Raw genomic sequence first — 115,343 nt, 5'->3', positions numbered from 1 at the left:
CGAGCGCGCTACGGACGGCTCGGGTGACCAGGTCGGGACGGGCGAACGTGGGGATGACGACGCTGACCTCGGGTGTCGAGGACATGCTCACCTGCTCATTCGGCCGGAGACGAAAGTGTGCGCAGGCGACGCTATGGGCCCCACCTCTCACCTCGGTGAATAGAATCCAGCGCGCAGGCGTACAACGGGGGCGGGATCCGATCCCCTTGCGGCCATCCCGTCGGGTCGCCCGAACTCCAGCGCGCCACCGTCGCCCTGGGCCGCCGCCTGGCGAGGGCCGGCGATCCCGATCCGGCACCCGGCTGAGCGCCGTGCGGGTCGGGTCAGCCGCGCAGCCGGATCTCGGCCGGTTCCCGGTCGCTGCGCAGGCCCTTCCACGAGGGGTGGCGCAGTCGGTGGTCGGGTGTCCAGGACCGGAAGGTCACGTCGCCCACCAGGACCGGATCGACCCAGACGGCGTGCCGGGCGTGTTCCCGCGGGACGGGGGAGGCGAACGGCGCATCCCGTCGGCGCAGCGGCCGGAGGCGTTCCCCCAGGTCGCGCAGGGCGGCCTGGGTGAACCCGGTACCCACATGGCCGATGTAGGTCAGCTGGTCACCCCGGTCGTACATGCCGAGCAGGAGCGAACCGATCGTGCCCTCGCGCCGGCCGGTTCCGGGTTTCCAGCCGCCCACGATGACCTCGACGGTGTCGTTGAGGGGCACCTTGACCCAGGCAGGGGAGCGGCGGCCGGGCTCGTACCGGGAGCCGAGCGCTTTGGCCACCACGCCTTCGAGGCCGAGATCGGCGGCGGCGGTGGCCAGGTCCCGGCCGGCGTCGCCGGTCCAGTACGGCGGGATGTCCACACTCTCCCCGCTGAGGTCCAGCTCCTCGAGCGCAGCGCGCCGCTCGGTGTACGGCAGGGACGTGGTGTCCCGTCCGTCGAGGTGCAGGAGATCGAACAGGTACAGCCGTACCGGGGTGGTGCTCACCAGACTGGCCGACGGCGCGCGGACGTGCATCCGGTGCTGGAGGGCGGAGAAGTCGGGCCGGCCCCTGCCGTCCAGCGCCACGATCTCACCGTCCAGCACCGCCCGCCGCTTCGCCAGCAGGTCGGCGAGCCCGCCCAGCTCGGGGTACGCCCGCGTGACGTCGCGGTCGTTGCGGCTGAGCAGCCGTATGCCGTCGGCGACGTACGCGATCGCCCGGACGCCGTCCCACTTGAACTCGTACGCCCAGCCAGGCCCGGAGGGAAGGGCGCCGCTCGTGGCGAGCATCGGCCGCACGAGCGTGGGCATCCTGACGCTCACGTCCCGATCATCACGAACCCCGCACCCGGAGCAGGTCGTCTTGGCCGGTTGTCGGCCTTCCGGACGACCGTGCGAGGAACGCCCGATCAACTGCAAGATCTGGTGGTAAGGCGCCGGTCAGCCGCGCCGACGCGGGCACCGGCGGCGGTCGCGTGTCCACCGCTGTGCGTGAGCGACCGGTCAGAAAACCAGGACGAGGCGCCCGGCCGCTCTGCCCTCGGCCTGTCGTGACCAGGCCTGCGCGACCGATCCGAACGGCACCAGTTCGTGGTCGACGGTGAGCCGGCCGGACGCCGCGTGCCCGGCCACCACGGCGAGCGACGCTGACCGTTCCTCGGCCGACAGCCCGTTGTTCGTGTAGCCGATCATCCGCAGCGAACCGCTGCGCAGCACCGCGGACTCGATCGGTGCGGTGGCGCCGGCCGCGCTGCCCAGGTTGACCAGGCGACCTCCCGGGCGCACCACCCGCAGCGCAGCCGCGGCCGGAATCCCGAAGACCGGGTCAAGCACGAGGTCGACCGGCCCGTCGACGGCCTGGCGCAGCCGGTCGGTCAGCGTCGTGACGTCGTCGTCGGGGAGGAACGGGACGGACACCGAGGCGCCGAGCTCCTCGGCGCGAGCCCGGGCCTTCGCGGAGCGGGACACGGCGACAACCCGGCTGGCCCCGCCGAGCCGCGCCAGCTGGACGGCCGCCTGCCCGACCACCCCGCCGGCGCCGAGCACGATGACCTGTTCCCCGACCGCCAGCTCGCCGGCGTGCGTCAGGGCCCCGTGCGCGGCGACGGCGGAGAGTCCCAAGGCGGCGAGGAGCGTGAGCGGTACGCCGGACGGCAGCGGCACGACGTCGGCGGTCGGCACCGCGACGGCGGCGGCCATGCTGCCGTCGACGCCCGGCCGCATGCCGGCTGAGGTGCCGAACCAGACGGCGGTGCCGTCGGCGAGCCGGCCCACGCCCTGCACCCCCGGCACGTAGGGGGTCGGCGGGGTGCCGAAGTAGCTGGTCCCGGTGGCGCAGAGCACGTCGAGCGGGGTGATCGGCACAGCCTCGACGGTGATCGGCAGCTCACCGGCCGCCGGCACCGGGGCCGGCCGCTCGCCGATCGTCGGCGCCGTGCCGCAGGCGGTGAGCAGGGCCGCCCGGATCATGTGGCGATATCCGGGTACGGCAGGTCGAAGTGGGCCAATCGCGCGCCGTAGGCCAGCTGGTACTCCAGCGGCCCGTGGTCGCGTTCGAACAGGGCGATGAAGAGGGTCAGGGTCAGGAACGGGTGCGCGCCGAGCTCGAAGAGCTTCACGTGGTCGTGGGTGGCGAGCGCCTCGCGCTCGACGTCGTCGAAGCGCAACCAGGTGCTCGCCTCGCCGGTGTGGCAGTTGAGCACCGTGTTGGCGAACTCCGCCTCCCACCAGGTGACCAGCTCGCGCGGCTCGCTCCGGTAGCGCTCGACCAGCTCCGGGTCACGGTCCACGGTGAAGAGGAACTTGTTCAGCAGGTACTTGCTCATGCCGCCGGCGCTCCGTTCGGGTACCAGGTGAAGTAGGCCTCCATGGTGTGGAACAGATCGAGGGTGTCGACGTGGTCGGCCTTCGCGCCCTCCCCGGCCACGCCCATCATGAGCATGAAGTCCATGAAGCCGTGGGTGGCGTTGCCCGGCGCGTGCAGGCTGTCCAGGGTGACCTCGCGCAGACACCCGTCCAGGTCGCCGTTCGCGATCCACTCGACGGCCCGCCGGTCGAATTCCGGGTCGGGGCCGTGCGGTCCGAACTGCCGGGGCCCGCCCAGCTCGAGCGAGAGGTGGCCGGTGCCGATGATGGCGACCCGCAGGTGCGACGGCCACGACTCGACGATCTCCCGGATCGCGGCGCCGAGCTGCACGAAGCGCTTCGGCTGCGGCAGCGGCGGCGCGAAGATGTTCGTGTAGATCGGCACGATCGGCAGGTCGGCCTCGGGCCGCAGGGTGATGATCGGGCAGGTGATGCTGTGGTCGATCCGCAGCTCGTTGCTGAACGCGAGGTCGAAGCCGGAGTCGAGGCCGGCCCGCAGGATGTGCGCCGAGAGGTCCTCCTGGCCCTTCAGCAGCATCCGCGGCAGGCCGAACTCGCGTTCCTCGTTGTACCAGTTGGCGTCGTAGGCGGGCGCCTTGCCGACCAGGAACTGCGGCATGTTGTCCAGCCAGAGCTGGTGGAAGTGGTCCGAGCCGACCATCACCAGCACGTCCGGCCTGGCCCGGGTCAACGTCTCCCGGAAGGCCAGGATCTTGCTGGTCCACTCGTCGGCGAACGGTGGCCGGTCCTCACCGGTGGCCGTGCTGGCGCGGTAGTAGAAGGGATGGTGGGTGGAGGCGATGACCGCGACGACGGTGGCCATTCCCGCTCCTCTCGCTGCTGAAGGGGCTCAGGGTTCGTAGACGGCGTTGCGGTCGACGGTGCGGTAGATCTCCATGCCGAGCGGCCGGCGCCGCTCCTCGGCAAGGTGCCCGAGCAGCCCGGCCGCGCGGGCCAGCAGGGCGAAACCGCGCAGCAGCTCGACGGGGAGGCCGAGGTCGGCGAGCGCCGCGCCGCAGACCCCCGCGCCGTTGAGCGGCAGGGTCCGACCGAGCACCTGGGGGTGCACCCGGCCGATCGCCTCGAAGAGCCGCAGGTGCGGACCGCGCAGCCCCTCCTCCTCGGCGATCCGGATCAGTACCGGGGTGCGCGGATCCTCCTCCTTGTGCACGGGGTGCCCGAGGCCGGGAACCAGGCGGCGCTCCTGCCGGGCCCGGGTGACGGCGTCGAGGGCCACCGCGTCGTAGTCGGTCACCTCGCCGGCCTGCGCGAGCGTGTCGGCCAGGAAGCGCCCGCAGTCCTCGGTGACGCCGAGGAAGCGGGAACCTCCGCCGAGCAGGCCGGCGGCGAGGGCGCCCTGCAGGGCCTCGGGCGCGGAGAGGTAGGTCAGCCGGGCCGCGATCGCCGTCGGGGTGAAGCCGTGGTCGGCGAGCGCCACCAGCACGGCTTCGAAGACCCGCACCTCGCCCGGGGTGGGGCGTCGCCCGGCGACCAGCCAGTACGCCAGCTCGCCGAAGCCGACCCTGCCCATCAGGTCGGTGGCCAGGTCCTGCCCCAGCAGCGAGATGGTGGTCGGGTCGGACGTGCCGATACCGGTGGGGAAGCTCAGCTCTTCAGCCACGCGCGGATCTCCTCGCCGTGCTCGTCGATTCCGGGCGGCGGCAGCTCGTACCGGGCCGGGGTGTCGGAGAAGGTGATGGGGTTGCGGATCCCGGGCACGTCGCCGACGGTGACCACCGGGCCGAGCCCCAGCTCCTCGGCGAGCGCGACACCGCCGTCGATCGTGTTGATCGGTGCACAGGGGACGCCGGCGGCGAGCAGCTCGCGGAACCACTCGTCCTTGGTGCGCTTGGCGAGCCGCTCGACCAGCAGGGGCCGCAGCTGCTCGCGGTTGGCGGTGCGGTCCTGGTTGCGCCCGAAGCGCGGGTCGTCGGGCAGGTCCGGCAGGTCGAGCACCTGGCAGAGCTTGCGGAACTGCCCGTCGTTGCCGGCGATGACGATCAGCTCGCCGTCCGCGGTGGGCAGCGGCTCGTACGGGAAGAGGCTGGGGTGCGCGTTGCCCATCCGGAACGGGACGGTGTCGCCGGCGATGTAGCCGCTGGAGTGGTTGACCAGGCCGGAGAGCGCGGAGCTGAGCAGGTTCACCTCGACGTGCTGGCCCCGGCCGGTCTCGCCGCGGTGGTGCAGGGCGGCGAGGATGCCGATGCTCGCGTGCAGCCCGGCCATCACGTCGAAGACCGAGATGCCGGCCCGGTAGGGCGGGCCGTCCGGATCGCCGGTGAGGCTCATCAGCCCGGAGATCGCCTGCACCATCAGGTCGTAGCCGGGGAAGTCCGCGCCGGCGCCGGTGCCGAAGCCGCTGATGCTGGCGTAGACGATCTTCTCGTTGCCGGCGGCGACGGTGTCGTAGTCCAGGCCGAAGCGGGCGAGGCCGCCGGGCCGGAAGTTCTCGATCATCACGTCGGCGCGGCGGGCGAGTTCGCGCGCGGCCTCGAGGTCGCCCGGGTCCTTCAGGTCGAGGGCGACCGACCGCTTGTTGCGGTTGATGCCGAGGTAGTACGTCGAGACGCCGTCGCGGGTGGGCGGCATCCAGGTGCGGGTGTCGTCGCCGCCGGGGCTCTCCACCTTGATCACCTGTGCGCCCAGGTCCGCCAGGAGCATCGTCGCGTACGGCCCGGCCAGGATCCGGGAGAAGTCCGCGACGAGCAGGCCTGCCAGCGGCCCTGCCGAGTGCTGCACCATGTCACCGCCCGTTCTGCGGACATCTGTCCGCGAGGACAGCTTGCGACACCCGAACCGGCCGTGTCAACGGGCCCTTCACGTCGTGGATACGCGCTCTTGACACGACCCGTGACGGGGACCACACTGGCGCCACTCGGGCTGCCCGCACGGCGGACAACGGTCCGGAACTCCGTACCCGGAAAGGATGGGTGGCGATGAGCGCAACCGACCGGCCGGTGGTCCTTCGCAACGGCCTGGTGCTGACCATGGACGACGCGCACACGGTGCTCTCCGGCGCCGACGTGCTGGTCATCGGCGACCGGATCGCGGAGGTCGGCGTCGGCCTCACCGCGCCCGACGACGCCGTGGAGATCGACGCCACCGGCGGCATCGTCATGCCCGGAATGGTCGACACCCATCGGCACATGTGGCAGACCGCCATGCGGGGGTACGGGGCCGACTGGACCCTGACGCAGTACTTCATCTGGTACTACCTCGAGTCCGGCAAGCTGTTCCGGCCCGAGGACGTCTACGCCGGCAACCTGCTCGCCGCGATCGAGGCCGTCGACGCCGGTGTCACCACCACCGTCGACTGGTCGCACGGCCTACAGACGCCCGACCACGCCGACGCCGCGGTCGACGCGCTCGAGGCGGTGCCCGGCCGGTTCGTCCTCGCCTACGGCAACATCCAGCAGGGTCCGTGGCAGTGGGCCACCTCGCCAGAGTTCCGCGACTTCCACCGCCGCCGCGTCGACGGCGGCAAGCTGGCCGGCTTCCAGTTGGCCTTCGACGTCACCGGCGACCCGGCCTTCCCCGAGCGGGCCGCCTTCGAGGTGGCCCGGGAACTCGGCGTCGCGGTGACCACGCACGCCGGCGTCTGGGGCGCGACCAACGACGACGGCATCCGGCTGATGCACGAGCACGGCTTCATGACCCCGTCGACCGTCTACGTGCACGCGTCGACGCTCACCCATGACTCGTACAACCGGATCGCCGCCACCGGCGGCTCGGTCTCCGTCTCCACCGAGAGCGAGCAGAGCGCCGGGCAGGGCTACCCGCCCACCTGGCAGCTGCGCCACCACGACATCCCGGTCTCGCTCTCCATGGACACCAGCGTGTGGTGGAGCGGCGACCTCTTCTCCGCGATGCGCGCCACGCTCGGCGCCGACCGGTCCCGGGAGCACCTGGAGGCGCACGCCAAGCAGGAGACGGTCACCCACTGCCATCTGCGCGCCGAGCAGGTCGTGGAGTGGGCGACCCGGGGCGGCGCCCGCGCCCTCGGCATGGACTCGGCGATCGGCGCGGTCACCCCCGGGCGGCAGGCCGACATCGTCCTGATCAAGAACGACGCCTCGCCGGTGATGTTCCCGATCCTCAACCCGCATGGCCACGTCGCCTTCCAGGCCCAGCGCGGCGACGTGCACACCGTGCTGGTGGGCGGCAGGATCGTCAAGCAGGACGGCCGGTTGGTCGACGTCGACCTCGCCGCCGCCCGGGCGAAGGTGGCGGCCACCGTCTCCCACCTGCGGGAGACCATGGGCGAGCAGGCGTGGCAGCGGGGCATGAACCCGGACATTCCCGAGACGGACCTCCTCGAGAACCCCTACCAGTACACCGAGTGGGACGCCGGCTCGGCCCAGTGGAAGCATTAGGACATGAGTGACAACGGAAGGGGCGCCGGGCCCGATTTCATCGAAGCCCTCGCCCGCGGGCTCGACGTCCTGCGCTCCTTCCGCCCGGGCTGCCCGTCGACCACACTCAGCGAGATCGCCACGGCCACCGGCCTGGCCCGGCCGACGGTCCGCCGCATCCTCATCACGCTCGAAGCGCTCGGCTACGTCCGCGCGGTCGACCGCGGCTTCGCCCTCACCCCGCGCGTCCTCGAACTGGGTATGGCCTACGTCAACGCGCTGAACATGTGGGACATCGCCCGGCCGCACATGAAGCGGCTCGTCGAGCAGACCAACGAGTCGACCTCGATGGCCCAGCTTGACGGCAGCGACGTCGTCTACGTGGCCCGGGTGGCCGTACCGAAGATCGTCACGCTCGCCGTCACCATCGGCACCCGCTTCCCGGCCCCCGCGACGTCGATGGGCAAGGTGCTCCTCGCGGCGCTGCCCCCGGCGGCGCTGACCGCCGTGCTCGCCGAGCCGACCCGCTCCGGCATCACGCCCCGCTGGCAGCCCTCGCCCGGGGAGCTCGACACCGCGCTGCGCGAGGTCCGGGCGAAGGGCTGGGCACTCGCCGACCAGGATCTGGCGCCGGGCATCCGGTCCATCGCCACCGGCGTACGCGACGGCGACGGAAAGGTCGTCGCCGCGCTCAACGTGACCGTGCACGCCGCCGAGACCTCGGTGGAGACGCTGCTGGAAGAGCACCTGCCGAAGCTGCTGCGCGCGGCCGCCGACATCGGGCACGACTGGGCGCTGACCGCGGCGGTGCCGGTGGTCACCGGCTGACGTAAAGACCCGGGCAGGAGTGCCGGTTCGATCGACACCCCGACGTCCGGTCACCATCGGGGCGGCCGAACGGGTGTGTCGCGGCGATCGTCGGTAATCCGGCGGCGACTTGTCGGTGCCTGCGGTTAGTCTTCCCTGCGCGCGTCGTCGCTTCGGTACGTCGTGCCCCGCGCCCGATGGCGCGGCACCGCCGCCACCACCCACCATTGGCCGGCACATTCGATTTCCAGGAGAGTTTGTGACACAGCAACCTGTCGTGGCACCGCCTGTCGCGACATCGGACAAGCTCGACGCCGCGGTTCTCAAGGTGGCCGGCGTCGTCGTGCTCGGCGCGATCATGTCGATCCTCGACGTGACCGTGGTGAGCGTCGCGCTGCCGACGTTCCAGGACGAGTTCGACGCGTCCTACGCGCGGGTGGCGTGGACGATGACGGCCTACACGCTCGCGCTGGCCACGGTGATCCCGCTCAGCGGATGGGCCGCCGACCGGTTCGGCACCAAGCGCCTCTACATGGTGGCGCTGGCGCTCTTCACGATCGGGTCCGTGCTCTGCGCCACCGCCGACACGATCGGGCAGCTCATCGCCTACCGGGTGGTGCAGGGCCTCGGCGGCGGCATGCTCATGCCGATCGGCATGACGATCATGACGCGGGCGGCCGGGCCGCACCGGATCGGCCGGCTGATGGCCGTCCTCGGCATCCCGATGCTGCTCGGCCCGATCGGTGGTCCGATCCTCGGCGGCTGGCTGATCGACACCGCGAGCTGGCACTGGATCTTCCTGATCAACCTGCCGATCGGCCTGGTCGCCCTCGTCTACGCCCAGTTCGCCCTGCCGAAGGACAACCCGGAGCCGTCGGAGTCGTTCGACTTCGTCGGCATGCTGATGCTCTCGCCGGGCCTCGCCCTGTTCCTCTACGGGGTCTCCTCGCTGCCCGAGGCCGGCACGTTCGCCGACGCGAAGGTCCTGGCGCCGATGCTGGTCGGCGCCGCACTGGTGGTGGCGTTCGTCCTCTACTCCTTCAGGCCCCGGCACCCGCTGCTCGACCTGCGGCTGTTCGCCAACCGCAACCTGACCATCGCGTCGCTGACGCTGTTCGTGTTCATCATCGCGTTCATGGGCGCTGGCCTGCTCTTCCCGAGCTACTTCCTCCAGGTGCGCGGCGAGTCGACGCTGGCCGCCGGCCTGCTGATGGCGCCGCAGGGGATCGGCGCGATGATCACCATGCCGATCGCCGGCACCCTCGCCGACCGGGTGCCCGTCGGGCGCACGGTCCCGTTCTCGCTGGCGCTGATCGTTCTCGGGTTCTTCACCTTCACCCAGCTCGACGCGGACACGTCCTACCTGCTGCTCTGCGGGTCGCTGTTCGTCATGGGGCTGGGCATGGGCGGCACGATGATGCCGATCATGACCTCGGCGCTGAAGACGCTGAACGCGCAGGAGGTCGCCCGCGGCTCCACGCTGGTCAACATCCTCCAGCAGATCGGCGGCTCGATCGGCGCGGCCGTGATGTCGGTGATCCTCACCAACGAGCTGAACGGTTCCCGGCCGATTCCTGGCGTGACGGACCCGAGCGGTGAGCCGTTCACCGAAGCCGGTCTGGCCATCGCCAGCCAGCAGCGGCCGGAGCTGACCCAGCAGCTTCCGGTGGACCCGTCGATCATCGACCGCGGGCTCGACTTCGCGGCCAGTTCGTTCGCCAACACGTTCTGGGTCGCGTTCGCGCTCGTGGCGGCCACGTTCATCCCGGCCTTGTTCCTGCCCCGCCGGCGCGAGCCGTCGCACCTGCTCGACGGCGAGCAGCCGGAGCAGCCGAAGGCGCCGGTCGTCATCCACTGAGCCGACCGCCCGTCGGGCACGTCACGGCGTGCCCGACGGGCGGGCTGCTCCCGCGCGCCGTCGCGCGCCGGCCGCCCGACCTGGCCGCATCTGCCTCACGCGGCCGGCGCGCTCGCCCCGAGGTTGTCGATCGCCACGTCCAGGGCGGCCTCGAGGTGGGTGATGTCCCCGGTCATGAGCATCAACAGCACGCCGCCCTGGATCCCGGCGAGCAGTGCCGCCGCCGCGCGTTCGACGTCCAGTTCGGCCGCCACCTCGCCGGCCCGCTGCATGTGCCGGATTCCCGCGGTGAGTTCGGACTGCCACTTGCGCATCAGCTCGGTCTGCACGGCCCGAGCCCCCGGAGTCCGCTGGTCGAGCTGGGAGAAGACCATGTGCAGCGGGCACTCCTGACCCTGGGCCAGGTAGCGGGCCACGACCCGGTCGCGCCACGCCTGGAAGGCCGGCCAGGAGGTGAGCTGGCTCAACATCGGCTGCTGGTCGCTCAGCACCTTGTCGGCCTCGAATCGCGCCACGGCGAGCAGCAGCTCTTCCTTGCCCTGCGGGAAGTAGTGGAAGAGCTGGCTCTTGCTGGTCTTGGTCCGGGCCAGCACGTCGTCGAGCCGGAACACGGCGATGCCCCGCTCGCGGATCTCCGCGGCGGCGCCCTCGACGATGCGCTGCCGGGTCGCGCTGCCCTTCCGGGTGAACGTCGCGGCCATGTCCCCACCCCTCTTCTGGACTTCCCGGTCCAATTCTAGCGGCTGTCTCGCCGTGCCCGGGCGGGCGCGGGCACGACGTGCAGCGGCGCCGCCGACCCGGACCAGGGCCGGCGGCGCCATAGCGGGTGCGAAGTCAGGAGAGCGTGTCGGTCTGGACGCCGGGGCGGCCGTTCTCGACGACGAAGCTGGCGTCCGTGCTCACCGAAGCCCCCGGGGTCGTGACATACGGGACGACCCGGTAGTCGCTGCGCCACTCGTCGCGTCCGACCGTGCAGCGCACGTACCCGCGTCGCTGGTTGTAGTACCTCATGTGCGGGTTCGAGGCGAGCCACTCCCGGCCGCGGGCGTCCATGTCGGCGCCGTCGGCCCCGGAGCTGATCGAGGTGCCGAGAAACTCCGTCCCCACGGTGCGGGAGTTCTGGTCGTCGAAGTTCTGCTTGAGGTCGGCGACCATGCTGCAGTGCGCGTCACCGGTGACCACCACCATGTTGTCGACGTTCCGGCCGGCGACCGCGTCGAAGATACGCTGCCGAGCCGGCTCGTAGCCGTTCCAGTTGTCGTCCGACAGCTGCTCGCCCGGTCCGGGGTCGCGGTCGGCCCGGGCCATGACCGTCTGCTGGGCCAGGATGTTCCACGTCGCGCGCGACGCGGTCAGGCCCTCCAGCAGCCACTTCTCCTGCTCCGCGCCGAGCATCGAGCGCGTCGGGTCGTCGGCCTCGGGCGAGCCGGGCGGGACCTGGTCGTCGCGGTACTGGCGGCCGTCGAGGATGTTGAACTCGGCGAGCCGGCCGTAGCGCAGCCGTCGGTAGAGCCGCATGTCCGGGCCGTGCGGCAGGGCGCTGCGCCGCAGCGGCAGGTGCTCGTAGTACGCCTGGTAGGCGGCGGCCCGCCGGGTCAGGAAGCTCTCCGGCGACTGGGCGGCGTCCTCGGAGTTCTCGTCGGCGTAGTTGTTCTCCACCTCGTGGTCGTCCCAGGTGACGGCCCAGGGGAACCGGCCGTGCGCGGCCTGCAGGTCGGGGTCGGTCTTGTACTGGGCGTGCCGGACCCGGTAGTCGGCGAGGGAGAAGATCTCCGCGGCGGGCAGGTGCGCCCGGCCGATCGTGCCGGCCGCCGGCCCCTCGTAGATGTAGTCGCCGAGGTGGACGACCAGGTCGAGGTCCTCGTCGAGCATGTGCCGGTAGGGAGTGAAGTGGCCGGTCGGGAAGTTCTGGCAGGAGACGAACGCGAAGGCGAGGCTGCGCGGCAGATCCCGGAAAGCCGGGGCGGTGCGGGTGCGGCCGACCGGGCTGATCTCCGTGCCGGCCCGGAACCGGTAGAAGTACTCCCGGTCGGAGCGCAGCCCGCTCACCTCCGCGTGCACCGAGTGCCCGAGCTCCGGGGTGGCCAGCTCCACCCCCCGGCGGACGACGTGGCGGAAGCGGGGGTCCTCGGCGACCTCCCACCGCACCGGCACCACGTGCTGCGGCATCCCGCCGAGACCGTCTGCGGCCAACGGCTCCGGGGCGAGACGGGTCCAGAGGACGACACCGTCGGGCAGCGGGTCGCCGGACGCGACGCCCAGGGTGAACGGGTTGTCAGGGAGCCGGCCGGTCGCCCAGGCCGGAGCGGCGGACCAGCCCGCCACCGCCGCTGCGACCCCGGCGCCGGCCGCCCCGGCCAGGCCGAGGAACGCGCGCCGATCGAACTGCTGCATCGAAGATCTCCTTACGACAGAGGGGAAGATCAACTCGATCCTCGGCAGCACCGGTGAGGATCAGGTTTCCCTGTCGTTGCCGACCGGCGGCCATCCTGGGCACAGCAGTCGACGGCGGTGGATCATTCGTGGACACCTCTGCCGGGAATCAGCGGCGCAGCGTGTCGACGGCGACCCGGGTCGCCTGCGCGATGAGCGCGTCGTCGTACGTCGCGTCCTTCCCGCTCCGGCCCGACATCACGGCGAGCACGATCGGCGCGCCGTCCGGCGGCCAGAGCACGGCGATGTCGTTGCGCGTGCCGTATCCGCCGGAGCCGGTCTTGTCGCCCACCACCCAGCCGTCCGGGACGCCGGCGCGGACGAGGCCGTCGCCCGTGGTGTTGCCCCGCAACCATCCGTTGAGGAGGTCCTGGTCCTCGTCGGACAACGCGGTGCCCACCGCGTACGCGCGCAGGTCGTCGGCGAAGGCCCGCGGCGTCGTGGTGTCCCGCTCGTCGCCCGGCTTGGCCTCGTTGAGGGAGGTCTCGTAGCGGGCCGCCTTGGTGGTCGTGTCGCCGAGACCGCGCAGCGCCTCCTCGAAGCCGCGCGGCCCGCCGAGGCGGCGCAGGATCAGGTTGGCGGCGGTGTTGTCGCTGTACCGGATCGCGGCATCGGCCAGGTCGCGCAGCGGCATCCCGGCGGCCACGTGCTTCTCGGTGACCGGGGAGTGTGCCACCAGGTCGGCTCGCGGGTAGCGGACGACGCGGTCGAGGTCGGTGGTCGACGTCCGGTCGAGCAGCGCCGCGACGGCCAACGCCTTGAACGTGGAGGCGTAGGCGAACCCTTCGTCGGCCCGGTACCGCACGCTCCGGCCGGTCCCGGTGTCGACCGCGTGGATTCCCAGCCGCGCGTCGAACGCGGTCTCCAGCCGGCGGAACTCCTGCTCGGCCCGGGGTGTGGCGACCGCGGTGCCACCCGGGCCGGACGTGGTGGCGGTACCGGTCGGTGCGACGGTGCTGTCCGTGCGGGAGGGGCCCGTGGCGTCGCAGGCGGCGAGTGGAGTGAGCGAGAGCACCGCGAGTGCGACGACGACCCCTACGCGCGAAGGTCGCATGCGTCCTTCTCCGTCCGGCCGGGGGCGAGCCCTGTTCGGCTCGCCCGAGATGACGGTGTCGGGCTGCCCTACCTCGGGGGCAGCTCGACGGGGCGCGACCCTGGTGGGTGCGCTCAGCGCAGCGGGCCGTCCCCGGGGCCGTTCGGGTCGTCGACCACGTGGACCGCGGCCTCCTCGGCGCTCGCGGCGCCCGCGTCGATGCCCGCGTCCCAGACCACCGACTCGGCCTCCTCGTCCTCGCCGAGGCCCTCGTCATAGGCGACGAGGCGGCCCGCGCGCGCCTCGCGCTCGTACCCGCGCCGGGTCAGCTCGTCCTCGTCGTCGCCCCCCTCGGCGTACGGGTCGACGTCCGGCTCCTCCTGGGCGAGCAGCTGGTCGAGGGACTCGCCCGCCCGCTCCTCGGCTGGCGTGGTGCCGAACCGGTTCGCGCCCCGCCAGTGGTCCTCGGCGATGATGCCGGTGTCCAGCGGGTCGCCGATCCGGTCATCCAGGGTGTCCGACGCGTCCAGGACCCCGTCGTCCTCGGCGACGTTCCACTCCTCGTCGGAATCCACCCGTTCGGTCTGGCTCACGACGGTCTCCTCTTCGTCACGGTGTAGCGATGCAGGCCAGCCTAGGACGCGTCTTTCCGATCTTGAAACGGTGTCCCGCCGAACGTGACGCAGGCCGTTCGCGCCGGGGGGCCGTACATCGATCGCTGTGATGGCCGGATCCGGCCACCGGGGACGTCTTCACACGGCGAACACGAGCACGTAGCCTGCCTGAAACGATTCACAGGTGGAGGCAGGCGTGACACCTCGGAATCCCACAGCCGGACCGCTGTTCCCCGTGCTGGGCCGCGGAGCCGCGCTCCTGGCGGCCGCCACCGTCGTCGCAACGGTCGTGGCCGGGGCGCCACCGGCGCTGGCCGCCCACGGGCACGCCCCGCACGCGCCGGTCGCGCTCACGGTCGGCGACCGGGTCCGCCCGCTCAACGTCGAGGGCGCGCCACGGTTCGGCTGGCTGCCCCGGGACACCGACCCCGGCGAGCGGCAGACCGCCTACCGGATCACCGTCAGCGAGGCCGGCGGCGACCGGGTCTGGGATTCCGGCAAGGTCACCTCCGACCAGCAGGCCTACGCGCCGTACGCCGGGCCTGCCCTGCGCGCCGGCGCGGCGTACCGATGGACGGTGCGCACCTGGGATCGCACCGGCCGGCAGTCCCCGCCCGGAAACGGCGCCTTCGAAACCGGCATCTCCGACGACCAGTGGGAGGGCGCGAGCTGGATCCGGCGCCCCACCACCGAGGCCGACGACTACACGCTGGCCCGCACCGAGGTACGCCCCGGTGCCAGCCGCGTCGTCCGGGCCCGCGCCTACACCGCCGCCGACCACACCTACGAGCTCTACCTCAACGGCGCCCGCGCCGACCGGGGCACCTCCTTCGGCTACCCCGGCGAGGACTACTACCAGGCGGCCGACGTCACCGCCCTGGTGACCGCCGGCAGGCCGCTCGTCATCGGGGTGCGCTACCACTGGTACGGCAGCGGCCAGGGTCGCCCCGCGGGCGCCCGCGGCCTGCTGGTGAAGCTGGTCGTCGAGCACGCCGACGGCTCCCGCGAGGTGTTCCGCACCGACTCCTCATGGCGGGTCGCCCGGGACACCCGCTTCGTCGTCGGCGCCGAACGCCGCAACGGCGAGGGCGACCGGGTCGAGCGGCAGGACGCCCGCGCCGAGGTCACCGGGTGGATGCGGCCCGGCTACGACGACAGCGCCGCCCCGTTCACCGCCGCCGAGGTGCTCGGCGCGCACCCGAACCCGTCGTACCCGCACCTGATGGGGCAGGAGACCCGACTGGCCGAGCGCGCCGTCGCGCCGGTCGCCCTGCGTACCGCCGCCGACGGCACGGTGGTCGCCGACTTCGGCGTGGTCATCCCGGCCCGTCCGGTCGTCCGGTTCGACGCCGGCGTGGCCGGACGCACGGTTGCCCTGCGCGCCGGCTACACCCTCACCGACAGCGGCCGGGTCGCCACCTCCACCCTGGACTCGCAGGGCACCGACATGAGTTTCCCGTACCTGCAGAAGGACGGGGCGCAGGAGTTCCGGGCCTTCACCCACCTGGGTTTCCGCTACCTGGAAATCCCCGACGCCGGCGAGGACGTCGCGCTGCGGGACGTCTCCGCCGTCGTGGTGCACACCGACGTGCCGAGCGGTCGGGAGGCCACCTTCACCAGCTCGGACGCGACCCTCGACGCGGTGTGGTCGATGATGAAGCGCTCCGCGCTCTACTCCGTCCAGGAGGCGTTCGTCGACACGCCCACCCGGGAGAAGGGCCAGTTCCTCGGCGACGCCGCGAACATCTCCTACGCCACCATGGCCGCGTTCGGTGAGCGGGACGCCACCCAGCAGGCCATCCGCGAGTTCCTCCGCTCGGCCACCCGCTACTGGAACACCGGCGACGACCGCGGCCGGTACAACGCGGTCTATCCCAACGGCGACGGCAAGCGGGACATCCCCGACTACTCGCTGATGTTCGTCGACTGGGTCTGGCGGTACTGGACCGAGACCGGCGACCGCGAGCTGCTGGCCGAGGCGTACCCGGCGATCCGGGACACCGCCGACTACGTGCTGCGGCACATCCCGGCCGGCGGTCCCACCGCGGGCCTCATCACCGACCTGGCCGGTGGCAGCGGCGCCTACCGCTACGGCATCGTCGACTGGCCCGAGCCCGGCCGGTTCGGCTACGACATGACGGCCGCCGCCCGGACCACCATCAACGCACAGGGCGTGGACGTGCTGCGCACCACCGCCCGGATGGCCGAGGCCCTCGACCGGCCGGCCGCCGAGGTGGCCGGGTACGACGGGCGCGCCGCCGCCCTCACCAGCGCGATCAACGCGACGCTGCGCGCCGCCGACGGCGGCTACGTCGACGGGCTCTCGGCCACCGGTGAGCGCAGCGGCCACGCCGGCCAGCACGCCACCTCGTACGCCGTCGCCCACGGGGTGGCTCCCCACGCGGACCTGCCGGTCCTGGCCCGGCAGCTCGCGTCGATGGGCATGAAGCAGGGGCCGATGACCGCGCACTGGCTGCTGCGTGCCCTCGCCGACGCCGGCCGGCCGGACGCGGTGCTGCGACTGCTGACCAACCCGGACGACCTGGGCTGGGCGAACATCCTCGCTCGGGGCGGCACCTTCACCTGGGAGGCGTGGACCCTCGACCCCGGCAGCAACTTCAGCCAGTCGCACGGCTGGGGAGCGCAGGCGGTGGTCGACGTGCAGGAGACCCTGCTCGGCGTCCGCACCGCCGGCCCGGGTGCCGCCGTCGTCGAGGTCGCGCCGCCCGCGGTCGGGCTCGACCGCGCCGCCGGCACCGTGCCCACCCAGCGCGGTCCGGTGCGCCTCGACTGGCGGCGCACCGGCTCCGGCCTGCGCGTCGACCTCGAGGTGCCGGTCAACGTGACCGCCCGGGTGGCGCTGCCGGTCACCGCCGGGAAGAGCTATCGGGCGGCCGGACCGAGCAGGGCCACCTTCGTCGGCATCACCGACGGCCGTGCGGTGTTCGAGGTCGGCTCCGGCCGGTCCAGCTTCCACCCGGTCGCACATCCGGCCGCCCAGCCCCGCTGACCAGAGACCCGGGCCGCCCGCCGGCCGCCCGGGCGCCGCCCACGTCGGGTGCGGACCACCGCACAGAAGGGTGAGGACCAGCCATGATGCGCACGAGGCGGTACCGCGCCGCACTGTCCGCGACCGTCGTACTGCTCCTCGGTCTGACGCCGACGGTGGCGCCGGGTCCGGCGGCGGCTGCCGCACCGGAGGCCGCACCCCGGCTCACGGTGACCGGTCTGACCACCGAACGGGCGACCGACCCGATCGGGCTGGACGTGGCCCGGCCCCGCCTCGGTTGGCGGATCGACGCCACCGCCCGGAGCGTCGTCCAGGAGTCCTATCAGGTGCGCGTCGCCACCAGCCGGGACCGGTTGGCCGACGCCGACGTCTGGGACAGCGGCCGGGTCACCTCGCGGGCGAGCACCCTCGTGCCGTACGCCGGGCCGCAGTTGCGCCCGCGCACCCGCTACGCCTGGCAGGTCCGGGTCTGGGACACCAGGGGCCGCGCCTCCGGGTGGAGCGCCCCGGCCTCCTGGGAGACCGGTGTGCGGGGGGCCGAAGGCTGGCGGGCCGACTGGATCGGGCTGCCGTCGCCCACCGAGTCCTGGACGGACTACACGGTGCAGACGACGCTGCGTCTGGAACGCGACGCCGCCGGGATCTTCCTGCGGGCCAGCGGGTCGGGCAACGCCTACATGTGGCAGTTCTCCATCACCGGCGGGAGCGCCAAGCTGCGCCCGCACCGGCGGGTCGACGGCGCCTGGACCCTGCTCAAGGAGGTGCCGCTGGGCGGGATCGTGCCGGCCGACCGGCTGACCGCACCGCACACCCTGCGCATCACCGCGGCCGGCGACACCATCACCAGCTGGGTCGACGGCACCCGGGTCGACGTCACCCGGGACACCGCGCACCGGGCCGGCTCGGTCGGCCTGCGTACCAACGGGGTGGAGACCGGCGTCTTCTCCGACTTCTCGGTGACCAGCGGCGGCGACACCCTCTTCGCGGCGCCGCTCACCGACGGCGAGAACCCGTTCGGCGCGGGTACGCCCACCGCGGGCGGCCTGCGGGTCGGCGGGGACGCCGAGGCGATGCTCACCGCGCTGGACGCGAACCCGCTGCTGCGCCGGGGCTTCCGGGTCGACGGCGAGATCGCCCGGGCCCGGATCTACGCCACCGCGCTCGGGGTCTACCAGCTGTCGCTCAACGGCCAGCGGGTCGGCGACCACGAACTGGCCCCCGGCTGGACCGACTACGACAAGCGGGTGCAGTACCAGACGTACGACGTGACCCGGCAGCTGCGCCCGGGCGACAACGCTCTCGGCGCCCTGCTCGGCGACGGCTGGTACGCCGGCAGCATCGCCTGGTTCGGCACCGACAACTACGGCTCGCGCCCGCACCTCAGCGCCCAACTGGTGATCGACTACACCGACGGGCGCACCGAGACGATCGGCACCGACGGCGGGTGGCGGGCCACCCCCGGACCGTTCCGGCAGAGCGACCTGATCCACGGCGAGAGCTACGACGCACGGCGGCTGCCGGCCGGCTGGGACGCGCCCGGCTTCGACGATTCCGGCTGGTCGCCTGCGAGCGTGGACGACACCGGCGCCACCGGGCGGATCGTCGCCCAGGTCGACCCGCCGGTGCGGGTCGTGCAGGAACTGCCGGCCCGGGCGCTGACCCAACCCACCCCGGGCACCTGGATCTTCGACCTCGGCCAGAACATGGTGGGCAAGGTCCGGCTGAAGCTCGACGGCCCGGCCGGCGCCACCGTGCGCCTCCGGCACGCCGAGGTGCTCAATCCCGACGGCACCGCCTACACCGCCAACCTGCGGTCGGCCCGGGCCACCGACCTCTACACCCTGCGCGGTGGCGGCGCCGAGGTCTACCAGCCGACCTTCACCTTCCACGGCTTCCGCTACGTCGAGCTGACCGGCTATCCGGGCACCCCCGACCTGTCCACCGTCACCGGTCTGGTCATGCACACCGACGGGGAGCTGACCAGCGAGTTCGAGACCTCCAACCCGATGGTCAACCAGCTGCACAGCAACATCACCTGGGGGCAGCGCGGCAACTTCCTGTCCATCCCGACCGACACCCCGGCCCGCGACGAGCGGCTCGGCTGGACCGGTGACATCAACGTGTTCGCCGAGACCGCGACGTTCAACATGGACAGCCTGACGTTCCTCAGCAAGTGGTTGCAGGACCTGCGGGACGCCCAGTCGGCCAACGGCGCGTACCCCGACGTCGCACCGCGGGCCTGCTGCGGGGACGGCGCGACCGGGTGGGCCGACGCCGGCATCACCGTGCCGTACACGCTCTGGCAGCGCTACGGCGACACCCGGGTGGTCGAGGAGCACTACCCGTCGATGGTGCGGTACGCCTCCTGGCTGGAGAGCACCAGCTCGGGCAACCGGCGTACCAACGCCGGCCCGTACCTCGACTGGCTCAACCTCGACGACCCGACGCCCGCCGGCGTCATCGGCACCGCCTACTACGCGTACAGCATCCGGCTGCTGGCCGAACTGGCCGGCGCGCTCGGTCGGGACGCCGACGCGGCCCGCTACATCGCGCTGGCCGGCGACATCGCGCAGGCGTTCGTCGACGCGTACGTCTCGGCCGACGGCACCGTCCAGGGCGACAGCCAGACCGGGTACGTGCTGGCCATCGGCATGGGGCTGCTGCCCGAGCCGCTGCGGGCCAAGGCCGCCGACCGGCTGGTCGACAACGTACGCCGGCACGACTGGCACCTCTCCACCGGCTTCCTCGGCACCCCCGACCTGCTGCCGGCGCTGAGCGACACCGGGCACCTGGACGTCGCCTACCGGTTGCTGCTCAACGACACCTATCCGTCGTGGGGCTACGAGATCGCCAAGGGCGCGACCACGATCTGGGAGCGCTGGAACTCGATCATGCCGGACGGGAGCTTCGGCGACGTGTCGATGAACTCCTTCAACCACTACGCCTACGGCGCGGTGGGGGACTGGATGTACCGGACCGTCGCCGGCATCCAACCCGACCCCGACCACCCCGGGTACGCGCACCTGACGTTCGCGCCGCAGCCGGGCGGCGGCCTCACCTCGGCGCGGGCGTCCTACCGGTCGATGTACGGGGTGATCGGCAGCGACTGGGACCTCGACGCCCGCGGCGACCTGCGGCTGCGCCTCACCGTCCCGGCCAACACCACCGCCACGGTGCGTGTCCCGGCGCCCGGGCGGCACTCGGTCACCGAGGGCGGCCGGCCGGCGGAGCAGGCCGACGGCGTGCGGTTCGTCCGGATGGACGGCGGGACCGCCGTCTACGAGGTCGGCTCCGGTTCCTACGCCTTCGCCGTCGACCGGGTGCTGGGCGACCTGGGTGACTCCGCCGACGCGGTACGGGAGTTGACGGCGCTGACCGACGAACTCGCCGGTCGGCTGGGCCGGCCGACGGTCGCGTACCTGCGCGCCCGGCTCGACCGGCTCGCCGCCCAGACCGCGGCGGCGCGCACGGCGTACCTGGCGGGCGACCCCCGTGCCGCCACCGACGTGCACCAGGCGTTGGCGACGACGGCCGACCTGGCCCGGTGGCTGCGCACCCAGGTCGCCGCCGGCCGCCTGGAACCGGCCCTCGCCGACCGGTTCACCGCGCCGCTGACCCGGCTCGACCAGCGGCTCTCCTCGGCGTCGTCGGCGTTGGTCGGGGCGGTGGTGCGGCTCGACCTCCCGGTGGGCGAGCGGCTGCCCGGCGACGTCGTCCGAGCGACCGTCCTGGTGTCGAACGGCAGCGCCGATCCGCTGACCGGGGTGACCTCCGACCTGCGGGCGCCGGCCGGTTGGACGATCACCCCGGTCGGCGGCCGGGCCACCACGGTCGCGCCGGGTGGCACCGTGAGCCACCGCTACGACCTGCGGATCCCCGCCGGTCAGACGCCGGCGGGCGAGCCCGTCGAGGGCTCCGCCGGCTACCGTCACCGGGGCGGGACGGCGACCCTGCCCGTCGCCGGGACGATCACCGTCGCGCCGGCTGTGCAGATCGTGTCGGCGGCCGCGACTCCCGCCGCCGTCGCGCCGGGCTCGGCGACGACGGTCGGCACGGTGCTGCGCAACCGGGCCGCCGTGCCGGTGACGGGACGGCTCACCGTCACCGCGCGGGAGGGCTGGCGGGTCGAACCGGCCACCGCCGGGTACGACCTCGCCCCGGGCGCGGAGACCACCGTGTCCACCGTGCTCGCCGCGCCGCTGTCGGTGACCGAGGGGCCATCGGAGGTCACGGTGGCCACCGGCGCAACGGAGGCCGAACGCCGCGTCCTCGCGGTTCCGGTGGGGATCGAAAATCCGCCGCCCGGCGCGTACGACCACGTGGACCTCGGCGACGCGGCCTCCGAGCAGGCGCACCGGCTCGCCGCGTCGCAGTACTCGGGCACCAACAGCGAGGCCGGCCTCACCCGGCGGTACACCGACGTGACCCGCCCGGGCGGCTGGTTCGAGTTCGACCTCGCCGTCGCGCCCGGTCAGCCGTTCCTGCTGCGTGCCGTCGAGACCTACGACCAGCCGCAGCTGAAGGACTACGAGGTGGTCGTGGACGGGGTGGTGGCGCAGGCCCGCAGCTGGCGGCGTACGGCGGGCGGGGCCGGCACGGTCAGCTACCAGCTCGTCGTCGACCTGCCGGACGCGACCCGCGACGGGGTCGTCCGGGTGCGGTTCCGCGACGGCGGTGACGGCTACGACCCGTCCATCGCCGACGTGTGGTCCGTGGCCGTGCCGTCCTGAGGCCCGCCGCGCCGCCACCGCGCCGGGGAGGGGTCGGTACGGTGGCGCGCCGGTGGGTCGGTCAGCGCCGGACGCGCCGGGGCTGCTCGCTGGAGCGGCGCACCACCAGCTCCGGCTGGAACACCACGTGCCGGTGCCGGTGCGTGTCGCCGGACTCGGCCTCCTCGAGCAGGAGTTGCGCGGCGGTCCGGCCGAGCTGCTCGCGGGGCTGGCGCACCGACGAGAGCGGCACCGCCGCCGCGTCGGCGAACTCGATGTCGTCGTAGCCGACGATGGCCACGTCGCCCGGCACCCGCAGGCCGCGCGCGGTGACCTCCTGGAGCACCCCGAGCGCGATCAGGTCGTTGGCGCAGAAGACGGCGGTGGGGCGCTGGCGGGCGGGCAGGGCGAGCAGTTGCTCGGCGGCGCGCCGGCCGGCGACGACGGTCAGGTTGGTGGTCACCGCCACCTGGAGCTCCGCCCCGGTGCCACGCTCCTCCACCGCGGCGGCGGCCCCGGCGTGCCGGTCGGCGACCTGCGCGATGGAGAGCGGCCCACCGAGGTACGCGATGCGCTGGTGGCCCTGGTCCAGCAGGTGCTCCATTGCCAGCCGGCCGCCCAGCACGTCGTCCACGGCGACCGAGCAGCGGCTGGCCCGGCCGGTGCCCCGGTCGACGAGCACCACCGGGATGCCCCGGTCGATGAGCTTCTCCAGCTGGGGTTGGGGGCCGTGGCCGACCGGGGTGATGAGCACCCCGCGGACCCGCTGCTCCTCCAGCAGCTCCAGGTGGCGGCGCTCGCGGGCGTTGTCCCCGCCGCTGTTGCAGACCACCAGCATGGCGCCGGCCTCCTCGACGACCTGTTCGGCGCCGCGGACCACGTCGGTGAAGAAGGGGTTGGCCACGTCCAGCACGACGATGGCGACGGTGCGGCTGTGCCCGGCGCGCAGCTGCCGGGCCGAGTCGTTGCGGACGTAACCGAGCTCGGTGATCGCGTCGAGCACCCGCTGGCGGGTGGCGGGGGCGACGCTGTCGGGCCGGTTGAGCACGTTGCTCACCGTGCCGAGGGAGACGCCGGCGTGCCGGGCGACCTGCTTGATGTTCGCCCCTGCCATGGCTCCCTCGACGATCCGTGCGGTGGTTCGCGGTCCGGTGCGGGCACGCGGTCGCGGTCGGCCCGGGGCTGGCCGGGCGCGTCGCGCCGGACGGGCGAGCCGGGTCGACCGGCAGTGTATAGCGATTAAAACGTTTCATCCAGCCGACGGGTGTCGGCACGCGCGTCCCGGATCGACGGCGTCCGGACCGGTCTGCGCGGGATCGCACGTCCGCCTCGCAACAGGGGAGAAATCAGCGGGAAACTCTTGACGCTCGTGAATGCGTCCCCCTACGGTCCATGCACGACACGTGAAACGATTCAGGAGGGGATCGGATGAGCCCCGACGCACCGGGCGCGGGCGGCGCTCCGTTGCTGGTACTCGACGCGGTGACGAAGTCCTTCGGGGCGGTCGCCGCGCTGCGCGGGGTGCACCTGGCGCTGCACGCCGGTGAGGCCCACGCCCTGGTCGGCGAGAACGGGGCGGGCAAGTCGACCCTGGTGAAGGTCCTGGCCGGCGCGCACGCCCCGGACTCCGGCGGGATGACCCTCGACGGGCGGCCACTGGAGCTGCGCGGCCCCGCCGACGCCCGGGCCGCCGGCATCGCGGTCATCTACCAGGAGCCGACGCTCTTCCCGGACCTCTCGGTGGCGGAGAACATCTTCATCGGCCGGCAACCGCTGCGCGCCCTGCGCCGCATCGACGCCGCCGCGATGAACCGTGACGCCGAGCGGCTGTTCCAGCGGCTCGGCGTCCGGATCGACCCCACCCGGCCCGCCCGCGGGCTCTCCATCGCCGACCAGCAGCTCGTCGAGATCGCCAAGGCGCTCTCCTTCGACGCCCGCGTCCTGGTCATGGACGAGCCGACCGCCGCGCTCTCCGGGGTGGAGGTCGAACGGCTCTTCGGGGTCGCCCGGTCGCTCTGCGAGCGGGGCGCCGCGGTCCTGTTCATCTCGCACCGCTTCGACGAGGTGTTCGACCTCTGCCAGCGGGTCACCGTGCTGCGCGACGGGGCCTGGGTCTGCACCGACCGGGCCGCCGACCTGACCGTGGACGAGGTGGTGCGGCGCATGGTCGGCCGCGACGTCGCCTCGCTCTACCCGAAGCAGGAGGCCCCGGTGCGGGACACGCTGCTCGAGGTGCGCGGGCTGACCCGGGCCGGCGTCTTCGCCGACGTGTCGTTCACCGTCCGCGGTGGGGAGATCGTCGCGCTGGCCGGGCTGGTCGGCGCCGGTCGCAGCGAGGTCGCCCGGGCCGTCTTCGGCGTCGACCGGTACGACGCGGGCGAGGTACGGGTGGCCGGCCAGCGTCTTCCGGCGGGCAGGCCGGGCCGGGCGATCCGCGCCGGGATGGCGCTGGTCCCCGAGGATCGGCGGCAGCAGGGCCTGGTGATGGAGCTGTCGGTCGAGCGCAACGCCACCCTGGCCCGGCGTCGGGCCCTGAGCCGGCTGGGCCTGCTGCTCGGCGTCGCGGAGCGCACCGAGGCCCGGCAGTGGACCCGGCGCCTACAGGTGAAGGCGGCCCGGCTCGGCGCGCCCGTGGCCACCCTCTCCGGCGGCAACCAGCAGAAGGTGGTGCTCGCCAAGTGGCTCGCCACCGAGCCGCGCGTCCTGGTCATCGACGAGCCCACCCGCGGCATCGACGTCGGCACCAAGTCCGAGGTGCACCGGCTGCTGTCGGAGCTGGCCGGCGAGGGGCTGGCCATCCTGATGATCAGCAGCGAGCTGCCCGAGGTGCTCGGGATGGCCGACCGGGTTCTGGTCATGCACGAGGGGCGTCTGGTCCGCGAGCTGTCCCGCGCCGAGGCGGACGAGACCTCCGTGATGCTCGCCGCCACCGGGCAGGGAGCGACCGCATGAGCCGCACCGACGCCGACGCGCCCGAGCAGGTCGCCGCGACCGCCCCGACCGTCCCAGACCGGCAGCGGCGCGGCCTCACCGAGCGCCTGCTCGCGGTACGGGAGCTGAGCCTGCTGATCGCGCTCGCGGCGCTGGTCCTGGTGACCAGCCTCCGCAACGACCGCTTCCTGAGCAGCCAGAGCGTCAAGGACCTGCTGCTGGGCTGCGCGCTCCTGGTGATCCTGGCGGTCGGGCAGACCCTGGTCATCGTCACCCGCAACGTCGACCTGTCGGTCGGCTCGATCCTCGGCCTGGTCGCGTTCGCCACCGGCTCGCTGTTCCTCGCGGCGCCCGGCACCCCGTGGCCGGTGGCGCTGCTGCTCGGCGTCGGCCTGGGCGCGCTGTGCGGGGTGGTGAACGGCGGCCTCATCGCGGTGGCCCGGGTGCCGGCCCTGGTCATCACCCTCGGCACCCTCTACGCCTTCCGGGGCATCGACTACTACTGGGCCTCCGGCCGGCAGATCAACGCCGCCGACATGCCGCGGTCGTTCCTGCGGCTGGGCAACCAGACGCTGCTCGGCGTACCCGTGCTGTTCCTCGTCGCGCTGGTCGTCGTCGCCGCCGTCGGCTTCTATCTGCGCTCCTACCGCAGCGGGCGGGAGCTCTACGCGATCGGCTCCGAGCCGGCCGCCGCCCGGCTCTCCGGCATCCCGGTGGGCCGGCGGGTCTTCGCCGTCTTCGTGGCCAACGGCGCGCTCGCCGGGCTGGCCGGCGTGCTCTACGCGGCCCGGTTCGGCACGCTCGACGCCGCCGCCGGCACGGGCCTGGAACTCCAGGTGGTCGCCGCCGCGGTGGTGGGTGGGGTGGCCATCTTCGGCGGCAGCGGCAGCGCCTACGGCGCCGCGCTCGGCGCCGTGCTGCTGACCACGATCGGCAGCTCGCTCGCCGTCCTGCGCATCGACCCGTTCTGGCAGCAGGCCGTGGTCGGCGCGCTCATCCTCGCCGCCATCGGTCTGGACCGGCTCCTGGCCCTGCGGACGGCGGCCCGGCTCCGAGGGAGAAGCGCCCATGGCGCATGACAGCCTGTACGCGGCGCCGCCCCGCGCCGACGCCGAGGGTGGCGCGGGCCGGCTCGCCACGGTACGCGGGGTCCTCGGCTCCTGGGACGCGGCGATCGTCGTCGCCCTCGTGATCGCCGTCGTGCTCGCCGGCCTGACCGTGGAGAACTTCGCCACCGGCCGCAACGCCCAGTTCCTGCTGCTCGACCTGGTACCGCTGGCGCTCCTCGCGCTGCCGATGACCCTGATCGTGATCACCGGCGAGATCGACCTCTCGGTGGCGAGCATGGTCGGTCTCGGCAGCACCCTGATGGGGCAGCTCTGGCTCTCCAGTGGACTCTCCCTGGAGCTGATCTGCCTCCTCGTGGTGCTGCTCGGCGCGGTGCTCGGCGCGGTGAACGGCCTCTTCGTCACCGGCTTCGGCCTGCCGTCGCTGGCGGTGACCATCGGCACGCTCGCCCTCTACCGCGGGCTGTCGTTCGTGGTGCTCGGCGACCAGGCGGTGGCGGACTTCCCGGCCAGCTGGACCGCGGCCGTCGTGCGGAACATCCCTGGCACGTCGATCCCGGTCGCGCTCGTCGGGGTGCTGCTGCTGGCCCTGCTCTTCGGCCTGGTGCTGCACTTCACCCCGGTCGGCCGCGCGCTGTACGCGATGGGCAACAACGACCAGGCCGCCACCTTCGCCGGTGTCGCGGTGGCCCGGACGAAGTTCTGGCTCTTCGTGGTCTCCGGAGCGGTCTGCGGGCTGGTCGGCGTCTTCTGGACCCTGCGCTACGCCAGCGCCCGCGGCGACAACGCCACCGGCCTGGAGCTGACCGTGGTGACCGCCGTGCTGCTCGGCGGCGTCTCGATCTTCGGCGGTCGGGGCGGTCTGCTCGGTGTGGTGGCCGGCGTCCTGCTGCTCGGTGTGCTCCGCAACGCCCTGCAACTCGCCGACGTCGACGCCAACGCGCTGACGATCGTCACCGGCACCCTGCTCATCGTCTCCGTCGTGCTGCCCAACGCCGTCGCGGACGTGCGCGCCCGGCTGCACCGCCGCCGACAGCGCACGCGCCCCGTCGCGCCGTGACGTCCCCCGCTCACCAACCACCCCCGGAAGGATGACGATGTCCGCTTATCGCAGAGGGCTCCGTGTCGGGGCCACCAGCCTCACCCTCGCCGCACTGCTGCTCAGCGCCACGGCCTGCGGCGGCACCACCCGGGAGAACTCCGGCAACGAACCCGGCGCCGGCAACCAGGCCAGTGGCGGCGCCGATCCCGACGCCGCGATCAAGGAAGGGCTCAAGATCGCCTTCCTGCCGAAGCAGGTGAACAACCCCTACTTCACCGTCTCCGACAACGGTGGCAAGGCGGCGGTCACCGAGTTCAAGGGCGAGTACAAGGAGGTCGGCCCCTCCGAGGCCAGTGCCTCCTCCCAGGTCAGTTACATCAACACCCTGTCCCAGCAGGGCATGGACGTCATCGTCACGTCGGCCAACGACCCGAACGCGATCTGCGGCGCGCTGAACCAGGCGAAGGCCGCCGGCGCCAAGATCGTGACCTTCGACTCCGACACCAAGCCCGAGTGCCGCCAGATCTTCGTCAACCAGGTGACCGCGCAGGGCATCGCGGAGAACCAGGTCAAGCTCATCTCGCAGCAGATCGGTGGCGAGGGTGAGATCGCCATCCTCTCGGCCACCGCCAACGCGACCAACCAGAACGCCTGGATCGCGTTGATGAAGGAGGAGCTGAAGAAGCCCGACTACAGCAAGATCAAGCTGGTCACCGTGGCGTACGGCAACGACGACGACCAGAAGTCGTTCCAGGAGACCCAGGGCCTGCTGCAGTCGTACCCCAACCTCAAGGGCATCATCTCCCCGACCACCGTCGGCGTCGCGGCCGCCGCCCGCTACCTCAGCGGCTCCCAGTACAAGGGCAAGGTCAAGCTGACCGGGCTGGGCACCCCGAACCAGATGCGGGAGTTCGTCAAGGACGGCAGCGTCGACGCGTTCGCCCTGTGGAACCCCGCCGACCTCGGCTACCTCGCGGCGTACGCCGGCGCCGCGCTGGCCTCGGGGCAGATCACCGGCGCCGAGGGCGAGAAGTTCACCGCCGGCAAGCTCGGCGAGTACACCGTCGGCAAGGACGGCGTCGTCATCCTCGGCCCACCGACCGTCTTCGACAAGAGCAACATCGACCAGTTCGACTTCTGACCGCTCACCGGGCGGTGCCGACGTCGAACGGCGCCGGCACCGCCGGGGGCGCCGACGGGAGAACCATGCCCCGCGTCTGCTTCACCCTTCAGGTCGATCCGGCCCGGCTGGCCGAGTACCGCGCCCGGCACGAGCGGGTCTGGCCCGAGATGCTCGCCGCGCTGGCCGAGAGCGGCTGGCACGACTACTCGCTCTTCCTCCGCCCGGACGGCCTGCTCGTCGGGTTCCTGGTGACCGACGACTTCCCGGCGGCCTTGGCCGCCATGCAGGCCCGTGACGTCAACGCCCGTTGGCAGGCGGAGATGGCGCCCTTCTTCCTCGACCTCGACCAGGGCGCCGCCGACCGTGCCATGCGGCCACTGGACGAGGTCTTCAACCTTGCGGCACAACTCGCCGCGGAGACGGGAGAGACACCATGACGCAGCCCGACGCGTCCACCCGGGACCGGATCACGCAGGCCCTGCGCGCCCAGCGCATCGAGACCGCCTCCTGGGCGTACGCCAACTCCGGCACCCGGTTCAAGGTGTTCCCGCAGGAGGGTGTCCCGCGCGACCCGTACGAGAAGATCGCCGACGCGGCGGTCGTGCACCGGCTCACCGGGGTCGCGCCCACGGTGGCCCTGCACATCCCGTGGGACCGGGTCGACGACTACGCCGACCTGGCGCGCCACGCGGCCGAGCTGGGCGTCACGCTGGGCGCGATCAACGCCAACGTCTTCCAGGACAACGACTACAAGTTGGGCAGCGTCACCAACCCGGATCCGGGGGTGCGGCGCAAGGCGATCGACCACCTCCTGGAGTGCGTCGACATCATGGACCGCACCGGCTCGCGGGACCTGAAGCTGTGGTTCTCCGACGGCACCAACTACCCGGGCCAGGACGACATCCGGGCCCGGCAGGACCGGCTCGCCACCGCGCTGCGCGAGACCTACGACCGGCTCGGCGACGACCAGCGGCTGCTGCTGGAGTACAAGCTCTTCGAGCCCGCCTTCTACACCACCGACGTCCCGGACTGGGGGACCGCGTACGCGCACTGCCTCGAACTCGGACCGAAGGCGCAGGTCGTCATCGACACCGGGCACCACGCCCCGGGCACCAACATCGAGTTCATCGTGGCCTTCCTGCTGCGCGCCGGGAAGCTCGGCGGGTTCGACTTCAACTCCCGCTTCTACGCCGACGACGACCTGATGGTCGGGGCCGCGGACCCGTTCCAGCTGTTCCGGATCATGCACGAGATCGTCCGTGCGGACGCGTTGGCGCCGGCGGCCGGCATCGCGTTCATGCTCGACCAGTGCCACAACATCGAGCCGAAGATCCCGGCGATCATCCGGTCGGTGATGAACGTGCAGGAGGCGACCGCGAAGGCGCTGCTCGTCGACGCCGGCGCGCTGGCCGCCGCGCAGCGGGCCGGTGACGTGCTGGGCGCCAACGCGGCGCTGATGGACGCGTACCACACCGACGTGCGGCCGATGCTGGCCGAGCTGCGCGCCGACCTCGGTCTGGACCCGGACCCGATCGCCGCCTACGCCCGCTCCGGCTACTTCGAGACGATCCGGGCCGAGCGCGCCGGCGGGCAGCAGGCCGGCTGGGGCGCCTGACCACCACGAGCACGCAGACAGGGACGTGAGGACGATGCATTCCGAGGTTCAGGCGCTGATCGCGCGCAGCAACCGGCTCGGCGCCGACCCGACCACGACGAACTACGCCGGGGGCAACACCTCGGCCAAGGGCGAGGCCACCGACCCGGTGACCGGCGGCCCGGTCGAGCTGCTCTGGGTGAAGGGCTCCGGCGGCGACCTCGGCACCCTGACCGAGCCGGGCCTGGCCGTGCTCCGGCTGGACCGGCTGCGCGCCCTCGTCGACGTCTACCCGGGCCTCGCGCGCGAGGACGAGATGGTCGCCGCGTTCGACTACTGCCTGCACGGCCGGGGCGGGGCAGCGCCCTCGATCGACACCGCGATGCACGGGCTGGTCGACGCGGCGCACGTCGACCACCTGCACCCCGACGCCGGAATCGCCATCGCCACCGCCGCCGACGGCCCGACGCTGACCAAGGAGATCTTCGGCGACCGGGTGCGGTGGGTGCCGTGGCGGCGGCCCGGCTTCCAGCTCGGCCTCGACATCGCCGCCGTGGCGGCGGCCAACCCGCAGGCGATCGGCGTCATCCTGGGCGGGCACGGCATCACCGCGTGGGGCTCGACCAGCGACGAGTGCGAGCGCAACTCGCGGGAGATCATCCGCGCCGCCCAGGCGTTCCTCGACGAGCGGGGCCGGGCCGAGCCGTTCGGCCCGGTGCGGGCCGGCTACCAGCCGCTGCCGGCACCGGAGCGGCGGCAGCGGGCTGCGGCTCTCTTCCCGCTGCTGCGTGGCCTCGCCAGCACCGACCGGCGGCAGGTCGGGCACTTCACCGACAGCGACGCGGTGCTCGACTTCCTCGCCCGGGAACGGCATCCGGCGCTCGCCGCGCTCGGCACCTCCTGTCCCGATCATTTCCTGCGTACCAAGGTCCGACCGATGGTGCTCGACCTGCCGCCCACCGCGCCGATCGAGGAGGTGACCGCCCGGCTCCGGGAGCTGCACGCCGCGTACCGCGACGACTACCGCGCCTACTACGAGCGGCACGCCACGGCGCAGAGTCCGCCGATGCGCGGCGCCGACCCGGCCGTCGTGCTCGTGCCGGGGGTGGGGATGTTCAGCTTCGGCCAGAACAAGCAGACCGCCCGGGTCGCCGGCGAGTTCTACCTCAACGCGATCAACGTGATGCGCGGCGCGGAGTCGGTGTCGCGCTACGCGCCGATCGACGAGGCCGAGAAGTTCCGCATCGAGTACTGGGCCCTGGAGGAGGCGAAGCTGCGCCGGTTGCCGGAGCCGAAGCCGCTGGCCACCCGGGTCGCGTTCGTCACCGGCGGCGGCTCCGGCATCGGCCGGGCGGTCGCGCACCGGCTCGCCGCCGAGGGGGCGTGCGTGGTGGTCGCCGACCGCGACGCCGAGGCCGCCGCCACCGTCGCCGCGGAGATCGGCACCACCGACGTGGCGGTCGCCGTCGCCGCCGACGTCACCGACGCCGCGGCCGTCACCGCCGCGCTGCGGGACACGGTGCTCGCCTTCGGCGGGGTGGACCTGGTGGTGAACAACGCCGGCCTGTCCATCTCCAAGCCGTTGCTGGAGACCACCGAGGCGGACTGGGACGTGCAGCACGACGTGATGGCCAAGGGCTCCTTCCTGGTCACCCGGGAGTCCGCCCGGGTCATGCTCGAGCAGGGGTTCGGCGGCGACATCGTCTACATCGCCAGCAAGAACTCGCTCTTCGCCGGCCCGAACAACGTGGCGTACGGCGCGGCCAAGGCCGACCAGGCGCACCAGGTCCGGCTGCTCGCCGCGGAACTGGGCGGGCACGGCATCCGGGTCAACGGCGTCAACCCGGACGGGGTGGTACGCGGCTCCGGCATCTTCGCCGGCGGCTGGGGCGCCCGGCGGGCCGCGGTCTACGGCGTGCCCGAGGAGAAGCTCGGCGAGTTCTACGCCCAGCGCACCCTGCTGAAGCGGGAGGTGTTGCCGGAACACGTCGCCAACGCCGTCTACGTGCTCACCGGCGGCGAGCTGTCGCACACCACGGGGCTGCACGTCCCGGTGGACGCCGGCGTCGCCGCGGCCTTTCTCCGCTGAGGCCGGTGCGGGCGAGATGAGGACGACGTCACCGGTGGACGATCCGATGCTCGGCGAGGCGGACCTGCGACTGCTGCGACTGCTCGCGACCGGCCTGCCGCTGGAGACGGTGGCGCGGCGCACCGCGCTCTCCGAGCGCACCGTGCGGCGGCGGGTACGGGCCATCTGCGACCGGCTCGGCGTGACGACGCCGATCGAGGCCGTGGTGTGGGCGGCCCGGCGGGGGATGCTGTGAGCCTGCGCGTCGCCGCCGTCGACCTCGGCGCGTCCAGCGGCCGGGTCATGGTCGGCCGCGTCGAACCGGGCACGCTGGAGCTCACCGAGGCGCACCGGTTCCCCAACGAGCCGGTGCGGGTGGGCGACTCCCTGCACTGGGACATCCGCGGCCTCTACCGTGGGGTGCTCGACGGCCTGCGGGCCGCCGGGCCGGTCACCAGCATCGGGATCGACTCCTGGGCCGTGGACTACGGCCTGCTCGACGCCGCCGGGGAGCTGCTCGGCGACCCGGTGCACTACCGCGACCGGCGTACCGACGGGGTCGCCGAGCGGGTGGCGAAGCGGCTGGGGGAGCGGCGGCTCTATGCCGCCACGGGGTTGCAGCAGTTGCCGTTCAACACCCTCTACCAGCTCGCCGCCGCCGCCGGCACGCCGGAGCTGGTGGCGGCGCGCTGGCTGCTGCTGATCCCGGACCTGGTCACCTACTGGCTCACCGGTGCGATCGGCGCCGAGATCACCAACGCCTCCACCACCCAGCTCTACGACCTGCGCCGGCGGGCGTGGGCCCGCGACCTGATGGTCGACGCCGGGATCCGCGCCGAGCTGTTCCCGCCGCTGCGCGAGCCCGGCACCCCGGTCGGCCCGGTGCTGCCCGCGCTGGGGCTGCCCGGCGAGCCCCGGGTGGTCGCGGTGGGCTCGCACGACACCGCGTCCGCGGTCGTCGGGGTGCCGGCGGCCGGGGAGCACTTCGCGTACGTCTCCTGCGGCACCTGGTCCCTGGTGGGGGTGGAGCTCGACGCGCCGGTGCTCGGCGAGCCGAGCCGGCTGGCCAACTTCACCAACGAGTCCGGGGTGGACGGCACCATCCGCTACCTACGCAACGTGATGGGCCTGTGGCTGTTGCAGGAGTCGGTGCGCGCGTGGGGGAGCCTCGACCTGCCCACCCTGCTGCGGCAGGCGGCCCGGGAGCCGGCCTTCGGCTCCGTCGTCGACCCGGACGATCCGGCGTTCCTGCCTCCCGGTGACATGCCGACCCGGATCGCCGACGCCTGCCGGCGGACCGGCGAGCCGGTGCCGACCAGCCCGGCCGGCACGGTCCGCTGCATCGTGGACAGCCTGGCCCTGGCGCACCGCCGCGCGGTACGCCAGGCGCAGCAGCTCTCCGGCCGGCACGTGGACGTCGTGCACGTGGTCGGCGGCGGCGCCCGCAACGAGCTGCTCTGTCAGCTCACCGCCGACGCCTGCGGGCTGCCGGTGCTCGCCGGGCCGGTCGAGGCGACCGCGCTGGGCAACGTCCTGGTGCAGGCCCGGGCCGCCGGCGTCGTCGGTGGGGGGCTGCCCGCGCTGCGGGCGGTGCTGCGCGAGACCCAGCAGATCGTGCGGTACGAGCCGCGCGGTGACCAGGCGGCCTGGCGGGCCGCCGAGGGCCGGATGGGTGGGATGCCGCTGCCGCGCTCGTCGTGACGCGCGCCGGTCAACTGTCCGGCCCGCCCGCTCAGAGCACCCGGCGCAGCCACTGCTCCACGCCGGCGACGTGCACCGTGGCCCAGGACCGGGCCAGGTCGGCGTGCCCGGAGGCGACCGCGTCCAGGATGGCGGCGTGCTGCTCGCGGGTCTTGGCGACCGCACCCTCCTGGGTGAGCCCCCGCCAGACCCGGGCCCGGGTGGTCGGCCCGGAGAGGCTGTCGAGCAGGGACGAGAGCACCTTGTTGCCCGCGCAGACGGCGATCAGCCGGTGGAACTCCAGGTCGTTGGCGACCAGCTCGTCGATGCTCGGATCGTCGCCGAGCCCGTCGAGCACGCCGCGCAGCGCGGCGAGATCGGTTTCGGTCGCCCGCTGCGCGGCGAGCGCGGTCGCGGCCGGTTCGAGGATCCGCCGGACCTCGAGGAACTCCAGCACCGTGTCGTCGCGGTGGAAGTCGACGACGAAGCTCAGGGCGTCGAGCAGCAGCGCCGGATCCAGGCTCGTCACGTACGTCCCGTCGCCCTGCCGGACGTCGAGGACCCGGATCAGCGACAGCGCCCGGACCGCCTCACGCAGCGAGTTGCGGGACAGCCCCAGCCGTTCGGCCAGGTCGGGTTCGCGGGGCAGGCGGTCGCCCGGGCGCAACTCGCCGGCGACGATCATCTGCTTGATCTTGTCGATCGCCTCGTCCGTGACAGCCACGTTCTCCCCCGCCTTCGTCCGTACCGCAGAGTATGAGACCGCTCAACGCCCGAGCCGGTAGGTCCGCACGGCGGTGTCGCCGAACACCGCCGCCCGCTCGCCGGGCGACAGCGGTGGCAGCGCCTCGGTCAGGGCCGCCAGCACAGCCTGGTAGTCGGCGGCGAGTCGGCAGACCGGCCAGTCGGACCCGAACATCAGCCGGTACGCGCCGAAGCGGGTGAGGGCCTCGGTCACGAACGGGCGCAGGTCGGCCACCGTCCACCGCTCCCAGTCGGCCTCGGTGACCAACCCGGAGAGCTTCGCCGTGACGTTCGGCTCGGCGGCGAGCGCCGAGATCGGACCGGCCCAGGCCGCCAGACCGGCGCCGCCGTCCCGGATCCGTGGTTTGCCCAGGTGGTCGAGGACGAACCGCAGCTCGGGCACGCCGCGGGCGGCCCGGGTCACGGCCGGCAGCTGGTCGACCCGGACCACCACGTCGAGGGCCAGCCCGGCGTCGGCGATGGTGCGCAGGCCGCGCCGGACCTGCGCGCGGTCCAGGTAGTCCGGGTCCGTCTCGGCCTGCAGCTGGGGGCGCAGGCCGACCAGCAACTCGCCGCCGGGCAACCGCCGGTAGCCGGCGATGGTGTCGGCGAGCGCCGGGTCGGCGGGGTCGGCCCAGGCGACCACCCCGGCGATCGTCGGGGTACGCCGGGCGTGGTCGAGCAGCAGAGCCGCCTCGTCGAGGTCGCAGCGGCCCCCCTCCACCAGGACCGTCCGGTCGACGCCGGCGGCCGTCAGCTCCGGCCGCAGGTCGTCGGGGACGAACGAGCGTCGGATCGGGGCCAGCTCGGCCGCGTCCAACCAGCGGTAGCCGTCCTCGACCCGCCACAGGTGGTGGTGCGCGTCGACGATCACACCGCACCGACCGACGGGGCGGGCAGCGGCGCGTCCGGCCGGAGCAGCCCCTCGGCGACCAGCTCCGACCAGAACTCGCCGGCCGGGGGCGCCGCGGCCGACAGCGCGGCGTTGCGCCGGACCTGGTCGGGGCCGTGGGCGCCCACCACCACCGCGGCGACGGCCGGGTGCGCGGCGGCGAAGGCGAGCGCCGCGGCCGGCAGCGAGGTGCCGTGCCGTTCGCAGACCTCGGCGATCGCCCGGGCCCGGTCCAGGACCGCGGGCGGCACGTCGGCGTACTCGTAGGGGAGACCGGCGTGCGGACGCGGCACGGCCAGCAGACCGCTGTTGAAGACGCCCGCGTTGAAGACCGAGACCCCGCGTTGCTCGCACTCGGGCAGCAGCGCGTCGAGCGCCGGTTGCTCCAGCAGGGTGTAGCGGCCGGCCACCATGACCGCGTCCACCTCGGTCTCGGTGACGAAGCGGTGCAGCACCTGCCACTGTTTCGACCCGACTCCGATCGCGCCGACGACGCCCTGCGCCCGCAGCTCGTGCAGCGCCGGGTAGGCCTGCGCCAGCGCCGGCGTCTGGTGGTCCTCCGGATCGTGGATCAGCACGAGGTCGATCCGATCGAGACCGAGCCGGATCAGGCTGGCCTCCAGGGAGCGGCGCACCCCGTCCGCGGTGAAGTCCCAGACCCGCCGGTGATCGGCGACCACGTCGAAGCCCTCCGGGTCGCGCCGGCCGCCCCCGGACCGCTCCGGTACGAGCAGGCGACCAACCTTCGTGCTGACCGCGTACGCCGGTCGGGGCAGGGCACGCAACGCGTCGCCGAGCCGGCGCTCGGAGAGCCCGAGACCATAGTGCGGCGCGGTGTCGAAGTAGCGGATCCCGCTGTCCCAGGCGGCCGCCACCGTGGCGATGGCGTCGGCCTCACCGATCGGCGTGTAGAGGTTGCCGAGCTGGGCGCAGCCGAGACCGAGCCGACCCACGGTCACCTCCGACCGGCCCACCCGCACGCCGGTCATCGGATCGCCCCGTCCCGCTCGGCGGGCAGCGCCCACACCAGGGGCAACCCCGAGTCGGTGCCCGAGTAGTCGTCCGGCACGTCGAGCAGCGGGGCCATCCGGGCCTGCCACGCCACGTTCGCCGGGTGCTCGCGCAGCGCGTGCCGCATCCGCTGGTAGTCCTCGACCTCGACCAGGTGGAACAGGTCCGGCCCGTCCCGCCAGATCCACCAGCCGTGCACCCCGGCGGCGCGGATCGCGGTCGCCAGCTCCGCCGGGATGCTGGCGTGGACGTCGTCGTACTCACTCTCGCTGCCCGGCCTGAGCCGGGTGTGCAGGGCGATCCGCTGCATGGGCGATGCTCCTTCCGTTGCCTGTCCGGGTCACTGCTGGCGCGCGTCCGGCTAGTCCTGGGCCTTGCCGGAGGTGAGGCGGGCGAGGATCAGCGCGACCAGGATGATGCCGCCGTAGATGGCCTGGATCCACTGGGCGGACACCCCGCCGAGGGTCAGGATGTTGTTGATCAGGCCGAGGACGATCACGCCGCAGAGCGCGCCGAAGAGCGTCCCCTTGCCGCCGTCGAGGCTGATCCCGCCGATCACCGCCGCGGCGAAGACAGTGAAGATCATGCCGTCGCCCTGCGCCGCCGCGACCGAGCCCAGCCGGCCGGTCATCAACAGACCGGCCAGCGCGGCCAGCAGGCCGCCGATCATCAGGACCGCCCAGACCACCCGGTCGGTGCGGATACCGGCGGCCCGGGCGGCGTCGGTGTTGCCACCGATGGCGTAGACGGACCGGCCGTGCCGGAAGAAGCCGAGCGCGGCGATGCCCACCACGAAGAGCGTGCCGCTGATCCAGATGGACGCTGGTACGCCGAGCCAGACCGCGCTGCCGAGGTAGAGCACCGAGGGCGGGATGTCGAAGAGGTTCTGCCCGCCGGTGATCCCGATCTGCAGACCGCGCAGCACGATCAGCATGCCGAGGGTGACGATGAACGCGGAGAGCTTGAACCGCAGGATCAGCAGGCCGTTGAAGGCCCCGATCGCCAGCCCGGTGAGCAGGCAGAGCACGATGGCCAGGCCGGCTGGCAGCTCGGTGCCCAGTCCGTTGCTGGCCGCCGGGATGACCAGCGCGACGGCCAGCGCCGGCGCCAGTCCGATCGTCGACTCCAGTGACAGGTCGAACTTGCCGGCGATGAGGATGATCGCCTCGGCGAGCACCAGCAGCGCCAACTCGGTCTGCTGCTGCAGCACGTTGGTGATGTTGGCGGCGCTGAGGAACACCGGGTCGATGAGCGCGCCCACCACGATGAGCAGGAGGATCGCGGGGACCAGCGCGAGGTCCCGCAGTCGGGCCAGCGGTAGCCGGCCGATACCGGGCCGGCCGCCGGTCGGCGTCGGCGGCTTGACGATGGTCTGGGTGCCGGTCACGGCTGCTCCACTCCCTCCACTGCGGCCACCAGCTCGGCGTCCGTCCAACCCCGGGACACCTCCCGGACCACCTGCCCGTGGAACATCACCAGCACCCGGTCACACGAGCGCAGGTCGTCCAGCTCGTCGGAGACGATCAGCACGCCGGTGCCCCCGGCTGCCGCCTCGGCCACGGCGCCCAGCAGCGACGCCTTGGAGCGGACGTCCACGCCCGCCGTGGGGCTCACCATGACGAGCGCCTTCGGTTCGTTGGCCAGCGCCCGGGCTAGCACGACCTTCTGGGCGTTCCCGCCGGAGAGGCCGCTGACCGGCTGGTGCGGTCCGTCGGTCTTGATGTCGTACGTCTGGATCATGCGCTGCGCCGCGGCGCGGCGCCGGGCGGGCGCGACGATCCCGCCGCGCCCGAGCCGGTCGGTGATCGGCAGCGTGGCGTTCTCCGCCACCGAGAGCAGCGGCACGAGACCCTCCCGGTGCCGGTCCTGCGGCAGGTAGCCGAGCCCGGCCGCGAGGGTTGCCGGGACGCTGCCCGGCTTCGGGGCGCTGCCGGCGATCGTCACCGTGCCGCCGTCGGCCTTGCGTAGCCCGGCGATCGTCTCGGCGAGGGCCACCTTGCCGCTGCTGCCCGAGCCGATCAGGCCGACCAGCTCCCCGGCCCGCACCGTCAGGTCGATGCCGTCGTAGTAGCCGGCCAGCCGCAGGCCGTCCAGGCCGAGCACCACCGGCGCGCTCGCCGGCACCGGCGGCCGGGCGGTCCCGGCGCCGAGCGCCGGGCCGCTGTCACCGGTCATCGCGGCGACCAGTTCGTCACGGGAGAGCGTCTGCACCGGCTGGGTGAGGATGTGCCGCGCGTCGCGCAGCACGGTCACCGTCTGGCACACCTCGTAGACCTCCTGCAGGTGGTGCGAGATGAACAGGAAGGTGACCCCGGCGGCCTGCAGTTCGCACATCCGAGCGAAGAGCCGGTCGATGGCGGCGGCGTCGAGCTGCGCCGTCGGCTCGTCGAGGATGATGAACGTGGCGCCGATGGAGAGCGCCCGGGCGATCTCGACGAGTTGCCGTTGCTCCACGGTGAGCGAGCCGGCGAGCGCCGCCGGGTCGACGTCCACCCCGTACCCGGCCAGCAGGTCGGCGGCGCGGCGGCGCAGGCCGCGCCAGTCGATCAGGCCACCGCCGGCCTGCCGGTTGAGGAAGAGGTTCTCCGCCACAGTGAGCGCGGGGATGATCGTGGACTTCTGGTAGACGCAGGCCACCCGTTCCCGCCAGGCGCTGCGGTTCGCCAGCGCCGGGGCGGGCGTGCCGTCGAAGCGGATCTCTCCGCTGTCCGGCCGCTGCAATCCGGTCAGGATCGACACCAGCGTGGACTTGCCGGCGCCGTTGCGACCGACCAGGCCGTGGGTCTCGCCGGTCTGGACGGTGATGCCGGCGGAGTCCAGCGCCACGGTCGCCCCGTACCGCTTGGACACACCGCGGGCCTCCGCGGCCGGGGCGGTGGCCCCGGCCGCGGAGCTCGCACTCTGCTCGTGACTGGTCATCACTTGCCGATCTGGTTTCCCCAGAGCGCCGGATCGTCGACATTCTCCTTGGTCACCAACGGCGCGGCGATCTGGTCCTCGAGGCCGTTGCCGATGTCGATGATGGTGCTGTCGTGATCGGTCGGGCCGGGCTGGAAGGTCTTGCCCTCGGCCGCCGCCTTCGCGTAGTAGAGCGCCCACTTGGCGTAGAGGTCGGCGGGCTGGGAGACGGTCGCGTCGATCTCGCCCTTGCGGATCGCCTCGAACTCCTGTGGGATGCCGTCGTTCGAGACGATGAAGATGTGCTTCGGGTCGGTCGGCGGGACCAGCAGGTTCTTCGACCGGAGCACCTGCAGCGTCGGCGCCAGGAAGACGCCGCCGGCCTGCATGTAGACGCCCTTGATGTCGGGGTGCTGGGCCAGGCGGGTCTGCAGCGCCGCCGCGGCCTTGGCGCCCTCCCACTCGGTCGGCTCCTCGAAGATGGTGATGCCGGGGAAATTCGTCTTCATGCACTCGGCGAAGGCCTCGGAGCGGTCCCGGCCGTTGATCGAGGAGAGCGAGCCCTGGAACTCGATCACCTTGCCCTTGCCGCCGAGCTTCTCGCCCAGGAACTCGCAGGCCTTCTGCCCGTAGGCGCGGTTGTCGGCGCGCACGACCATGAAGACCTTGCCCTTGTCGGGGCGGGTGTCGACGGAGACCACCGGGATCTTGCGGTTGCCGAGGGTGTCCAGGGTGGAGGCGATCGCACCGGTGTCCTGCGGCGCCATCACGATCGCCTTGGCGCCCTGGCTGGTCATCGCCTGCACGTTGGCGACGAGCTTGGCGACGTCGTTCTGGGAGTTGGTCGGCGACATCAGGTTGATGTCGTACTCGTCGGCGAACTGCGGGACGTACTTGGCGTAGGAGTTCCAGAAGTCGGAGTCGGCGCGGGGCAGGTCGATGCCGATCTGCGGGCTGGATCCGGCCTGGCCGCCCGTCCCGCTCGGCGACGAGTCACCACAGGCGACGGTGCCCAGGGCGAGGATCGTGGCGACGGCGATCCCGATCGGGGTCCTGGCGGTATGTCTCACGGTGGTCCTCCATCCAGTGTGGATACGGTGAACGCTTCTCGGAGGCAAGCGGGAAACACGCTGTTAATACATCGGATGTCTATCAGTCGATCTAAGGCCCGGCAAGACCTGATAGCGCGATTTTGCGGGACAGGCCAGATGAGATGGCCTTGTTACATCGGATGTTCAGCCCGGGGGCCGGGTGGGACGCAGTCGTAGGCCGTGCATGCCGCCGTCGACCGCGAGCACGCTTCCGGTGGTCGCCGCGGCCAGCGGGCTCGCCAGGTAGGCGATCGCGGCGGCCACCTCCTCCGCGCTCACCAGCCGACCGGTGGGCTGTCGGGCCCGCAGCGCGGCCAGCTCCGCGGCCGGGTCGTCGGCCGCGTCGAGCAGCCGGCGTACCCAGGGCGTGTCGGCCGTCCCGGGATTGACACAGTTCACCCGGACGCCCTCCCGCACGTGGTCGGCGGCCATCGCCAGGGTGAGCGCCTGCACGGCGCCCTTGCTGGCGCTGTAGAGCGCCCGCTGCGGCAGGCCGGCCGAGGCGGCGATCGAGCAGGTGTTGACGATCGCGGCGTGGGCCGAGGCGCGCAGGTGGGGGAGCGCGGCCCGGGTCACCCGGACGATGCCGACCACGTTGACGTCGAACACCCGGTGCCACTCCTCGTCGGAGTTGGCCTCCACGGTGCCGCTCGCCCCGATGCCGGCGTTGTTGACCAGGATGTCGATGCCGCCCAGTGACCGCGCCGCAGCGGCGACCGCGGCCCGGACGCCCACGTCGTCGGTCACGTCGGCGGCCAGCCCGAGCAGTGGCTCGGGTACGCCCTCCGGACGCAGGTCCAGACAGGCCACCCGCGCTCCACGGGCGGCGAGCAGCGTGGCGGTCGCCAGGCCGATGCCCGACGCGCCGCCCGTCACCACCGCCGCCAGACCGGTGAACTCAGCCACGGTGCCACCCCGCCTCCGGCCACGCCGAGCCCGGCTGTGGTGGCCGTGGGATCGGCTCCGGCGCCGCGGGCGTTCCGGCCGACCAGACCGGGCCGTGCGGGTAGGCGTACTCGCTCAGCGTCCGGGGCCGGATGGTGGCGCTGAAGCCGGGCGCGGTCGGCGCGACGTAGCGGCCCCGGCTGATCACCACCGGGTCGACGAAGTGCTCGTGCAGATGATCGACGTACTCGATGACCCGGCCGCGCATCTCACCGGCGACCGCCACGTAGTCGAACATCGCCAGGTGCTGAACCAGCTCGCAGAGCCCGACCCCGCCGGCGTGCGGGCAGACCGGCACGCCGAACTTCGCGGCCAGCAGCAGGATCGCGATGTTCTCGTTGACCCCGGCCACCCGGGTCGCGTCGATCTGCAGGTAGGAGACCGCGTCGAGCTGGAGCAACTGCTTGAAGAGCACCCGGTTGGCCACGTGCTCGCCGGTGGCGATCCGGATCGGCGCCAGCTCCCGGGCGATCGTGGCGTGCCCGACCACGTCGTCGGGGCTGGTCGGCTCCTCGATCCAGTACGGGTCGAAGGGCGCCAGCTCGCGCACCCAGGTGATCGCCGTCGGCACGTCCCAGCGCTGGTTGGCGTCGACCGCGATCGGGAAGTCCGGCCCGCAGGTCTGCCGGGCGATGGTCATCCGCCGGATGTCGTCGGCCAGGTCGGCGCCGACCTTCAGCTTGATCTGGCCGAAGCCGTCGGCCACCGCCTCCTTGCAGAGCCGGCGCAGCTTGTCGTCGTCGTAGCCGAGCCAGCCGGGTGACGTCGTGTAGGCCGGAAAACCGGCCGAGAGCAGGTGGTCCTCGCGCTCGGCGCGCCCGGGACGCGCCGCCCGCAGGATCTCCAGCGCCTCCTGCCGCGTCAACGCGTCGCTGAGGTAGCGGAAGTCGACGAGGTCGACCAGCTCCTCGGGGCTCAGTCGGCTCAGCAGCTGCCAGAGCGGCAGCCTCTCCCGCTTGGCCCGCAGGTCCCACAGCGCGTTGACGACCGCGGCGATCGCCATGTGCATGACGCCCTTCTCCGGGCCGAGCCAGCGCAGCTGGGAATCGTGCACCAGCTCGCGCCACAGACCGCCCAGGTCGGCCAGGACCGCGGCCACCGGACGCCCCACCAGGTACGGACGCAGCGACGCGATCGCCGCGGCCTGGACGTCGTTGCCTCGACCGATGGTGAAGGCGAACCCGTGCCCCTCGTGGCCGTCACCGGCGTCGGTGCGGATCACCACGTAGGCGGCGGAGTAGTCCGGGTCGGGGTTCATCGCGTCGGAGCCGTCGAGCGCCCGCGAGGTCGGGAAGCGGATGTCGGCGATGTCCAGCTCGGTGAAGATCATGCCTGCCCCACCACCTGTCGCTGTCGGCCCAGACCGTCGATCTCCACTTCGATCACGTCGCCGGCCCTCAGGTAGGGCTTCGGATCAGGCTGGCCGAGCGCGACCCCGGCCGGGGTGCCGGTGTTGATGACGTCTCCCGGGTGCAGCACCATGAACTGGCTCAGGTAGCGGACCACCTCGGCCACCGGAAACACCATGTCTTTGCTGGTGCCGTCCTGTCGCAGCACACCGTTGACCCAGAGCCGCAGCCGGAGCTGCTGCGGGTCGGGGATCTCGTCGGCGGTCACCAACCAGGGCCCGAACGGGTTGAAGGTCTCGCAGGACTTGCCCTTGTCCCACTGGCCGCCGCGCTCGAGCTGGAACTCGCGCTCCGAGACGTCGTTGGCGACGGCGTAACCGGCGACGCAGGCCATCGCCTCCTCGGTGCTGCTCAGATAGCGCGCCGGACGGCCGATGACCACCGCCAGCTCGACCTCCCAGTCGGTCTTGGTGCTGCTGCGGGGCACCAGGACGGCGTCGTCGGGACCGATCACCGTGTCGGGCGCCTTCAGGAAGACCACCGGCTCGGCGGGGAGCGGCGCGCCCGTCTCTGCGGCGTGGTCCCGATAGTTCAGCCCGATGCAAACGATCTTGCCGGGGCGCAGCGGCGGGCCCACGCGTACGCCCGCGCCGTCGAGCACCGGCAGTTCGTCCACCGCGACCGTGGCCAGCCGGCTCAGGCCGTCGGCCGCCAGGAACGCGGCGTCCAGGTCGTCTGTCACCCCGCTGAGGTCACGTAGCCGTCCATCCTCGTCCAGCAGCGCCGGGGACTCCTGCCCCGGCGCGCCCATCCGCAACAGCCTCACCCGTCGCCCCCAGACACCGTCTCGCAATGTGCCAGCAATACATCCGATGTCTATCAGGCCCTCGCGACGCTCCACAAGACCACGACCCGCATCGGGGCAGACACCGTCGAAGGTGGATACCGTGTCAGCAGAGGCAGTCCCGAGGTAGGACGGTGCGGTCGATGAGATCGAGTCCTTGTTTCTCGATGGTGTCCTTTGTAACCTCGTGCTCAAACATCGGAGGCATGCCGCAGGTGGTCTGTTCTCGTGGAGATCGGCCCGCCAGGCTCCCGCTCGGCCCTCGGACGAACCGGAGACCCCCATGGATGACCCTCGCCGATGGCGAGCCCCTCGTCGGCTGACCGCGGTGGCCCTGGTGGCCGTGCTGGCCGCGGCGCTCCCCGCCTGGTCCGCCCCTTCCGCGGCGGTCGCCACCACGAGTGCGCCCGCCGCGGCCGCTCAGGACCCGCTCACCCTCTGGTACGACGAACCGGCCGCCGACTGGGAGACTCAGGCGCTGCCGATCGGCAACGGCGCCCTCGGTGGAATGGTCTTCGGTCGGGTGGCGGCGGAGACGGTGCAGTTCAACGAGAAGACGCTCTGGACCGGCGGCCCCGGCTCGGCCGGCGGCTACAACTTCGGCAACTGGACCTCGCCCCGCCCCGGCGCCATCGAGGAGGTGCAGCGCCTGATCAACGAGCGCGGCCGGCTGACTCCGGAGGAGGTGGCGAGCCGGCTCGGTCAGCCCAAGAGCGGCTTCGGCTCGTACAACACCTTCGGTGACCTGTCGTTGCGGCTCGGCCAGGATCCCGGCGCCGTCCAGGAGTACCGCCGTGAGCTGAACATCGGCCGGGCGGTCGCGACGGTCTCCTACCTCGACGACGGGGTGCGTTACACCCGCGAATACTTCGCCAGCCACCCCGACGGGGTGCTGGTGGTGCGCCTCTCCGCCGACCAACCGGGCCGGATCGGCTTCACCGCCGGCGTCACCGCGCCGAACAACCGGTCCCGTACGGTCACCGCCAGCGGCGGCCGGATCACCTTCACCGGCGCGCTCAACGACAACAAGCTCAGGTACGAGTCGCAGATCCAGGTGAACGCGGAGGGCGGCGCCGTCACCGCCGGCGCCGACGGCACGGTCAGCGTGCGGGACGCCGACGCGGCCACCGTTGTCCTGGCCGCCGGCACCGACTACGCGTCGGGCTACCCGAGCTACCGCGGCGCCGACCCGCATCCGAGGGTGACCGCGACCGTGGACGCCGCGGCCCGGAAGACCTACGCCGAACTGCTCGCCGCGCACACCGCCGACCACCGCGCGCTCTTCGACCGGGTGCGACTGGACATCGGCCAGGCGATGCCCGACATCCCGACCGACGACCTGCTGAGCGGCTACACCGGCGGCGGGTCGCCGGCGGACCGGGCCCTGGAGGCGCTCTTCTTCCAGTACGGCCGCTACCTGCTGATCGCGTCGTCCCGGGCCGGCTCACTGCCGGCGAACCTGCAGGGGGTCTGGAACAACTCGACCAACCCGCCCTGGGACGCCGACTACCACGTCAACATCAACCTCCAGATGAACTACTGGCCGGCCGAGATCACCAACCTGTCGGAGACCATCGCGCCGCTCTTCGACTACGTCGACTCGATGGTGCCGCCGGGCCAGGTCACCGCGGCGCAGGTCTACGGCAACCGGGGCTGGGTGGTGAACAACGAGACCAACATCTACGGCTTCACCGGCCTGCACAACTGGGCCACCTCGTTCTGGTTTCCCGAGGCCGGCGCCTGGCTCGCCCAGCACTACTACCAGCACTACCAGTTCACCCGCGACGAGCGCTTCCTGCGCGACCGGGCCTATCCGGTCATGAAGCAGCTCGCGCTCTTCTGGCTCGACGAGCTGGTGGTCGACCCGCGTGACGGCCAGCTCGTCGTCTCGCCGAGCTACTCCCCGGAGCAGGGCGACTTCACCGCCGGCGCCTCGATGTCGCAGCAGATCGTCTGGGACCTCTTCACCAACACCGTCGAGGCGGCCGGGATCGTCGGCGGCGACAATGCGTTCCGCAAGGAGCTGCGGGCCGCGCTCGACAAGCTCGACCCGGGCATCCGGGTCGGTTCGTGGGGGCAGTTGCAGGAGTGGAAGGAGGACCTGGACGACCCCGGGAACGAGCACCGGCACGTCTCGCACCTGTTCGCCCTGCATCCGGGGGCCCAGATCTCCGCGCTGGAGGACCCCGAACTGGCCGCCGCGGCCCGGGTCTCGCTCGCCGCCCGGGGTGACGGCGGCACCGGCTGGAGCAAGGCCTGGAAAATCAACTTCTGGGCCCGGCTGCTCGACGGCGACCACGCGCACAAGATGCTCACCGAGCAACTGCGGCAGAGCACCCTGGCGAACCTCTGGGACACCCACCCGCCGTTTCAGATCGACGGCAACTTCGGCGCCACCTCCGGCGTCGCCGAGATGCTCCTGCAGAGTCAGAGCGACAGCGTGCACGTCCTCCCGGCGCTGCCCAGTGCCTGGCCGGACGGATCGGTCAGCGGGTTGCGCGCCCGCGGCGACCTGACCGTCGACACGAAGTGGTCGGCCGGGGCCGCCACCGAGATCGCCGTCACCGCCGGGCGGAGCGGCGAGGTGAGCCTGCGCAGTCCGCTCTTCGCCGGACCGTACCGGCTGGTGGACGCCAGCACCGGCAAGCGGGTCACCACCTCGCCGAAGGGCGAGCGGCTCACCTTCACGGCGCAGAAGGGCCACCGCTACGTCGCCACCGCGCAGGTCGGCTTCGCCGTCGACGCGCCGCAGACGCTGGAGGTCGGCGAGTCCGGGACGGTCTCGGTGACGGTCACCGCCGCGGGGAACCTCGCCCCGTCGACGCTGAAGCCGGTCCTGCCGGCCGGGTGGAGCGCGCGCCCGGCGCGGTTCGAGGTGCCCCGCCTGCGCGCCGGCGACTCCCAGGTGTACCGGTTCACGGTCACCCCGTCGGCGCAGGCCGCCCCGGGGCGCAGCCGGATCGAGGCACGGCTGGTCGGCGACGGGTGGCGAGCCTCCGCCTGGACCGCCATCGCGCTGCCGGTCCCGCCGCCCTGCGCGCGACCCGACCCGGGCCGCCCGCTCGTCGCCTGGGATCCCACCAGCGGGGACACGGTCGCCGACCGGTCGCCGAACGGGCGCACCGCCACGGTCCAGGGCGGCGCGAACTACGTCACCGACGGGCCGACCGGTAGCGCGCTGGCGCTGGACGGCACCCGTTACCTGCGGACCGCCCCGACCACGCTGGGCTTCCTGGAGACCGCGACGTTCGCCGCCGAGGTCAAGGTGACCACCAGCGGCAGCTACCGGCGGCTCTTCGACTTCCAGCCCGGCGGAGACCCGGGCACCGACGGGGTGCTCATCGACCTCACGCCGAGCAACCAGGTGCGGTTCATCGGCGCCGGCACCGGCGTCACCAGCAACGCCACCATTCCCGTCGGCCGCTACGTCGACCTGGTGATCACCATGGACGACGCCGGTGCCATCGTGGTCTACGTCGACGGTCAGCAGGCCGGCACGGCCAAGGTCCCGGACGGCGGCATTCTCGGCTGCGCCAACCGCGAGCTGCGGTTCGCGGCCGACCAGGACGGCGGGCAGCGACTCACCGGCGAGGTGGACCGGATGGCCATCCTGCCCGAGGCGCTGCTGGCCGACCAGGTCGCCACCTGGCAGACTCGTGCCTTCGGCTGACCCTCGACAGCGGACGGGTGACGTGGCGGCCCGACCGGCCGCCACGCACCGGATGGGCGGGTGACGATGCGGGTCGCGCTCTTCGTGACGTGTCTGGCCGACACGATGTTCCCCGCGGCGGCCAGGGCGACGGTACGGCTGCTCGAGCGGCTCGGGCACGAGGTGGTCTTCCCCGAGCAGCAGACCTGCTGCGGGCAGATGCACGTCAACACCGGCTACCTGGCCGACGCGGTGCCACTGGTCCGGCGGCACGTGCGCACGTTCGAGCCGTACGACGTGGTCGTGGCGCCGTCGGCATCCTGCGTGGGGTCGGTACGCCACCAGCACGCGATGGTGGCCCGCCGGGCCGGCGAGGAGCGGTTGGCCAGCCGGGCCGAGGAGGTGGCGCGGCACACCTACGAGCTGTCGGAGTTCCTCGTCGACGTGCTGGGGGTGACCGACGTGGGCGCGTACTACCCGCACCGGGTGACGTACCACCCGACCTGCCACTCGCTGCGGATGCTCCGGGTGGGTGACAAGCCCCTGCGGCTGCTGCGGCAGGTCCGCGGCCTGGACCTGGTCGAGCTGCCGGCGGCCGAGCAGTGCTGCGGCTTCGGCGGCACCTTCGCGGTGAAGAACGCCGACACCTCGACGGCGATGCTCGCCGACAAGCTACGCCACGTGCTCTCCACCGGCGCCGACGTGTGCGCCGCCGGCGACTCGTCGTGCCTGATGCACATCGGCGGTGGGCTGTCCCGACTGCGCACCGGGGTGCGCACGGTGCACCTGGCCGAGATCCTGGCCGCCACGGAACAGACCGCCGCCGACGCGGCCGGCGAGACGGGGGCGCGACGGTGACCCGCACCTTCCTCGGCATGCCGGCGACCGCGCCGCGCGGCGTGGGCCACCTCCGCGGCGACGAGCCGTTCCCGGTGGCCGCCCGACGGGCCCTCGCCGATCCGCAGCTGCGCCGCAACCTCGGTCACGCCACCACCACGATCCGCGCGAAGTCCGGCGCGGTCATCGACGAACTGCCCGACTGGGAGCGGCTGCGCGCCGCCGGCTCCGCGATCAAGGCCGACGTGATGGCCCGCCTGCCGGAGCTGCTGGAGCAGCTGGAGGCCGCGGTCACCGCCGCCGGCGGCACGATGCACTGGGCCGCCGACGCGTTGGACGCCAACCGGATCGTCACCGAGCTGGTGGCCGCGACCGGCAGCGACCGGGTCATCAAGGTCAAATCCATGGCCACCCAGGAGATCGGCCTCAACGAGGCCCTGCACGACGCGGGGATCACCCCGGTGGAGACCGACCTCGCCGAGCTGATCGTGCAGCTCGGCGACGACCGGCCCAGCCACATCCTGGTACCGGCCATCCATCGCAACCGGGCCGAGATCCGCGAGATCTTCCTGCGCGCGATGCCCGGCGTCGACCCGACGCTGACCGACGACCCGGCGGCGCTGGCCGCCGCCGCCCGCCGCTACCTGCGCCAGACCTTCCTGAGCACCCGGGTGGCGGTCTCCGGCGCCAACTTCGCCGTCGCCGACACCGGCACCCTCGCCGTCGTGGAGTCCGAGGGCAACGGGCGGATGTGCCTCACCCTGCCCGACACGCTGATCACCGTGATGGGCATCGAGAAGGTGGTGCCCAGCTGGCGCGACCTCGAGGTGTTCCTGCAACTGCTGCCACGGGCGTCGACGGGGGAGCGGATGAACCCCTACACCTCCACGTGGACCGGCGTCACCCCCGGTGACGGACCGCAGGCCTTCCACCTCGTGCTGCTGGACAACGGGCGCAGCGCCGTCCTCGCCGACGAGGTCGGCCGGCAGGCGCTGCACTGCATCCGCTGCTCGGCCTGCCTCAACGTCTGCCCGGTCTACCAGCGCGCCGGCGGGCACGCGTACGGGTCGGTCTATCCCGGGCCGATCGGCGCCGTGCTCTCGCCCCAGCTCACCGGGGTCGAGGACAACGCCTCACTGCCGTACGCCTCGTCGCTCTGCGGCGCCTGCTACGACGCCTGCCCCGTGAAGATCGACATTCCGGAGCTGCTGGTCCACCTCCGCGCCGAGCACGTCGCCGCCCAACGCCGGCCGTCCGCCGAGTCCGTCGCGATGGCCGCCGCCGCGTACACCATGGACCACCCGGCGCTGTACGCGGCCGCGCAGCGCGCCGCGCGGCTCACCCGCCTCGCCGGCCGCCGTGGTCGCGGCCTGCCGCCGCCGCTCTCCGGCTGGACCATCGGCCGCGACCTGCCGGAACCCCCGGCGCAGACCTTCCGCGAATGGTGGGCGCAGCGGTGAACTCCCGGGAACTCGTCCTGGCCCGGGTCCGCGCGGCCCTCGGCGCCACCCCGGCCGCACCCGCCGACATCGCCCGCGACTACCGGCCGGCCGGCGGAACCGTCGACCTGGACCTGCTGGTACGGCGGCTCACCGACTACCGGGCCACCGTGCACCGATGCGCCGACGACGCGGTGGCGCAGGTGGTGGACGCGATCCTCGGCGGCCGGCGGGTCGTCGTCCCCCCGGCGCTGCCTCGGCGGTGGCTGCCCGCCAGCGTCGACGCTCTGGCCGACGACGGCCTCTCCGCGGAGCAGATCGCCGCCACCGACGGGGTGGTCACCGCGGCCGCCGTGGCCGTCGCCGAGACCGGCACGATCGTCCTCGACGGCGCCCCCGACCAGGGGCGGCGTGTCATCACGCTCCTGCCCGACGTGCACGTCTGCGTGCTGCGCGCCGACCAGGTGGTCGCCGGCGTGCCGGACGCGGTCGCCCGGCTCGATCCGCGCCGCCCGCTGACCTGGATCAGCGGACCCTCCGCCACCAGCGACATCGAGCTCAACCGGGTGGAGGGCGTGCACGGCCCGCGCAACCTGCACGTGGTCATCGTGCCGGTCTGACCGCCACGCTGACCACACCACCGGGTGCTCCCGCGCCCGGGACGACGCGGCGGCCGGCGGGCCCGCGACCCGCGGACCCGCCCTGCCCCGGTGCCGCTACTGCCCGAGCTGGTGCTGGTAGATCCGCTGCTGCGCCCCACGGACGAACAACCGCAGCTCGCCGCCGTAGCTGACGAGGGCCGGCCCCGACGTCGCGCCGAGCCCGCCGGGCAGACCCGACCACCCCGACCATTCCGTGGTGGTCAGGGTGTAGCGGGTGGCTCGGATCGTGTCGCCGGACCCGCGGACGACGAGGTGCAGGTCGCCGCCGTAGACGGCGGTGGCGGGTGCGGAGGTGGCGCCCGCCGGGCCGGGTACCGCCGACCAGCCGGACCACTGGTCGGTGGTCAGGGTGTAGCGGGTGTTCCGCACGGTGCCGGCGGTGCCCCGGGCGAAGATCCAGAGGTCGCCGCCGTAGACGGCGGTCGCCGGTGCGGAGCGGGCGCCGGCCGATCCGGGCACGGTGGACCAGCCGGACCACTGGTCGGTGGTCAGGGTGTAGCGGGTGGCGCGCAGGTCACCGGCGGCGCCCTGGACGAGGATCCAGAGGTCGCCGCCGTAGACGGCGGTCGCCGGTGCGGAGCGGGCGCCGGCCGATCCCGGCACGGTGGACCAGCCGGACCACTCGCCGGTGGCCAGGGTGTACCGGTTGGTCCGCACGGTGCCACCCGCGCCACGGGCGAACACGTGCAGGTCACCCCCGTACACGGCGGTGCCCGGGCGGGAACGGGCCTGTGCCTGGCCCGGCACCGGCGTCCAGCCGGTCGCCTGCGTGATCTGGGGCCGGCCGCCCCCGGCCACCACCGTCGCCCCGGCCGTGGCCGGGAACAGAACGGTCGTGCCCAGGACGAGCACGACCACGAGCAGACGGCGGAGCCGCCTCGTCGCAGCTGTCGGATGCATGGTCGATCCCCTCGTGATGATGGCGCCCGCTCGGGACAGCCACCGACCAGCCGTCGGTCCATAGTGGCGGCCCGGCTGGCCTCGGTATAACCGGCCCTGTCGGCAGTCTTCCTGTCCGGGTAGCGACAGGCGGCGCGCCGGACGGCTCAACGGCTGGCGAGGATCAGATCGGCCGCGCGCCAGGCCACCGCCATCACCGGGGCGTTCAGGTAGCCGGAGACCAGGACCGGCAGCACGGACGCGTCGGCGATGCGCAGCCCGTCCACGCCGCGTACCCGCAGCTGCGGGTCGACCACGGACTCGTCGCCGGGCCCCATCGCGCAGGTGCCCACCGCGTGGTAGCCGCAGTAGCCCAGCGCCAGCCCGGCGTCCACGATGTCGTCGTCGTCCTGCACCGCGGGGCCGGGCAGCGTCTCCACGGTGATCCGCTTCGCGATCGGGCCGGTGGCGAAGAGCTCCCGCATCCGCCGGAAGGCGGCGACCGCGACCCGACGGTCGTACGCGGCGCTGAAGTAGTTGGCCACGATCCGCGGTGGACGCTCCGGGTCGGCCGAGGTGATGGCCAGGCTGCCTTCGCTCTCCGGCCGGGTCACCGTGACCAGGCCCATCAGCCCCGACTCACGCTCCAGCTCCAGCGCCTGACCGGGGCGTCGCGGGGCGGCCGAGAAGGGCGCCATCAACAGCTGCGCGTCCGGATGCTCGGCGTCGGGACCGGACCGGAAGTACGCCCCGACGTCGTGCACCGGCAGGGCGAGCGGCCCCCGCCGGGTGAACAGGTAGCGCAGCGCGGCCCGCCCCTGCCCGAGCGCGCTGCTCAGCTGCGGGTTGTAGCCACCCCGTGCGGCCAGCCGGAACTGCGCCGGCATCGGCCGGTGCTCCCGCAGGCCGACGCCCACCCGGGGCCGGTCGAGCAGCACCGGGACACCGGCCTCGCGCAGCGCGTCGGCCGGACCGATGCCGGAAACCTGCAACAACTGGGGTGTGGCGAGCGCGCCGGCGGCGAGGACGACCTCGGCGGCGGCCGCGTAGTCGACCGTCTGCCCGTCGCGGCGGGCACGTACGCCGACCGCCCGACCGTCCTCGACGAGCACCCGGAGCACCACGGTGCGCACCGCGACGGTCAGGTTCGGCCGGTCGCGGACCGGGTGCAGGAACGCCTCGGCCGCGCTGCTCCGGCGTCCGTCGCGGATGGTCGCCATGACGTAGCCGATCCGCTCGCCGTCGTCGGCGTTCAGGTCGTCGACCCGGCGCCAGCCCAGCTCCACCCCGGCGGCGATCGTCTCCTCGCAGAGCTCGTCGGTGCCGGTGGCGCTGGACAGTCGCAGGGGCCCGCCGGCGCCGCGCACCTCGGACGCGCCGAACGGGTTGTCCTCCAGCCGCTTGAAGATCGGCAGCATCGTCTGCCAGCCCCAGCCGGGGTTGCCCAGGCGCTCCAGCGAGTCGTAGTCGAGCCGGTCGCCCCGGCCGTACACCATCCCGTTGATGGAGCTGGACCCGCCGATCAGCCGGCCGCGCTGCCAGACCTCCTGCTGCGCCGGCCCCACCTCGGCGGGGTAGTGCCAAGCGGTGCGGCGGTCGTCCATCAGCCGGCTGAAGCCCTTGGGTATGCGGACGAAGGGGCTGCGGTCCCAGCCGCCGGCCTCGATCAGCAGCACCCGGGTGCCCGGGTCCTCGGTCAGCCGGTTGGCCAGCACGCACCCGGCCGAGCCGGCACCGACCACGACGTAGTCGAACTCCTGCACTGGGCACCCCCGTTCGGTGGCACGCGCGCCATGCTCACCGTAGTTCGTTGATCACGGAACGGAAAGGGGTCGGCCATCTCCCGGAGGCGGGCCGGCACCAGGAACGACCGGTCCATGATGGACACCCGCACGGCTGCGCCGGCCCCTATGCTGGTCCCGTGCGCGAGCGACGAGTTTCGCTGGTGTGGGCGGGCTTCGTCACCGCCGCGCTGGTCTCCGTCGTGCTCGTCCTCCGGCGCGAGGAGCGCCTCTCCGACCTGCACATCTACTACGGCGCGGTGGCTGACCTGCGCGCGGGGCACCCGCTCTACTCCTACGTCGCGGAGAACGGGGGCCCGTTCACCTACCCACCGTTCGCGGCGCTGGTGCTCTGGCCGATCACGCTCGCCGCGGAGCCGGTGGTGCAGGTGCTCTGGCTGTTGACGACCTGCGCGGCGGTGGTCGCCATCGCCGTGCCGGTGGGCAACACGTTGGCGCCCGGGCGGTCCCGCCGGCAGCTGGTCGTGGCGGCCGTGGCGCTGGCGCTGATGCTCTCCGCCCCGGTCCAGAGCAACCTGCGCTTCGGCCAGGTCAGCATCTTCGTGGTGCTGCTGGCGCTGCTCGACGCCATGGGTGTCGTCCCACCGCGCCTGCGCGGGGTGCTCGTCGGGGTGGCGTCCGCGATCAAGCTGACCCCGCTGCTGTTCGTGGTGTACTTCCTCGCGGCCCGGCGCTACCGCGACGCCGCCCGGGCCATGGCGACGTTTCTCGCCTGCGCCGGGCTCGCCGCGGCCGTCCTGCCGGCCGAGAGCTGGACCTACTGGGCCGGGACGGTGGTGCAGACCCGCCGGATCGGCAACCTCGCGTCGCTGGGCAACCAGTCAGTGCACGGGATGCTGCTGCGCCTCGGGGTCGACGAGACGTCACTGCCGCTGCTCTGGGTCGCCCTGGTGGCGGTGATCTGCGCGGTGGCGCTGCTGCGCGCGCGGCAGCTGGCGGCGCAGGGCCGTCCCGGGCACGCCGCGGTGCTCGTCGGCTGCGCCACCGTCGCCGCGTCGCCGGTCTCGTGGACCCACCACCAGGTCTGGCCGGTGTTGGCCGCGATGCTGCTGATCGGCACGTCCGGCGTGGCCCGCAGGGTCGCGGGGGTCGCGCTGCTGGTCGCAATGACGGCGTCGCTGGGCGTGGTCCTCGATGCCGTCTCCCTACGGCCGGGGGTGCAGTTCCTCTTCGAGAACGCCCGCGCGCTCGGTGTCGTCGCGCTCTGCCTGACAGGGTTCGGCGGGGTGGCGGTCGCCGCAGCCCGGACGAGACGCTCCGGGAGCACCCGACGCGCCTGGCTGCGCGTCGGAGTGGCGGTCGCGGCGACCGTCGCGTTCTTCGCCGTGCAGCCGCTGCCGGCGGGGGCGGATCCGACCTTCAAGGCGTACGCGCTCGACGACGTCGCCAACCCCCGGTACTTCTTCGTCTGCCGCAGCGCCGCGGCGTGCGCCTCCTTCGGCACCGCGGCGCCGGTCACCTTCGGCACCCGGGCGGAGAAGACGAAGGTGCGGGTGAACGGGGTGGTGTCGGCAAGCGTGTCGCGCCTGGAGTACTACTCCGCCCCCGGCGGTTCGCCACGGGTCATACCGCTGCTGACGGCATACCCGGGCACCCGGGTCTTCTCGTTCCGATCCGCGACGATGACGCACGGGCGCCTCGTCGCCTATGGCACTGACGGTCGGCCGATCAGCGTGTTGGACGACGAACTCGCCGCCGCGTTCCGCGCGGGCCCCTGGTAGGGGAAGCCGTCGGCACGGCGGTGGGGGCCGGCCAGGACGGCCCCGCGGCGGGCGGCGCGGCGGTGCGCCTCGGAGACTTTCGGCGTTCATGCCACGGCGCTGAGAGTGGGCGGCATTATGTCGTGTTATGAGAAGAAAGCCCGTCCTGGCGGTGCTGCTGGTCGCCGCGATGACGGCGGGCTGCGAGGCCAGCGAGCAGCCGGCGCCACGCACCGCGGCGTCCGCTCCGTCCGCCAGCGCCAGCGCCCCCGCCGCCGCGCCACCGCGGACCACGCTCACCGTGGTCGCGGCCGGCGACCTGCTGGTGCATCCGGCGCTGAGCGAGCAGGCCGCCGCGGACGCCCGGCGCGCCGGCCGCGACGGCCACGACTTCACCCAGGTGCTGGCCGCGGTCCGGGCCCGGGTGAGCGCCGCCGACCTGGGCATCTGTCACATGGAGACGCCGCTGGCCGAACCGGACGGCCCGTTCACCGGCTGGCCGGACTTCAGCGTGCCGCCGGAGCTGGCCGACGCGGCGGCCTGGGCCGGCTTCGACACCTGCTCCACCGCGTCCAACCACTCGCTGGACACCGGCGTCGACGGCATCGCCCGTACCCTGGAGAACCTGGACCGGGTGGGCCTGCGGCACACCGGCACGGCCCGCAGCGCGGCGGAGGCCCGGCGCCCCAACGTCCTCGACGTCGCCGGGGTGAAGGTCGCCCACCTGTCGTACACGGAGAGCTTCAACCAGATCCCACTGCCGGCCGGACGGCCGTGGGCGGCGAACGCGATCGACGCCGACGCGATCCTGGCCGAGGCCAAGCGGGCGCGTGCCGCCGGCGCGGAGATCGTCATCCTGTCGCTGCACTGGGGCACCGAGTACCAGCACGAGCCGACCGGCGACCAGGCGGACCTCGCGCGCCAGCTGCTCTCCGCGCCCGAGATCGACCTGATCATCGGGCACCACGTGCACGTGGTGCAGCCGTTCGAGAAGGTGGCCGGCAAGTGGGTCGCCTACGGCATGGGCAACCTGACGACCCGGTTCGCCGACGGCTCGCCGGAGAAGACCCAGGACTCGGTCGTCCCCCAGTTCACCTTCACCCGCACCGCGGCCGGCCGGTGGACGGTCACCGACGTGACGGTGGCGCCGACCTGGATGGAGTACCGGCCGCTGGCCCGGGTGGTCGACCTGAGCGCCGCGGCGGCCGCACCGACCTCGCCGGCCTGGCTCCGCGCCCGGTACGCCTCGATCATCCGGCGCATCGCCGGCTACGTCGACCAGCGCGGCGCCGTCGCCGCCGGGCTGCACATGCCGCACTGACCGGCCAGGGGCATGCCCTGCCGATCATGGCCCGGCCCGCACGCCCGCTGCGTCGGCCCTAGCATGGGGACGATGCGGGAGGTTGGGCTGACGGTTCGGCCAGCGAGCTTGGCGGATGTTCCCTCGTTGGTGGAGTTGCGTGTGGCCAACGCCGAGGCGCACCTCGCTCTCGATCCTGGCGTCTACCGGGTTCCGCAGCGCGAGGCGGTGGCGCGTCACTTCGCAGCGGTGCTGGCCGACGAGGCGAGGCGGGATGCTGTTCTCGTCGCTGAGACTCGTGATGGCCGGGTGGTCGGGATGGTCGAGGTGCTGCGTCATCCCGATCCGCCGCAGCATCAGATCCTGCGTCCTGAGCCCTCGGCGCAGGTGCACACGGTTGTGCTGCCCGATGTCCAGGGGCTGGGGGTGGGATCCGCCTTGCTCGAGGCGGCCGAACGATGGGCGACCGACCGGGCGATCGTCCACCTGTCGGCCGGCATCCACCACCGCAACATCGATGCGGTGCGCTTCTATGGTCGGCACGGCTATGCCGACGCCGGTCTCTCACTTGGCAGGCGTCTGGATTAGGGCCCGCGGTGTCGGTCGCCGGAGCCAGCTGACGGCGACCGGCAGCTCGTCCACGAGCAACCGCCACGTGATCGGCTCGGGACGCGCCCTAACCCCGCTCGGGCTCGCCGGTCTGCTCCCACAACGACCGCATCTCGTCGAACGCCTGCTCCATCAGCTGCACCATCGCCTGCCGGGCGCGCTCACCGTCGTGCCGCTGGATCGCCTGGGCGACGTCCGCGTGCAGCTGGAGGGCCTGCTCGTGCGGGTGGTGCGGCATGAGGTGGTGCTTGTGCCGGCCGGTGAGCACCTCGGCGACGAGTTCCTGCAACCGCAGGAACATCTCGTTGCCGGAGGCGAGCAGCACCCGGCGATGGAACTCGATGTCGAGATCCAGGAAGCGCTCCTCGTCACCGGCCTTGCCGGCCGCCCACATCTTCGCCGCTAGCCCGACGAGGTCGCTCGCCTCGTCGTGACCGGCCCGACCGGCGGCCAGTTGGGCCGCGTGCGGCTCGACGGCGGTGCGCAGCTCGGTGATCGACCTGAGCTGCGCCATCCGACCGGCCGAGGCGAGCCGCCAGCGGATCACCTGCGGGTCGAAGACGTTCCAGGCGCTCGCCGGCCGGATCATCACCCCCACCCGGCGCCGGGTCTCGATGAACCCGATCGAGGCCAGCACCCGCAGCACCTCGCGGACGACCGAGCGGGACACGGCATAGCGCTCGACCAGCTCGTCGATGTTGAGCACCGCGCCGGGCGCCAGCTCACCTGCGCAGATGGCGGTGCCGAGGTGGTCGAGCACGCGTGCGTGCAGCCCGGCCTCCACAGGGGTGGTCTGAGCGGCTGCAACCCCTAAGGAGGACCGTTCCACGCCAAGGATCATATCAGTTAGATCAACACCTTGAATAAGTCGGCTTTTTCGGCCTAGCATCCCGACGTTAAGCGGATGTAACACCGAGGTAGCGCCTCTCGACGGGGTAGCGACCACGACTGAAGGAGAGACAAGCGTGCGACGTCGATCGATAATCGGCACTTCTCTGGCCGTGGTCGCCGCCATGGGCCTGTCCGCCTGCGGTGGCGGTGGGGACGGCGGCGAGGGGTCGAAGACTCTTCGCGTGACGCTGGTGAACCACGTCTGGACGGAGAACATCAAGAAGGCTCTGCCGGAGTTCGAGCAGCAGTCGGGCCTCAAGGTCGAAGTCACCCAGCTCGGCGAGGACCAGCTCTCCGACCAGTACAACGTCAAGCTGAACGCCGGGTCCAGCGACATCGACGTGATGATGTACCGGCCGCTGCAGGAGGGGAAGCTGTTCGCCAAGAACAAGTACCTCGCCGACCTGAGCGAGAAGGCCAAGTCGGACAGCGCGTTCGAGTTCAGCGACTTCCAGGCCGGGCCGGTGCAGGCCACCACCTATGAGGACAAGGTGGTCGGGGTGCCGATCATCACCGAGCAGGAGGTCCTCTACTACCGCAAGGACCTGCTGCAGAAGTCCGGCTTCACCGCCCCGCCGAAGACCCTCGACGAGCTCAAGGCACAGGCCGCGAAGGTCGAGGCCGACAACCCGGGCGTCGCCGGCTTCGTCGCCCGCACCGGCAAGGCGGCCGCCGTCACGCAGTTCTCCAGCTTCCTCTACAGCTTCGGCGGCGACTTCGTCGACGGCAGCGGCAAGGCCACGGTCAACACCGAGCAGGCCAAGCAGGCGTACGCCTACTACGGCGGGCTGCTGCGCGACCACGGCCCGGAGAACATCAGCACCGACATGAGCTGGTCGGAGGCGATGGCGATCTTCACCCAGGGCAAGGCGGCGTTCTACACCGAGGCCAACTCGCTCTACAAGAACGCCACCGACCCGGCCAAGTCCAAGGTCGTCGACACGGTGGGCTTCACGGCCTTCCCGGCCGGCCCGGCCGGTTCCAAGCCGTACAACATCCCCTCTTGGGCGCTCGGCGTCAACGACGGCTCGGAGAACAAGGACAACGCCTGGAAGTTCATCCAGTGGGCGGCCGGCAAGGAGCAGTCGCTGGCGCAGCAGAAGGCCGGCGTCCCCGGTGCCCGCACCTCCGTCTGGGCGAACCCGGAGAGCACCTCCACCCTGCCGAAGGACCTCGCCGAGGCCAACACGGCCAGCACCGCCAACGGCGTCGGGCACGACCGCCCGCTGGTGGTGAAGGTGGCCGAGGCGCGCGAGATCGTCGGGCAGCCGATCGTCGACGCGATCACCGGCAAGGACGCGGCCGCCTCCGCGGACGCGGCCAACGAGGCGTTCCAGAAGTTCCTCGACGACGAGGCGAAGTAACCCGAGCGTTGAGCGGCGGCGCCGACCGGCGCCGCCGCCCCGCCGGGACCTGACCCCCGAACCCGGAGATCTCCATGTCAGCCGTCAGCACACCCCTCACCAGATCACCCGAGGCCTCCCCGGCGCCTCCCACGGAGTCGGCCTGGTCGCGCTGGGCCAACGAGCATCGCAAGTGGCTCTTCGCGGCACCCGCCATGGCGTTCGTCGCCGTTCTGATCATCTTCCCGGTGGCGTGGACCGGATACCTCAGCCTCACCGACGCCGAGGGTTCGGTGCGGGCCGAGAGCGAGTTCATCGGGTTCCAGAACTACCTCGACGTGCTCACCGACACCGACCGGTTCTGGCCCGCGGTGTTGCGGACGATCGCCTTCACCGGCGTCGTACTGCTCTTCGAGGTCGTCCTGGGCATGGCGATCGCCCTGCTGCTGTGGCGGCCGTTCCGTGGTGAGAAGTGGGTCCGCGTCGCGATCCTGCTGCCGCTGGTGGCCACCCCGGTCGCGGTCGGCATGATGTGGCGCCTGATCTTCGACCCGAACATCGGGATGGCGAACCAGCTGCTCGGCTGGATCGGGATCGGCCCCCAGCCCTGGCTCTCGGGCCAGAACTCGGCCCTGCCCACGACGATGTTCATCGACATCTGGCAGTGGACCCCGATGGTCGTGCTGATCCTGCTCGCCGGGCTCACCTCGCTGTCGGACGAGCCCCAGGAGGCGGCCCGCATCGACGGCGCCAGCACCTGGCAGCGGTTCCGGCACGTCACCCTGCCGCTGCTGATGCCCACCGTGATCGTCGCGATCCTGCTGCGGGGCATCGACGCGCTGAAGACCTTCGACATCCTCTACGCGACCAAGGGCCGCGGCGGCGGGTCCTTCCACGAGGTGGAGACCCTCAACGTGTACGCCTACGGCCTCAGCTTCGACTACAACGACTACGGCGTCTCGTCGACCGTCCTCATCATCTTCTTCCTGATCATCATCGGGGTGATGTGGGCCCTGACCTACCGCAAGAAGGGGCTGGAGCGATGAAGCCGAGCAGGCCTTACCAGGCGTTCCGGGCGGTGGCCCTCACCCTCGTGGTGTTCGCGCTGATGGCGCCGCTGCTCTGGATGATCACCGCGTCGTTCAAGACCAACGTGGACATCTACGACACCGCCAAGGCGTTCGTCTTCTCGCCCACGCTGAAGAACTACGACACGGTGCTCCAGCAGGCCAACTACGTCCAGTTCATCGGCAACAGCCTCTGGGTGGCGTTCGCGGCCACCGTGTTCTCGCTCATCCTCGGGGTGCCCGCCGCGTACTCGATGAGCCGGTTCAACATGAAGAAGTCCGCGCTCGTCGTGCTGATGGCCCGGGTGATTCCGGGCGTCTCGCTGCTGGTGCCCTGGTACTACGTATTCTCGAACCTGAAGCTGGTCGGCGGGTTCAGCGTGCTGATCCTGAGCCACATGTTCGTGTCGCTGCCGCTGATCGTCTACATCATGATGGGCTACTTCGACGGCCTGCCGACCGAGCTGGAGGAGGCCGCGCTCGTCGACGGGCTGACCCACATCGGCGCGTTCCGGCGGATCACGCTGCCGCTGTCGGTGCCGGGCGTGGCCACCGCGGGCATCCTCTCCTTCATCTTCTCCTGGAACAACTTCATGTTCGCCCTGGTGCTCGCCGGCGCCGACACGAAGACGCTGCCGGTGGCGATCTTCGACTTCGTCGGCTACGCCAGCATCGACTGGGGCGGCCTGATGGCCGCGGCCACCGTGGTCACCCTGCCGATCATGGTGATCGCCCTGTTCGTGCAGAAGTACGTCGTCTCCGGCCTCACCGCCGGCGCCACGAAGGGCTGACGCGCCATGACCACGATCGCGAAGGTGGAGACGTTCCTCGTCGCACCGCGCTGGCTGTTCGTCCGGGTCGAGACCTCCTCGGGCATCGTCGGCTGGGGCGAGGCGACCTGCGAGGGCCGGTCCGAGACCGTACGCACCGCCGTGGAGCAGCTCAGCGAGTTGCTCGTCGGGCGGGACGCGCTGCGCATCGAGGACCACTGGCAGGTGATGACGAAGGGCTCCTTCTACCGGGGCGGCCCGATCCTGTCCAGCGCGGTCGCCGGGCTGGACCAGGCGCTGTGGGACATCGCCGGCAAGCACTTCGGCGCGCCCGTGCACCAGCTGCTCGGCGGCCCGGTCCGGGACCGGATCCGGGTCTACGGCTGGGTCGGCGGCGACGAGCCCGCCGAGGTCCGCGACCAGATCAGCGCCCAGGTCGAGGCGGGCCTGACCGCGGTGAAGATGAACGCCTCCGGGCGGATGAGCCCGGTCGCGTCGGTCGCCGAGATCGACGCCGTGGTCCAGCGGGTGGCCGCCGCTCGGGAGGTGCTCGGCGAAGACCGGGACGTCGCTGTCGACTTCCACGGGCGGTTCACCCTCGCCAGCGCGCGCCGGATCGCCCCGCTGCTGGAGCCGTACCGGCCGTTCTTCCTCGAAGAGCCGGTGGTGCCGGAGAACTCGCACCTGATCGGGGAGTTCGTCCGCGCCACCAGCACTCCGGTGTCGACGGGGGAGCGGCTCTACAACCGGCAGGAGTTCCTGCCCGTGTTGCAGGCCGGCATCGCCGTCGCCCAGCCGGATCTGTCGCACGCCGGCGGCATCACCGAGGTTCGCAAGATCGCCACGCTGGCCGAGGTGTACGACGTGCAGCTCGCCCCGCACTGCCCGCTCGGGCCGATCGCCCTCGCCGCCTGCCTGCAGGTCGGCTTCGCCACGCCGAACTTCCTGATCCAGGAACAGAGCATCGGCATCCACTACAACCAGGGCGCCGAGGTGCTCGACTACTGCCTCGACAAGGCGCCGCTGACCTTCGTCGACGGGTACGTGCAGCGTCTCACCGCGCCCGGCCTCGGCATCGAGATCGACGAACACGCGGTACGGACGGCGGACAAGCGGGGGCACGCCTGGCGCAGTCCAACCTGGCGGCACCTCGACGGCTCCTACGCGGAATGGTGAGACAGATGCCCCTCGACCTCGTCGCGGAGCTGACCGCGACCCGAATCCTCGCGGTCATCCGCGGCACCGACACCGACGCCGCGATCGCCGCGGGCACCGCCCTGCTCGACGAGGGCGTACGCATCGTGGAGGTCGCCCTCACCACGCCGGGCGCGGCGCGCGCCGTCGAGGCGCTGCGGGCCGCCGCGCCCGCCGGGTCGCTGGTCGGCGCCGGCACGGTGCTCACCACCGCCGACGTCGCCGACGTGGCCGCCGCGGGCGCACAGTTCGTGGTGACCCCCGCAGTGGTCGAGTCGATCGCCGAGGCCGCCCGCCGCGGTCTTCCGGTCGCCGCCGGGGCGCTCACCCCCACGGAGGCGTACACCGCGATGCGGATGGGGGCGTCGGCGATCAAGCTGTTCCCGGCGTCGGTCGGTGGCCCGGCGTACCTGAAGGCGGTGCGCGACCCGTTCCGGGACATCCCGTTCGTCGCGGTCGGCGGGGTCGGCCTGGCCGACGTCCCCGGCTATCTGCGGGCCGGCGCGATCGCGGTCGGTGTCGGCGGTCCGCTGGTCGGCGACGCGGCCTCCGGCGGTGACCTGACCGCCCTGCGGGCGCGGGCGCGCACCTACCTCGCCGCCCTGTCAGAGCCGGTGGCCGCATGAGCACGCCGGACCTGCTCACCTTCGGCGAGTCCATGGTGTCGCTGCGCGCGGCCGGACCGCTCGCCGCCGGCGGCGCGCTGCGGATGCACCTGGCCGGCGCCGAGTCCAACGTGGCGGTGGGGTTGGCCCGGCTGGGTCACCGGGCCGCCTGGGTCGGCCGGGTGAGCACCGACGAGCTGGGCGAGTTCCTGCTGCGGCAGCTGCGGGCCGAGGGCGTCGACGTCGGCGCGGTCGCCCGTGACGCCGACCGCCCGACCGGTCTGATGTTCCTGGAGCAGCGCACCGCGGACCTGACCCGGGTGCAATACCACCGGGCCGGGTCGGCCGGCTCGGCGCTGCGCGTCGACGACCTGCGCGCGTCGCTGGCGGCGGGCGCGCGGATGCTGCACCTGACCGGCATCACCCCGGCGCTGTCCGAGACCGCCCGCGCGGCCACCGTCTGGGCGGCCGAGACCGCCGCCGAGGCGGGGATCCCGGTCTGTCTCGACGTCAACTACCGCGCCCGGCTCTGGTCCCGGAACGCCGCCCGCGAGGTGCTCACCCCGCTGGCCGGGTACGCCTCGATCGTCGTCGCCTCCGCCGACGAGCTGGACCTGGTCGGCGAGCCGGGGGCCGACGAGGCGGCGACCGTGGCGGGCCTGTTCCGGCGGGGCGTGCAGACCGTCCTGGTCAAGCTGGGCGGCGACGGCGCCCGGGCGCACACCCCGGCCGGGGTCGAGAGCGTCGGGGTGTTGGCGGTGACACCCGTCGACACCGTGGGCGCGGGCGACGCGTTCACCGCCGGCTACCTCTCCGGCCTGTTCGACGGACTCGACCTGGCCGGTCGGCTGCGCCGCGCGGCCGCCCTCGGCGCCTTCGCCGTCTCCACCCGCGGCGACTGCGAAGGGCTGCCGCGCCGCGCCGAACTGTCCCTTCTCGACGGCCACGAAGCGGGCAGCGTCCTGCGCTAGCCAGCCCGCGCACCGGTAATGATGAAAGGCACCCCGTGAAAATCGTCGCAGCGGACGTCATCGTGTCCAGCCCCGACCGCAACTTCGTCACCCTGAAGATCACCACCGACGAGGGGCTCACCGGCCTGGGTGACGCCACCCTCAACGGTCGCGAGCTCTCCGTCGCCTCCTACCTGCGCGACCACGTCGCCGCGCTGCTGATCGGGCGGGACCCGCACCGCATCGAGGACACCTGGCAGTTCCTCTACCGCTCGGCGTACTGGCGGCGCGGGCCGGTCACCATGGCCGCGATCGCCGCGGTCGACGTCGCTCTCTGGGACATCAAGGCCAAGGCCGCCGGCATGCCGCTGTACCAACTGCTGGGCGGCGCGTCGCGCACCGGCATCATGGCGTACGGCCACGCGTCGGGTCGGGACATCCCGGAGCTGTTCGACTCGATCCGCCAGCACCTGGACGAGGGCTTCCGGTCGATCCGCGTGCAGACCTCGGTGCCGGGCATCAATGCCGTCTACGGGGTGGCCGCCCAGCCCAGCGCCGACGGCAAGCGCTACGACTACGAGCCGGCGCAGCGCATCCCGCTGCCCGCCGAGGAGGACTGGGACACCCGGGCCTACCTGCGCCACCTGCCCGACGTCTTCGAGGCGGTGCGCAACGAGTTCGGCCCGGAGCTGCCGCTGCTGCACGACGGTCACCACCGGATGACCCCGATCCAGGCCGCCAAGCTGGGCAAGGCGCTCGAACCGTACGACCTGTTCTGGCTGGAGGACTGCACCCCGGCGGAGAACCAGGAGGCGCTGCGGCTGGTCCGCCAGCACACCACCACCCCGCTGGCGATCGGCGAGGTCTTCAACACCGTCTGGGACTACCAGACGCTGATCCGCGAGCAGCTGATCGACTACGTGCGGTCCGCGGTGACCCACACCGGCGGTATCACCGCCATGCGCAAGCTGCTCGACTTCGCCGCTCAGTACCAGATCAAGTCCGGCATCCACGGCCCCACCGACATCTCGCCGGTGGGCATGGCCGCGGCGCTGCACCTGGACCTGGCCATCCACAACTTCGGCATCCAGGAGTACATGAAGCACAGCCCGCTGGCGAACGAGGTGTTCCGGCAGTCGTTCACGTTCACCGACGGCTACCTGCACCCCGGCGACCAGCCGGGGCTCGGGGTGGAACTCGACGAGGAGGCCGCGGCGCGGTTCCCCTACGTGCCGGCCTACCTGCCGTTCAACCGGCTCAAGGATGGGACGGTCCATGACTGGTGAGCGCGGCGACGGGCAGCCGACCCGGCACGTCGTGGTGATGGGCGTCTCCGGCGCCGGCAAGACCACGGTGGCGCGCGGGATCAGCGAGGCGACCGGGCTGATGTTCGCCGAGGCGGACGAGTTCCACTCCGCGGCCAACGTGGCCCGGATGCGCTCCGGCGTACCGCTCGACGACGCCGCCCGTTGGCCCTGGCTGCGCGACCTGGCCGCCTGGATGGCCGAGCGCGGCGCGGAGGGCCGGTCGACGGTGCTGGCCTGCTCGGCGTTGCGGCGCGCGTACCGGGACGTGCTCCGGCAGGGCCCGCCGTCGGTGGAGTTCGTGCACCTGGACGGGTCGGCGGAGGTCATCCGGGACCGGATGTCCCGCCGCGCGGGGCACTACATGCCGGCGAGCCTGCTCGAGTCGCAGCTCGCCACGCTGGAGCGGGCCGAGCCGGACGAGTCGGTGCTCGTGCTCGACGTCGCGCTTGGCGCGGGCGACCTCGTCGCGGCGGCCGTCGACGGCCTCGGCCTGCCGGCCGCGACGACGGTGGGGGAGCGGTAGGCGCCCTCGGTCCGCGGAATTGTCGGCGCCGGCCGCTACGGTCGTCACATGGTGGCCGTCGCCGACGTCCGGGCACTGGCCCGGACGCTGCCCCGCAGCACCGAGCACCTCATCCACGACCGGGTGAAGTTCCGGGTCGGAGCGATCGTCTACGTCGCGTTCAGCCGCGACGAGGCGACGATGGGCTTCGGCTACCCGAAGGAGGAGCGCGACGCCCTGATCGCCGGTGAGCCGGAGCTGTTCTTCCTGCCCCGCGCCTCCGACCTGCGCTTCCACTGGGTCTGCTGCCACACCGCGCGGCTCGACCACGACTACATGACCGAGCTGGTGACCGAGGCGTGGCGGATGGTCGTGCCGAAGTTCCTGGCCCGCCAGCGGCTCGGGCACTGAGGGCCTCGGTCAGGAAGCGCCCAGCCGGGGGATGACCGGCCGCACCGCGACCGGGGCGCCCGGCGCGCCGCCGGCGCGCGACGCATACTCCGGGACGCCCACACAGGTGAAGAGCAGCGTCGCGAGGTCGTCGGGCTCGCCCAGCAGGGCGGGGACCGCCGAGTCGACGAAGGTCATCCCGGACGCGCTCGCGCCCAGGGCGTACGCGGCCAGGTGCAGCCGCCCCTCCACCAGCCCGGCCGCCAACTGGGCGTCGCGGTAGGTCCGGTCGTCGAGCGCGGCGGGCGGGGTGGCCGCGATGACGACGTACCCCGCGTCGCCGGCGAGCGACTGGTCCAGGCAGACCCGCAGCAGCTCGCCGCGCAGGTTCCCGGCGCGCAGCGGACGCGACAGGTCCGGCCACCGGTAGAGGCCGGGCGCGGTGTCGTCGACGCCGTGCACGGCGACCCAGTGGGGCACCGCCACCCCGCGCAGCGCGGCGGCCAGCGGCCACTCCAACTGCCGGCGCGACAGCGTGCCGGAGCGGTCCATCCGCCGTTGCGAACCCCGCCGGCGGATGACCTCGTCGAGTGAGCCGGACGGCGGGACGTCCGGCAGCGGGTCGCCGGCCGGCCAGGGCGCGCCCAGCTCGTTCCGCTCGCCGGCGCGCTGGGCGGCGGTGCAGAGCGGAAACTCGACCGGCGGCAGCTCACCCGGGAGCGCCGGCCCGGCCGGCCCGATCGCCGGGTCGCCGTCGCCGAGGGTGAGCAGGGCGAGAGGGTATTCGTGCACCCCGTCCGCGCCGACGAGCCGTCGTACCGGGGCGTCGGAGAAGAGCGAGCGCAGTCGGGGCGCGAGGCCGGCGCTCGCGGCGGCCGCGGCGAGCTGGGACAACAGCGTGCCGGCGTCCCAGTAGAGGTGCCGCCAGCCGCGTTCGGCGTAACGCCACCCGGTCCGCCACGGCACGCCGGTCACGACGAGGGTGGTCGCCGCCCCGTCGGCGGCGGGGCCGACCTGGACCAGGGCGTGCCGAGCCGGGTCGTACCAGTACACGCCGTCCGGGACGCCGGCCACGTCGCGGGTGCTCGCGTAGACCTCGAGCGGGAAGCGGGCGCCCGCCGAGCCGGACGCGCGGTAGAGGACCGGACGTCCGTTGCGCTCGGCGGTGCGGACCACCCCGGCGCCGAGGAAGAGCACCCGGCCGAGCTGTGCGGCGTCGAGGACGTGGGCGGGGGACGCGGCGCCGGCGAGCACGGCGGTGGCGGGCACGCCCGGGTCGGGCAGCTCGCGCGGCAGCTCAAGGACGGGCGGCCCGGCCGGATAGCCCTTCATCGGCGGCGGCAGCGTCCCGGGATCGTTCGGGACGAGGTCGTGGCGCACCCGTGGGTCGTCGACGGGCACGTCCCACTCGCGGTCCGGCAGGTACGACGTCAGACGGTGCAGCAGCCCGGCACCGGATTCGAGGTCCACCCGCCCATCCTGCCAGCGTGCGACACCGCTGCGAATCCGGCGTCGCGCGGCGTGACGGTTTCGGCGGGTTCGTCGCTGGTGGCGGCGGGGACGGGCAATCATCCACCTACGGAGCGGCGACCGAGGAGACTCGGACTCGACGGACGGTAGCCGCCCGGGAGAGACGATGGCGATCACCCAACCTGACGGGGCCGCGACGAGATGGGTCCCCCGTGCCGGGCAGCGCATCCATGCCGAGGTCACGTCGGGCTCCGGCACGCCGATCGTTCTCCTGCACGGCTTCCCCGACAACCTGCACCTCTACGACGACCTCCTGCCCCACCTGCGGGGTCGCCCCGTGGTGCGGTTCGACTTCCTCGGCTGGGGACGCTCCGACAAGCCGCGCGGCTATCCGTACACCGCGGAGAACCAGACCGGCGACATCGCCGCCGTGATCGATCAGCTGGATCTGCGGTCGGTGGTCCTGGTCGCGCACGACGCGTCCGGCCCTCCCGCGATCGACTGGGCGCTCATGCACCCGCATCGGGTGGCCGCGTTGGTGCTGCTCAACACCTACTACCATCCCGTGGTCGGCCTGCGGCGACCGCCGGCGATCGCGTTGTTCTCCACGCCGCTGCTGCGCCGTGTGACGCGTCGGGCCGTGCGCCGGTGGCGCAGCCTCGACCGACGTCTCTACACCTGGCAGGTGGGCCGGTTCATGGCGGACCCGGGTCGGCGCAGGGCCGTGGCGCCCGCCCTGTACCAGCAGTTCGTCCCCGCCGAACCGGCCTTCTGGCGGCTGAACGACGACCTGCTCGGCACGATCTGGGCGCGACGTCGCCGGCTCGCGGACGTGCGCCGGTTCGACCGGCCCGTACGGGTGGTCTTCGGCGCCGAGGACCCCTACCTCAACCCCCGCGTAGCCCGGGCGCTGGCGCGGCTGTTCCCCCGCGCCGACCTTCAACTGATCCCGGGCGCCCGCCACTACGTGCAGATCGACGCGCCCGCCGCGACCGCGCAGGCGATTCTCGCCGCCGGGTAGTGCCTGCCGCCCCCGGTGCGGTGCCCGTCATAGGCGGTGCCCGTGCTGCGCCGCGGAGGGAGGACGGGCACGAGCCGGGCAACACGGTCGCCCAAACGGGCAGGACATTTACCGGCTATCACCGGATCTGGCGCGTTCCCTGCCGTTGGCCCGTTGCGCGAAGCGGGCAGTAACCCTCCGGGATCGATGCGATGTGCTGGTCATCACACCCCCGTAACGGTGTTAAAACAATAGACACCGATGAGCGGGAGGTGAGCGATGAACGCCTCGGAGCGCCGGCAACGCATCCTCGCCCTCGCCCGTGACCAGGGCGTCGTCGACGTACGCAAACTCGCCGCCGAACTGGTCGTCGCGGCCGAGACCGTGCGACGCGACCTGCACCGGCTCGAACAGCAGGGCCTGGTGCGGCGTACCCACGGCGGCGCCTATCCGGTGGAGACCGCGCGGTTCGAGACGACCCTCGACACGCGGACCACCCGGCTGGTGACGGAGAAGCGCCGGATCGCCGCGGCCGCGGCGCAACTCCTCGGTGACGCCGAGTCGATCTTCATCGACGAGGGTTACACCCCGCAGTTGATCGCGGAGGCGCTGCCGGCCGAGCGGGCGCTGACCGTCGTCACCGCGTCGCTGGACACCGCGGCGATGCTCGCCGCGTCGCCGACGACCACCGTCCTGCTGCTGGGTGGCCGGGTCCGGGGCCGGACCCGGGCCACGGTCGACCACTGGGCGATCGAGATGCTCGCCGGCTTCGTGCTCGACCTGGCGTTCGTCGGCGCCAACGGCATCTCCCGCGAACACGGCCTGACCACGCCGGATCCCGCCGTCGCCGCCGTCAAGGCGCAGGTGGTGGCGGTGTCCCGGCGGGTGGTCTTCGCGGGCGTGCACACCAAGTTCGGCGCCAGCAGCTTCTGCCGCTTCGCCGACGTCACCGACGTCGACACGATCGTCACCGACGCCGCGCTGCCGGCGTCCGAGGCGCACCGCTACTCACTGCTCGGTCCCGTGGTCCAACGCGTCTGACCCCCGACCGACCGCACCCACACCGTCCCCACCGACCCGATCCTGGAGGTTTGCTGTGCCCGGAACACGGACTGCGCACCGCTGGCGACCCCCACTGGCCCTCGCCGTCGCGGCCCTGCTCGCCTCGACCGCCTGCTCCGGAGCCGGCGGTGGCTCCTCCGGCGGCGACGACGCCAAGACCATCACCGTCCTGATGGTCGGCAACCCGCAGATGGAGGACCTCGCCAAGGTCACCGCCGACAACTTCACCAAGCAGACCGGCATCACGGTGCGGTTCACGATCCTGCCGGAGAACGAACTGCGCGACAAGGTCACCCAGGACGTCGCCACCCAGGGCGGCCAGTACGACGTGGCGACGATCGGCGCGTACGAGGCGCCGATCTGGTCGAAGAACGGCTGGCTGCACGAACTCAGCTCGTACGCCGACGCGGACGCCGGCTACGACAAGGCCGACCTGCTTCCGCCGATGGTCACCTCGCTCTCCGGTGAGGACGGCAAGCTCTACGCGGCCCCGTTCTACGGCGAGTCGTCGTTCCTCATGTACAACAAGGAGCTCTTCGCCGCCAAGGGCCTGACCATGCCGGAGCGGCCGACCTGGCAGCAGGTCGCGCAGTTCGCGGCGCGGCTCGACGACGACAAGGCCGGCGTCGCCGGCATCTGCCTGCGGGGGCTGCCCGGCTGGGGGGAGCTGTTCGCCCCGCTCACCACGGTCGTCAACACCTTCGGCGGCACCTGGTTCGACCAGGGCTGGAACCCGCGGGTCGACGCGCCGGAGTTCGTCGAGGCCACCCGCTTCTACGTGGACCTGGTCCGCGCGCACGGCGCGCCGGGAGCGCCGCAGGCCGGCTTCACCGAGTGCCTGAACACCTTCGGGCAGGGCAAGGCCGCGATGTGGTACGACGCCACCTCGGCCGCCGGCACGCTGGAGGACGCGTCGGCCAGCACCGTGGCCGGCAAGGTCGGCTACGTGTACGCGCCGGTCAACAAGACCTCCTCGTCCGGCTGGCTCTGGGCCTGGGCGCTGGCGATGCCGAAAACCACCAAGAACGCCGACGCCGCCTGGCGGTTCATCTCCTGGGCCACCGGCAAGGAGTACGAGCGACTCGTCGGCTCCTCGCTCGGCTGGTCCCGGGTGCCGGCGGGGAAACGGCAGTCGACCTACGCGATCCCCGAGTACCGGCAGTCCGCATCGGCGTTCGCGGACCTGACGCTGAAGTCGATCCAGGAGGCCGACCCGAAGAACCCCGGCGTGCAGCCCCGTCCGGCACTGGGGGTGCAGTTCGTCGGCATACCGGAGTTCGCCGACCTCGGCACCAAGGTGTCGCAGGAGGTCTCGGCGGCGATCGCCGGCAGCACCACCGTGGAGAAGGCGCTCACCGACGGCCAGCGGTTGGCCGAGGAAGTCGCCAAGGAGTACCGGTAGCCACCACCGGGGGCGGTGGGCCCGTACGCCGCCGCCCCCGGCCGAGCAACGAGGTGAACCGATGACCCAGACCCTCAGCACCGGCGCCGGCCCGACCCGCCGGGCCCGGGCGGCGGCGCCGGCGCGTGCTCGACCCGCCGAGCGCTGGAGCCGGCGCGCGCCGCTGCTGCCCGCCCTGATCTTCGCGATCATCGTGACCCAGGTCCCGTTCCTGGTCACCCTCTATCTGTCCACCCTCGACTGGAACGCGCTGCGCCCCGGCGAGCGCGGCTTCGTCGGCCTGGCCAACTACGGCGAGGTGCTCACCGACGCCCGACTGCGCGCGGCCCTGCTCAACACGGTGGTGCTCACCGCCGGCTCGGTGCTCGCCTCGGTGCTGCTCGGGCTCGGCCTCGCGATCCTGCTGGACCGGAGGTTCCCCGGTCGGGGGATCGTGCGGACCCTGCTCATCACCCCCTTCCTGGTGATGCCGATGGCGGCGGCGCTGCTGTGGAAGCACGCCATCTACAACCCGGCGTACGGTTTGATCAACGGCATCGTCGGTGGCAGCACCGACTGGGTCTCGCAGTATCCGATGCTCTCCGTCGTCGCCACCCTGGTCTGGCAGTGGACGCCGTTCATGATGCTGATCATCCTGGCCGGCCTGCAGGGCCAGTCGACGGAGACCCTGGAGGCGGCCCGGGTCGACGGCGCCGGCCCGTGGCAGATCTTCGTCCGGATCACGCTGCCCTACCTGCGCCCGTACCTGGAACTCGGCGCCCTGCTCGGGTCGATCTACCTGGTGCAGACCTTCGACGCGGTCTTCACCATCACCCAGGGCGGCCCGGGCACCGCCACCACCAACCTGCCGTACGAGATCTACCTGACCACCTTCCGCAAGTTCGAGTACGGCGAGGCGGCAGCCGCCGGTGTGGTGGTGGTGATCGGCACGATCGTCGTCGCGACCTTCGCGCTGCGGGTGATCTCCAGCCTGTTCCGGATGGAGGACACGCGATGACCGCCGTACGCCAGAACCCCGAGCGGCTCGCCGCGACGCCCGCTCGCCCGCCCGGCCGTCGCAACCGGCGGGTCGCTCCGGCCGGCGTGGCCTGGACCGCCGTCGCCTGGCTGGCCGGGCTGCTCTTCTTCCTGCCGGTGCTCTGGATGGTGCTGACCGGCTTCAAGCGGGAGGTGGACGCGGCGAGCAACCCGCCGTCCTGGTTCTTCACCCCGGTGCTCGACGGCTACCGGCAGGTCTTCGACCGCGACCTCACACCGTTCCTGCTCAACTCGCTGATGGCCAGCCTGCTCTCGACCCTGCTCGTGCTGCTGCTGGCCACCCCGGCGGCGTACGCGCTGTCGATCCGACCGGTGGCGAAGTGGCGCGACGTGCTGTTCTTCTTCATCAGCACCAAGATGCTGCCGGCGGTGGCCGCGCTCCTGCCGGTCTACCTGCTGGTCAAGGAACTCGGCATGCTCGACAACGTCTGGACGATGATCGTCCTGTACACCGCGATGAACCTGCCGCTCGCGGTCTGGATGATGCGCTCGTTCCTGCTGGAGGTCCCACCGGCGTTGATCGAGGCGGCCGCCGTGGACGGGGCGAGCCTGCTCGTCACCATCCGCCGGATCCTGCTGCCGATCGTGGCGCCGGGGCTCGCCGCCACCGCGCTGATCTGCTTCATCTTCAGCTGGAACGAGTTCTTCCTCGCGGTGAACCTGACCGCGACCCGGGCCGGCACCTCACCGATCTTCCTGGTCGGTTTCATCACCTCCGAAGGGCTGTTCCTGGCCCGGCTCTGCGCGGCGGCGACGCTGGTGTCGCTGCCGGTCGTGCTCGCCGGGTGGATCGCCCAGAAACAACTCGTCCGAGGACTCTCAATGGGGGCGGTCAAGTGAAAGCAGCGGTCATCGTCACGCCGGGTCAGATCGCGATCGAATCGGTGCCGGACCCGGCGCCCGGCCCCCGCGACGTCGTGGTGCAGGTCGCCGGCTGCGGCATCTGCGGCACCGACCTGCACATCCTGGACGGCGAGTTCGCCCCGGCGTACCCGATCGTGCCCGGCCACGAGTTCGCCGGCACAGTGGTAGCGACCGGCCGGGACGTCACCGAGGTGCGGGTCGGCGACGCCGTCGCGGTCGACCCGTCGCTGCACTGCGGGGAGTGCTACCAGTGCCGCCGCGGCCGGGGCAACCTCTGCGAGCGGTGGGCGGCCATCGGCGTCACCGAGCCGGGCGGCGCCGCCGAGTTCGCGGTGGCCCCGGTGAAGAACTGCTTCCCGTTGCCCGACGGGGTGCGGCCGGCCGACGCGGCACTGATCGAGCCGCTCTCCTGCGCGGTACGCGGCTTCGACGTGCTGCCCCGGCGGCTCGGCGACCACTACCTGATCTACGGCGCCGGCACGATGGGGCTGATGATGCTGGAGCTCGCCAAGCGCTGCGGAGCCGCCAGCGTGAGCGTGCTGGACCCGAACCCGACCCGGCTCGCCACCGCCGTCCGCCTGGGCTGCTCGGCGTCCGCCGCCAGTGCGGAGGAACTGACCCGGCCGCGCGGCTGGGACGTGGTCATCGACTGCACCGGCGTGCAGGCCGCGATCGACGACGGGCTGCGCCGGGTGGCTCCTGCCGGGACCTTCCTCCAGTTCGGGGTCTCCGAGTACCGGACGCGGGCGACCATCGAGCCGTACCGGGTCTACAACCAGGAGATCACCGTGACCGGCTCGATGGCGGTGCTGCACAGCTTCGAGCGGGCCGGCGAACTCTTCGCCGGCGGGCTGCTCGACCCCGAGGTGTTCATCAGCCACCGGTTCCCGCTGGAGAGCTACGCCGAGGCGATCGCCCAGTTCCGGGCCGGCGTCGGCCGGAAGATCGCGATCGTCGGTGCCGCCGAACCGGCGCGCGCGCCGTTTACGGCGCAGGTCGGTCGCGCCTGATCCGCCTGTGTCTGGGCGGGCGTGGGCGGAGCGCGGCGATTGACCCTTCCCGCGCCCGCCCTCGGGCGGCCGCCGGGCGCCAAATCCTCTAGGCTGCGTTGGTCGATACCAGCCGATCGAGGGGTGACTCGTTGATGGCGTGTCGGTTGGCTCTACGGTGCGTGCGCCTATGCGGCCGCCCTGGGGTCGCTGACCGGGCCCGACAAGCCGTGGAAGCCGTCATCGAGAACGGCCTGGCGTGAAGAACATTCAGGCGTACCGGTTCGCGCTTGATTTGACCCCCGCCAAGGAGCGGGCGGTTCTCGCACATGCCGGCGCGGCGCGCTTGGCGTATAACTGGTCCTTGGGCCGCGTGCGAGCGGTCATGGATCAGCGAGCCGCTGAGCGTACCTACGGTGTCGCAGACGATCAGCTGACGCCGTGGGTGTCGTGGTCGCTGCCCTCCTTGCGTAAGGCGTGGAACGTCGCGAAGGGTGAGGTCGCGCCGTGGTGGGCCGAGTGTTCGAAGGAGGCGTTCAACACCGGACTGGACGCCCTCGCCCGCGGCTTGAAGAGCTGGGCCGACTCCCGGTCGGGTACGCGAGCCGGGCGGCGAGTCGGCTTTCCGAGGTTCAAGTCGCGGCGTCGGACGACGCCGAGCGTGCGCTTCACCACCGGAGCCATCCGAGTTGAGCAGGACCGCAAGCATGTCGTGTTGCCACGACTGGGCCGCCTGAAGTTGCACGAGTCCGCCCGAAAACTGGCCCGCCGTCTGGAAGCCGGCACCGCACGGATCATGTCCGCGACCGTTCGTCGCGACGGCGGGCGCTGGTTTGTGGCGTTCTGCGTGGAGGTAGAGCGCGCTGAACGGGTACCGGCCCGGCCAGCGGCGACCGTTGGTGTCGACGTCGGGATCAAGCACCTCGCGGTGTTGTCCACCGGCGAGCTCGTGCCCAACCCGCGCTACCTGGGCGCCGCATCGAGGCATCTGCGCATGCTGGCTCGGCGTGTGTCCCGACGGATCGGCCCGGACCGCCGGACCGGTCAACGGCCGTCGAACCGCTGGAACCGCGCCCAGGCCCGGCTAGGTCGCGCGCATGCCCGGGTTGCTCACCTTCGCCGCGACGGGCTTCACAAGCTCACCACCCATCTCGCCCGCGAGTTCGGCACAGTGGTGGTGGAAGACCTCAACGTTACCGGGATGCTCGCGAACCGGCGGCTGGCCCGCTCCATCGTCGACGCCGGGTTCGCCGAACTGCGCCGGCAGTTGACGTACAAGACAGGGTGGAATGGTGGGCGGCTTGTGGTGGCCGACCGCTGGCATCCATCCTCGAAGACCTGCTCGGGCTGCGGTGCGGTGAAAGCCAAGCTGGCCCTTTCCGAGCGCGAGTACGCGTGCGAGGCGTGCGGCCTGGTCCTGGACCGTGACCTCAACGCCGCGCACAACCTGGCCGCGTTGGCGGCCAGAATCGACACCGCCCGGAGTGGCCCGGTGGCAGGACGTGGAGCCGACCTTAAGACCCGCAGTAGCGGGCCGGTGGCTGTGAAGCGTCAACCCGGCACCGCCCAGGCGGCTTGGACCGGGACCGTCCCACCGCAAGGCGGGACTACCTACCCGACGCTCGTCAGAGCGCTTTGAAGGTAACGGAGACGATCGTGTCGCACCATGGAACCGACACCGCCGACGCGGACATTCCGCCGTCCGGAGTGGACAGCACCGTGCCGCACTCGGCGCGGGTCTACGACTGGTGGCTCGGCGGCAAGGACAACTTCGCCGTCGACCGGGCGATGGGAGCCGCGCTCATCGAGGCGATCCCCACGCTGCGCACCATGGCGAAGGAGAACCGGGGGTTCGTCCACCGGGTCGCCCGCTACCTGGTCCGTGAGGCGGGCATCCGCCAGTTCATCGACATCGGCACCGGCATCCCCACCCGGCCCAACCTGCACGAGGTCGCCCAGGCGGTCGCGCCGGAGACCCGGGTGGTCTACGTCGACAACGACCCGATCGTGCTGGCGCACGCCCGGGCGTTGATGATCAGCACCGAGCAGGGGCGCAGCGAGTACATCCACGCCGACCTGCGCCAGCCGGAGAAGATCCTGGCCGACGCCCGGCTCACCGAGACGCTCGACCTGGACCAGCCGGTGGCGCTCACCCTGATCGCGGTGCTGATGCTGCTGCGGGACAGCGACGACCCGGTTGGCCTGCTGCGTACCCTGATGCAGGCGCTGCCGTCGGGCAGCTACCTGGCGATCACCCACCCGACCCAGGACTTCAACCCGACCGAGATGGCCGCCGCGGTCGCCGCGGCCACGCAGGGGCACATGACGTTGGTGCCGCGGACCCGGGCCGAGGTGGAGCGGTTCTTCGACGGCTGGGACCTGGTCGAGCCGGGCATCGTGCCGGTGATGGCCTGGCAGCCGGAGGACGGCACACCGGCGGACCCGCACGCGGCCTACTACTGGGCCGGCCTCGCCCGGAAACCGTGAGGTGTGCCGGCGCCCCGAACGGGTACGCGCCGCCGGACGAGATCCTCCGGGAGGCGCGGATGGCGATCGAGGCGCCGGACTACTTCCGGCCGGAGAGCGGGATGGTCCTCACCCACCTGCTGATCGTGCGCGACGTGGACCGTTCGCGGGAGTTCTACCGGCGGGTGCTGGGCGCGACGGTGGTGCGCGAACGGCAACCGGCGATCCTGCGGTTCCACAACAGCTACATCGTGATCAACGACGAGGGCGGTCCGACCGACGACAAGCCCACCGTGCGGGCGCAGGCCCCGGCCGACCCGGACACGCTCAGCGGCGCGATGAACATCCGGGTCACCGACGTGCACGCGGTCTACGAGCAGTGGCGCTCCCGGGGCGGGGAGTTCCTCACCGAGCCGAAGGACCACGGTGTGGAGATCCGGTGCTACCTGCGGGACCCGGACGGTTATCTGATCGAACTCGGCCAGGGCACCGGGATCCTGGCCGACCCGGGCGGGACCGCCGGCGACTGAGCGCGCGCTCGTACCGGTCGGCACCTGCGACGACCCGCCAGCTCAGGCGCGATGCGGTCCGGCGATCTCCCCGGACCCGCGGGGGATGAGCCGGGTCGGCACCAGGTGGGTGGTCGGGCGCCACTGCTCGCCGTCGAGCCGCCGGAAGATCAGCGCCGCGGCGACCCGCCCCATCTCGGACGGGCTCTGGGCGATGACGGTGACGGCCGGGTGCAGCAGGTCGGCGAGGGGAAAGTCGTCGAAGCCGACCAGTGCGACGTCCCGGTGCCGGCCGAGCTGCTGCAACGCGCGGATGGCGCCGATGGTGACCAGGTTCTGCGAGGTGAAGAACGCGGTCGGGGGGACGGCGGCGGCGAGCAACCGGCGTACCGCCGCCGCGGACTCCCGCTCGGTGTGCAGGTCGTGCACGATGTGAGCCGGCCGGATGCCGTGGTCGCTGAGCGCCTCCTTGAAACCCTGGAACCGTTGCCGTGCGGTCTGGATGCTCTGCAGGTCGCCGAGGTAGGCGATGTCACGGTGCCCGTGGCGCACCAGGTGGTGCACGGCCGCCGCGGCACCGTCGTGGCCGTCGGCGAGCACCGCGTCGACGGGCAGGCCGATCGGTGGCCGGTCCACGAACACCACCGGTGTGCCGGCGCTGACCTCGCTCATCAGGTAGCTCTGGTTGTCGCTCGCCGGTACGACGACCAGCGCATCGGCCTGCCGCATGGTGAAGGCGCGGATCAGTTCGCGCTCCCGCTGCGGGTTCTCGTCGACGCTGCCGGCGAAGATGAGGACCTCCCGGTCCCGTGCGGCGTCCTCGAGGGCCCGGTGCAGGGCGGCGGAGAACGGGTTGGCGAGATCCTCCAGCACCGCGGCGATCGCCGCCGTCCGGCCGCTGGACCGGCGGAGGCTGCTCGCGGTGAAGTTCGGCCGGTAGTCCAGTTGGGCGATCGCCCGCCGCACGGCGGCCAGCTTCTGCGGGGAGACCCCCGGCTCGCCGTTCACCACCCGGGAGACGGTCTTGGGGCTGACCTTGGCGAGCAGCGCGACGTCGCGGAGGGTGGGTCGGGCCCGCGGGACCATCGGGGTGGGCACCGCAGGGTTCATGTGCCCTCCCTCCATCAGGGACGTCGATGCCGCGTCGTGCTGCGACGCCATGGCCGTCCGGGCATGGTGGCCCGGCTCTGACATCGATGTCAAGAGCGTCCACATGGTTACGTGCGTGTTTCGCAAGAGCTGTCGAGCAGGCATTGACATCGGCGGCAACCATCTGGAAACTGCCGTGACATCGTTGTCGTGCTTGCCCGGCGAGCCGGTCCGGGACTTTTCCTTGGGAGAGAACATGATTCGACGCATGGGACGGTCGGGCGTCCTGCTCGCCGCCGCGCTCGCGGGCGGCATGGCCCTCAGCGCATGCGGTAGCGGTTCGGACGGCGGCTCCGCCGACGGCGGCGTCGCGGTATCGCTGATCACCAAGAACTCCACCAACCCGTTCTTCGTGACCATGCAGGAGGGTGCGAAGAAGGCCGCCACCGCCGAGGGTGTGAAGCTCACCGTCGCGGCCGGCAAGGAGGACGGCGACGAGGCCGGCCAGGTCCAGGCCATCGAGGACGCCATCGCCCGCGGCGACGAGGGCATCCTGATCACCCCGAACGGCCCCGGCGTGAACCCCGCCATCAAGAAGGCCCGCGACGCCGGGCTCTACGTGATCGCGCTGGACACCCCACCCGACCCCGCCGACACCGTGGACATCACCTTCGCCACGGACAACTTCAAGGCCGGCGAACTGATCGGCAAGTGGACGGCCGGCCAGCTCGCCGGCAAGCCGGCGACCATCGCCCTGCTGGACCTGTTCAACGACAAGGTCGTCTCCGTCGACTACAACCGTGACCAGGGCTTCCTCACCGGCATGGGCATCGCCACCGGTGACAAGAAGAAGAACGGCGACGAGGCGAAGACCGGCAGCTACTCGGGCGGCAGCTACACCATCGCCTGCAACGAGCCCACCAACGGCGCCGAGGACGGCGGCCGGACGGCGATGGAGAACTGCCTGAGCCGCAACCCCGACATCAACGTCGTCTACACCATCAACGAGCCGGCCGCCGTCGGCGCGCACAAGGCCCTGCAGGCCGCGGCGAAGGCGCAGGGCGTCCTGATCGTCTCGGTCGACGGCGGCTGTGACGGCGTACGCCAGGTCGCCGGCGGGGTCATCGGCGCGACCTCCCAGCAGTACCCGGTGAAGATGGCCGAGCTGGGCGTCCAGGCGATCAAGAAGATCGCGAACGACGGGCAGAAGCCCGAGGTCTCGGCGGGGCTGGACTTCTTCGACACCGGCGTCGCCCTGGTCACCGACAAGGCGAGCACCGGCGTCGAGAGCATCACCAGCGCCGACGGCGCCCAGCGCTGCTGGGGCTGAGTCAGCCGCCGACGAGGCACCCGGGACGCGCCACCCCGGGTGCCTCGCCCCGGCAGTTCGTCCATCTCCGTCGACAACGGCAGGGAGCCGCCGTGACCACCACGACACCACCGACCACCGCCGCGCAGCAGTTCGCGCTGCGCCGGCACTCGCCACTGCAACGCGTACAGCACCTGCTGCACGCGCACCCGGCGATCAGCCCCTTCCTGGTGCTGGTCATCGCGTTCGTCGTCTTCTCCACGCTCAACCCGCGGTTCGCGTCACCCAACTCGCTCAGTCTCGTGCTCCAGCAGGTCGCCGTCATCGGTGCGCTCGCGGTCGGCCAGACGCTGATCATCCTCACCGCCGGGATCGACCTGTCGGTCGGCGCGATCGTCATCCTGGCCATGATGCTCTCGGCCAAGCTGGCCGAGGGGGAGGGCATCCCGGGCGCTGTCGCGATCGTGCTCGCCATCGCGGTCGGCGCCGCGGCCGGCGCGATCAACGGCGCGCTGGTGACTCGGCTGAAGCTGCCGCCGTTCATCGTCACGCTCGGCGCGCTCAGCGTCTTCACCGCCATCGGCCTGCTCTACTCCGGCGGCCAGAGCGTGCAGGCCACCGATCTGCCCCCGGTGCTCAGCTGGACCGGAGAGTCGATCCCGGTAGGGCCGTTCCGGATCACCACCGGCGTCGTCGCGGTCGTCCTGCTCTACCTCGTGGTCGGCTTCGCGCTGTCCCGCACGGCCTGGGGCCGGCACGTCTACGCGGTGGGCGACGACAAGGAGGCCGCCCGGCTCGCCGGCATCCGGGTCGACCGGGTGCTGCTCAGCGTCTACCTCGTCGCCGGAGCGATCTACGGCATCACCGCCTGGATCCTGATCGGACGCGCCGGCGCGGCCAGCCCCAACGCCATCACCGACGCCAACCTCGAGAGCATCACCGCGGTGGTGATCGGCGGAACCAGCCTCTTCGGCGGGCGCGGCGCGTTGCTCGGCACGCTGCTCGGCGCGCTGATCGTCGGCTTCTTCCGCAGCGGACTGTCGCTCGCCGGCGTCGACGACCAGTACCGCGTGCTCGCCGTCGGTCTCCTGGTGATCCTGGCCGTCGCCGTGGACCAGTGGATCAGGAAGGTGAGGGCATGACCGCGACCATTTCTCCGTCGGCCGGCCACCGCGAGGCGGCCGAGAGCGCGGAGCGCACGCCGGTGCTCTCCGCCCGCGGCCTGGTCAAGACGTTCGGGCGGGTCGTCGGGCTGGACGGGGTGGACCTCGACCTCTACCCCGGCGAGGTGCTCGCCGTGATCGGTGACAACGGCGCCGGCAAGTCGACGTTGATCAAGTGCCTGACCGGCGCGCTCACCCCGGACGCCGGCGAGATCTTCGTCGAGGGCCGGCCGACGGTGTTCAAGCGGCCGCAGGACGCCCGCGAGGCCGGCATCGAGACGGTCTACCAGACCCTGGCCGTCGCGCCGGCGCTGGACGTCGCGAGCAACCTCTTCCTCGGCCGGGAGCGGCGCCGGCCCGGGCTGCTCGGCTCGGTGTTCCGGATGCTCGACCAGAAGGGCATGCGGCGCCAGGCCACCGAGGCGCTCGCCGAACTCGGCATCGGCACCCTGCAGAACGTCACCCAGGCGGTGGAGACCCTCTCCGGCGGTCAGCGCCAGGCGGTCGCGGTGGCGCGTGCCGCCGCGTTCGGCAGCAAGGTGATCGTCCTCGACGAGCCGACCGCGGCGCTCGGCGTCAAGGAGTCCAACCAGGTGCTCAGGATGATCGAGGAGGTCCGGTCCCGCGGGTTGCCGGTCATCCTGATCAGCCACAACATGCCGCACGTGTTCGAGGTCGCCGACCGCATCCACATCCAACGGCTGGGCCGCTGCGCCGGTGTGGTGACACCGGCCTCGCACACCATGCCGGAGGCGGTGGCCATCATGACCGGCGCGGCGACGCTCGACGAAGCGCCGGCGGATGCCCGGCCCGGAGGCGCCGCGGGCGCGACGCCGACGACCGAGGCGGACGAGCAGACGTGATCACGGTCGTCGGTGAGGCCCTCGTGGACCTGATCGGCGTCGCTCCGGCGCCGGTCACCGCCCGACCGGGTGGGAGCCCGGCCAACGTCGCGGTGGCGTTGGCCCGGCTCGGCCATCCCACCACCCTGCTGACCCAGCTGGGTGCCGACGAGCACGGGCGGATGCTGCTCGCGCACCTGCGCGCCAACGACGTACGCCTGGACCCGCGCTCGGTGCGGGACCTGCCGCGGACCAGCGTGGCGCGCACGATGCTGGACCCGGCGGGGCAGGCCAGCTACGACTTCAGCGTCGAGTGGCGGTCCTTCGCGGCGTCGGACGACGACACCGCACCCGTTGGCTCCTGCCTGCACACCGGCTCGCTCGCCGCGGTCCTGGCGCCCGGCGCGGACGACGTTTCGGCGTTGCTGCGGCAGGCGCGCGGGTCGGCGACGATCAGCTTCGACCCGAACTGCCGGCCCTCGCTGATGGGTGACCGCGCGCAGGCGCGGCGGCGGATCGAGACGCTGGTCGGCCTGAGCGACGTGGTCAAGGTCAGCGTCGAGGACCTCGCCTGGCTCCATCCGGGGCTGGCGCACGAGCAGGCGGCCCGCGGTTGGCTGGCCCGGGGGGCCAGCCTGGTGGTGGTGACGCTGGGGGAGCGGGGGGCCTGGGCGTGCACCGGGCGGTACGAGACGAGTGTGCCCGCCCACCCGGTGACGGTGGTCGACACCATCGGCGCCGGCGACGCCTTCACGGCCGGGATGCTCTCCGCGCTCGCCGGGGCGGACCTGCTCGGCGCCGAGCGTCGGTCGGCGCTCGCCGCCGCCGACCGGGCCACCCTCGCCGCCGTGCTCGACCACGCCGCCACGGTCGCCGCCCGTACCTGTGCCCGCCGCGGCGCGGACCCGCCGAGCCGGGCCGAGTTGGCGGCATCGGGCAGCGGCGAGCCGAGTGCCGCCGTGCCCGGCCAGGGGCGCTGACCGCCCGGTGACGGCGTGCCGCCGGGCCGGTACCGGCACGGTGGCCGGACGAGGCTGGACGGGCCGGGCGATGTGCTGTCGCCCGGCCCGTCCGGCGTTGCCGTGCTGGTCGGGAGATCGCCCAGCCCCTGGTCCGGCGGTACCCGAATAGCCGCTGGACGGTCACCCGCGGCCCCCCGCCGTCGTTGCTGTAGGCGCCGGACGTCGGCGGGCGACAGAGCGGAGGGGCCATGCCAGCGGGGAGAGCGTCGCCACGACACGCGCGGGATCGGCCGCCTCGACCGCTGGGCGTGCCCGCCCTGCGGCCGGTGCCGGCCGGCTGGTGGTTCGACGGGCTGCTGCTCGCCGCGCTGGCCGCGCTGACCGCGGCGCTCGTCTGGTGGCCGCCGTTGCTGCGGCTCGACATCATCGTCCGCGACTGGTGTGACCAGCACCGGCCCCGTCCGGTGTGGTGGCTGATGTGGGTCTTCGACCACGTCGGTCAGGGCGGCCTGCTCACCACGGTGACCGTCGGGGTGTCGTTCTGGCTGGCCTGGCGACACCGGACGGTGCGCCCGATCATCCTGGCCGGGTTGGCGCCGATCATCAGCACCCTGTTGATCGTCGGGTTGAAGGCGTGGACGTCACGGGGCGCTCCGCACCACGGCTCGGTGGAGATGTTCAGCGACGGTTGGGAGGAGTACTACCCCTCCGGCCACGTGAGCAACGGCATCGTCTACTACGGGGTGTTGGTGGCGCTGCTCGCGCCCTATCTGGGCGCGGCCGTGCGCCGGGTGGTGCAGTGGTTGCCCGGCGTGCTGGTCTTCATCGGCACGACCTACCTCGGCTGGCACTGGCTGACCGACAGCATCGCCGGATACCTGCTCGGCCTGCTGATCATCCGGTTGCTGCTCCGGGTGCCGTGGCGCACGCTGCCGTTGCCGCGCTGGCTCGACCGGTCCGGCTGATCCGCCCGGTCGACCGGGCCCGGGCAATCGTGGGTCAGCTCATTGCCGCGGTGCCGTCACCCGTGCCGACGGGCGTCGTTTTCCGGGTCGTGGAAAATGTGCGCCCGGATGTCATTCCGGCGGCCCGTCGTGGCCGCTGCCGTCTGGTTCGGCGGCCGTCCCGCCGTCGTTATGGGCCGGCGGTCCGGGTTGGCTCAGGTGGGTCGACGAGGACCCAGGAGCAGCCCGTCTGAACTGCTCATGACGGGATGCGCGGGGCAAGCGCCGGCTCGCAACTTGCATTCCCCGGTGTCGATGCGATCTGCGCCCCACGCAATTCCCGACTCAATTTCCATTGACGTCGGCAAATCTTGACTTGCGTGTGAATTTGGCGCACCGTGAAGTCGCCGCAGCCATTAGGGCGCCATTACCGGCCCGGTGGCCGGACTGGCGAGCCCGGTCCGTCGGCGTAACGTACCAGGAGGCGGTCATGCGGTTGAACCCATGCGACGAGCCCTATCTCACCGACCCGGCCGGCGTCTGGCGACGCATTCTCGACGAACCCGGCGGAGTTCATCACGACCCCGATCTGGGGCTGTGGCTGATCAGCAGCCACGCCCACGTCCGGCGGGCCCTGGCCGACCCGGCGACCTTCGGCAACGCCCTCACCCTCGCGCCCATCTACGACGTCTGTCCGGAGGCGTTGCAGCTGATCATGCAGATCGACGCTCCGCCGACGACCGCCGCCGCCGACCCGCCGGTGCACCCGCGGACCCGTCGGGCCCTGCGGGTGACCTTCGCGAACACCCCGGACCGGGTCGAGCAGCGCTACGGCCCGATCGTCCGCCGCCGGGTCGACGAACTGGTCGCCCGGCTGGTCGCCCGTCAGGGCGAGCAGGTCGACCTCGTCCGGGAATTCAGCACCGAGCTCCCGCTGCTCGTCCTGCTGGACCTGCTCGGGGTGCCGGAGCAGGACATCGGGCGGGTGCGGGACTGGGCCGACGGGCAGATCGCGCTGATCTGGGGGCGCCCGGAACCGGCCGAGCAGGTGCGCCTCGCGGCGAGCCTGCTGGAGTTCTGGCGCTACTGCCAGCGGCTCGTCCAGGCTCGCCTGGACGACGGCCGGTACGGCGACGACTACGTCAGTCTCGCGCTGGAGTACCGCGACGGCGACGACGAGCGGCTGACCGTGACCGAGGTGGCGAGCATCGTCTTCAACCTGCTGGTCGCCGGGCACGAGACGACCGCCGGGCTGTTGGCCCACGCGTTGGACCAGGCGCTCTCGGAGCCGGACCGGTGGCGGGCGATGGTCGAGGAGCCGGCCCGGATCCCGGCCTTCCTGAGCGAGACGCTGCGCTTCGCGCCGGCCATCGACGGCTGGCTGCGGGTCACCCGCCGGCCCGTGACGCTCGGCGAGGTCACCATCCCGGCCGGCGCGCGCTGTCTGCTGCTGATCGGTGCCGCCAACCGGGATCCGGCGGTCTTCGCCCACCCCGACCGGTTCGACCCGGGCCGGCCGGACGCGGCGGATCACCTGTCCTTCGGGCACGGGCCGCATTTCTGCATTGGCGCGGCATTGGCGCGACTGGAGGCGGGGATCGCCCTGGCGCGGCTGACCGCAGCCATTCCGGGGCTGCGGTTAACACCCGACCACCGCCGTTCATACAAGCCGAATGTTGCATTTCGCGCCCACCGTGCCCTGCCGGCGGTCATCGATGTCGAGCCACCGGCCGGCCGCGCGGCGGCTCCGGACTCGACCGGCGCCGAGGTGCCCGCCGCCTGAGGAGCGCCTCGCTCGGCCGCGTTGGCCTGCTCATTCCTCGATCGGGGCGACGGCCGGTCGGCGGCGCCGGCGGCGGCCGGCGCGTGTCGACCGCCACCGGACTGGCCGTTCCTCGGCCGCGGGAATCCGTCCGCGGCAAAGTCCCGCATCTGAGTCACGTCTTCACACCCGTCCGTCCATGGGTTAAGAATTGTCACCTGCGAATGCATAATCATTGCCCGACCTCGATCTGACGCCGCGCCTGCCCGGCGGTGTCGCGAAGGTGAGCACATGGATCGCACGTCCCCGTCGAACGCCGCCCATTCCGGTGCCAGCCACCGGTTTCGGGTCGAGTTGCGAGCCTGGCGCACCCGGCAGGGGCTGACCCAGCGGGCGCTGGCGGAGCGGGTGCGGTTCAGCCGCGAGACGGTCGCCGCCGTCGAGTCCGGTCGCCGCTTCGGCAGTCACGAGTTCGCCGTACGGTGCGACGAGGTGCTGGAGACCGGTGGGTGCCTGGCGGGGCTGTGGCCCCAGGTGGCGGCCGAGCAGTTGGCGGCGGACGGTCGCCGGGGTCCCCGGTTCCTGGGAGCGCCGTCGGATCCGCCGGTGCCGCCGGCCCGACGGGACGCTCGCGACCCGGGCGCGGTCGTGGCGGCGATCGACGAGTTGCGCGAGTTGATCGGCCAGGTGCTCAGCGCGCCGCCGGAGTCGGGCGAGCGCCCGGCCGGGCGCGGCGCCGACCGGTCGTAACCGTCGCCGGCGTCGACCCGGGGCGCGGCCCGCCGGCGATGCTGACTCTGGGTACAGATGCTGGTACGGGCTGTTTGTACCAGCGGTGGGTCTGGTCTGACGGCACGGGTTCCGGCGCAATGAGACGTGCATAAAGCAACGTGCACATAGGCGATCGTCGATTAGCCCGTGGGAGTCAGTCTTGGCGACGAGCACAAGGTCCCACGCGGCCCGACCCTACCCGAGCCGACGACGCGGGTGGAAGATCGCGGCCCGGATGCGGCTCATCGTCGCCGCGCCGCTGGTCGCCGTGATCGGGTTCGCCGGCCTCGCCCTCACCGAGAGCGCCCGCCAGACCACCCGCGCCAGTGACCTCGGCGAGCTGGCCCGCCTCGGCGCCGAGGCCGGCGACCTGGCCCACCGGTTGCAGCGGGAACGCAGCGCCGCCGCCGACCTGCTCAGCCGCGGCGGACCGCCGCAGCAGGACGCCTTCGCCGACGCCACCGCGGCCACCGACGCGGTGACCGCCGGCTACCGCGCCCAGCGCGCCCGGGTGCCGGCCGGTCCCGCCGCGAGCCGGGCGATCCTGACCCGGATCGACGCGACGCTGGACTCGCTCCCGCCGCTGCGCGCCCAGGTCCGCACGGCGGCACACGCCTCGGTCTCGGCGATGACCTTCAGCTACCGGATCGCCATCGCCGACCTGCTCAACCTCCGGGAGAGCGTCACCCTCGGCGTGGTCAACGCCCGCATCGCCGACGGCATCCGCGCCTCGGCCGCGCTGTCGAAGACCGCCGAGGCGGTGGGCCAGCAGCAGGTGGCCGTGCTGCGGGCGGTCGCCGCCGGCGAGCTGACGCCCGCCCTCCAGCAGGACATCACCGCCGCCCGCACCAGCTTCACCGAGTCCAGCCTGTCGTTCCTCGCGCTCGCCCGCCCCGACTGGGGCGTCTGGTGGGAGCAGGCCGGCAGCGGGGAGGCGGCGCTGCTGCTGCAGCGGATGCAGGACGAGGTCTCCCGCACCCGGGCGGGCAGCCGACTCAGCCTCAACGTCGACGCCTGGATCACCGCCACCCAGCAGTGGTCCGGGCGCCTCTCCGACCTGCGTCAGCGGGTCGACGCGGCGGTGCTCGACGACGTCCGGTCCGCGCACGCCGACCAGCGGCGCCGGGCGGCGGCGGAGGCCGCCGCCGTGGTGGTGGCCCTGCTGCTGACCGCCGTGGTGACCTGGGCGGTGGCCCGTCAGATCACCCGCCGGCTGCGTCGACTGCGCGACGCCGCGAACGCGGTCGCCTTCCAGCGGCTGCCGGAGGTGGTGGCCCGGCTGCAACAGCCGGGCAGCAGCGCCGTGGACCCGGACGAGCTGGCCCGGCGGCAGTCCACCGAGGAGCTGGAGCCCTCCAGCGACGACGAGATCGGCGAGCTCGGTCAGGCGTTCAGCGCCGTACACCGGGCGGCCGTGCGCACCGCGGCCGAACAGGCGGTCATGCGGGCCAACACCGCGGACATCTTCATCCACCTCAGCCGACGCGAACAGCGGCTGGTCGACGCGGTGCTGGCCCAGGTCGACCGGGTCGAGCGGGACGAGACCGACCCCGAGCGGCTGGATCAGCTCTACACCCTCGACAACCTGGCCACCCGGATGGGCCGGATCAACGCCAGCCTGCTGGTGCTCGGCGGGGTCGGCGTCGGCCGGGTACGCCAGGAGGACGTCCCGCTGCAGAAGGCGCTCCAGGCGGCGCAGTCGCAGATCGAGCACTACGCGCGGATCCGGCTCGGCATGGTCGACGGTGACGTGGCCGTCGCCGCCGAAGCGGTCGACGAGGTGGTGCACCTGCTCGCCGAGCTGATGGACAACGCCACCGTCTACTCGCCGCCCGGCAGCGAGGCCTGGGTGACCGGCCGCAGCCTCGGTGACCGGGTGATCATCCAGATCAGCGACGAGGGCGTGGGGCTCTCTCCGCAACGGCTGCATCAGCTCAACGAGCTGCTCTCCCGCCCTCCCGCCATCGACGTGGCAGCCGTGCGGGCGATGGGCTTGGTGGTGGTGGGCCAGCTCGCGGTCCGGCTGGGGGTGAACGTCCAGCTGCGCCCCGGTCCCCGGCTCGGCACGATCGCCGAAGCGGCGCTGCCGGCGGCGATGATCCGGCCGCTGCCTCCGGAGGAGTACGTGCTCAGCGCGGCGCGGCCCTCCCGGCGGGCGGCGCGGGCCGCCGCCCCGCCACCGCCGTACGCGCCGCCAACCGTGCCGCAGCCGCGGGCCGGGCGGCCGGCGTCCGACCGGGCGTTGCCCGGGGCCCCGGTGTTCCGCCCGGCCGCCGCGCCGCCCGGGCGGGGCGACGCGCCGACCGAGGAACTGCTCATCTTCCAGCAGGTCAACCACTGGTTCGGCACCGAGCAGCCGGACGCCCAGCCGGCCAACGGGTGGGCCAGCCCGGCCGACGACGCGTGGCGTGCCGCCGCGCAGGTCGCCGCGCCGGAGGTCGTCGCCACCACCACCACCGGGCTGCCCAAGCGGCAGCCGCAGCGGCACCTCGTTCCCGGCGCGGTCACCGTGCCGGCCCCGCCGCCGCGCCCCGAGTACCGCGACCCGGCCCAGGTGGCCAGCGCGATGGCCGCGTACGCCCGCGGCGTGGCCGCCCGCCGCCCCACGCTGACCAACCTCGGCAACCAATGACGCCACAGGGAGTGCACGTGACCGACCACCAGGACCTCGGTTGGCTGCTGGACAGCTTCGCGGAACGCGCGAGCGAGGTCAGCCATGCGATCGCCATCTCCAGCGACGGCCTCATGGTGGCCGCCACCCGCGATCTGCCGGCCGACCGCGCCGACCAGCTCGCGGCGACCGGCAGCGGCCTGGTGAGCCTGCTCCGCGGCGCCGCCGCGTTCTTCGACGCCGGCACGGTGATCTCCAACGTCACCCAGCTCGAGGGCGGGTTCATGTTCTCGATGGCCTTCAACGACGGCGCCTCCCTGCTCGTGCTCGCCTCGCCGCAGTGCGACGTCGGTCAGGTCTCCTACGAGATGACCGAGCTGGCGAACCGCATCGGCGACGCGCTGACCCCGGCCGCAAGGGCCGCCCTCGCCCGCAGCCGCTGACACCCCGGCGACACCCCTCGACGCCGGTCTGCCATCCCCTCTGGAGAGAGAAGACATGTCTGTGACCACCCCTCGGCGCAGCCGCGCCCGCACCGCCGGGCTGCTCGCCCTCGTCCTGTTCGCCGCGACCGCCTGCAACCAGGACGGGTCGGGCGCGAGCGAAACCGGGTCGATCAAGATCGGCCTGCTCGCGTCGCTCTCCGGCACCTACCAGGCGGTCGGCACCGAGATCCGGGACGGCTTCGAGCTCTACCTGTCCACCCACGACGGCAAGCTCGGCGGGCGCACGGTCGACCTCGTCGTCGCCGACGAGGGCAACGGCGCGCCGACCGCGGTGCCCGCCGCGACCAAGCTGCTCAAACAGGACCGGGTGGTCGCGCTCACCGGCATCGTCGGTGGCGGCTCGGTCGCCGCGGTCTACCCGCTGCTCAACGAGACCAAGGTGCCGCTCGTCGGGTCGAACGGTCGCCCGGAGCTCAAGGAGGTCTCCCGGATCTGGCACACCTCCTACCTCTCCGACGAGCCGGGCGCGGCCATCGCCCAGCACGTACGGGACAACGTGAAGGGCTCGGTGTACGCGATCGGCCCGGACTACCAGGGCGGCTGGGACGAGCTGCGCGGCTTCACCGAGGCCTTCGCCAAGGCCGGCGGCACGCTGGCCAACCCGGACGGCAAGACCACCTTCACCCCGTTCCCGGCGACCACCAACTTCACCCCGTACTTCGCCCGGATCAAGGCCTCCGGCGCGAAGGCCGTCTTCACCTTCTACGCCGGCAGCGCGGCGGTCGACTTCGTCAAGCAGTACGCCCAGTCGGAGATCAAGGACCTCCCGCTCTACGCGGCCGGCTTCCTGACCGAGGGCGGGGTGCTCGACGCGCAGGGCGAGGCCGCCCGGGACATCTACTCGGTGCTCAACTACTCGCCCGACCTCGACAACGCCGAGAACCGGGCCTTCGTCGCCGCCTGGAAGGCCAAGCACGACGGCTCGCCGACGACCTACGCCATGGCCTCGTACGACGCCGCGGCGGTGCTCGACCGGGCGATTGGCGCCGCCGGGGACAACCCCACCCCGGAGAGCATCAACCAGGCCATCGGCCAGCTCGGCCAGATCTCGAGTCCGCGCGGCACCTGGCAGTTCTCCACCAGCACGCACTCCCCGGTGCAGAAGTGGTACCTGCGCCAGGTACGCCAGGACGGCCGGGCGCTCTCCAACACCGTCGTCGGTGATCTCGCGACCGTCGGCCAATGAGCGCGGTCGCGGCCGGCGCGTACCGGATCGACCCGTACCTCATCCCGGCGCTGGACGGGGTCGCCTACGGCCTGCTGGTCTTCGTCGCCGCGTCCGGGCTGGTCTTCTGCTTCGGCGTCGCCGGCATCCTCAACCTCGCGCACGGCACGCTCTACGCGATCGGCGGTTACACGGCCGCGGCCGTGCTGGACGGCGGCTGGCCGAGCCTGGCGCTGGCGTTGGGTGTCGGGGTGGCCGCCGCCAGCGCCGCCGGGGTGGCGCTCGCCGGGTTGCTCACCCGGGCCGCCGCGGGCAACCACCTGACCCAGGCGTTGCTCACCTTCGGGGTGGCGCTGGCCGGCGGCAGCCTGCTCGTCTCGGCGTTCGGGCCGGACGACCGACCGGTCAACGTCCCCGCCGCGCTCGACGGGTCGGTGGCGGTCGCGGGCCACCGCTACGCGGCGTACCGGCTGGTGTTCATCGTCGTCGCCGGGCTGCTCGCCGGCCTGCTCTACCTGACCGTGCGCCGCACCCGGGCCGGCATGCTGGTCCGCGCCGCCGTCGACGACCCGGAGATGGTGGCGTGTCTCGGGGTGAGCCCGACCCGGATCCGGATCGGCGTGCTCGCCGCGGCCGGGGCGCTGGCCGGCGCCGCCGGGGTGCTCGGCGCGCCGATCATCGGCCCCGGGCCGGACACCGCCGACACGGTGCTGCTGCTCTCCCTCGTGGTCGTGGTGCTCGGCGGGCTCGGGTCGCTGACCGGCACCCTGCTCGCCGCGCTCGTGGTCGGGGAGATCCAGACCCTGGGGGTCGCGCTCGCCCCGTCGGCCGCGCCCTTCCTGCTCTTCGCCGCCATGGCCGCGGTGCTCGCGGTACGCGCGCGCGGCCTGGCCGCCGCACGGAGGTCGACGTGAGGGACGAGCTGATCCGTCCGCTGCGCGGCGTCGTCGCGGCCGTCGTGCTGGCCGGGCTCGTCGTGGCGCCGTGGACGGTGGACGACTACACCGCGGCGATCCTCGCCCGCACGCTGGCGCTCGGCCTGGTCGGGGTGAGCGTGGCCCTGCTCACCGGGGTCGCCGGCATGCCCACCCTGGGGCAGACCGCACCGTACGCGGCCGGCGCGTACGCCTGCGCGGTGGTCGGCGGGAGCGTCTCCGACGTCGGGGTCGTGCAGCTCGCCGTCGCCGCGGCGGCCGGCGCGGCACTGGCCGCGCTGACCGTTCCGCTCGTGGTGTCGGCGCGCGGCGTGGTCGTCCTGATGATCACTCTGGCGATCGGCGAACTCGTCGTCACCGTGCTCGGCCGGTGGCGGTCGGTCACCGGGGGCACGGACGGGCTCGCCGGCATCGCGCCGGTCCGTCCGTTCTGGGGGCTGCCGGTCCTCGCCGGCGACCGGGCCCGCTACGTGTACACCCTGGTCGTCGTCGCGGTCGTGGTCGGCGCTGTGCTGCTGGTGCTGCGCACCCGGGTCGGCCTGGTGCTGCGGGCCGGCCGCGACGACGAGGCCCGGCTGCGGGCCAGCGGCCACCGGGTCGCCGGGCAGGTCGCCGGTGTGCACATCGCCGCCGGCGCGATCGCCGGTGCCGCCGGCTCGCTGCTCGTGGTCGCCCAGCAGTACATCTCGCCGGCCGACTTCAGCTTCGACACCTCCGCCCTGCTGCTGCTCGGGGTGGTGATCGGCGGCACCGCCTCGGTCGGCGGCGCGCTCGTCGGCGCGACGCTCGTCATCGCGTCGCGGGACTGGCTGTTCGGCATCCTTCCGGGCCAGGCGCCCCTGGTGCTGGGCGCGCTCTTCGTCGCCACCGTCTACCTGCTGCCCGGCGACGGGCGGCGACGGCCACGGCTGCGCGGCCGCCCGCAACCCGGTCGCCCCGGGCCCGACCCGGCGCTGCGGACGGGCCCCGATCCCGCCGCACGGACGGAGGTGCGGACATGACGCCGCTGCTCGCCGCCCGGGCGATCACCGTGCGGTACGGCTCGCTGGCCGCGCTCGACGGCGTCGACCTGCGGATCGACCACGGCCAGCGGCACGCGCTGATCGGCCCCAACGGCGCCGGCAAGACGACCCTGCTCAACGTGATCGCCGGAGCGACCCGGCCGGGCGGCGGTCAGGTCTGGCTCGCCGGCCGGGAGGTCACCCGGCGCGGACCGGCCGTGCGGGCACGCCGCGGCATCGGCCGGATCCACCAGCGCCCCGCCGTCTGGTCGACGCTGAGTGTGACCGAGAACGTGCAGGTCGCCGCGCTGCCGCAGGCACTGCGCCCCGGTCGGTGGCGGCCCGGCGCGGCCCGGCGTGCCGCCCGCCGTACCGCGGAAACGCTGCTCGACCGGGTGGGCCTGACCGACCTGGCCGGGCGGCCCGCCGGCGAGCTCGCGCACGGCCAGCGGCGGCAGCTGGAGATCGCCATGGCGCTGGCCGGCCGGCCCCGCCTGCTGCTGCTCGACGAGCCGGCCGCCGGGCTCTCCGCCACCGAGGTCGGCCGGCTGGTCGACTTCCTCCGTGAGCTGCCCCGCGCGGTCGCCGTCCTGCTGGTCGAGCACCGGCTCGATCTGGTCTACGCGCTCTGCGACACGGTCACCGTGCTGCGCGACGGTCGCACCCTCGCCGCCGGTTCGCCGGACGAGATCCGCGGCTCGGAGCTGGTGCGGCGGGCCTACGCCGAGGGGGTGGCCTGATGCTGCGGGTGGACGGGCTCTGCGCCGGCTACCACGGTGGGACCGTGCTGCACGAGGTGAGCCTGCGGGTGGCGCCCGGCAGCATCCTGGCGGTGGTCGGCCGCAACGGAGCGGGTAAGAGCACCCTGGTGCACACGATCGCCGGGCTGGTCCGCCCGTCCCGGGGTCTCATCGAGATCGGCGGCGTGCAGGTGGCCGGCCGCCAGCCGCACCGGATCGCCCGCTCCGGCGTCGGGCTGGTCCCGCAGGGCCGGCGGGTGTTCTCCCGGCTGACCGTCGCCGAACACCTCGTCCTGGCCGCCGCGCCGTGGCGGGCCGCGACCCCGGGCGGCGAGGGCTGGACGGTGGCCCGGATCCTGGAGCTGCTGCCCCGGCTGGCGGTGCGGCTGCGCCACCGCGGCGACCAGCTCTCCGGCGGTGAGCAGCAGATGCTGGCGATCGCCCGGGCGCTGCTCGGCCAACCGCGGGTGCTGCTGCTCGACGAGCCGTGCGAGGGGCTGGCGCCGGATCTCGCCGCCCGGGTCCGGGAACTCGTCGGCGGCCTGGCCGGCACCGGGCTGACCGTGCTTCTGGTCGAGCAGCAGCTCCAGCACGCCATCGAGGTCGCCGACCGGGTCGCGGTGCTGGAGTACGGCCGGCTCGTCTACGACCGCCCGGCCGCCGAGGCGCGCGCCGACCCGGGCACCCTGGCGGCGATGCTCAGCATCGCCGCCGTCGCCACGCCCCCGGAGCCCCGACCGGTGCCCGGGCTCTGGGCCAACACCCCGCAGGACCCACGACCACGTTCGGAAGGGTGAACACGATGCCGACCGAGACCATCGACAGCGACTACGCATTCGACAACGCCGCCGCGGAGGCGGTGCCCCAGTTGCGCGCGCTGGAGGCGTTCCTGGATCCGATCACCATGCGCCGGCTCGCGCCGCCGGTGCTCACCCCGTCCGCCCGCTGCTGGGAGGTCGGCGCCGGCGGAGGTTCGGTGGCCCGCGGCATGTCCTGGGCGGTCGGCGCCGACGGCCGGGTGCTGGCCACCGACATCGACACCTCGCGCTTGTTCGCCTCGGCCAACCTCGACGTCCGTCGGCACGACGTGCGCACCGAACCGCCGCCGGGGGACGGCTTCGATCTGATCCACGCCCGGCTGGTGCTGCTGCACCTGCCCGAACGTCGGCACATCCTGCGGGCGCTGGCCGGCGCGCTGGCGCCCTGTGGATGGCTGGTGGTCGAGGAGTTCGACTGCACGGCGCCGCTGCGGGTGCTGACCGCCCCGAACGACGACGCGGCGAAGCTCTTCGGCCAGGTCACCGACGCGATGCTGGGCATCCTGCAGGGACACGGCGCCGACCTGGCCTGGGCCCAGGACGTGCACGCCGAGATGACCCTGGCCGGGCTGACCGACGTCGACACCGTCACCCACGCGGAGAGCTGGGCCGGCGGATCGAGCGGGGCGTCGCTGTACGAGACGAACTCGCGGCAACTGGAGTCGGAGCTGCTGGCCGCGGGGTTCTCCGCGGGCCAGCTGGACGCGTTCCGCAAGTTGCTGCGGGATCCGGCGTTCGCGGTGATGTCCTACCAGTTCGTCTCGACCCGTGGCCAGCACCTGCCCGGCTAGCCGCGCCGCCCGGGTGTCCGGGCCGGCCGGGGCGGCGATTACCGCGTTCCGGCCGGCCCCGACGTGCCAGACTCGCAGGTGGTGACGGGTCTGCGGAAGGGACACCAGCGTGCAGTACCAGGAGTTCGTCGCTGCGGTACGACAGCGCGGTGAGTACGGCAGCGCGGCCGAGGCCGAGCAGGTCATCCGTACCGTGCTCGGGGTGCTCGCCGCGCGGCTGACCCCCGACGAGGCGCACGACCTCGCCTCGCAGCTGCCGCAGGGCGTGGCCGAGATCCTCGAGGACCAGAGTCAGCCGACCCTGCGACTGACGGTGCAGGAGTTCCTCCAGCGCATCGCCGCAGGTGTCGGAGCGACCACCCGCACGGCGGAGTGGGACGCCGGCGCGGTGCTCTCCACGGTGGCGGACGCGATCACCTACGGCGAGCTCAACGACGTGATCACCCAGCTGCCGTCCGGCTACGCCTCGCTCTTCGGCACCAGGTCCTGAGCTGACTCGCGCGGTGCGCGCCGCGCCGCCGACTCCGGCCGGCGACGCGGGCGCACCGGCTAGATCTGCTCGGCGGCCACCGGATCGGTCCGTCGTCCGCCGTTGCCGAACATGTCGACCTGCCGTCCGGCGGTTCCGCCCTCGTCGCTGTGCCGGCCGCCCGACCCGAACATGTCGACCCGCCGCTCAGCGGTGCCGATCTCCTCGCCGCGTCGGGCGCCGGTCTCCGCCTCGGCCGCCGACTGACCGCTGGCGTCCGCCTCGTCGGGCCACGGCTCGCCGCTGTCCGCTCGCCGCGCCTCGGCCGTCGCGTCGGCGTGCCGCTCCTCGGCCCTTGCGTCGTCGGCGTGCCGCGCCTCGGCCCGCGCGTCGTCGGCCCGCCGCTCGCCGACCTCCGTGACGTCGGCCGGCCGTTCGTCGGCCGCCGCGACGTCCGCCTGCGCCTCGCCGCCTTCCGCGACGTCGAGCGACCGTTCGTCGGTCGCCACGGCATCGGCCCGCGACTCGCCGGCCTCCGCGTCGCCGGTCGGTCGCTCCGCAGCCGGTCGGGCGGCCACCATCGGGTACTCGGCGGTTGCCCCGCCGCCTGCGGCGGCGGCCATCACCGCGGCCGCCGCGAGGTCGGCGACCCGCTTGGCCTCCCGCTGGACCCGGGCGCGGACGTCCTTGGCGTGCCGCTCGGCCGAGTCGCCCGCCCGACGCGCCGCGTTGAGGCGCTCGACCTCGGCGCCGAGTTCCCGGCGGACCTCGTCGAGGCGCTGCTGCACCTGGTCCAGCTCGCGATCCGCCTCGCCCTGCTCGTGACGCGACTCGGCGAGCTGCTGCCGGGCGGTCGCCAGCTCGGCCTGCAGCTGGGTCACCGCCTGCTGCCGGGCCGCGATCTCCTGCTGCAGGACGGTGAGCTGTTCCTGTTGGGCCGTGTTCTGCTCGTCCGCGCGCTGGCGCACCTCGGTGGCGTACTGCTGCGCCTCGGCGATGAGCGAGCCGATCGTCTGCTCCGCCGCGTTGCGCTGGCCGGCGATCTCCCGTTCGGCGGCCGCCCGCTGCTCGGCAAGGTCCTGCTCGGCGGCGGTCCGCCGTTCGGTGATGTCCCGCTCGATGTTGGCCTGCCACTGGGCCAGCTCCTGCTGGCTCTTGCTCCGGGCCGCCTGCAGCTCCTGCTGGATCTGGGTGCGCGCGGCCCGGGTCAGCGCCTCGGAGGCCGCCCGCGCCTGCTCGATCTGCTGGGCGCTCTGTTCGCTGATCCGCTTCGCCTCCTGGCGGGCGCGGTCGTGGGCGGCCTCGCCGTCAGCCCGCAGCTTCTCCGCCGCCTCGCGGATCTCGGCGAGTTCGGCCTCGGCCGCGGCGCGGCGCTCCTCCTGCTCCTGCTGCTGCTCGGCGCGCCGCGAGGACAGCTCGTCCTCCAGATCGCGCAGCGCCCGGGCGGTCCGCTCCCGGGTTTCGAGCACCGTCTGCTCCGCCTCCGCGTGCAGATCGCCGGCGAGCTGCGCGGCGGTCTCGGTGATCACCGCCGCCTGCTTCTCGGCCAACGCGAGGATCTCGTCGACCATCGGGCCGAGATCGCGGAACGTCGCCCGGTCCGGCCGGCTGGGGCGCTGACGCAGCTCGGTCAGCTCGCCGTGCAGCTGCTGGAGCTGCCCGGTCAGTTCCCGGGCGTGGCCGGTCATCCGGTCCCGCTCGGTGGTCAACGCCGTGAGCTGGCCGCCGAGCTGCTCGATGTACCGGTCGACCTGCCGTTTGTCGTAGCCCCGCAGGGTCAGTTCGAAGCTGGGTCGCGAGCTGCCGTCCTCGCGTACCGTGAACGGCTCTTCGCCGTTGGACATGCGCCATCCTCCGTACGATCCCGAGCGCCCTGCCCCCCGCGGGCCGTGGTGTCGCGCAACGCTACCGCCGCCCCGATCGAGCCCGTCGTCCCGGCCCGGTGCCGGCCCGCCACGCCGTGCCCGGAGTCGGCGTGCCGACCGCCCCGGTGGGGGCATGATGGGTGCCGGCGCCGTTCACCAGTCGGCTCTCGCATGGGGAGCGTGCCGGCGCCGACCGGCCGACAGGAGAATCATGTCCTCGATCGCGGACCAGACGATAGCCGCCCTGCGATCCGGGCACGAGGCGCTCGCCGCCCTCGTCCGGAAGCTCGGCCCGGACGACCTGCTCCGGCCCTCCGGCGCCAGCGATTGGCAGGTGTCGCAGGTGCTCAGCCACCTCGGCAGCGGAGCGGAGATCAACCTGGCGGCGCTACGGGCCGCGCAGGCCGGTGACCCGGCGCCGGGGGGTGACTTCAACCCCGGCGTGTGGGCGCGGTGGGACGCGATGCCGCCCGAGGAGCACGCCGCCGGTTTCCTCGAGGCCAACGAGCGGCTTGTCGCGGCGTACGAGGCGCTGGACCAGAGCGCCCGGGCCGACCTGCGCATCGACCTCGGCTTCCTGCCCGAGCCGGTGGACGTCGCCACCGCGGGCCGGATGCGGCTCAGCGAGTTCGCCCTGCACCGCTGGGACGTGGAGGTCGGCTTCGACCCGGCTGCCACGGTCGCGGCCGACGCCGTGCCGTTGCTGCTCGAGCAGGTGGGCGCGATGCTCGCCTGGACCGGCCGGCCGGACGTGCTCGCCGGCCGGCAGGCCGTGCTGGCGGTGCGACTGCAGGACCCGGAGCGGTCGTACGGTCTGCGGCTGGGCGAGCGACTGGAGCTGACCGAGGTGCCGCAGCAGCCGGACGGCGAGCTGACGGCGCCGGCCGAGGCGTGGTTGCGCCTCACGGTCGGGCGGCTCGGGCCGCAGTACACGCCGGACAGTGTGCGGGTGACCGGCGCGGTCAGCCTGGACGAGCTGCGCGGGGTCTTCCCCGGCTTCTGAGCCACGTGGTCGGCCCCGCGCGCGTTCAGGCGGGCGCGGGGCCGGTGGAGTCGCGCACCACGAGGGTGTGGCCGGTGGAGCGGCGGCGCGGCCGGGTGGACCGGGGCTTCAGCGCGAGCGCGAGCGCCATCCGCCCCATGTCGGTCATCGGCAGCCGGATGGTGGTGAGGCTGGGCGCCAGGTCGGCGGCGACCGACACGTCGTCGAAGCCGACCACCGACATCCGCTCCGGCACGGAGATGCGGTGCGCGCGCAGGACCGCCAGCACACCCATCGCCATCGCGTCGTTGAGGGCGATGATGGCGGTCGTCTCCGGGTGGTCGCAGAGGATCTGCTCGGCGGCGACCCGGCCCCCCTCGCGAGTGAAGTCGGTGTGCACGACCGGGAGGTCGGCGAGGTCCAGACCGTGGCACTGCAACGCCGACGCGACCCCGGCCAGGCGGTCGGTGACCGTGGTGAGCCCGGCCGTGCCGGCCGCGACGGCGATCCGGCGGTGCCCCAGCGCGAGCAGGTGCTCCCCGAGCGCCCGCCCACCGGCCTCGTTCTCGGGCAGCACGGCGTCGGCGCCGAGGGAGTGCCGCCCGATGACGGCGACCCGCCCGCCGAGGTTCTGGTAGGCCGACAGCTCCGCCTTGGTCTCGGCCTCGACCCGGGGATCGGTGTAGCCGGAGCCGGCGACGAGGATGATGCCGACCCGCTGCGCGATGAGGTGCCGGATCTGGCGCAGCTCGAAGCCGGGGTCACGCCCGGAGTGGCAGATCTGCACGAGCAGCCCCTGGTCGGCGGCGACCTGGATGACCCCGCCGGCGATCTCGGAGAAGTAGGGGTCGTCCACCTGGTGCACCACCAGCCCCACTGTGGAGCTCGCCCCGCCGGCCAGGGTGCGGGCGTAGGGGTTGGCCACGTAGCCCAGCTCCTGGGAGACCCGGCGGACCCGGTCGGCCACCTCCTCGCTGACGCCGTCGCGGCCGGCCAGGGCGCGCGAGGCGGTCGCCAGCGACACTCCGGCCCGTTCGGCGACGTCGACGAGGCGCAACCTCGAGCCAGGCTTGGGCATCGGTAACTCTCCTGAAACATGGATGCTGGCGAGTATTGCCAGTGACGTAGCACACAGCCTAGAGTACGAAAGCGCTTTCGTAAGCGCTTCCAGCCCGGTGCAAAGGAGCGTCCGAGGATGTCCACCCGGTTGACAAAGATGAGATGGGCAACGGCATTCGGCGCGACGATGGCCCTCGCGCTCTCCGGTTGCAGTGGGGGAGACGACGGGGGCTCGTCCTCCGGCGACGACCCGATCGTGGTCGGCATCTCGCTGCCGTTGACCGGCGACTTCTCCGAGCCCGGTAAGGGTGTGCAGCGCGGCTACCAGGCCTGGGAGAAGATCGTCAACGACAACGGCGGCCTGTTGGGCCGCAAGGTCCAGCTGAAGATCCTCGATGACCAGTCCAACGCCGATCGCGTCGTCTCCGACTACGAGCAGCTGATCGGCCAGGACCAGGTCGACGTCGTCGTCGGTCCCTTCTCGACCCGCCTCGTCGTGCCGGCCGCCCGGGTCGCCGAGGAGTACGGCATGTTGTTCGTCGAGCCGGCGGGCGCGGCGAAGGAGGTCTTCGAGCAGGGCTTCAAGAACCTGTTCTACGCCGCCCCCGCGGTGGCGAACGACCACTACAACCACCTCGCGGAGTACATCCTGGCGCTGCCGGCCGGCCAGCGGCCCACCACGGCCGCCTACGCCGCGATGGACGACCCGTTCGCCCAGGGCACCGCGTACGGCCTGAAGGAGAAGCTGGAGCAGGCCGGCGTGCGCACCGTGGTCAACGAGGTCTACCCGCCGAACACCACCGACTTCAGCGGTATCGCCGCGAAGATCGCCTCGTCCCGGGCGGACATCGTGGTCGGCGGCTCCCAGTACCAGGACGGCGTCAACCTGATCGTCGCCCTCCAACAGCTGGCCTACCAGCCGAAGCTGGCCGCCTTCTCCACGGCGCCGACCAGCCCCGAGTTCGCCGCCGCCATCGGCAACAAGACCGAGGGCATCCTCTCGCCCACCGGCTACACCCAGAAGGCGCCCTACCCGAGCAACGTCGAGTTCGTGCAGAAGTACACCGCCCAGTTCGGCTCCCCGCCGGAGGAGGACGAGGCGAACGCCTACACCACCGGCCAGGTCGTCGCGGCGGCGATCACCGCGGTGGGCTGCGCGGAGCAGGGCGAGTGCCAGCAGAAGCTGATCGACTGGGTCCGGGGCAACAAGGTGGAGACCGTGGTCGGCCCGCTCACCTGGGACGCCACCGGCAAGCCGCAGGGCGCGCACATGATCCAGCAGTGGGTCAAGGGGGAGATCCAGATCGTGCTCCCCGCCGACGCCAAGGAGGCGGACATCGTCTACCCCAAGCCGGCCTGGTAGGCACCGATGTCCTCTGGCGCGCTGATCTTCCAGAGCGTCGTCCTGGGCGTGCTCCTGGGCGGGCTCTACGCCCTGCTGGCCTCGGGTCTGACGCTCTACTTCGGCATCATGCGGGTGGTGATGATCGCCCACTCGGCGTTCCTCATCCTTGCCGCGTACCTCGCCTGGTGGTCGCACACCCGGCTCGGCGTCGACCCGCTGCTGTCGCTGGTCGTCACCGTTCCGCTCTTCTTCGGCTTCGGGGTGCTGCTGCAACGGCTGCTGCTGTCCCGGCTGCGCCCGGCGACGCTGACCATGATGTCGGTGCTGCTCACCTTCGCCATCGCGGTGACGATCGAGGGCCTGCTCGGCTACGCCTTCACCGGCACCCAGCGGCGCATCCAGCTCGGCTACGGCTCGGCGAACATCGAGCTGTTCGGCGCGCGGATCGCGGTGGTCAAGCTGATCGCGTTCGGCCTCGCCGCCGTCGCGCTGCTGACGCTCTACCTGCTGCTGAAGCGGACCACCTTCGGCTGGGCCCTGCGGGCGACCATCCAGCACCGCGACGCGGCCCGGCTGGTCGGCATCGACACCGACCGGGTCGCCGGCTTCGGTTTCGGCATCGGCCTGGCCAGCGCGGCCGTCGGCGGCACCGCGCTGGCGCTGGACACCACCATCTACCCCTCGCTGCACTGGCACTGGATCGGGCCGCTGATGGCGATCATCGTCGTCGGTGGGTTGGGCAGCGTGCCGGGCGCGGCCGCCGCCGCCATGGTGCTCGGGTTGATGCAGAGCCTGTTGCAGATCCCGCTGAACACCACCTGGGCGCAGACCATCTTCTATCTCGCGCTCTTCGCCACGCTGGCGTTCCGCCCGCAGGGATTCTTCGGAGGTCGGCTTGCCCAGCGCTTCTGACCCCAGCACGGCGACACCGCCACCGGCCGCCGTACCGCCACCGGCCGGATCGCCGCCGGCGTCGCCGGCCGGTGGACCGCTCGGCGTACGCCGGTCGGTGCTCACCACCGGTCGGGTCGTCCGCGGCGTCCTGCTCGTGGCGCTCGTCGCGGTGGCCCTCTCCTTCCCGTCGCTCGCCCCGAACCCCTACATCCTCTCGGCGGGCATCGTCGTGGTGAACTACGCGGTCCTGTCGACCTCGTGGAACTTCGTCGGCGGGTTCACCGGTTACATCTCGCTCGGGCACGGCGCGCTGGCCGGGCTCGGCGCGTACGGCACCGGGTTGCTCGTCACGAAGGCCGGCCTGCCGAGCTTCCTGGCCCTCGCGCTCGCGGCCCTCGCGGTCGCGGCGTTGGCCGTGCCGATCGGGTACGCGGCGCTGCGGGTCCGCGGCGCCTCCTTCGTGATCGTCTCCATCGCCCTGGTGCTGGTCCTGCTACTGATCTTCCAGAGCTGGGCGTCGTTCACCGGCGGATCCCGCGGGCTGGTCGTGCCGCGGCCGTTCCCGGATCTGCTGCGCCCCGAGCACCACCGGGTCTTCTACTTCCTCTTCGTCGGGCTGCTGGCGCTCGCGCTGCTGGCGTGGTGGCTGATCGACCGCTCGCGCTTCGGCCTCGGGCTGAAGGCGATCCGGGAGGACGAGGACAAGGCTGAGGCGCTGGGAACCCCGACCTTCACCTACAAGCTGGTGGTCTTCGTGGTGTCCGCCGGGTTCACCGGCTGCGCCGGCGGCCTCTACGCGCTCTGGTTCGGCGACCTCGACCCGGTCTTCCAGTTCTCCATCCTGACCGGCTCCTACATGGTGCTCATGGCGCTGCTCGGCGGGGTGCGCAACCTCTTCGGGCCGCTGCTCGGCGCCCTGGTCGTCGGCGTCGCGCTGGAGTACTTCAAGGTCGAGTACGGCAACACCCCGCTGCACCTGGTGGCGACCGGCCTGCTGCTCGCCCTGGTGGTGCTCTTCATGCCAGACGGCGTGCTGCCCGCGGTCGCGGCCCTGCGGGACCGGTTCCGCCCGGCCCAGCACTCGATCCGCGAGGTGACCGCCGCCGAGCTGCGCGAGCAGCGGGAGCGCGCCGATCCCGAGGCCGGGTCACCCGAGCTGGCCGGGGCGGGCAACGGCGGCTCGGGCACCCGGTCGGCGAAGGAGCGGTCATGAGTGACGGGCAGACACTGCGCACGGAGGGCCTGACCAAGGCGTTCGGGGGCGTGGTCGCGCTCGACGGCGCCAGCGTGGCCTTCCACTCGGGCAAGGTGAACGCGCTCATCGGGCCCAACGGCTCGGGCAAGACCACGTTCTTCAACTGCGTCACCGGCATGATCCGGCCGGACGGCGGCCGGACGACCTACCGGGGGCGCGACATCACCCGCGCGTCGCCGCACGCCATCGCGCACGCCGGCGTCGGTCGTACCTTCCAGCTCTGTCGGGTCTTTCCGCGGATGTCCGCGCTGGACAACGTGCTCGCCGCGGTGCGCCCGGCGGGCCTGCTCGGTCAGTTGCGTGGCGCGCACGGTCGGGCCGAGGTCGACCGGGCCCGCGGCTGGCTGACCCGGCTGGGCATCGAGCACCTCGCCGACGTCGAGGCGCGGAACATGTCCTGGGGGCAGCAGAAGCTGCTGGAGCTGGCCGGTGTGCTGATGAGCGATCCGGAGACGGTGTTGTTGGACGAGCCGGCCGGCGGGGTCAACCCGGCGTTGCTCGACCGGATCGGTGGCCTGGTGCGCGAACTCAACGCCGAGGGCCGGACCTTCGTGATCGTCGAGCACAACATGGACCTGGTGATGAGCATCAGCGACCACATCGTGGTCTTCGACCGGGGACGGCCGATAGCCGAGGGGCCACCGTCAGTCATCCGCTCCGACGAACGCGTGCTGGGGGCCTACCTTGGCGTCTGAGATCGAACTCATCGACATCCAGGCCGGCTACGGGCGCGCCGCGCCGGTGCTGCGCGGTCTCTCCGTCGCGGTGCCGGCCGGCACCATCGTCTGTCTGGTCGGCCCGAACGGCGCCGGCAAGTCCACCGTGCTCAAGGTCGCCAGCGGGCTGCTTCCGCCGCGCGAGGGGCGGATCCTGGTCGGCGGCCGGGAGGTGACCGGCCAGGGCCCGCAGCGGATGCTCGCCGCCGGGGTCGCCCACGTCCTGCAGGGGCACAGCGTGTTCCGCGAGATGACGGTGGCCGAGAACGTGCTTCTCGGCGGCTACACGCTCAAGGACAAGGCGTTCATCGCCGAGCGCGTCGAGTTCGTCAAGGAACTCTTCCCGGTGGTGGCCGAGCGCTGGGGCAGCCTCGCCGGGCTGCTCTCCGGCGGGCAGCAGAAGCAGGTGGAGTTCGCCCGCTCGCTGATGGTGGATCCCAAGGTGGTCCTGCTGGACGAGCCGTCCATGGGCCTCGACCCCAAGGCGACCGCCACGGTCTTCGAGCAGGTGGTCCGGATGCGCGACGCCGGCACCGCCGTGCTGCTCGTCGAGCAGAACGCGCGGCGGGCGCTGGAGACCGCCGACCTCGGCTGCGTGCTCGATCTCGGCCGGGTGCACATCTCCGGCCCGGCGTCCGAGCTGTTGGCCGACCCGCAGCTCGGCGAGCTCTATCTCGGCGGACGACCCGCCGAGCCACCGGTCGCGCCCAAGCGCTGAACCCGAAACGGCACCACCGCAGCACCGACATAGGGAGGTCCGGCCGCTCCGGAAGACGCTTGCCCGGGCGGTGGACCGACGAAGTTCGTGGCACAGAGAGGTGTACGCGATGTCGAGAGCAGGACGCGCGGTCGCCGCCACCGCCGCACTCGTGGCGGCCGGTGTGCTGGCGGGAGCCGCGGCGCCACCCGCGCTGGCCGGCGCCCCCGGCCCGCGCGACGTCCACCCGTCCCTACGAGAGAACCTGGTCGCCTTCTACGACTTCGACCACCCGGTCCCCGGCGACCCGGCGCTCGAGCGCGACCAGGGCCGGTCCGGCACCGAGATCGAACTGGTCAACGGCGGCGCGCAGATGCGGGTCGCGGACCGCGCCTACCGGGGCGCCGGCCGGGCGCTGCAGACCCGGCAGGTCGAGCCGAGCGTCGCCGGCAACGACGACTGGAAGGCCGGCATCTACTCCGCCGGCGGCGTGCGGACCATGCGTCCGTTCAACGCCGTCGCCGGCACCACCGTGATGGGCTGGTTCAAGGTGGAGATGACCAGCCCGCGCCCCAACTCCAACACCGCCGACCCCGACGACCTGTTCAACGCGATCGGGCTCGCCGGCGTGCTGACCGGCGACTCCGACGGGCACGGCGTCCGGGCGCTGCTCGAACTCATCGACGTCAACGGTGAGCTCCGGCTCGTCGCGCTCGGCCGGCGTCTCGACGGCGGCAACTCGCAGACGTTCGCGGCGGACGGGGACTGGCGTACCCTGCTGCCGGCGGGCGAGTGGGTGCACCTCGCCGCCACCTTCGACTTCGCCACCGGCTCGATGGCGCTCTACCGCAACGGCCGGCCGCTCGCCGGCTTCTACACCCGTACCGACGACCCGTGGCTGGTGAGCGGCCCGGGCCCGCACGTCACCACCGCCTCCGATCCGCGTGGCATCAAGATCGGCGGCAGCTATCCGCAGGACACCCGCGAGCAGAACCCGTGCGACTGCCGGATGGACTCGCTGATGTTCCTCGACCAGGTGGTCTCGGCGCGTGACGTCGAGAAGCAGTACCGGCACATGACCCGGGGGCACTGACCGCCCCGCCGCCCGTCCCGCCATCCCCGTCCCGAGAATGGAGTGACCCTTGCGCATCTCCACTCGTCGCGCGCGCAGACCGGTGACCACCGCCGTGCTCGCGGCCGCCGCGCTCACCCTGTCGCTGCTGGCCGCGACGCCCGCCCAGGCGGCCGACCCGATCTACGATCCGATCCCCGAGGCGCAGATCCAGAGCCGCCTCGGGCTCGTCCTCGAGGAGTACACCTCCTTCCCGAAGTCCGAGCCGACGCCCGCGCCGACCGACCCGCGGCTGATGCGGCAGGCCCGGATCAACACCATCATGGAGATCCCCGACGGCTCCGGCCGCCGGGCCGTGCCCGATCTGAACGGCCAGCTCTACGTCGTGAAGAACGGGGTGCCGCACGTCTACCTCGACGTGGCGGCGACCTTCGCGCCGAAGTTCTTCTCCGGTCGCGGGCTCGGCCAGGGCTTCGGCTACGTGGCCTTCCACCCGGACTTCAAGCGCAGCGGCAAGTTCTACACCGTGCACACCGAGCAGGCGGCGCTGGCGACCGAGGTGCCGGACTGGTCGCAGAGCGGCACCATCTTCCACGGCATCATCACCGAGTGGACGGCGAGCGACCCCGCGGCCGACACCTTCGCCGGCACCCGGCGGGAGGTGCTGCGCATCGGCTTCGGCGGCCAGGTGCACGGCATCCAGGAGATCAACTTCAACCCGACGGCCAAGAAGCGCGACCTCGACTACGGGATGCTCTACATCGCCGCCGGCGACGGCGGGCTCGGCGTACGCAACACCGACCCGCAGAACCTCGCCCTGCCGCACGGCAAGCTGCTGCGGATCGACCCGCTCGGCACCAACGCCGCGAGCGGCCGCTACGGCGTCCCACCGTCGAACCCGTTCGTCGGCCGGCCCGGCGCGCTCGGCGAGATCTACGCCTTCGGCTTCCGGGATCCGCACCGGTTCAGCTGGGACCGGCAGACCGGCGCGCTCTACCTCGGCCACATCGGCGAGCACGCCATCGAGGCGATCTACGAGGTGCGGGCGGGCGACAACTTCGGCTGGAGCGAGCGCGAGGGCGCCTTCGTCTTCGACAAGACCTCGACGCGTCCGTGCGACAAGCTCTTCCCGCTGCCCGAGGACGACGAGCAGTACGGCTACACCTACCCGGTGGCGGCGTACGACCACGATCCGGCCCCGGGCTGGAACTGCACCTCGGACGTCGGGGTCGCGGTGGCCGGCGGGTTCGTCTACCGCGGCCGGGACGTGCCGGCGCTGCGCGGCAAGTACGTCTTCGGTGACCTGGTCGACGGCCGGGTGCTCTACACCGAGGCCAAGCAGATGCGCCGCGGGGAGGGGCTGGCGCCGATCCACCGGCTGGCTCTCTTCGACGCCGCCGGCAATTCGGTGCGGATGCAGGACCTCTCCGGCCCTGGCGCGCCCGCGCCCAGTGACCCCAACCGGGTCGACCTGCGGTTCGGCACCGACGCGCAGGGCGAGCTCTACCTGCTGGCCAAGGCGAACGGAAAGATCTGGAAGGTGACCGGTACCCGGGAGTTCGCGAGCGGCCAGGTGGGCAACACCAAGGTTCGGGACACCATGCGCCCCAGCAACTGGGCGCCGGTGACCCCGTCGAAGTGGCAGTTCACCGGCAAGCAGGTGATCCTGGCCGAGGCCGGCGTGGCCCGGCCCGGTCCGCGTCGCCCGTTCGAGTACGCGGTACTCACCGCCGGCCCGGAGTTCGCCGCGGTGGACGTCACCGCCGAGGTGCGCCTGGACACCCCGGTCGAGGTGACGAACCGAGACGTGATCATCGTGTTCGGCTACAAGTCCGACACGGAGTTCTACTACGCGCACGTCTCGACGGACAACACGATCCTGCCGCACAACGGCATCTTCAAGGTCAACAACGCCGACCGGGAGCGGATCGACTACCAGTGGAACGGTCGCTCCCGCGGCGCCGCGCCGGCCATCGTGGACGCGGACTGGCACACCGTGCGGGTCAAGCACCTGCCGGCGACGGGAGAGATCGCTGTCTACATCGACGGGGCGAAGGACCCACTGATGACCGCGAAGGACACCACGTTCGGCTCGGGTCGGGTGGGCTTCGGCTCGTTCGACAACATCGGGCGGATGCGTGACCTCACCGTACGCGGCACCCCGGCGGCCTGACCGGCCGCCGGTCCGGCCGGACGGGCAGGGGAGCGGCGGCAACGTGGCCGCCGCTCCCCGCTCGCTCGGCTCGCGGGTCGGCGCCGCCGGGTCAGGCCGGTATCCGGGGAGTGCTGGCCCGCAGCACCACCTCGCCGCCGATCCGGCGCAGCCGGGGCCACTCGACGTCGTCCTCCAGCGCCAGCCGGACGGCCAACGCCCCGATCTCCTCCAGCGGGATCCGCACGGTGGTCAGCCCCGGATTGACGTCGCGCAGGGTGGCGATGTCGTCGAAACCGGCGATCGCCATCGCGGCGGGAAGATCGAGCCCCCGATCACGCAGCGCGGCCATCGCGCCCACCGCCATCACGTCGTTGACGGCGAACACGCAGCTGACGTCGGGCGAGAGGTCGAGCAGTTGCTGCATGGCCTGGTAGCCGCCGTCCCGGGTGAACGGCCCGGGCACCACGTGCTCCGGGGCGAGCCGGGCGCCCCGGCGGGCCAGCGCCTCCCGGAAACCGGTCACCCGCTCGGTGGCGGTGACCAGGTCGCCCGGACCGGAGAGCACCGCGAACCGGCGGTGCCCGAGATCGTGCAGCGCCTGCCCGAGGTCGCGCGCGCCGGCGTGGTTGTCGATCGAGATGGTGTCCACCGGGAGGCGCGGCTGGCTGACCGCCACCGCCCGCCCCCCTTCGGCCTCGAACGCGGCGAGCTCGTCGGCGAGCCGATCGGTGGCGGCCCGGTCGTCGGTGCGACTGCCCACCACGATGACGACGCTGGCCCAGTGCCGGCGGAACGCGCCCACGTAGTCGGACTCCGCCCGGGGCCGGCGCTCGGTGCTGGCCATGGTGACCAGCAGCCCGTGCGCCTCGGCCTCCCGCATCACCCCCGCGGCCACCGCGGAGAAGTAGGGGTCGGCGATGTCGTGCAGCGACAGGCCGACGATGTTGGTCCGGCCGCGGGCCATCGCCTGGGCGTGGGCGTTGGGGGAGTAGCGCAGCTCGGCCGCGGCCTGCAGCACCCGCTCGCGCAGCTTCTCGCCGACCACCCGGTTCGCGCTGCCGTTGAGGGCGCGGGAGGCGGTGGCCAGCGACACGCCGGCGCGGCGCGCCACGTCGTGCAGCGTGACGGAACCGGTCACGAAACCGTTCCTTCCCGAACTCGACCGCGGGCGGAAATCGCTTACCGCCAGCGTAGGAAGCGGTCGATCACCTCGTCAAACCCGTCGTCCGGCCGGTGGCCCGGATCCGCGTGGCCGAGCGCCCGTTCCCGCCGTCGACCCACCGGTGCGGCGGGGGCTTGCACGGGTGCCGGGCTCTGCCATACCGTCTCGGTAAGCGCTTTCCAAGGAGGTTCGTCGATGGCCGGTCGCAAACTCGGAGTGGTGATGAACGGGGTGACCGGCCGGATGGGCTACCGGCAGCACCTGCTGCGGTCCGTCCTCGCCATCCGGGAGCAGGGCGGCGTGCCGCTCTCCGACGGCACCCGGGTGCAACTCGAACCGCTGCTGGTCGGCCGCAACGAGACCAAGCTGCGCGAGATCGCCGAGCGGCACGCGCTGCCCCGCTGGACGACCGACCTGGACTCCGCGCTGGCCGACGCCGACTACCCGGTCTACTTCGACTCCCAGCTGACCCAGGTCCGGGAGAAGTCGCTGATCAAGGCGATGGACGCCGGCCGGCACGTCTACACCGAGAAGCCCACCGCCGAGTCGCTCACCGGGGCGCTCGAGCTGGCCCGGCACGCCCGGCGGGCCGGGGTGAAGAACGGCGTGGTGCACGACAAGCTCTACCTGCCCGGGCTGATGAAGCTCAAGCGGCTCGTCGACGGCGGCTTCTTCGGCCGGATCCTGTCGGTGCGCGGCGAGTTCGGCTACTGGGTCTTCGAGGGCGACTGGCAGCCGGCGCAGCGGCCCAGCTGGAACTACCGGGCGCAGGACGGCGGCGGCATCGCGCTGGACATGTTCCCGCACTGGAGCTACGTGCTGGAAAACCTGTTCGGCGCAGTACGGGCGGTCACCGCCCGGGTCGTGACGCACATCCCTGAGCGCTGGGACGAGCAGGGCCAGCGCTACGACGCGACCGCCGACGACGCCGCGTACGCCATCTTCGAGCTCGACGGCGGCGTCGTCGCCCAGGTCAACTCGTCCTGGGCGGTCCGGGTCAACCGGGACGAGCTGGTGGAGTTCCAGGTCGACGGCACCGACGGCAGCGCGGTCGCCGGGCTGCACCGCTGCCGGGTCCAGCCACGGGCGGTGACCCCGAAGCCGGTGTGGAACCCGGACCTGGTGGAGACCCAGGTGTTCCGCGACCAGTGGCAGGAGGTGCCGGACAACGCCGTGCTCGACAACGGCTTCAAGGCCCAGTGGGAGCAGTTCGTCCGGCACGTGGTCGAGGACGCGCCGAACCCCTACGACCTGCTCTCCGGCGCCCGCGGAGTGCAGCTCGCCGACGCCGGGCTGCGCTCCTCCCGGGAGGGCCGCCGCATCGAGCTGCCGGAGCTGACCGCATGAGCGAGCGCAGCGGACCAGTCCCCGGGCACCGTGCGCCCGGGCCGCACGCCGGCACCGACCGACGCAGGGTGCCGGCGTGAGCGCGACCGTGCGGCTGCCGCGCGCCGACGGGTCGTGGGAGCAGCGCCGCCTCGCCGATCCGGCCCGCTGGCAGCGGCCGGCCGAGCCGCTCACCGCCCGGATCGCGTTCGCCGCCGCGCACGTGGTGGCTGACCCGCTGGGCGACAACGTGCCCGGCGCGCCGGCGGTGGTGGACTGGGAGTCCACTCTGGCGTTCCGCCGGCACCTCTGGTCCTACGGGCTCGGGGTGGCGGAGGCGATGGACACCGCCCAGCGCGGCATGGGGTTGGACTGGGCGGCCACCCGCCAGCTCATCGACCGCAGCGCCGCCGCCGCCCGCGAGGTGGGCGGCCGGATCGCCGCCGGCGCCGGCACCGACCACGCGCCGGCGGACCTCACCTCCCTGGACGACGTCACCGCCGCCTACGAGGAGCAGATCGAGATCGTCGAGGCCAGTGGCGCGCAGGTCATCCTGATGGCCAGTCGGCAACTGGCCCGGCTGGCCCGTGGCCCGGAGGACTACGCCAAGGTGTACGAGCGACTCCTCGGTCAGGTCTCCCGCCCGGTGATCCTGCACTGGCTGGGGCCGATGTTCGACCCGGCGCTGCACGGCTACTGGGGCTCGGCGGAGGTCCCGGCGGCCACCGCCGCGTTCCTCGACGTGATCGGGCGGCACGCGGGCAAGGTCGACGGGGTGAAGGTGTCGCTGCTCGACGCGGAGCACGAGCGGACGCTGCGGTCCGCCCTGCCGGCCGGGGTGCGCCTCTACACCGGCGACGACTTCAACTACCCGGAGCTGATCCGGGGCGACGGCACGCACCACAGCGACGCCCTGCTCGGCGTCTTCGCCGCGATCGCGCCAGCCGCGTCGGCGGCCCTGCAGGCCCTCGGCCGGGGCGACCTGGCGAGCTACGACGCGGCCTTCGCACCGACGCTGCCGCTGGCCCGGCACATGTTCGCCGCCCCGACCTGGTACTACAAGACCGGCGTCGCCTTCCTGGCCTGGCTCTGCGGCCACCAGCCCGGCTTCACCATGGTCGGCGGCCTGCAGAGCGCCCGGGGCGTCGTCCACCTGGCCGAGCTGGCCCGGCTCGCCGACGACGCCCGGCTGCTGCCCGACCCCGACCTGGCCGCCGCCCGGCTGCGGGCCTTCCTCGACGTCGCAGGGGTGCCGCGATGACCGCCACGGGTGGTCCGGCACCATCCACCGCGGACACCACCGTCGACGGCCCCGCGCCGGCATCTCCGGACACCACCGTCGACGTGCCCTCCGGTCGGGCGGCCGTCGAGCCGACCCCGGTGCCGGGCGACCCGCGGCTGGCCCGGCTCTCGCTCAACCAGAAGACCACCGACCGGTGGTCGGTCGCCGAGGCGGTCGCCGGCTGCGTACGGGCCGGCCTGCCCGCGATCGGGTTGTGGCGCGAACCCGTCCAGGCGATCGGCGTACCCGCCGCGGCCCGGCTGGTCGCCGACGCCGGCCTGCGGGTCTCCTCGCTGTGCCGGGGCGGGTTCCTCACCGCCGCTGATCCGGCGGCCCGACGCCGCGCGCTCGACGACAACCGGCGCGCCATCGACGAGGCCGCCGGGCTGGGCGCGGAGTGCCTGGTCATGGTGGTCGGTGGCCTGCCCGACTCGTCCCGCGACCTGGCCGGCGCCCGGGAGCGGGCCGCCGACGGGATCGCCGAGCTGGCCCCGTACGCGGCGCGGCACGGGGTGCGGCTCGGGCTGGAGCCCATGCATCCGATCTTCTGCGCCGACCGCGGGGTGCTCTCCACCCTCGGCCAGGCGCTCGACCTCGCCGAGCGGTTCCCCGCCGATCAGGTCGGCGTCGTGGTCGACACCTTCCACGTCTGGTGGGACCCGGACGTGCTGGGCCAGATCCGGCGGGCCCGGGCCCGGATCGTCAGCTTCCAGGTCTGCGACTGGATCACCCCGCTGCCGCCGGACGCCCTGCTCTCCCGGGGCATGATGGGCGACGGGCACATCGACTTCCCGCTGCTGCGCCGGGCCGTCGAGCAGGCCGGCTACCAGGGGGACGTCGAGGTGGAGATCTTCAACGCCGAGGTGTGGGCGGCCGACCCCGAGGCCGTCGTCGCCACCATGGCCCGCCGCTACGTCGGGCACGTGTTGGCGGACTGACCGGCCCGGGGTTCAGAGCACCTGGTCGAGGAAGCGGCGCAGCCGCGGGTGCTCGGCCGCCTCGAAGATCGCGGCCGGCGGCCCGGCCTCCAGCACCACCCCACGGTCCATGAAGGCCACCGTGTCGGCGACCTCGCGGGCGAAGCCCATCTCGTGGGTGACCACCACCATGGTCATGCCGCCGGTGGCGAGGTCCGCCATCACCCCGAGCACCCCCTTCACCAGCTCCGGGTCGAGCGCGCTGGTCGCCTCGTCGAAGAGCATCACCTGCGGCTGCAACGCCAGCGCTCGGGCGATCGCCACCCGCTGCTGCTGGCCGCCGGAGAGGTGCGCCGGTCGGGCGTCGGCCTTGCCGGCCAGCCCGACGAGGTCCAGCTGGGCCCGGGCCACCGCCACCGCCTCCTCCTCGCTCAGCCGCTTGATCCGCCGCAGCGCCAGGGTGACGTTGCGCAGCACGCTCATGTGCGGGAAGAGGTTGAACTGCTGGAAGACCATGCCGATCCGCTGCCGCAGCGCGTCCGGGTCGTCGGCCAGAACACTGCGTCCGTCCAGCAGCACGTCGCCGCGGTCCGGCTCGATCAGCCGGTTGATGGTCCGCAGCAGGGTGGACTTGCCCGACCCGGACGGGCCGATCACGCAGGCGGTCGTGCCGCGCGGCACGTCCAGGTCGACGCCGCGGAGCACCTGGTTCGCCCCGAAGGCGAGGTGCCCGTCGCGGACACCCAGGCTGACCGAGGTGCTGGTGCTCGTGGTGTCGGTGCTCATCGCTGACTCCCTCCCGCCGCGCCGGGCAGCGTCAGGTCCATGTCGGAGGCGTCGTCGGTCGGCGGGGCGCCCGGGCGGCCGTGTCGCAGCCGCCGGTCGATCGCGTTGACCACGTGCGTCAGCGGCACGGTCAACGCCAGGTAGAAGAGCCCCGCCAGCAGCAGCGCGGACTCGTTGCCGGTGGTGGCGGCGTAGTCCTGGCCGATCCGGAACAGCTCCCGCTCGCTGGCCACCAGGCCGAGGAAGTACACCAGGCTGGAGTCCTTGATCAACGCGATGAGCTGGTTGACCCAGGCCGGCAGGACCCGTCGTACGCCCTGGGGGATGATCACCATCCGCATCGACTCGCCCCAGGAGAAGCCGAGCGCCCGCGCGCCCTCCAACTGGGCCGCCTCCACCGACTGGATGCCCGATCGGAAGATCTCACCGATGTAGGCGGCCGCGATCAGGGAGAGCGCCAGGATGCCCAGCGGGTAGGGGTTCGGGCCCCAGACCTGCATGCCGAGCGGCGCCAGCCCGACGCCGATCAGCAGGATCGTCGCGGCGGCCGGCAGGCCCCGGAACACGTCGGTGTAGACCCGCGCCGGCCAGCGCAGCCAGCGGGTGCGGGAGATGCCGGCGATGGCCAGCAGCATGCCCAGCACCGAGCCGAGCAGGGCGGCGGAGACCGCCAGGATCAGCGTGTTGGGCAACCCGACGGTCAGCATCTCGGGCAGCGCCTCGCGCATCGATTCCCAGTCGAAGAAGGTCTCCCACAGGGTGCGCAACGGATCCATAGTCGCCTCTCCTACCGCCCCGCTCGTCGTCTCGTACCGTCAGGACGCGGCCGACGCCGACGGCGCCGCCGGAACCGCCACCGTGCCGCTGCCCGGCTTGAAGTCCGCCGGCACCGGGCGGCCCGGGTAGTACTGGGCCTGCAGCCGGCTCCAGGTGCCGTCGGCGATCACCTCGTCGAGGGCCTTGTTCAGCGCCTCGCGCAGCTTGTCGTTCCCCTTCGCCACGGCGTACGCGGTCGGCGCCGGGCTGAGCTGCTTCGCGGCCACGGAGATCTTGCCCCCGCTGTCCGCGGCGGACTTCTCACCGATCTCGGCCGGGGCGATCCAGGCGTCGGCGGTGCCGGCCTTGAGCTGGTTGATCGCGCCGTTGTAGTCCGGCACCCGCACCGGGTTGAGCTGCTTGCCGGTGGCGTAGTCGTCCTGCACGGTGCCCTGTACCACCACGACCCGCTTGCCGCTGAGCTGGTCGAAGCTGGTGATCGGGGAACCGGCCGGAACGTCGAGTCCGAAGTAGCCGAAGTCGTAGCCGTTACCGAAGTCGACGGTCTTCTTGCGCGCCTCGGTGATCGTGATCGAGGAGCTGCCGACGTCGAACTTGTGGTTGTTGACCTGGGCGAGCAGCGCGGAGAAGTCGGTACCGACGAACTCCACCTTCAGGTTGATCTTCGCGGCGACCGCGCTGAGCAGGTCGTTGTCGAAACCGGTGAACTTGCCGTCCTTCAGGTACACGTTCGGCGGCGCGTCGGTGAGCGTGCCGGCCCGCAACACGCCGGGCTGGAGCAGCTCGTACGGGTTGTCCGCCGCGCTGGACGAGGCGTCGTCGCCGCAGGCGGTGAGGGCGGCGGCGCCGAGGAGTGCGGCCACGCCGAGGGCGGCCACCCGGGTCAGGGCAGGAAGAGATCGCACAGGTGTCTCCGAATGGTGTCAGCGGCGGGGCACGGGCGTGCGCCGCCGACGGTGCGCCCGATGGGCGTACCGCGGGATCGATCAGGGGAGCGGGGGCGGGCGCCTCAGCGCGAGGGGCGACACGCGGCGCTGCAGACCCACATCATGTCGACGTGGCGGCGCCGGGTCAGGGCCACCGGCGCGGGCGACGGGACCGACGCGGCGACCGGAGGAGTGCTGGTGCGGATCATCATGGTTCTCCTGGGTCGGGTTGACCTGGGAACCAGGCCACGCTTGCACCGGAGGTTGCTCCGATGCCTGGTCTTCACCCGGGGCACCCCACCGCGGAGGAGGGTTGCCGGCCAGCGAGCCGGGGCTTGACGCTGGCGCTCATGACCTGCGCCGAGGCTAGCAGGGCGGTACGGGGCATCGTCCACCCGTTATGACCACGCTCACCCGGGCCGGCCGCGCCGGAGCGGGTCACGCGCCCGAAGCCGGGCGAATCGCCCACCGGGCGTGGGCGGCGGTGACACCATCACCGGATGGTGGACGCACCGCCGAGCCTGCGGCGGCGCGGAGGCAGAGGTCGGGTGCTGAGCGGGACCGCCGAGCGGTGAGCCGAAGTCGGCCGCCGTACCTGGTGCGCAGGCCCGCTGACCGTCAGCGCGAGGGGCACGCGGAAGCGCCGGCGCCGGTCGGCGCCGGCGCATCGGCCGCCGGGGGTCCGTCCCGGCCCCCCGGGTGCGGGAGCCGGGACGGGTCATCGGTCAGAACGTGGAGACGTTGAGCAGCTTCTCCTGGACGCCGTCCGGGTCGCCGGCCGGCCAGTTGTACGCGGTGGTGCCGGCCCCCTGCAACGCCGACTTCACCGCGCCCGGCGAGGCGCTGGGGTGGGTGGCCTTGTAGAGGGCCGCGCCACCGGCGACGTGCGGGCTGGCCATCGAGGTACCGGAGATGGTGTTGTAGCCGGCGCCCTTCCAGGTGGAGTAGATGCAGACACCGGGCGCCATCAGGTCGACGTCCGCGCCGAAGTTGGAGAAGTCGGCGATGGTGTCGTCCATGTCGCTGCGGCAAGTGGCCGCCGCGCCGCCGCCGGGCACGCCGTTGAAGTCGGCCAGGGCGCTGACCGTGATCACCTCGTCGTACGCCGCGGGCACGTGGTTGGCCGCGTTGTCGGTCTCGTTGCCGGCCGCCACCACGTAGGTCACACCGGCCGCAACGGAGCGGCAGATCGCCTCGTGCATCGCGTCCCGGTTGGTGCCGCAGGCGCTGTCCGTGCCCGAGCCGCCGAGGCTCATGTTGGCGACCTCGATCTCGCTGGCATGCGCGGTCACGTAGTCGATGCCGCAGATGATCGCGGAGAACGACCCGCTACCCGCGTTGTTCAGTACCCGGACCGGCCAGATCCTCGCGCCCGGGGCCACGCCGACCACACCGGCGCTGTTGTCGAGCGCGCCGATCGTGCCGGCGACGTGCGTGCCGTGGCCGTTGCCGTCGTCGGCGCTGTTGCCGGTGGAGCAGTTCTTGGCGCCGGTCGTGTAGACGTTCAGGTCCGGGTGGTCCAGGTCCACGCCACTGTCGATGACGGCGACGTCCACGTTGACCCGCTCGTCCACGCCATTGATCTTCGCGGTGGGGCTGAGCTCGGCGTCGGCCCGGTTGATGCCGGTGGGCGTGGTCTGGGCGTCAGTGCTGACCACCCCGTCGGGCTGGACGAAGAGCACCCGGGAGTCGCGGGCGATCCGGGCCGCGGCGGTGGGGCTCATCCGGGCCGAGTAGCCACGCAGGGCGTGCTCGTAGACGTACCCGACGCTCGCGCCGCGGGCCCGCGCGTGCTCGGCGGCGACCGACGGCGAGTCGGCGCCGGCGCGGAGGACGACGATGTAGTCGCTGGCCGCCTCGGCGGGGGCGGCGGTGGCGCCGCTCGCCGCAGCGGCGGCGACGACGATGCCGGTGAGCATCGCGACGCCCAGGGATCTGCGCATGGGGTTCCTCTCCACAGCGGTAGGTGGGCGGTTGGCCCAGGGCGAGGTTGGCCGATGGGAGCGGGCTCGGACCAGATGCAACAGCCATCCGTTATGATAAATACATCAATAGGATGGAAAAGCCGCACAACGGCGGACCCGACGTCGCGGACGGCGGGCGTGGAACTCCTGCCCGGTTATCGGCGATCGGGGCGATGGCGTTTCATCGCCGGCCGCTTGGTGGCGCACCCGGGGTTGGTTACCGTCGAGCCAGCCACAGCGAGAGAGGTCCGCGAGCGTATGGAGACACCGGATCGCGACGTCGTCCGGCGCGCCGCGGCCGGTGATCCCGACGCCGTCGCCCGGGTGCTCGCGCTCATCAGGCCGATCGTGGTCCGCTACAGCCTGGCCCGGCTCGGGCAGGTCGGCGCCGGCGGGGCCACCGCCGAGGACGTCGCGCAGGAGGTCTGTCTCGCCGTGCTGCGCGCGTTGCCCCGTTTCCAGGACCAGGGCAGGCCGTTCCTCGCGTTCGTCTACGGCATCGCCGCCCGCAAGGTCGCCGACGTTCTGCGCGCGGCGAGCCGGGATCGCGCGGAGACCGTCGCCGAGGTGCCGGACGCGCCCGACCCCACTCCCGGCCCGGAGCACCGGGCGCTCACCGCCGACCTCGGCGGCTGGCTGGCCGGGCTGCTGGCCCAGCTTCCG

At 72.6% G+C, this 115,343-nt stretch carries 100 protein-coding genes, 1 pseudogene and 1 riboswitch (2 of these 102 only partly in view); of the genes and pseudogenes, 67 read left to right on the top strand and 34 right to left on the bottom strand.

Going from position 1 to position 115,343, the window contains the following annotated elements; all coding sequences use genetic code 11:
- From ACIBBA_RS16160 to ACIBBA_RS16130, 7 genes are all read right to left on the bottom strand, one after another.
- Positions 1-85 carry the start of a glycosyltransferase gene (locus tag ACIBBA_RS16160; protein ID WP_396697860.1) on the bottom strand. The gene continues 1,043 nt to the left of window position 1, outside the view, so only the first 85 of its 1,128 coding nucleotides appear in the window; the start codon lies at positions 83-85; its stop codon lies beyond the left edge, outside the window.
- Positions 86-323: 238 nt separating this feature from the next.
- On the bottom strand, positions 324-1,289 hold the full coding sequence (gene ligD / locus ACIBBA_RS16155) for a non-homologous end-joining DNA ligase (RefSeq protein WP_396697858.1): 966 nt from the start codon (positions 1,287-1,289) through the stop codon (positions 324-326).
- A 180-nt stretch (positions 1,290-1,469) separates the two neighbouring features.
- Positions 1,470-2,435 (bottom strand): zinc-binding alcohol dehydrogenase family protein, encoded by a 966-nt coding sequence (locus ACIBBA_RS16150; protein WP_396697856.1) that lies wholly within the window; start codon positions 2,433-2,435, stop codon positions 1,470-1,472.
- Positions 2,432-2,791: a hypothetical protein gene (locus tag ACIBBA_RS16145; protein ID WP_396697854.1), complete on the bottom strand. Its 360-nt coding sequence runs from the start codon at positions 2,789-2,791 to the stop codon at positions 2,432-2,434. The genes ACIBBA_RS16150 and ACIBBA_RS16145 overlap by 4 nt, the downstream gene beginning before the upstream one ends.
- Positions 2,788-3,654, bottom strand: a complete 867-nt coding sequence (locus ACIBBA_RS16140) for an extradiol ring-cleavage dioxygenase (protein ID WP_396697852.1) — start codon at positions 3,652-3,654, stop codon at positions 2,788-2,790. Before ACIBBA_RS16140 ends, ACIBBA_RS16145 begins: the two co-directional genes overlap by 4 nt.
- A 27-nt stretch (positions 3,655-3,681) precedes the next feature.
- On the bottom strand, positions 3,682-4,452 hold the full coding sequence (locus ACIBBA_RS16135; RefSeq protein WP_396697850.1) for a citryl-CoA lyase: 771 nt from the start codon (positions 4,450-4,452) through the stop codon (positions 3,682-3,684).
- Complete coding sequence (locus tag ACIBBA_RS16130) at positions 4,437-5,573, bottom strand: CaiB/BaiF CoA transferase family protein (protein WP_396697848.1); 1,137 nt, start codon at positions 5,571-5,573, stop codon at positions 4,437-4,439. Before ACIBBA_RS16130 ends, ACIBBA_RS16135 begins: the two co-directional genes overlap by 16 nt.
- Positions 5,574-5,767: 194 nt before the next feature.
- Here ACIBBA_RS16130 and ACIBBA_RS16125 point away from each other — a divergent pair, with 194 nt between their 5' ends.
- The 3 genes from ACIBBA_RS16125 (at position 5,768) to ACIBBA_RS16115 (ending at position 9,848) form a co-directional block, all read left to right on the top strand.
- Positions 5,768-7,204 carry an amidohydrolase family protein gene (locus ACIBBA_RS16125; RefSeq protein WP_396697846.1) on the top strand — a complete coding sequence of 479 codons (1,437 nt, stop codon included), beginning with the start codon at positions 5,768-5,770 and terminating at the stop codon, positions 7,202-7,204.
- Positions 7,205-7,207: 3 nt separating this feature from the next.
- Positions 7,208-8,011, top strand: a complete 804-nt coding sequence (locus tag ACIBBA_RS16120; RefSeq protein ID WP_396697844.1) for an IclR family transcriptional regulator C-terminal domain-containing protein — start codon at positions 7,208-7,210, stop codon at positions 8,009-8,011.
- A 238-nt stretch (positions 8,012-8,249) separates the two neighbouring features.
- Positions 8,250-9,848, top strand: a complete 1,599-nt coding sequence (locus ACIBBA_RS16115) for a DHA2 family efflux MFS transporter permease subunit (protein ID WP_396697842.1) — start codon at positions 8,250-8,252, stop codon at positions 9,846-9,848.
- A gap of 95 nt (positions 9,849-9,943) precedes the next feature.
- On the opposite strand, the gene ACIBBA_RS16110 is transcribed toward ACIBBA_RS16115, so the two are convergent.
- The 4 genes from ACIBBA_RS16110 to ACIBBA_RS16095 all read right to left on the bottom strand — a co-directional run bounded on the left by ACIBBA_RS16110 (position 9,944) and on the right by ACIBBA_RS16095 (position 13,907).
- On the bottom strand, positions 9,944-10,549 hold the full coding sequence (locus ACIBBA_RS16110) for a TetR/AcrR family transcriptional regulator (protein ID WP_396697840.1): 606 nt from the start codon (positions 10,547-10,549) through the stop codon (positions 9,944-9,946).
- A gap of 133 nt (positions 10,550-10,682) precedes the next feature.
- The gene (locus ACIBBA_RS16105; protein ID WP_396697838.1) at positions 10,683-12,242 is read right to left on the bottom strand and encodes an alkaline phosphatase D family protein; all 1,560 of its coding nucleotides are present in this window, start codon (positions 12,240-12,242) and stop codon (positions 10,683-10,685) included.
- A gap of 148 nt (positions 12,243-12,390) precedes the next feature.
- Positions 12,391-13,335 carry a class A beta-lactamase gene (gene bla, locus ACIBBA_RS16100; RefSeq protein ID WP_396697836.1) on the bottom strand — a complete coding sequence of 315 codons (945 nt, stop codon included), beginning with the start codon at positions 13,333-13,335 and terminating at the stop codon, positions 12,391-12,393.
- Between the two features lie 113 nt (positions 13,336-13,448).
- On the bottom strand, positions 13,449-13,907 hold the full coding sequence (locus ACIBBA_RS16095; protein WP_396697834.1) for a DUF5709 domain-containing protein: 459 nt from the start codon (positions 13,905-13,907) through the stop codon (positions 13,449-13,451).
- Between the two features lie 217 nt (positions 13,908-14,124).
- Between ACIBBA_RS16095 and ACIBBA_RS16090 the strand changes: the two genes are divergently transcribed.
- Positions 14,125-16,938, top strand: coding sequence for a family 78 glycoside hydrolase catalytic domain (locus tag ACIBBA_RS16090; protein ID WP_396697832.1), 2,814 nt, complete (start codon positions 14,125-14,127; stop codon positions 16,936-16,938).
- A gap of 83 nt (positions 16,939-17,021) precedes the next feature.
- Positions 17,022-21,668: a family 78 glycoside hydrolase catalytic domain gene (locus tag ACIBBA_RS16085; RefSeq protein ID WP_396697830.1), complete on the top strand. Its 4,647-nt coding sequence runs from the start codon at positions 17,022-17,024 to the stop codon at positions 21,666-21,668.
- Between the two features lie 61 nt (positions 21,669-21,729).
- Here ACIBBA_RS16085 and ACIBBA_RS16080 read toward each other — a convergent pair whose 3' ends face one another.
- On the bottom strand, positions 21,730-22,761 hold the full coding sequence (locus ACIBBA_RS16080; protein WP_396697828.1) for a LacI family DNA-binding transcriptional regulator: 1,032 nt from the start codon (positions 22,759-22,761) through the stop codon (positions 21,730-21,732).
- A gap of 314 nt (positions 22,762-23,075) precedes the next feature.
- Here ACIBBA_RS16080 and ACIBBA_RS16075 point away from each other — a divergent pair, with 314 nt between their 5' ends.
- The 9 genes from ACIBBA_RS16075 to ACIBBA_RS16035 all read left to right on the top strand — a co-directional run bounded on the left by ACIBBA_RS16075 (position 23,076) and on the right by ACIBBA_RS16035 (position 33,173).
- The gene (locus tag ACIBBA_RS16075) at positions 23,076-24,599 is read left to right on the top strand and encodes a sugar ABC transporter ATP-binding protein (RefSeq protein WP_396697826.1); all 1,524 of its coding nucleotides are present in this window, start codon (positions 23,076-23,078) and stop codon (positions 24,597-24,599) included.
- Positions 24,596-25,657: an ABC transporter permease gene (locus tag ACIBBA_RS16070; protein ID WP_396697824.1), complete on the top strand. Its 1,062-nt coding sequence runs from the start codon at positions 24,596-24,598 to the stop codon at positions 25,655-25,657. Before ACIBBA_RS16075 ends, ACIBBA_RS16070 begins: the two co-directional genes overlap by 4 nt.
- Positions 25,647-26,705, top strand: coding sequence for an ABC transporter permease (locus tag ACIBBA_RS16065; protein ID WP_396697822.1), 1,059 nt, complete (start codon positions 25,647-25,649; stop codon positions 26,703-26,705). Before ACIBBA_RS16070 ends, ACIBBA_RS16065 begins: the two co-directional genes overlap by 11 nt.
- Positions 26,706-26,742: 37 nt before the next feature.
- On the top strand, positions 26,743-27,828 hold the full coding sequence (gene rhaS, locus ACIBBA_RS16060) for a rhamnose ABC transporter substrate-binding protein (protein ID WP_396697820.1): 1,086 nt from the start codon (positions 26,743-26,745) through the stop codon (positions 27,826-27,828).
- 65 nt (positions 27,829-27,893) lie between these two features.
- Positions 27,894-28,247, top strand: coding sequence for an L-rhamnose mutarotase (locus tag ACIBBA_RS16055; protein WP_396697818.1), 354 nt, complete (start codon positions 27,894-27,896; stop codon positions 28,245-28,247).
- On the top strand, positions 28,244-29,425 hold the full coding sequence (gene rhaI / locus ACIBBA_RS16050; RefSeq protein WP_396697816.1) for an L-rhamnose isomerase: 1,182 nt from the start codon (positions 28,244-28,246) through the stop codon (positions 29,423-29,425). Before ACIBBA_RS16055 ends, rhaI begins: the two co-directional genes overlap by 4 nt.
- Before the next feature lie 25 nt (positions 29,426-29,450).
- The gene (locus ACIBBA_RS16045; protein WP_396697814.1) at positions 29,451-31,493 is read left to right on the top strand and encodes a bifunctional aldolase/short-chain dehydrogenase; all 2,043 of its coding nucleotides are present in this window, start codon (positions 29,451-29,453) and stop codon (positions 31,491-31,493) included.
- 16 nt (positions 31,494-31,509) lie between these two features.
- Positions 31,510-31,728, top strand: a complete 219-nt coding sequence (locus ACIBBA_RS16040; protein ID WP_396697812.1) for a LuxR C-terminal-related transcriptional regulator — start codon at positions 31,510-31,512, stop codon at positions 31,726-31,728.
- Complete coding sequence (locus ACIBBA_RS16035; protein ID WP_396697810.1) at positions 31,725-33,173, top strand: rhamnulokinase family protein; 1,449 nt, start codon at positions 31,725-31,727, stop codon at positions 33,171-33,173. Before ACIBBA_RS16040 ends, ACIBBA_RS16035 begins: the two co-directional genes overlap by 4 nt.
- A gap of 31 nt (positions 33,174-33,204) precedes the next feature.
- On the opposite strand, the gene ACIBBA_RS16030 is transcribed toward ACIBBA_RS16035, so the two are convergent.
- From ACIBBA_RS16030 to ACIBBA_RS15985, 10 genes are all read right to left on the bottom strand, one after another.
- Positions 33,205-33,876 carry an FCD domain-containing protein gene (locus ACIBBA_RS16030; protein WP_350870389.1) on the bottom strand — a complete coding sequence of 224 codons (672 nt, stop codon included), beginning with the start codon at positions 33,874-33,876 and terminating at the stop codon, positions 33,205-33,207.
- A 42-nt stretch (positions 33,877-33,918) separates the two neighbouring features.
- Positions 33,919-34,770 (bottom strand): amidohydrolase family protein, encoded by an 852-nt coding sequence (locus ACIBBA_RS16025; RefSeq protein ID WP_396697807.1) that lies wholly within the window; start codon positions 34,768-34,770, stop codon positions 33,919-33,921.
- Positions 34,767-35,777, bottom strand: a complete 1,011-nt coding sequence (locus tag ACIBBA_RS16020; RefSeq protein ID WP_396697805.1) for an aldo/keto reductase — start codon at positions 35,775-35,777, stop codon at positions 34,767-34,769. Before ACIBBA_RS16020 ends, ACIBBA_RS16025 begins: the two co-directional genes overlap by 4 nt.
- Entirely contained in the window at positions 35,774-36,109 is a 336-nt protein-coding gene (locus tag ACIBBA_RS16015) for an L-rhamnose mutarotase (RefSeq protein ID WP_396697803.1), read from the bottom strand. Before ACIBBA_RS16015 ends, ACIBBA_RS16020 begins: the two co-directional genes overlap by 4 nt.
- Before the next feature lie 51 nt (positions 36,110-36,160).
- Positions 36,161-37,186: an ABC transporter permease gene (locus ACIBBA_RS16010; RefSeq protein ID WP_396697801.1), complete on the bottom strand. Its 1,026-nt coding sequence runs from the start codon at positions 37,184-37,186 to the stop codon at positions 36,161-36,163.
- On the bottom strand, positions 37,183-38,718 hold the full coding sequence (locus ACIBBA_RS16005) for a sugar ABC transporter ATP-binding protein (protein ID WP_396697798.1): 1,536 nt from the start codon (positions 38,716-38,718) through the stop codon (positions 37,183-37,185). The genes ACIBBA_RS16010 and ACIBBA_RS16005 overlap by 4 nt, the downstream gene beginning before the upstream one ends.
- Positions 38,718-39,767 carry a sugar ABC transporter substrate-binding protein gene (locus tag ACIBBA_RS16000; protein WP_396697796.1) on the bottom strand — a complete coding sequence of 350 codons (1,050 nt, stop codon included), beginning with the start codon at positions 39,765-39,767 and terminating at the stop codon, positions 38,718-38,720. The genes ACIBBA_RS16005 and ACIBBA_RS16000 overlap by 1 nt, the downstream gene beginning before the upstream one ends.
- Before the next feature lie 165 nt (positions 39,768-39,932).
- Positions 39,933-40,694: an SDR family NAD(P)-dependent oxidoreductase gene (locus tag ACIBBA_RS15995; RefSeq protein WP_396697794.1), complete on the bottom strand. Its 762-nt coding sequence runs from the start codon at positions 40,692-40,694 to the stop codon at positions 39,933-39,935.
- Entirely contained in the window at positions 40,687-42,063 is a 1,377-nt protein-coding gene (locus ACIBBA_RS15990) for an L-fuconate dehydratase (RefSeq protein WP_396697792.1), read from the bottom strand. The genes ACIBBA_RS15995 and ACIBBA_RS15990 overlap by 8 nt, the downstream gene beginning before the upstream one ends.
- Positions 42,060-42,908, bottom strand: a complete 849-nt coding sequence (locus ACIBBA_RS15985) for a fumarylacetoacetate hydrolase family protein (protein WP_396697790.1) — start codon at positions 42,906-42,908, stop codon at positions 42,060-42,062. Before ACIBBA_RS15985 ends, ACIBBA_RS15990 begins: the two co-directional genes overlap by 4 nt.
- 301 nt (positions 42,909-43,209) lie before the next feature.
- Between ACIBBA_RS15985 and ACIBBA_RS15980 the strand changes: the two genes are divergently transcribed.
- The 4 genes from ACIBBA_RS15980 (at position 43,210) to ACIBBA_RS15965 (ending at position 49,471) form a co-directional block, all read left to right on the top strand.
- Positions 43,210-46,596 carry a glycosyl hydrolase family 95 catalytic domain-containing protein gene (locus tag ACIBBA_RS15980; protein ID WP_396697788.1) on the top strand — a complete coding sequence of 1,129 codons (3,387 nt, stop codon included), beginning with the start codon at positions 43,210-43,212 and terminating at the stop codon, positions 46,594-46,596.
- Positions 46,597-46,662: 66 nt separating this feature from the next.
- Positions 46,663-47,433 carry a (Fe-S)-binding protein gene (locus ACIBBA_RS15975; RefSeq protein ID WP_396697925.1) on the top strand — a complete coding sequence of 257 codons (771 nt, stop codon included), beginning with the start codon at positions 46,663-46,665 and terminating at the stop codon, positions 47,431-47,433.
- Between the two features lie 17 nt (positions 47,434-47,450).
- A complete protein-coding gene (locus ACIBBA_RS15970; RefSeq protein ID WP_396697923.1) occupies positions 47,451-48,872 on the top strand; it encodes a LutB/LldF family L-lactate oxidation iron-sulfur protein in 1,422 nt (473 codons plus the stop codon).
- Positions 48,854-49,471: a lactate utilization protein C gene (locus tag ACIBBA_RS15965; RefSeq protein WP_396697786.1), complete on the top strand. Its 618-nt coding sequence runs from the start codon at positions 48,854-48,856 to the stop codon at positions 49,469-49,471. Before ACIBBA_RS15970 ends, ACIBBA_RS15965 begins: the two co-directional genes overlap by 19 nt.
- A gap of 96 nt (positions 49,472-49,567) precedes the next feature.
- Here ACIBBA_RS15965 and ACIBBA_RS15960 read toward each other — a convergent pair whose 3' ends face one another.
- Positions 49,568-50,413 carry a hypothetical protein gene (locus ACIBBA_RS15960; protein ID WP_396697784.1) on the bottom strand — a complete coding sequence of 282 codons (846 nt, stop codon included), beginning with the start codon at positions 50,411-50,413 and terminating at the stop codon, positions 49,568-49,570.
- A gap of 146 nt (positions 50,414-50,559) precedes the next feature.
- Entirely contained in the window at positions 50,560-52,155 is a 1,596-nt protein-coding gene (locus tag ACIBBA_RS15955; RefSeq protein WP_396697782.1) for a GMC family oxidoreductase, read from the bottom strand.
- Positions 52,156-52,313: 158 nt separating this feature from the next.
- Here ACIBBA_RS15955 and ACIBBA_RS15950 point away from each other — a divergent pair, with 158 nt between their 5' ends.
- The 3 genes from ACIBBA_RS15950 (at position 52,314) to ACIBBA_RS15940 (ending at position 55,782) form a co-directional block, all read left to right on the top strand.
- Positions 52,314-53,915, top strand: coding sequence for a glycosyltransferase 87 family protein (locus tag ACIBBA_RS15950; RefSeq protein ID WP_396697780.1), 1,602 nt, complete (start codon positions 52,314-52,316; stop codon positions 53,913-53,915).
- A gap of 127 nt (positions 53,916-54,042) precedes the next feature.
- Entirely contained in the window at positions 54,043-55,215 is a 1,173-nt protein-coding gene (locus tag ACIBBA_RS15945) for a CapA family protein (protein ID WP_396697778.1), read from the top strand.
- A 12-nt stretch (positions 55,216-55,227) separates the two neighbouring features.
- Positions 55,228-55,782 carry a GNAT family N-acetyltransferase gene (locus tag ACIBBA_RS15940; protein ID WP_396697776.1) on the top strand — a complete coding sequence of 185 codons (555 nt, stop codon included), beginning with the start codon at positions 55,228-55,230 and terminating at the stop codon, positions 55,780-55,782.
- A gap of 88 nt (positions 55,783-55,870) precedes the next feature.
- On the opposite strand, the gene ACIBBA_RS15935 is transcribed toward ACIBBA_RS15940, so the two are convergent.
- Entirely contained in the window at positions 55,871-56,632 is a 762-nt protein-coding gene (locus tag ACIBBA_RS15935) for a FadR/GntR family transcriptional regulator (RefSeq protein WP_396697774.1), read from the bottom strand.
- Between the two features lie 244 nt (positions 56,633-56,876).
- Here ACIBBA_RS15935 and ACIBBA_RS15930 point away from each other — a divergent pair, with 244 nt between their 5' ends.
- From ACIBBA_RS15930 to ACIBBA_RS15890, 9 genes are all read left to right on the top strand, one after another.
- Complete coding sequence (locus tag ACIBBA_RS15930) at positions 56,877-58,058, top strand: sugar ABC transporter substrate-binding protein (protein ID WP_350870354.1); 1,182 nt, start codon at positions 56,877-56,879, stop codon at positions 58,056-58,058.
- A 74-nt stretch (positions 58,059-58,132) separates the two neighbouring features.
- Positions 58,133-59,083: a carbohydrate ABC transporter permease gene (locus ACIBBA_RS15925; protein WP_396697771.1), complete on the top strand. Its 951-nt coding sequence runs from the start codon at positions 58,133-58,135 to the stop codon at positions 59,081-59,083.
- The gene (locus ACIBBA_RS15920) at positions 59,080-59,895 is read left to right on the top strand and encodes a carbohydrate ABC transporter permease (RefSeq protein WP_396697769.1); all 816 of its coding nucleotides are present in this window, start codon (positions 59,080-59,082) and stop codon (positions 59,893-59,895) included. Before ACIBBA_RS15925 ends, ACIBBA_RS15920 begins: the two co-directional genes overlap by 4 nt.
- A gap of 6 nt (positions 59,896-59,901) precedes the next feature.
- A complete protein-coding gene (gene dgoD / locus ACIBBA_RS15915) occupies positions 59,902-61,050 on the top strand; it encodes a galactonate dehydratase (protein ID WP_396697767.1) in 1,149 nt (382 codons plus the stop codon).
- A gap of 5 nt (positions 61,051-61,055) precedes the next feature.
- The gene (locus ACIBBA_RS15910) at positions 61,056-61,694 is read left to right on the top strand and encodes a bifunctional 4-hydroxy-2-oxoglutarate aldolase/2-dehydro-3-deoxy-phosphogluconate aldolase (protein ID WP_396697765.1); all 639 of its coding nucleotides are present in this window, start codon (positions 61,056-61,058) and stop codon (positions 61,692-61,694) included.
- Entirely contained in the window at positions 61,691-62,644 is a 954-nt protein-coding gene (locus tag ACIBBA_RS15905; protein ID WP_396697763.1) for a sugar kinase, read from the top strand. Before ACIBBA_RS15910 ends, ACIBBA_RS15905 begins: the two co-directional genes overlap by 4 nt.
- Before the next feature lie 35 nt (positions 62,645-62,679).
- The gene (manD, locus tag ACIBBA_RS15900) at positions 62,680-63,909 is read left to right on the top strand and encodes a D-mannonate dehydratase ManD (RefSeq protein WP_350870344.1); all 1,230 of its coding nucleotides are present in this window, start codon (positions 62,680-62,682) and stop codon (positions 63,907-63,909) included.
- Positions 63,899-64,453: a gluconokinase gene (locus ACIBBA_RS15895; RefSeq protein ID WP_396697761.1), complete on the top strand. Its 555-nt coding sequence runs from the start codon at positions 63,899-63,901 to the stop codon at positions 64,451-64,453. The genes manD and ACIBBA_RS15895 overlap by 11 nt, the downstream gene beginning before the upstream one ends.
- Positions 64,454-64,501: 48 nt before the next feature.
- Positions 64,502-64,843 carry an MmcQ/YjbR family DNA-binding protein gene (locus tag ACIBBA_RS15890; RefSeq protein WP_396697759.1) on the top strand — a complete coding sequence of 114 codons (342 nt, stop codon included), beginning with the start codon at positions 64,502-64,504 and terminating at the stop codon, positions 64,841-64,843.
- 9 nt (positions 64,844-64,852) lie between these two features.
- Here the strand turns inward: ACIBBA_RS15890 and ACIBBA_RS15885 are convergent, their stop codons facing one another.
- The gene (locus tag ACIBBA_RS15885) at positions 64,853-66,292 is read right to left on the bottom strand and encodes a nitroreductase family protein (RefSeq protein ID WP_396697757.1); all 1,440 of its coding nucleotides are present in this window, start codon (positions 66,290-66,292) and stop codon (positions 64,853-64,855) included.
- A gap of 166 nt (positions 66,293-66,458) precedes the next feature.
- Here ACIBBA_RS15885 and ACIBBA_RS15880 point away from each other — a divergent pair, with 166 nt between their 5' ends.
- The 9 genes from ACIBBA_RS15880 (at position 66,459) to ACIBBA_RS15840 (ending at position 75,643) form a co-directional block, all read left to right on the top strand.
- Complete coding sequence (locus ACIBBA_RS15880; protein WP_396697755.1) at positions 66,459-67,313, top strand: alpha/beta fold hydrolase; 855 nt, start codon at positions 66,459-66,461, stop codon at positions 67,311-67,313.
- Positions 67,314-67,571: 258 nt separating this feature from the next.
- On the top strand, positions 67,572-68,333 hold the full coding sequence (locus ACIBBA_RS15875; RefSeq protein WP_350870335.1) for a DeoR/GlpR family DNA-binding transcription regulator: 762 nt from the start codon (positions 67,572-67,574) through the stop codon (positions 68,331-68,333).
- Between the two features lie 55 nt (positions 68,334-68,388).
- The gene (locus ACIBBA_RS15870; RefSeq protein WP_396697753.1) at positions 68,389-69,756 is read left to right on the top strand and encodes an ABC transporter substrate-binding protein; all 1,368 of its coding nucleotides are present in this window, start codon (positions 68,389-68,391) and stop codon (positions 69,754-69,756) included.
- A gap of 61 nt (positions 69,757-69,817) precedes the next feature.
- Entirely contained in the window at positions 69,818-70,753 is a 936-nt protein-coding gene (locus ACIBBA_RS15865) for a carbohydrate ABC transporter permease (RefSeq protein ID WP_396697751.1), read from the top strand.
- Complete coding sequence (locus tag ACIBBA_RS15860) at positions 70,750-71,634, top strand: carbohydrate ABC transporter permease (protein WP_396697749.1); 885 nt, start codon at positions 70,750-70,752, stop codon at positions 71,632-71,634. The genes ACIBBA_RS15865 and ACIBBA_RS15860 overlap by 4 nt, the downstream gene beginning before the upstream one ends.
- Positions 71,631-72,668: a zinc-dependent alcohol dehydrogenase family protein gene (locus tag ACIBBA_RS15855; protein WP_396697747.1), complete on the top strand. Its 1,038-nt coding sequence runs from the start codon at positions 71,631-71,633 to the stop codon at positions 72,666-72,668. Before ACIBBA_RS15860 ends, ACIBBA_RS15855 begins: the two co-directional genes overlap by 4 nt.
- 238 nt (positions 72,669-72,906) lie before the next feature.
- Entirely contained in the window at positions 72,907-74,286 is a 1,380-nt protein-coding gene (gene tnpB / locus ACIBBA_RS15850) for an IS607 family element RNA-guided endonuclease TnpB (RefSeq protein WP_396697745.1), read from the top strand.
- Positions 74,287-74,339: 53 nt separating this feature from the next.
- Positions 74,340-75,134: an SAM-dependent methyltransferase gene (locus ACIBBA_RS15845; protein WP_396697921.1), complete on the top strand. Its 795-nt coding sequence runs from the start codon at positions 74,340-74,342 to the stop codon at positions 75,132-75,134.
- Positions 75,135-75,193: 59 nt separating this feature from the next.
- A complete protein-coding gene (locus ACIBBA_RS15840) occupies positions 75,194-75,643 on the top strand; it encodes a VOC family protein (RefSeq protein WP_350870322.1) in 450 nt (149 codons plus the stop codon).
- Between the two features lie 42 nt (positions 75,644-75,685).
- Here the strand turns inward: ACIBBA_RS15840 and ACIBBA_RS15835 are convergent, their stop codons facing one another.
- On the bottom strand, positions 75,686-76,732 hold the full coding sequence (locus tag ACIBBA_RS15835) for a LacI family DNA-binding transcriptional regulator (RefSeq protein ID WP_396697743.1): 1,047 nt from the start codon (positions 76,730-76,732) through the stop codon (positions 75,686-75,688).
- Positions 76,733-76,979: 247 nt separating this feature from the next.
- On the opposite strand from ACIBBA_RS15835, the gene ACIBBA_RS15830 reads away from it, so the two are divergent.
- The 16 genes from ACIBBA_RS15830 (at position 76,980) to ACIBBA_RS15755 (ending at position 93,521) form a co-directional block, all read left to right on the top strand.
- Entirely contained in the window at positions 76,980-78,041 is a 1,062-nt protein-coding gene (locus ACIBBA_RS15830; protein WP_396697741.1) for a substrate-binding domain-containing protein, read from the top strand.
- A 92-nt stretch (positions 78,042-78,133) separates the two neighbouring features.
- On the top strand, positions 78,134-79,162 hold the full coding sequence (locus ACIBBA_RS15825; protein WP_396697739.1) for an ABC transporter permease: 1,029 nt from the start codon (positions 78,134-78,136) through the stop codon (positions 79,160-79,162).
- Entirely contained in the window at positions 79,159-80,046 is an 888-nt protein-coding gene (locus ACIBBA_RS15820) for an ATP-binding cassette domain-containing protein (protein WP_396697737.1), read from the top strand. The genes ACIBBA_RS15825 and ACIBBA_RS15820 overlap by 4 nt, the downstream gene beginning before the upstream one ends.
- The gene (locus ACIBBA_RS15815; protein ID WP_396697735.1) at positions 80,043-81,005 is read left to right on the top strand and encodes a carbohydrate kinase; all 963 of its coding nucleotides are present in this window, start codon (positions 80,043-80,045) and stop codon (positions 81,003-81,005) included. Before ACIBBA_RS15820 ends, ACIBBA_RS15815 begins: the two co-directional genes overlap by 4 nt.
- Before the next feature lie 290 nt (positions 81,006-81,295).
- A complete protein-coding gene (locus ACIBBA_RS15810) occupies positions 81,296-81,952 on the top strand; it encodes a phosphatase PAP2 family protein (RefSeq protein WP_396697733.1) in 657 nt (218 codons plus the stop codon).
- Positions 81,953-82,421: 469 nt separating this feature from the next.
- Positions 82,422-83,714 (top strand): cytochrome P450, encoded by a 1,293-nt coding sequence (locus ACIBBA_RS15805; protein WP_396697731.1) that lies wholly within the window; start codon positions 82,422-82,424, stop codon positions 83,712-83,714.
- A 270-nt stretch (positions 83,715-83,984) separates the two neighbouring features.
- Positions 83,985-84,443, top strand: a complete 459-nt coding sequence (locus ACIBBA_RS15800; RefSeq protein ID WP_396697729.1) for a helix-turn-helix transcriptional regulator — start codon at positions 83,985-83,987, stop codon at positions 84,441-84,443.
- A 256-nt stretch (positions 84,444-84,699) separates the two neighbouring features.
- Entirely contained in the window at positions 84,700-87,096 is a 2,397-nt protein-coding gene (locus ACIBBA_RS15795; RefSeq protein WP_396697727.1) for a nitrate- and nitrite sensing domain-containing protein, read from the top strand.
- Between the two features lie 17 nt (positions 87,097-87,113).
- Entirely contained in the window at positions 87,114-87,518 is a 405-nt protein-coding gene (locus tag ACIBBA_RS15790) for a roadblock/LC7 domain-containing protein (RefSeq protein ID WP_350870304.1), read from the top strand.
- A 55-nt stretch (positions 87,519-87,573) separates the two neighbouring features.
- Positions 87,574-88,767 carry an ABC transporter substrate-binding protein gene (locus ACIBBA_RS15785; protein ID WP_396697724.1) on the top strand — a complete coding sequence of 398 codons (1,194 nt, stop codon included), beginning with the start codon at positions 87,574-87,576 and terminating at the stop codon, positions 88,765-88,767.
- On the top strand, positions 88,764-89,660 hold the full coding sequence (locus ACIBBA_RS15780; RefSeq protein ID WP_350870301.1) for a branched-chain amino acid ABC transporter permease: 897 nt from the start codon (positions 88,764-88,766) through the stop codon (positions 89,658-89,660). The genes ACIBBA_RS15785 and ACIBBA_RS15780 overlap by 4 nt, the downstream gene beginning before the upstream one ends.
- The gene (locus ACIBBA_RS15775) at positions 89,657-90,682 is read left to right on the top strand and encodes a branched-chain amino acid ABC transporter permease (RefSeq protein ID WP_396697722.1); all 1,026 of its coding nucleotides are present in this window, start codon (positions 89,657-89,659) and stop codon (positions 90,680-90,682) included. Before ACIBBA_RS15780 ends, ACIBBA_RS15775 begins: the two co-directional genes overlap by 4 nt.
- On the top strand, positions 90,679-91,422 hold the full coding sequence (locus ACIBBA_RS15770; protein ID WP_396697720.1) for an ABC transporter ATP-binding protein: 744 nt from the start codon (positions 90,679-90,681) through the stop codon (positions 91,420-91,422). The genes ACIBBA_RS15775 and ACIBBA_RS15770 overlap by 4 nt, the downstream gene beginning before the upstream one ends.
- Positions 91,422-92,219 (top strand): ABC transporter ATP-binding protein, encoded by a 798-nt coding sequence (locus ACIBBA_RS15765; protein ID WP_396697718.1) that lies wholly within the window; start codon positions 91,422-91,424, stop codon positions 92,217-92,219. The genes ACIBBA_RS15770 and ACIBBA_RS15765 overlap by 1 nt, the downstream gene beginning before the upstream one ends.
- Positions 92,220-92,224: 5 nt before the next feature.
- A complete protein-coding gene (locus ACIBBA_RS15760; protein ID WP_350870294.1) occupies positions 92,225-93,031 on the top strand; it encodes a methyltransferase domain-containing protein in 807 nt (268 codons plus the stop codon).
- A 109-nt stretch (positions 93,032-93,140) separates the two neighbouring features.
- A complete protein-coding gene (locus ACIBBA_RS15755) occupies positions 93,141-93,521 on the top strand; it encodes a DUF2267 domain-containing protein (protein ID WP_396697715.1) in 381 nt (126 codons plus the stop codon).
- 413 nt (positions 93,522-93,934) lie between these two features.
- On the opposite strand, the pseudogene ACIBBA_RS15750 reads toward ACIBBA_RS15755, so the two are convergent.
- A pseudogene (locus ACIBBA_RS15750) lies at positions 93,935-95,344 on the bottom strand (hypothetical protein); the annotation flags it as partial.
- A gap of 232 nt (positions 95,345-95,576) precedes the next feature.
- On the opposite strand from ACIBBA_RS15750, the gene ACIBBA_RS15745 reads away from it, so the two are divergent.
- On the top strand, positions 95,577-96,368 hold the full coding sequence (locus tag ACIBBA_RS15745) for a maleylpyruvate isomerase family mycothiol-dependent enzyme (RefSeq protein WP_396697713.1): 792 nt from the start codon (positions 95,577-95,579) through the stop codon (positions 96,366-96,368).
- Positions 96,369-96,393: 25 nt separating this feature from the next.
- Here the strand turns inward: ACIBBA_RS15745 and ACIBBA_RS15740 are convergent, their stop codons facing one another.
- Positions 96,394-97,425 carry a LacI family DNA-binding transcriptional regulator gene (locus ACIBBA_RS15740; protein WP_396697711.1) on the bottom strand — a complete coding sequence of 344 codons (1,032 nt, stop codon included), beginning with the start codon at positions 97,423-97,425 and terminating at the stop codon, positions 96,394-96,396.
- Between the two features lie 138 nt (positions 97,426-97,563).
- Here ACIBBA_RS15740 and ACIBBA_RS15735 point away from each other — a divergent pair, with 138 nt between their 5' ends.
- The 7 genes from ACIBBA_RS15735 (at position 97,564) to ACIBBA_RS15705 (ending at position 105,558) form a co-directional block, all read left to right on the top strand.
- On the top strand, positions 97,564-98,769 hold the full coding sequence (locus ACIBBA_RS15735) for an amino acid ABC transporter substrate-binding protein (RefSeq protein WP_396697709.1): 1,206 nt from the start codon (positions 97,564-97,566) through the stop codon (positions 98,767-98,769).
- 6 nt (positions 98,770-98,775) lie between these two features.
- Positions 98,776-99,663, top strand: a complete 888-nt coding sequence (locus ACIBBA_RS15730) for a branched-chain amino acid ABC transporter permease (RefSeq protein WP_350870282.1) — start codon at positions 98,776-98,778, stop codon at positions 99,661-99,663.
- A complete protein-coding gene (locus ACIBBA_RS15725; RefSeq protein WP_396697707.1) occupies positions 99,647-100,858 on the top strand; it encodes a branched-chain amino acid ABC transporter permease in 1,212 nt (403 codons plus the stop codon). The genes ACIBBA_RS15730 and ACIBBA_RS15725 overlap by 17 nt, the downstream gene beginning before the upstream one ends.
- Positions 100,855-101,595, top strand: coding sequence for an ABC transporter ATP-binding protein (locus ACIBBA_RS15720; RefSeq protein ID WP_396697705.1), 741 nt, complete (start codon positions 100,855-100,857; stop codon positions 101,593-101,595). Before ACIBBA_RS15725 ends, ACIBBA_RS15720 begins: the two co-directional genes overlap by 4 nt.
- A complete protein-coding gene (locus ACIBBA_RS15715) occupies positions 101,585-102,334 on the top strand; it encodes an ABC transporter ATP-binding protein (RefSeq protein ID WP_350870276.1) in 750 nt (249 codons plus the stop codon). Before ACIBBA_RS15720 ends, ACIBBA_RS15715 begins: the two co-directional genes overlap by 11 nt.
- A gap of 109 nt (positions 102,335-102,443) precedes the next feature.
- Positions 102,444-103,406 (top strand): LamG-like jellyroll fold domain-containing protein, encoded by a 963-nt coding sequence (locus ACIBBA_RS15710; protein WP_396697702.1) that lies wholly within the window; start codon positions 102,444-102,446, stop codon positions 103,404-103,406.
- A gap of 49 nt (positions 103,407-103,455) precedes the next feature.
- Complete coding sequence (locus ACIBBA_RS15705) at positions 103,456-105,558, top strand: PQQ-dependent sugar dehydrogenase (protein WP_396697700.1); 2,103 nt, start codon at positions 103,456-103,458, stop codon at positions 105,556-105,558.
- A gap of 91 nt (positions 105,559-105,649) precedes the next feature.
- Here ACIBBA_RS15705 and ACIBBA_RS15700 read toward each other — a convergent pair whose 3' ends face one another.
- A complete protein-coding gene (locus ACIBBA_RS15700; RefSeq protein ID WP_396697698.1) occupies positions 105,650-106,678 on the bottom strand; it encodes a LacI family DNA-binding transcriptional regulator in 1,029 nt (342 codons plus the stop codon).
- 219 nt (positions 106,679-106,897) lie between these two features.
- Between ACIBBA_RS15700 and ACIBBA_RS15695 the strand changes: the two genes are divergently transcribed.
- The 3 genes from ACIBBA_RS15695 (at position 106,898) to ACIBBA_RS15685 (ending at position 110,248) form a co-directional block, all read left to right on the top strand.
- A complete protein-coding gene (locus tag ACIBBA_RS15695; protein WP_396697696.1) occupies positions 106,898-108,049 on the top strand; it encodes a Gfo/Idh/MocA family protein in 1,152 nt (383 codons plus the stop codon).
- A gap of 76 nt (positions 108,050-108,125) precedes the next feature.
- Positions 108,126-109,289, top strand: a complete 1,164-nt coding sequence (locus tag ACIBBA_RS15690; RefSeq protein WP_396697694.1) for a dihydrodipicolinate synthase family protein — start codon at positions 108,126-108,128, stop codon at positions 109,287-109,289.
- Between the two features lie 119 nt (positions 109,290-109,408).
- On the top strand, positions 109,409-110,248 hold the full coding sequence (locus ACIBBA_RS15685; RefSeq protein ID WP_396697919.1) for a sugar phosphate isomerase/epimerase family protein: 840 nt from the start codon (positions 109,409-109,411) through the stop codon (positions 110,246-110,248).
- Between the two features lie 12 nt (positions 110,249-110,260).
- On the opposite strand, the gene ACIBBA_RS15680 is transcribed toward ACIBBA_RS15685, so the two are convergent.
- From ACIBBA_RS15680 to ACIBBA_RS15665, 4 genes are all read right to left on the bottom strand, one after another.
- Positions 110,261-111,013: an amino acid ABC transporter ATP-binding protein gene (locus ACIBBA_RS15680; RefSeq protein WP_396697692.1), complete on the bottom strand. Its 753-nt coding sequence runs from the start codon at positions 111,011-111,013 to the stop codon at positions 110,261-110,263.
- Positions 111,010-111,789, bottom strand: a complete 780-nt coding sequence (locus tag ACIBBA_RS15675) for an amino acid ABC transporter permease (RefSeq protein WP_396697690.1) — start codon at positions 111,787-111,789, stop codon at positions 111,010-111,012. Before ACIBBA_RS15675 ends, ACIBBA_RS15680 begins: the two co-directional genes overlap by 4 nt.
- A gap of 39 nt (positions 111,790-111,828) precedes the next feature.
- On the bottom strand, positions 111,829-112,695 hold the full coding sequence (locus ACIBBA_RS15670; protein WP_396697688.1) for an ABC transporter substrate-binding protein: 867 nt from the start codon (positions 112,693-112,695) through the stop codon (positions 111,829-111,831).
- Between the two features lie 264 nt (positions 112,696-112,959).
- A riboswitch (SAM riboswitch) is annotated at positions 112,960-113,072 on the bottom strand.
- A gap of 369 nt (positions 113,073-113,441) precedes the next feature.
- On the bottom strand, positions 113,442-114,659 hold the full coding sequence (locus tag ACIBBA_RS15665; protein WP_396697686.1) for a S8 family peptidase: 1,218 nt from the start codon (positions 114,657-114,659) through the stop codon (positions 113,442-113,444).
- A gap of 279 nt (positions 114,660-114,938) precedes the next feature.
- Between ACIBBA_RS15665 and shbA the strand changes: the two genes are divergently transcribed.
- A protein-coding gene (gene shbA / locus ACIBBA_RS15660) for an RNA polymerase sigma factor ShbA (RefSeq protein WP_350870258.1) crosses the window boundary here: on the top strand, positions 114,939-115,343 show its 5' portion. The gene runs 168 nt beyond the window's last position; the window shows 405 of its 573 coding nt (coding positions 1-405); the start codon lies at positions 114,939-114,941; the stop codon falls past the right edge of the window.

This window comes from Micromonospora sp. NPDC051006, from assembly GCF_044456245.1.
Taxonomy (GTDB): Bacteria; Actinomycetota; Actinomycetes; order Mycobacteriales; family Micromonosporaceae; genus Micromonospora.
The sequence above is the reverse complement of the archived record's forward strand: the minus strand, read 5'-3'. Positions and strand labels throughout refer to the sequence as shown.

Bases quoted from the DNA above. Each gene is read 5' to 3' on its own strand.
- ACIBBA_RS16005 (WP_396697798.1), bottom strand. From the start codon at position 38,718: ATGACCAGTCACGAGCAGAGTGCGAGCTCCGCGGCCGGGGCCACCGCC.
- ACIBBA_RS15835 (WP_396697743.1), bottom strand. From the start codon at position 76,732: ATGAACCCTGCGGTGCCCACCCCGATGGTCCCGCGGGCCCGACCCACC.
- ACIBBA_RS15800 (WP_396697729.1), top strand. From the start codon at position 83,985: ATGGATCGCACGTCCCCGTCGAACGCCGCCCATTCCGGTGCCAGCCAC.
- ACIBBA_RS15695 (WP_396697696.1), top strand. From the start codon at position 106,898: ATGGCCGGTCGCAAACTCGGAGTGGTGATGAACGGGGTGACCGGCCGG.
- ACIBBA_RS15760 (WP_350870294.1), top strand. From the start codon at position 92,225: ATGCCGACCGAGACCATCGACAGCGACTACGCATTCGACAACGCCGCC.
- ACIBBA_RS15875 (WP_350870335.1), top strand. From the start codon at position 67,572: ATGAACGCCTCGGAGCGCCGGCAACGCATCCTCGCCCTCGCCCGTGAC.
- ACIBBA_RS15680 (WP_396697692.1), bottom strand. From the start codon at position 111,013: ATGAGCACCGACACCACGAGCACCAGCACCTCGGTCAGCCTGGGTGTC.
- rhaS (WP_396697820.1), top strand. From the start codon at position 26,743: ATGTCCGCTTATCGCAGAGGGCTCCGTGTCGGGGCCACCAGCCTCACC.
- ACIBBA_RS15820 (WP_396697737.1), top strand. From the start codon at position 79,159: ATGACCGCGACCATTTCTCCGTCGGCCGGCCACCGCGAGGCGGCCGAG.
- ACIBBA_RS16065 (WP_396697822.1), top strand. From the start codon at position 25,647: ATGGCGCATGACAGCCTGTACGCGGCGCCGCCCCGCGCCGACGCCGAG.
- ACIBBA_RS16020 (WP_396697805.1), bottom strand. From the start codon at position 35,777: ATGACCGGCGTGCGGGTGGGCCGGTCGGAGGTGACCGTGGGTCGGCTC.
- rhaI (WP_396697816.1), top strand. From the start codon at position 28,244: ATGACGCAGCCCGACGCGTCCACCCGGGACCGGATCACGCAGGCCCTG.
- ACIBBA_RS16085 (WP_396697830.1), top strand. From the start codon at position 17,022: ATGATGCGCACGAGGCGGTACCGCGCCGCACTGTCCGCGACCGTCGTA.
- ACIBBA_RS16150 (WP_396697856.1), bottom strand. From the start codon at position 2,435: ATGATCCGGGCGGCCCTGCTCACCGCCTGCGGCACGGCGCCGACGATC.
- ACIBBA_RS15770 (WP_396697720.1), top strand. From the start codon at position 90,679: ATGACGCCGCTGCTCGCCGCCCGGGCGATCACCGTGCGGTACGGCTCG.
- ACIBBA_RS15710 (WP_396697702.1), top strand. From the start codon at position 102,444: ATGTCGAGAGCAGGACGCGCGGTCGCCGCCACCGCCGCACTCGTGGCG.
- ACIBBA_RS15780 (WP_350870301.1), top strand. From the start codon at position 88,764: ATGAGCGCGGTCGCGGCCGGCGCGTACCGGATCGACCCGTACCTCATC.
- ACIBBA_RS15745 (WP_396697713.1), top strand. From the start codon at position 95,577: ATGTCCTCGATCGCGGACCAGACGATAGCCGCCCTGCGATCCGGGCAC.
- ACIBBA_RS15675 (WP_396697690.1), bottom strand. From the start codon at position 111,789: ATGGATCCGTTGCGCACCCTGTGGGAGACCTTCTTCGACTGGGAATCG.
- ACIBBA_RS16055 (WP_396697818.1), top strand. From the start codon at position 27,894: ATGCCCCGCGTCTGCTTCACCCTTCAGGTCGATCCGGCCCGGCTGGCC.
- ACIBBA_RS15895 (WP_396697761.1), top strand. From the start codon at position 63,899: ATGACTGGTGAGCGCGGCGACGGGCAGCCGACCCGGCACGTCGTGGTG.
- ACIBBA_RS15720 (WP_396697705.1), top strand. From the start codon at position 100,855: ATGAGTGACGGGCAGACACTGCGCACGGAGGGCCTGACCAAGGCGTTC.
- ACIBBA_RS15975 (WP_396697925.1), top strand. From the start codon at position 46,663: ATGCGGGTCGCGCTCTTCGTGACGTGTCTGGCCGACACGATGTTCCCC.
- ACIBBA_RS15970 (WP_396697923.1), top strand. From the start codon at position 47,451: ATGCCGGCGACCGCGCCGCGCGGCGTGGGCCACCTCCGCGGCGACGAG.
- ACIBBA_RS15880 (WP_396697755.1), top strand. From the start codon at position 66,459: ATGGCGATCACCCAACCTGACGGGGCCGCGACGAGATGGGTCCCCCGT.
- ACIBBA_RS15910 (WP_396697765.1), top strand. From the start codon at position 61,056: ATGCCCCTCGACCTCGTCGCGGAGCTGACCGCGACCCGAATCCTCGCG.
- ACIBBA_RS15735 (WP_396697709.1), top strand. From the start codon at position 97,564: ATGAGATGGGCAACGGCATTCGGCGCGACGATGGCCCTCGCGCTCTCC.
- ACIBBA_RS15940 (WP_396697776.1), top strand. From the start codon at position 55,228: ATGCCCTGCCGATCATGGCCCGGCCCGCACGCCCGCTGCGTCGGCCCT.
- ACIBBA_RS16080 (WP_396697828.1), bottom strand. From the start codon at position 22,761: ATGGCAGGGGCGAACATCAAGCAGGTCGCCCGGCACGCCGGCGTCTCC.
- ACIBBA_RS16130 (WP_396697848.1), bottom strand. From the start codon at position 5,573: ATGGTGCAGCACTCGGCAGGGCCGCTGGCAGGCCTGCTCGTCGCGGAC.
- ACIBBA_RS16040 (WP_396697812.1), top strand. From the start codon at position 31,510: ATGAGGACGACGTCACCGGTGGACGATCCGATGCTCGGCGAGGCGGAC.
- ACIBBA_RS15990 (WP_396697792.1), bottom strand. From the start codon at position 42,063: ATGATCTTCACCGAGCTGGACATCGCCGACATCCGCTTCCCGACCTCG.
- dgoD (WP_396697767.1), top strand. From the start codon at position 59,902: ATGACCACGATCGCGAAGGTGGAGACGTTCCTCGTCGCACCGCGCTGG.
- ACIBBA_RS16075 (WP_396697826.1), top strand. From the start codon at position 23,076: ATGAGCCCCGACGCACCGGGCGCGGGCGGCGCTCCGTTGCTGGTACTC.
- ACIBBA_RS15925 (WP_396697771.1), top strand. From the start codon at position 58,133: ATGTCAGCCGTCAGCACACCCCTCACCAGATCACCCGAGGCCTCCCCG.
- ACIBBA_RS15865 (WP_396697751.1), top strand. From the start codon at position 69,818: ATGACCCAGACCCTCAGCACCGGCGCCGGCCCGACCCGCCGGGCCCGG.
- ACIBBA_RS15765 (WP_396697718.1), top strand. From the start codon at position 91,422: ATGCTGCGGGTGGACGGGCTCTGCGCCGGCTACCACGGTGGGACCGTG.
- ACIBBA_RS15945 (WP_396697778.1), top strand. From the start codon at position 54,043: ATGAGAAGAAAGCCCGTCCTGGCGGTGCTGCTGGTCGCCGCGATGACG.
- ACIBBA_RS15785 (WP_396697724.1), top strand. From the start codon at position 87,574: ATGTCTGTGACCACCCCTCGGCGCAGCCGCGCCCGCACCGCCGGGCTG.
- ACIBBA_RS15905 (WP_396697763.1), top strand. From the start codon at position 61,691: ATGAGCACGCCGGACCTGCTCACCTTCGGCGAGTCCATGGTGTCGCTG.
- ACIBBA_RS15980 (WP_396697788.1), top strand. From the start codon at position 43,210: ATGGATGACCCTCGCCGATGGCGAGCCCCTCGTCGGCTGACCGCGGTG.
- ACIBBA_RS16125 (WP_396697846.1), top strand. From the start codon at position 5,768: ATGAGCGCAACCGACCGGCCGGTGGTCCTTCGCAACGGCCTGGTGCTG.
- bla (WP_396697836.1), bottom strand. From the start codon at position 13,335: ATGCGACCTTCGCGCGTAGGGGTCGTCGTCGCACTCGCGGTGCTCTCG.
- ACIBBA_RS15805 (WP_396697731.1), top strand. From the start codon at position 82,422: ATGCGGTTGAACCCATGCGACGAGCCCTATCTCACCGACCCGGCCGGC.
- ACIBBA_RS15795 (WP_396697727.1), top strand. From the start codon at position 84,700: ATGCGGCTCATCGTCGCCGCGCCGCTGGTCGCCGTGATCGGGTTCGCC.
- ACIBBA_RS15730 (WP_350870282.1), top strand. From the start codon at position 98,776: ATGTCCTCTGGCGCGCTGATCTTCCAGAGCGTCGTCCTGGGCGTGCTC.
- ACIBBA_RS15830 (WP_396697741.1), top strand. From the start codon at position 76,980: ATGGGACGGTCGGGCGTCCTGCTCGCCGCCGCGCTCGCGGGCGGCATG.
- ACIBBA_RS15840 (WP_350870322.1), top strand. From the start codon at position 75,194: ATGGCGATCGAGGCGCCGGACTACTTCCGGCCGGAGAGCGGGATGGTC.
- ACIBBA_RS15665 (WP_396697686.1), bottom strand. From the start codon at position 114,659: ATGCGCAGATCCCTGGGCGTCGCGATGCTCACCGGCATCGTCGTCGCC.
- ACIBBA_RS16140 (WP_396697852.1), bottom strand. From the start codon at position 3,654: ATGGCCACCGTCGTCGCGGTCATCGCCTCCACCCACCATCCCTTCTAC.
- ACIBBA_RS16110 (WP_396697840.1), bottom strand. From the start codon at position 10,549: ATGGCCGCGACGTTCACCCGGAAGGGCAGCGCGACCCGGCAGCGCATC.
- ACIBBA_RS15740 (WP_396697711.1), bottom strand. From the start codon at position 97,425: ATGCCCAAGCCTGGCTCGAGGTTGCGCCTCGTCGACGTCGCCGAACGG.
- ACIBBA_RS16070 (WP_396697824.1), top strand. From the start codon at position 24,596: ATGAGCCGCACCGACGCCGACGCGCCCGAGCAGGTCGCCGCGACCGCC.
- ACIBBA_RS16015 (WP_396697803.1), bottom strand. From the start codon at position 36,109: ATGCAGCGGATCGCCCTGCACACCCGGCTCAGGCCGGGCAGCGAGAGT.
- ACIBBA_RS15890 (WP_396697759.1), top strand. From the start codon at position 64,502: ATGGTGGCCGTCGCCGACGTCCGGGCACTGGCCCGGACGCTGCCCCGC.
- ACIBBA_RS15860 (WP_396697749.1), top strand. From the start codon at position 70,750: ATGACCGCCGTACGCCAGAACCCCGAGCGGCTCGCCGCGACGCCCGCT.
- ACIBBA_RS15965 (WP_396697786.1), top strand. From the start codon at position 48,854: ATGGTGGGCGCAGCGGTGAACTCCCGGGAACTCGTCCTGGCCCGGGTC.
- ACIBBA_RS16120 (WP_396697844.1), top strand. From the start codon at position 7,208: ATGAGTGACAACGGAAGGGGCGCCGGGCCCGATTTCATCGAAGCCCTC.
- ACIBBA_RS15920 (WP_396697769.1), top strand. From the start codon at position 59,080: ATGAAGCCGAGCAGGCCTTACCAGGCGTTCCGGGCGGTGGCCCTCACC.
- ACIBBA_RS16105 (WP_396697838.1), bottom strand. From the start codon at position 12,242: ATGCAGCAGTTCGATCGGCGCGCGTTCCTCGGCCTGGCCGGGGCGGCC.
- ACIBBA_RS15960 (WP_396697784.1), bottom strand. From the start codon at position 50,413: ATGCATCCGACAGCTGCGACGAGGCGGCTCCGCCGTCTGCTCGTGGTC.
- ACIBBA_RS16145 (WP_396697854.1), bottom strand. From the start codon at position 2,791: ATGAGCAAGTACCTGCTGAACAAGTTCCTCTTCACCGTGGACCGTGAC.